102 protein-coding genes (1 of these 102 only partly in view) are annotated in these 115,343 nt (G+C 41.7%); 23 read left to right on the top strand and 79 right to left on the bottom strand.

What is annotated here, in order from left to right:
- The 4 genes in view from ACFWMP_RS11335 to ACFWMP_RS11320 are tightly spaced (at most 23 nt apart) and all read left to right on the top strand, a layout consistent with a single transcriptional unit that may run on beyond the window.
- Window positions 1-407: the final stretch of a spore germination protein gene (locus tag ACFWMP_RS11335; protein ID WP_379423742.1), read on the top strand. The gene continues 1,174 nt to the left of window position 1, outside the view; only the last 407 of its 1,581 coding nucleotides appear in the window; its start codon lies beyond the left edge, outside the window; it ends in the stop codon at window positions 405-407.
- A 5-nt stretch (window positions 408-412) separates the two neighbouring features.
- Window positions 413-1,579: a Ger(x)C family spore germination protein gene (locus tag ACFWMP_RS11330; RefSeq protein ID WP_379423741.1), complete on the top strand. Its 1,167-nt coding sequence runs from the start codon at window positions 413-415 to the stop codon at window positions 1,577-1,579.
- A 5-nt stretch (window positions 1,580-1,584) separates the two neighbouring features.
- Window positions 1,585-1,827 (top strand): hypothetical protein, encoded by a 243-nt coding sequence (locus ACFWMP_RS11325; RefSeq protein ID WP_042189679.1) that lies wholly within the window; start codon window positions 1,585-1,587, stop codon window positions 1,825-1,827.
- A gap of 23 nt (window positions 1,828-1,850) precedes the next feature.
- A complete protein-coding gene (locus ACFWMP_RS11320; protein ID WP_379423740.1) occupies window positions 1,851-2,966 on the top strand; it encodes a GerAB/ArcD/ProY family transporter in 1,116 nt (371 codons plus the stop codon).
- Window positions 2,967-2,991: 25 nt separating this feature from the next.
- Here the strand turns inward: ACFWMP_RS11320 and ACFWMP_RS11315 are convergent, their stop codons facing one another.
- From ACFWMP_RS11315 to ACFWMP_RS11295, 5 genes are all read right to left on the bottom strand, one after another.
- Window positions 2,992-4,386 (bottom strand): MFS transporter, encoded by a 1,395-nt coding sequence (locus tag ACFWMP_RS11315; RefSeq protein WP_042189682.1) that lies wholly within the window; start codon window positions 4,384-4,386, stop codon window positions 2,992-2,994.
- Window positions 4,387-4,535: 149 nt separating this feature from the next.
- Window positions 4,536-4,961, bottom strand: coding sequence for a MarR family winged helix-turn-helix transcriptional regulator (locus tag ACFWMP_RS11310; RefSeq protein WP_042189684.1), 426 nt, complete (start codon window positions 4,959-4,961; stop codon window positions 4,536-4,538).
- A 92-nt stretch (window positions 4,962-5,053) separates the two neighbouring features.
- Window positions 5,054-6,160 (bottom strand): GerAB/ArcD/ProY family transporter, encoded by a 1,107-nt coding sequence (locus tag ACFWMP_RS11305; protein WP_339242306.1) that lies wholly within the window; start codon window positions 6,158-6,160, stop codon window positions 5,054-5,056.
- Window positions 6,161-6,193: 33 nt separating this feature from the next.
- Window positions 6,194-7,375, bottom strand: a complete 1,182-nt coding sequence (locus ACFWMP_RS11300) for a Ger(x)C family spore germination protein (protein ID WP_081951164.1) — start codon at window positions 7,373-7,375, stop codon at window positions 6,194-6,196.
- Window positions 7,365-8,942 carry a spore germination protein gene (locus tag ACFWMP_RS11295; protein ID WP_231573304.1) on the bottom strand — a complete coding sequence of 526 codons (1,578 nt, stop codon included), beginning with the start codon at window positions 8,940-8,942 and terminating at the stop codon, window positions 7,365-7,367. The genes ACFWMP_RS11300 and ACFWMP_RS11295 overlap by 11 nt, the downstream gene beginning before the upstream one ends.
- 82 nt (window positions 8,943-9,024) lie before the next feature.
- On the opposite strand from ACFWMP_RS11295, the gene ACFWMP_RS11290 reads away from it, so the two are divergent.
- Window positions 9,025-9,303: a YczF family membrane protein gene (locus tag ACFWMP_RS11290; RefSeq protein WP_042189690.1), complete on the top strand. Its 279-nt coding sequence runs from the start codon at window positions 9,025-9,027 to the stop codon at window positions 9,301-9,303.
- A 137-nt stretch (window positions 9,304-9,440) separates the two neighbouring features.
- Here the strand turns inward: ACFWMP_RS11290 and ACFWMP_RS11285 are convergent, their stop codons facing one another.
- From ACFWMP_RS11285 to ACFWMP_RS11275, 3 genes are all read right to left on the bottom strand, one after another.
- The gene (locus tag ACFWMP_RS11285; RefSeq protein WP_379423739.1) at window positions 9,441-10,241 is read right to left on the bottom strand and encodes a CAP domain-containing protein; all 801 of its coding nucleotides are present in this window, start codon (window positions 10,239-10,241) and stop codon (window positions 9,441-9,443) included.
- Window positions 10,242-10,312: 71 nt separating this feature from the next.
- On the bottom strand, window positions 10,313-11,713 hold the full coding sequence (locus ACFWMP_RS11280; RefSeq protein WP_379423738.1) for an ADP-ribosylglycohydrolase family protein: 1,401 nt from the start codon (window positions 11,711-11,713) through the stop codon (window positions 10,313-10,315).
- A gap of 118 nt (window positions 11,714-11,831) precedes the next feature.
- Window positions 11,832-12,413 carry a LysE family transporter gene (locus ACFWMP_RS11275; RefSeq protein ID WP_339242314.1) on the bottom strand — a complete coding sequence of 194 codons (582 nt, stop codon included), beginning with the start codon at window positions 12,411-12,413 and terminating at the stop codon, window positions 11,832-11,834.
- Window positions 12,414-12,537: 124 nt separating this feature from the next.
- On the opposite strand from ACFWMP_RS11275, the gene ACFWMP_RS11270 reads away from it, so the two are divergent.
- Window positions 12,538-13,092: a helix-turn-helix domain-containing protein gene (locus ACFWMP_RS11270; protein WP_076299323.1), complete on the top strand. Its 555-nt coding sequence runs from the start codon at window positions 12,538-12,540 to the stop codon at window positions 13,090-13,092.
- 131 nt (window positions 13,093-13,223) lie between these two features.
- Here ACFWMP_RS11270 and ACFWMP_RS11265 read toward each other — a convergent pair whose 3' ends face one another.
- The 12 genes from ACFWMP_RS11265 to ACFWMP_RS11210 all read right to left on the bottom strand — a co-directional run bounded on the left by ACFWMP_RS11265 (window position 13,224) and on the right by ACFWMP_RS11210 (window position 27,728).
- On the bottom strand, window positions 13,224-14,099 hold the full coding sequence (locus ACFWMP_RS11265) for an amidohydrolase family protein (protein WP_042189698.1): 876 nt from the start codon (window positions 14,097-14,099) through the stop codon (window positions 13,224-13,226).
- Complete coding sequence (locus ACFWMP_RS11260) at window positions 14,086-17,262, bottom strand: GNAT family N-acetyltransferase (protein ID WP_379423737.1); 3,177 nt, start codon at window positions 17,260-17,262, stop codon at window positions 14,086-14,088. The genes ACFWMP_RS11265 and ACFWMP_RS11260 overlap by 14 nt, the downstream gene beginning before the upstream one ends.
- A 221-nt stretch (window positions 17,263-17,483) precedes the next feature.
- On the bottom strand, window positions 17,484-18,659 hold the full coding sequence (locus ACFWMP_RS11255) for an MFS transporter (protein ID WP_379423736.1): 1,176 nt from the start codon (window positions 18,657-18,659) through the stop codon (window positions 17,484-17,486).
- A gap of 177 nt (window positions 18,660-18,836) precedes the next feature.
- Window positions 18,837-19,856 (bottom strand): LCP family protein, encoded by a 1,020-nt coding sequence (locus ACFWMP_RS11250; protein ID WP_042189704.1) that lies wholly within the window; start codon window positions 19,854-19,856, stop codon window positions 18,837-18,839.
- 30 nt (window positions 19,857-19,886) lie between these two features.
- Window positions 19,887-21,008: an FtsW/RodA/SpoVE family cell cycle protein gene (locus ACFWMP_RS11245; protein WP_379423735.1), complete on the bottom strand. Its 1,122-nt coding sequence runs from the start codon at window positions 21,006-21,008 to the stop codon at window positions 19,887-19,889.
- 128 nt (window positions 21,009-21,136) lie between these two features.
- Window positions 21,137-21,700, bottom strand: a complete 564-nt coding sequence (locus ACFWMP_RS11240) for a hypothetical protein (RefSeq protein ID WP_379423734.1) — start codon at window positions 21,698-21,700, stop codon at window positions 21,137-21,139.
- A gap of 63 nt (window positions 21,701-21,763) precedes the next feature.
- Window positions 21,764-23,146 (bottom strand): sensor histidine kinase, encoded by a 1,383-nt coding sequence (locus ACFWMP_RS11235; RefSeq protein WP_379423733.1) that lies wholly within the window; start codon window positions 23,144-23,146, stop codon window positions 21,764-21,766.
- A 3-nt stretch (window positions 23,147-23,149) separates the two neighbouring features.
- On the bottom strand, window positions 23,150-23,854 hold the full coding sequence (locus ACFWMP_RS11230) for a response regulator transcription factor (protein ID WP_379423732.1): 705 nt from the start codon (window positions 23,852-23,854) through the stop codon (window positions 23,150-23,152).
- Between the two features lie 140 nt (window positions 23,855-23,994).
- Complete coding sequence (locus ACFWMP_RS11225; RefSeq protein ID WP_283908063.1) at window positions 23,995-25,077, bottom strand: Gfo/Idh/MocA family protein; 1,083 nt, start codon at window positions 25,075-25,077, stop codon at window positions 23,995-23,997.
- A 16-nt stretch (window positions 25,078-25,093) separates the two neighbouring features.
- Window positions 25,094-26,011, bottom strand: a complete 918-nt coding sequence (locus ACFWMP_RS11220; protein WP_379423731.1) for a helix-turn-helix domain-containing protein — start codon at window positions 26,009-26,011, stop codon at window positions 25,094-25,096.
- 30 nt (window positions 26,012-26,041) lie between these two features.
- Window positions 26,042-27,046 carry a Gfo/Idh/MocA family protein gene (locus ACFWMP_RS11215; RefSeq protein ID WP_379423730.1) on the bottom strand — a complete coding sequence of 335 codons (1,005 nt, stop codon included), beginning with the start codon at window positions 27,044-27,046 and terminating at the stop codon, window positions 26,042-26,044.
- 319 nt (window positions 27,047-27,365) lie between these two features.
- Complete coding sequence (locus ACFWMP_RS11210) at window positions 27,366-27,728, bottom strand: hypothetical protein (protein WP_379423729.1); 363 nt, start codon at window positions 27,726-27,728, stop codon at window positions 27,366-27,368.
- A gap of 86 nt (window positions 27,729-27,814) precedes the next feature.
- On the opposite strand from ACFWMP_RS11210, the gene ACFWMP_RS11205 reads away from it, so the two are divergent.
- Together ACFWMP_RS11205 and ACFWMP_RS11200 are read left to right on the top strand one after the other, a co-directional pair.
- Window positions 27,815-28,396: a LysE family translocator gene (locus tag ACFWMP_RS11205; protein ID WP_076299331.1), complete on the top strand. Its 582-nt coding sequence runs from the start codon at window positions 27,815-27,817 to the stop codon at window positions 28,394-28,396.
- 18 nt (window positions 28,397-28,414) lie between these two features.
- Window positions 28,415-29,188 (top strand): AraC family transcriptional regulator, encoded by a 774-nt coding sequence (locus ACFWMP_RS11200; RefSeq protein ID WP_379423728.1) that lies wholly within the window; start codon window positions 28,415-28,417, stop codon window positions 29,186-29,188.
- A 27-nt stretch (window positions 29,189-29,215) separates the two neighbouring features.
- On the opposite strand, the gene nagA is transcribed toward ACFWMP_RS11200, so the two are convergent.
- The 13 genes from nagA to ACFWMP_RS11135 all read right to left on the bottom strand — a co-directional run bounded on the left by nagA (window position 29,216) and on the right by ACFWMP_RS11135 (window position 46,268).
- Window positions 29,216-30,358, bottom strand: a complete 1,143-nt coding sequence (gene nagA / locus ACFWMP_RS11195; protein WP_379423727.1) for an N-acetylglucosamine-6-phosphate deacetylase — start codon at window positions 30,356-30,358, stop codon at window positions 29,216-29,218.
- 23 nt (window positions 30,359-30,381) lie between these two features.
- Complete coding sequence (locus ACFWMP_RS11190; RefSeq protein WP_081382852.1) at window positions 30,382-31,167, bottom strand: DeoR/GlpR family DNA-binding transcription regulator; 786 nt, start codon at window positions 31,165-31,167, stop codon at window positions 30,382-30,384.
- A 164-nt stretch (window positions 31,168-31,331) separates the two neighbouring features.
- A complete protein-coding gene (locus tag ACFWMP_RS11185) occupies window positions 31,332-31,811 on the bottom strand; it encodes a DinB family protein (RefSeq protein WP_379423726.1) in 480 nt (159 codons plus the stop codon).
- Window positions 31,812-31,849: 38 nt separating this feature from the next.
- Window positions 31,850-33,316: a protein adenylyltransferase SelO gene (locus tag ACFWMP_RS11180; RefSeq protein WP_379423725.1), complete on the bottom strand. Its 1,467-nt coding sequence runs from the start codon at window positions 33,314-33,316 to the stop codon at window positions 31,850-31,852.
- A 196-nt stretch (window positions 33,317-33,512) separates the two neighbouring features.
- Entirely contained in the window at window positions 33,513-34,802 is a 1,290-nt protein-coding gene (locus ACFWMP_RS11175; protein ID WP_379423724.1) for an L-cysteine desulfidase family protein, read from the bottom strand.
- 111 nt (window positions 34,803-34,913) lie between these two features.
- Window positions 34,914-35,621: a DNA alkylation repair protein gene (locus ACFWMP_RS11170; RefSeq protein ID WP_042189737.1), complete on the bottom strand. Its 708-nt coding sequence runs from the start codon at window positions 35,619-35,621 to the stop codon at window positions 34,914-34,916.
- 160 nt (window positions 35,622-35,781) lie between these two features.
- The gene (locus tag ACFWMP_RS11165; protein ID WP_076286546.1) at window positions 35,782-36,612 is read right to left on the bottom strand and encodes a carbohydrate ABC transporter permease; all 831 of its coding nucleotides are present in this window, start codon (window positions 36,610-36,612) and stop codon (window positions 35,782-35,784) included.
- Between the two features lie 15 nt (window positions 36,613-36,627).
- The gene (locus ACFWMP_RS11160) at window positions 36,628-37,533 is read right to left on the bottom strand and encodes a carbohydrate ABC transporter permease (protein ID WP_076286547.1); all 906 of its coding nucleotides are present in this window, start codon (window positions 37,531-37,533) and stop codon (window positions 36,628-36,630) included.
- Between the two features lie 174 nt (window positions 37,534-37,707).
- Entirely contained in the window at window positions 37,708-39,120 is a 1,413-nt protein-coding gene (locus ACFWMP_RS11155; RefSeq protein ID WP_379423723.1) for an ABC transporter substrate-binding protein, read from the bottom strand.
- 180 nt (window positions 39,121-39,300) lie between these two features.
- Window positions 39,301-41,328: a DUF5107 domain-containing protein gene (locus tag ACFWMP_RS11150; protein WP_042189743.1), complete on the bottom strand. Its 2,028-nt coding sequence runs from the start codon at window positions 41,326-41,328 to the stop codon at window positions 39,301-39,303.
- Window positions 41,329-41,442: 114 nt separating this feature from the next.
- Complete coding sequence (locus ACFWMP_RS11145; RefSeq protein ID WP_379423722.1) at window positions 41,443-42,822, bottom strand: carbohydrate ABC transporter substrate-binding protein; 1,380 nt, start codon at window positions 42,820-42,822, stop codon at window positions 41,443-41,445.
- Window positions 42,823-42,844: 22 nt separating this feature from the next.
- Window positions 42,845-44,488 (bottom strand): response regulator transcription factor, encoded by a 1,644-nt coding sequence (locus ACFWMP_RS11140; RefSeq protein WP_379423721.1) that lies wholly within the window; start codon window positions 44,486-44,488, stop codon window positions 42,845-42,847.
- The gene (locus ACFWMP_RS11135; RefSeq protein WP_379423720.1) at window positions 44,466-46,268 is read right to left on the bottom strand and encodes a cache domain-containing sensor histidine kinase; all 1,803 of its coding nucleotides are present in this window, start codon (window positions 46,266-46,268) and stop codon (window positions 44,466-44,468) included. The genes ACFWMP_RS11140 and ACFWMP_RS11135 overlap by 23 nt, the downstream gene beginning before the upstream one ends.
- Before the next feature lie 172 nt (window positions 46,269-46,440).
- Between ACFWMP_RS11135 and ACFWMP_RS11130 the strand changes: the two genes are divergently transcribed.
- Window positions 46,441-47,286 carry a lipase family protein gene (locus tag ACFWMP_RS11130; protein WP_379423719.1) on the top strand — a complete coding sequence of 282 codons (846 nt, stop codon included), beginning with the start codon at window positions 46,441-46,443 and terminating at the stop codon, window positions 47,284-47,286.
- On the opposite strand, the gene ACFWMP_RS11125 is transcribed toward ACFWMP_RS11130, so the two are convergent.
- The 6 genes from ACFWMP_RS11125 to ACFWMP_RS11100 form a co-directional block, all read right to left on the bottom strand.
- A complete protein-coding gene (locus tag ACFWMP_RS11125) occupies window positions 47,234-49,768 on the bottom strand; it encodes a GH39 family glycosyl hydrolase (protein WP_052404349.1) in 2,535 nt (844 codons plus the stop codon). The genes ACFWMP_RS11130 and ACFWMP_RS11125 overlap by 53 nt on opposite strands.
- Window positions 49,769-49,891: 123 nt before the next feature.
- Window positions 49,892-51,592: a glycoside hydrolase family 3 protein gene (locus tag ACFWMP_RS11120; protein ID WP_379423718.1), complete on the bottom strand. Its 1,701-nt coding sequence runs from the start codon at window positions 51,590-51,592 to the stop codon at window positions 49,892-49,894.
- Window positions 51,593-51,616: 24 nt separating this feature from the next.
- A complete protein-coding gene (locus tag ACFWMP_RS11115) occupies window positions 51,617-53,881 on the bottom strand; it encodes a beta-glucosidase family protein (RefSeq protein ID WP_379423717.1) in 2,265 nt (754 codons plus the stop codon).
- Window positions 53,882-53,914: 33 nt separating this feature from the next.
- Window positions 53,915-55,270 carry an MFS transporter gene (locus ACFWMP_RS11110; RefSeq protein WP_076286555.1) on the bottom strand — a complete coding sequence of 452 codons (1,356 nt, stop codon included), beginning with the start codon at window positions 55,268-55,270 and terminating at the stop codon, window positions 53,915-53,917.
- 84 nt (window positions 55,271-55,354) lie between these two features.
- Window positions 55,355-56,260 (bottom strand): phosphatase PAP2 family protein, encoded by a 906-nt coding sequence (locus ACFWMP_RS11105; RefSeq protein ID WP_379423716.1) that lies wholly within the window; start codon window positions 56,258-56,260, stop codon window positions 55,355-55,357.
- 228 nt (window positions 56,261-56,488) lie between these two features.
- Window positions 56,489-56,830 carry a DUF4181 domain-containing protein gene (locus ACFWMP_RS11100; protein ID WP_379423715.1) on the bottom strand — a complete coding sequence of 114 codons (342 nt, stop codon included), beginning with the start codon at window positions 56,828-56,830 and terminating at the stop codon, window positions 56,489-56,491.
- Between the two features lie 413 nt (window positions 56,831-57,243).
- Between ACFWMP_RS11100 and ACFWMP_RS11095 the strand changes: the two genes are divergently transcribed.
- Window positions 57,244-57,675 carry a flavodoxin domain-containing protein gene (locus ACFWMP_RS11095; RefSeq protein ID WP_339242364.1) on the top strand — a complete coding sequence of 144 codons (432 nt, stop codon included), beginning with the start codon at window positions 57,244-57,246 and terminating at the stop codon, window positions 57,673-57,675.
- 95 nt (window positions 57,676-57,770) lie between these two features.
- Here the strand turns inward: ACFWMP_RS11095 and ACFWMP_RS11090 are convergent, their stop codons facing one another.
- Together ACFWMP_RS11090 and ACFWMP_RS11085 are read right to left on the bottom strand one after the other, a co-directional pair.
- Window positions 57,771-59,840 (bottom strand): serine hydrolase domain-containing protein, encoded by a 2,070-nt coding sequence (locus ACFWMP_RS11090; RefSeq protein ID WP_379423714.1) that lies wholly within the window; start codon window positions 59,838-59,840, stop codon window positions 57,771-57,773.
- Between the two features lie 83 nt (window positions 59,841-59,923).
- Entirely contained in the window at window positions 59,924-60,646 is a 723-nt protein-coding gene (locus tag ACFWMP_RS11085; RefSeq protein ID WP_379423713.1) for an MOSC domain-containing protein, read from the bottom strand.
- 205 nt (window positions 60,647-60,851) lie between these two features.
- On the opposite strand from ACFWMP_RS11085, the gene ACFWMP_RS11080 reads away from it, so the two are divergent.
- From ACFWMP_RS11080 to ACFWMP_RS11070, 3 genes are all read left to right on the top strand, one after another.
- Window positions 60,852-62,315: an ATP-binding protein gene (locus ACFWMP_RS11080; RefSeq protein WP_231573307.1), complete on the top strand. Its 1,464-nt coding sequence runs from the start codon at window positions 60,852-60,854 to the stop codon at window positions 62,313-62,315.
- Window positions 62,316-62,407: 92 nt separating this feature from the next.
- Entirely contained in the window at window positions 62,408-63,259 is an 852-nt protein-coding gene (locus ACFWMP_RS11075; RefSeq protein ID WP_379423712.1) for an AraC family ligand binding domain-containing protein, read from the top strand.
- Window positions 63,256-64,143: a DMT family transporter gene (locus tag ACFWMP_RS11070; protein ID WP_341124648.1), complete on the top strand. Its 888-nt coding sequence runs from the start codon at window positions 63,256-63,258 to the stop codon at window positions 64,141-64,143. Before ACFWMP_RS11075 ends, ACFWMP_RS11070 begins: the two co-directional genes overlap by 4 nt.
- Before the next feature lie 176 nt (window positions 64,144-64,319).
- On the opposite strand, the gene ACFWMP_RS11065 is transcribed toward ACFWMP_RS11070, so the two are convergent.
- From ACFWMP_RS11065 to ACFWMP_RS11040, 6 genes are all read right to left on the bottom strand, one after another.
- Window positions 64,320-68,801 carry a coiled-coil domain-containing protein gene (locus tag ACFWMP_RS11065; protein ID WP_379423711.1) on the bottom strand — a complete coding sequence of 1,494 codons (4,482 nt, stop codon included), beginning with the start codon at window positions 68,799-68,801 and terminating at the stop codon, window positions 64,320-64,322.
- Complete coding sequence (locus ACFWMP_RS11060; protein WP_042189773.1) at window positions 68,788-69,546, bottom strand: DUF6063 family protein; 759 nt, start codon at window positions 69,544-69,546, stop codon at window positions 68,788-68,790. The genes ACFWMP_RS11065 and ACFWMP_RS11060 overlap by 14 nt, the downstream gene beginning before the upstream one ends.
- Window positions 69,547-69,558: 12 nt before the next feature.
- A complete protein-coding gene (locus ACFWMP_RS11055) occupies window positions 69,559-71,064 on the bottom strand; it encodes a hypothetical protein (protein WP_379423710.1) in 1,506 nt (501 codons plus the stop codon).
- Between the two features lie 181 nt (window positions 71,065-71,245).
- On the bottom strand, window positions 71,246-72,052 hold the full coding sequence (locus tag ACFWMP_RS11050) for a carbohydrate ABC transporter permease (RefSeq protein ID WP_339265913.1): 807 nt from the start codon (window positions 72,050-72,052) through the stop codon (window positions 71,246-71,248).
- On the bottom strand, window positions 72,049-72,924 hold the full coding sequence (locus ACFWMP_RS11045) for a carbohydrate ABC transporter permease (RefSeq protein ID WP_076121149.1): 876 nt from the start codon (window positions 72,922-72,924) through the stop codon (window positions 72,049-72,051). The genes ACFWMP_RS11050 and ACFWMP_RS11045 overlap by 4 nt, the downstream gene beginning before the upstream one ends.
- Window positions 72,925-72,952: 28 nt before the next feature.
- The gene (locus tag ACFWMP_RS11040; RefSeq protein WP_379423709.1) at window positions 72,953-74,245 is read right to left on the bottom strand and encodes an ABC transporter substrate-binding protein; all 1,293 of its coding nucleotides are present in this window, start codon (window positions 74,243-74,245) and stop codon (window positions 72,953-72,955) included.
- Window positions 74,246-74,523: 278 nt separating this feature from the next.
- On the opposite strand from ACFWMP_RS11040, the gene ACFWMP_RS11035 reads away from it, so the two are divergent.
- Window positions 74,524-76,077, top strand: coding sequence for a response regulator transcription factor (locus tag ACFWMP_RS11035; protein WP_042189783.1), 1,554 nt, complete (start codon window positions 74,524-74,526; stop codon window positions 76,075-76,077).
- Window positions 76,078-76,140: 63 nt separating this feature from the next.
- Window positions 76,141-77,847, top strand: coding sequence for a sensor histidine kinase (locus ACFWMP_RS11030; RefSeq protein WP_379423708.1), 1,707 nt, complete (start codon window positions 76,141-76,143; stop codon window positions 77,845-77,847).
- Between the two features lie 61 nt (window positions 77,848-77,908).
- Here ACFWMP_RS11030 and ACFWMP_RS11025 read toward each other — a convergent pair whose 3' ends face one another.
- The gene (locus ACFWMP_RS11025) at window positions 77,909-78,400 is read right to left on the bottom strand and encodes a GNAT family N-acetyltransferase (RefSeq protein ID WP_081951298.1); all 492 of its coding nucleotides are present in this window, start codon (window positions 78,398-78,400) and stop codon (window positions 77,909-77,911) included.
- Between the two features lie 351 nt (window positions 78,401-78,751).
- Here ACFWMP_RS11025 and ACFWMP_RS11020 point away from each other — a divergent pair, with 351 nt between their 5' ends.
- Window positions 78,752-79,564: an undecaprenyl-diphosphate phosphatase gene (locus ACFWMP_RS11020; protein ID WP_339265921.1), complete on the top strand. Its 813-nt coding sequence runs from the start codon at window positions 78,752-78,754 to the stop codon at window positions 79,562-79,564.
- A 69-nt stretch (window positions 79,565-79,633) separates the two neighbouring features.
- Here ACFWMP_RS11020 and ACFWMP_RS11015 read toward each other — a convergent pair whose 3' ends face one another.
- The 6 genes from ACFWMP_RS11015 to ACFWMP_RS10990 all read right to left on the bottom strand — a co-directional run bounded on the left by ACFWMP_RS11015 (window position 79,634) and on the right by ACFWMP_RS10990 (window position 84,258).
- Window positions 79,634-80,227, bottom strand: coding sequence for a hydrolase (locus ACFWMP_RS11015; protein ID WP_339265923.1), 594 nt, complete (start codon window positions 80,225-80,227; stop codon window positions 79,634-79,636).
- Window positions 80,199-81,428: a multidrug efflux MFS transporter gene (locus ACFWMP_RS11010; protein WP_042189792.1), complete on the bottom strand. Its 1,230-nt coding sequence runs from the start codon at window positions 81,426-81,428 to the stop codon at window positions 80,199-80,201. Before ACFWMP_RS11010 ends, ACFWMP_RS11015 begins: the two co-directional genes overlap by 29 nt.
- A 73-nt stretch (window positions 81,429-81,501) precedes the next feature.
- Window positions 81,502-82,332 carry an AraC family transcriptional regulator gene (locus ACFWMP_RS11005; RefSeq protein WP_042189794.1) on the bottom strand — a complete coding sequence of 277 codons (831 nt, stop codon included), beginning with the start codon at window positions 82,330-82,332 and terminating at the stop codon, window positions 81,502-81,504.
- A complete protein-coding gene (locus tag ACFWMP_RS11000) occupies window positions 82,329-83,120 on the bottom strand; it encodes a copper amine oxidase N-terminal domain-containing protein (protein ID WP_379423707.1) in 792 nt (263 codons plus the stop codon). The genes ACFWMP_RS11005 and ACFWMP_RS11000 overlap by 4 nt, the downstream gene beginning before the upstream one ends.
- Complete coding sequence (locus tag ACFWMP_RS10995) at window positions 83,120-83,572, bottom strand: CAP domain-containing protein (RefSeq protein ID WP_379423706.1); 453 nt, start codon at window positions 83,570-83,572, stop codon at window positions 83,120-83,122. The genes ACFWMP_RS11000 and ACFWMP_RS10995 overlap by 1 nt, the downstream gene beginning before the upstream one ends.
- Window positions 83,573-83,742: 170 nt before the next feature.
- Window positions 83,743-84,258, bottom strand: a complete 516-nt coding sequence (locus ACFWMP_RS10990) for a CAP domain-containing protein (RefSeq protein ID WP_379423705.1) — start codon at window positions 84,256-84,258, stop codon at window positions 83,743-83,745.
- Window positions 84,259-84,464: 206 nt separating this feature from the next.
- Between ACFWMP_RS10990 and ACFWMP_RS10985 the strand changes: the two genes are divergently transcribed.
- Window positions 84,465-84,890, top strand: coding sequence for a MarR family winged helix-turn-helix transcriptional regulator (locus tag ACFWMP_RS10985; RefSeq protein ID WP_042189798.1), 426 nt, complete (start codon window positions 84,465-84,467; stop codon window positions 84,888-84,890).
- Between the two features lie 87 nt (window positions 84,891-84,977).
- Entirely contained in the window at window positions 84,978-86,387 is a 1,410-nt protein-coding gene (locus ACFWMP_RS10980; RefSeq protein ID WP_042189800.1) for an MDR family MFS transporter, read from the top strand.
- 48 nt (window positions 86,388-86,435) lie between these two features.
- On the opposite strand, the gene ACFWMP_RS10975 is transcribed toward ACFWMP_RS10980, so the two are convergent.
- The 5 genes from ACFWMP_RS10975 to ACFWMP_RS10955 all read right to left on the bottom strand — a co-directional run bounded on the left by ACFWMP_RS10975 (window position 86,436) and on the right by ACFWMP_RS10955 (window position 91,254).
- Window positions 86,436-86,909: a GNAT family N-acetyltransferase gene (locus ACFWMP_RS10975; protein ID WP_042189801.1), complete on the bottom strand. Its 474-nt coding sequence runs from the start codon at window positions 86,907-86,909 to the stop codon at window positions 86,436-86,438.
- Window positions 86,910-86,950: 41 nt separating this feature from the next.
- A complete protein-coding gene (locus ACFWMP_RS10970) occupies window positions 86,951-87,613 on the bottom strand; it encodes a DUF421 domain-containing protein (RefSeq protein WP_379423704.1) in 663 nt (220 codons plus the stop codon).
- A gap of 125 nt (window positions 87,614-87,738) precedes the next feature.
- Window positions 87,739-88,455, bottom strand: a complete 717-nt coding sequence (locus ACFWMP_RS10965; protein ID WP_379423703.1) for an ATP-binding protein — start codon at window positions 88,453-88,455, stop codon at window positions 87,739-87,741.
- Between the two features lie 1,324 nt (window positions 88,456-89,779).
- Complete coding sequence (locus ACFWMP_RS10960; protein ID WP_339242413.1) at window positions 89,780-90,529, bottom strand: DUF4184 family protein; 750 nt, start codon at window positions 90,527-90,529, stop codon at window positions 89,780-89,782.
- 20 nt (window positions 90,530-90,549) lie between these two features.
- On the bottom strand, window positions 90,550-91,254 hold the full coding sequence (locus tag ACFWMP_RS10955; RefSeq protein WP_379423702.1) for a class I SAM-dependent methyltransferase: 705 nt from the start codon (window positions 91,252-91,254) through the stop codon (window positions 90,550-90,552).
- Window positions 91,255-91,376: 122 nt separating this feature from the next.
- Between ACFWMP_RS10955 and ACFWMP_RS10950 the strand changes: the two genes are divergently transcribed.
- The 4 genes from ACFWMP_RS10950 to ACFWMP_RS10935 all read left to right on the top strand — a co-directional run bounded on the left by ACFWMP_RS10950 (window position 91,377) and on the right by ACFWMP_RS10935 (window position 92,984).
- Entirely contained in the window at window positions 91,377-92,198 is an 822-nt protein-coding gene (locus ACFWMP_RS10950; RefSeq protein ID WP_379423701.1) for a helix-turn-helix domain-containing protein, read from the top strand.
- 115 nt (window positions 92,199-92,313) lie between these two features.
- Window positions 92,314-92,400 carry a hypothetical protein gene (locus tag ACFWMP_RS10945; protein ID WP_379424298.1) on the top strand — a complete coding sequence of 29 codons (87 nt, stop codon included), beginning with the start codon at window positions 92,314-92,316 and terminating at the stop codon, window positions 92,398-92,400.
- 2 nt (window positions 92,401-92,402) lie between these two features.
- On the top strand, window positions 92,403-92,570 hold the full coding sequence (locus ACFWMP_RS10940; RefSeq protein WP_379423700.1) for an SRPBCC family protein: 168 nt from the start codon (window positions 92,403-92,405) through the stop codon (window positions 92,568-92,570).
- A gap of 54 nt (window positions 92,571-92,624) precedes the next feature.
- Window positions 92,625-92,984 (top strand): VOC family protein, encoded by a 360-nt coding sequence (locus ACFWMP_RS10935; RefSeq protein ID WP_042189812.1) that lies wholly within the window; start codon window positions 92,625-92,627, stop codon window positions 92,982-92,984.
- A 172-nt stretch (window positions 92,985-93,156) separates the two neighbouring features.
- On the opposite strand, the gene ACFWMP_RS10930 is transcribed toward ACFWMP_RS10935, so the two are convergent.
- The 14 genes from ACFWMP_RS10930 to ACFWMP_RS10865 form a co-directional block, all read right to left on the bottom strand.
- Window positions 93,157-93,633: a GNAT family N-acetyltransferase gene (locus ACFWMP_RS10930; RefSeq protein ID WP_339265942.1), complete on the bottom strand. Its 477-nt coding sequence runs from the start codon at window positions 93,631-93,633 to the stop codon at window positions 93,157-93,159.
- A gap of 139 nt (window positions 93,634-93,772) precedes the next feature.
- A complete protein-coding gene (locus ACFWMP_RS10925; RefSeq protein WP_379423699.1) occupies window positions 93,773-94,552 on the bottom strand; it encodes an SDR family oxidoreductase in 780 nt (259 codons plus the stop codon).
- A gap of 234 nt (window positions 94,553-94,786) precedes the next feature.
- Window positions 94,787-95,848 carry an NAD(P)/FAD-dependent oxidoreductase gene (locus ACFWMP_RS10920; RefSeq protein WP_379423698.1) on the bottom strand — a complete coding sequence of 354 codons (1,062 nt, stop codon included), beginning with the start codon at window positions 95,846-95,848 and terminating at the stop codon, window positions 94,787-94,789.
- Between the two features lie 39 nt (window positions 95,849-95,887).
- The gene (locus ACFWMP_RS10915) at window positions 95,888-96,889 is read right to left on the bottom strand and encodes a FecCD family ABC transporter permease (RefSeq protein WP_339797167.1); all 1,002 of its coding nucleotides are present in this window, start codon (window positions 96,887-96,889) and stop codon (window positions 95,888-95,890) included.
- A complete protein-coding gene (locus ACFWMP_RS10910; protein ID WP_379423697.1) occupies window positions 96,882-97,910 on the bottom strand; it encodes a FecCD family ABC transporter permease in 1,029 nt (342 codons plus the stop codon). The genes ACFWMP_RS10915 and ACFWMP_RS10910 overlap by 8 nt, the downstream gene beginning before the upstream one ends.
- 84 nt (window positions 97,911-97,994) lie before the next feature.
- Complete coding sequence (locus ACFWMP_RS10905; protein ID WP_379423696.1) at window positions 97,995-99,974, bottom strand: ABC transporter substrate-binding protein; 1,980 nt, start codon at window positions 99,972-99,974, stop codon at window positions 97,995-97,997.
- A gap of 189 nt (window positions 99,975-100,163) precedes the next feature.
- Complete coding sequence (gene cysC, locus ACFWMP_RS10900) at window positions 100,164-100,703, bottom strand: adenylyl-sulfate kinase (RefSeq protein WP_262495725.1); 540 nt, start codon at window positions 100,701-100,703, stop codon at window positions 100,164-100,166.
- A gap of 20 nt (window positions 100,704-100,723) precedes the next feature.
- Complete coding sequence (locus tag ACFWMP_RS10895) at window positions 100,724-101,320, bottom strand: hypothetical protein (protein ID WP_379423695.1); 597 nt, start codon at window positions 101,318-101,320, stop codon at window positions 100,724-100,726.
- A 65-nt stretch (window positions 101,321-101,385) separates the two neighbouring features.
- A complete protein-coding gene (locus ACFWMP_RS10890; protein ID WP_379423694.1) occupies window positions 101,386-102,117 on the bottom strand; it encodes a class I SAM-dependent methyltransferase in 732 nt (243 codons plus the stop codon).
- A 145-nt stretch (window positions 102,118-102,262) separates the two neighbouring features.
- Window positions 102,263-104,233: a serine hydrolase domain-containing protein gene (locus ACFWMP_RS10885; RefSeq protein ID WP_379423693.1), complete on the bottom strand. Its 1,971-nt coding sequence runs from the start codon at window positions 104,231-104,233 to the stop codon at window positions 102,263-102,265.
- A 194-nt stretch (window positions 104,234-104,427) separates the two neighbouring features.
- Entirely contained in the window at window positions 104,428-104,913 is a 486-nt protein-coding gene (locus ACFWMP_RS10880) for a hypothetical protein (protein WP_339242440.1), read from the bottom strand.
- A 144-nt stretch (window positions 104,914-105,057) separates the two neighbouring features.
- Complete coding sequence (locus ACFWMP_RS10875) at window positions 105,058-105,519, bottom strand: hypothetical protein (protein ID WP_379423691.1); 462 nt, start codon at window positions 105,517-105,519, stop codon at window positions 105,058-105,060.
- 68 nt (window positions 105,520-105,587) lie between these two features.
- Entirely contained in the window at window positions 105,588-106,886 is a 1,299-nt protein-coding gene (locus ACFWMP_RS10870) for a DUF4179 domain-containing protein (RefSeq protein ID WP_379423689.1), read from the bottom strand.
- Window positions 106,876-107,427, bottom strand: coding sequence for a sigma-70 family RNA polymerase sigma factor (locus tag ACFWMP_RS10865; protein WP_379423687.1), 552 nt, complete (start codon window positions 107,425-107,427; stop codon window positions 106,876-106,878). The genes ACFWMP_RS10870 and ACFWMP_RS10865 overlap by 11 nt, the downstream gene beginning before the upstream one ends.
- Window positions 107,428-107,692: 265 nt before the next feature.
- Between ACFWMP_RS10865 and ACFWMP_RS10860 the strand changes: the two genes are divergently transcribed.
- Window positions 107,693-109,501 carry an LTA synthase family protein gene (locus tag ACFWMP_RS10860; protein ID WP_379423685.1) on the top strand — a complete coding sequence of 603 codons (1,809 nt, stop codon included), beginning with the start codon at window positions 107,693-107,695 and terminating at the stop codon, window positions 109,499-109,501.
- A gap of 68 nt (window positions 109,502-109,569) precedes the next feature.
- On the opposite strand, the gene rbsB is transcribed toward ACFWMP_RS10860, so the two are convergent.
- The 6 genes from rbsB to ACFWMP_RS10830 are packed head-to-tail and all read right to left on the bottom strand — an operon-like array spanning window position 109,570 to window position 115,258.
- Window positions 109,570-110,487, bottom strand: a complete 918-nt coding sequence (rbsB, locus tag ACFWMP_RS10855; RefSeq protein ID WP_076286607.1) for a ribose ABC transporter substrate-binding protein RbsB — start codon at window positions 110,485-110,487, stop codon at window positions 109,570-109,572.
- Between the two features lie 12 nt (window positions 110,488-110,499).
- On the bottom strand, window positions 110,500-111,468 hold the full coding sequence (locus tag ACFWMP_RS10850; protein WP_042189841.1) for an ABC transporter permease subunit: 969 nt from the start codon (window positions 111,466-111,468) through the stop codon (window positions 110,500-110,502).
- Between the two features lie 2 nt (window positions 111,469-111,470).
- A complete protein-coding gene (locus ACFWMP_RS10845) occupies window positions 111,471-112,952 on the bottom strand; it encodes a sugar ABC transporter ATP-binding protein (RefSeq protein WP_076286606.1) in 1,482 nt (493 codons plus the stop codon).
- A gap of 18 nt (window positions 112,953-112,970) precedes the next feature.
- Window positions 112,971-113,369 carry a D-ribose pyranase gene (gene rbsD, locus ACFWMP_RS10840; RefSeq protein ID WP_379423682.1) on the bottom strand — a complete coding sequence of 133 codons (399 nt, stop codon included), beginning with the start codon at window positions 113,367-113,369 and terminating at the stop codon, window positions 112,971-112,973.
- A gap of 2 nt (window positions 113,370-113,371) precedes the next feature.
- Window positions 113,372-114,250 (bottom strand): ribokinase, encoded by an 879-nt coding sequence (rbsK, locus tag ACFWMP_RS10835; RefSeq protein WP_379423680.1) that lies wholly within the window; start codon window positions 114,248-114,250, stop codon window positions 113,372-113,374.
- A gap of 27 nt (window positions 114,251-114,277) precedes the next feature.
- On the bottom strand, window positions 114,278-115,258 hold the full coding sequence (locus tag ACFWMP_RS10830) for a LacI family DNA-binding transcriptional regulator (RefSeq protein ID WP_379423678.1): 981 nt from the start codon (window positions 115,256-115,258) through the stop codon (window positions 114,278-114,280).
- Between the last annotated feature and the right edge of the window lie 85 nt (window positions 115,259-115,343).

Raw genomic sequence — 115,343 nt, 5'->3', positions numbered from 1 at the left:
TGCCTAGACCGATCGGGTCAGCCGTCAGCATCGTTGGTGCATTGGTCATAGGACAAGCAGCTATACAATCGCAAATTGCCTCTCCGGTTATGGTTATTGTCGTCGCCTTAACGGGGATTGCCTCTTTTGCGCTCCCTCAATACAATATGGCCATTGCACTACGGATCTTGCGGTTTCCATTAATGATTCTTGCGGCAACGTTCGGAGGGCTTGGGATCATGGTTGGTTTTATACTGATTTATCTTCATCTGACTACCTTGCGTTCATTAGGCGAGCCGAATTTAGACTCGTTGGCTCCACTTGACCTTAAAAAAGTACGTTTTTCAATTTTCGTTCTGCCGAGAAAGCTACTGCTTCATTCACCTCGTAGTCGTCATTTATATAAAAAGACTTCAGGAAGGAAGTAGATATAGTGAAACGACTTACTACCATGCTAATCTGCCTTCTTGTTCTCAGCCTAACTAGCGGATGCTGGGATAATAAAGAACTTGACGAGTATGGGTATGTACAAGCAGTAGCCATTGACCAAGGTGAAGATGACCGTTTTATGATAACGACTCATTTCTATAATCCTTCCACCAAAATTGAAATGGGGCAGTCAGGGAATCCAGCTTCCAAGGGGATTAATATTTCAACGAGTGGAGAGACCTTTTTTGAAGCCATACGAGAGATCCCTGCAAAATTCGGCCGCAAAGCCAAATGGGATCATATGCGTGTCATTTTAATCGGTGAACAATTAGCTAGAAACGTGAACATAAGGGAAGTGCTTGATTTTTTCTCTAGGGATCAAGAGCCACGTGGTACCGTTCTTCCCCTCATTGCTGAACAAGCGGCGGCGCCTTTTTTAGATGTAAGTCCGTTTATTGAACAAACCATTGGTCAACAGTATAAGAGAATGGAGACGAGTGGTGCTCTTTATGCCGCAAAAACTTCCAAAATCCCTCTCTATGAGCTGGCTATTCAAATGTGCAGTCCCTCCAACACTTCTGTTCTACCTTACCTGCATAAGACCAGTGTAGATAATAAAGCAATAATATCAGGACTAGCGCTAATACAAGACGGGAAAATGGTAGAACTTCTGAAGGAGAAAGATACTGAGGCGTTCATGATGCTGATGGACAGATATATCTATGGAGCCTTAGAATTCCCTTGCACCAATGAGACCGAAAATGCGCTGCGAAAAAAGGAATCTCTTGAAGTGCTCACCTTCAACAGTAAACTTACTCCAACTGTGAACAATGGTTCTGTTTCCGTCGGTGTAAAAATTGCAATTGAAGGTACAATCGGAGAATTACGCTGTTCACATTTAAAAACATCTAAAGACATGAAACAATTTGAACAGCGAATTGTAGCTCAGATAGAACAGCAGGTGAAACATACTACCGATTTTTTTAAAACAAAAAAAGTAGATGCACTTGGAATTGGTAATCAGATCTATCAAAGAAATCCGCAACAGTGGAAACAATTAGAGCCGGTATGGAAGGAAAAGATTGCTCAGACTGAATTCGATATCAATGTTGAAGTCAAAGTGTTAAGCACTGGTATGAACTCAGGTACAATATTCGGGACAAAGGAGTAGTAGCTATGCTGGGACAAATTATCTGTGTACTGCTATTAGCTTCCGCTATGCTAGCCCATGACCTCCCAAAGTTTAGACAGGCCTCCGTTCGTGATCGAGTGGTCTATGGAGTCCTTCTGCTGCCGGTTCTTTATCTCGGGTTTATCTTCATAGCAGCAAAGCCATGGCCTAATTTGGACTCGCTCTTCAATCTACTTACGGGTCCAGCTGAACACATCGTCCATTGGATCAACCCGGCTATTTCATAAGTGTATAGAAAGAGGAGGAACGTATGAATAAGCAAGAACGTGTTAGCTCTATCCAAATGTCCATGCTGTTTCTCTTCTTTATGACAGGCTCTTCAATCGTCATCGTCCCTGCTTCACTAACTAACTTTGCTGGCAATGGAGCCTGGATTTCTCTCATCATTGCCTCGGCCACAGGAATGCTTCTGCTATCCGGTATTCTATATTTAAATAGACGAGCTCCAGAGCTATCACTTGTGGAACAAAGCCGCGCTGTGCTTGGAAATGGGCTGACTCTCGTTCTATTACTTCCTTTCACATGTGTTTTGTTTTGGAATGTCGCAGGAATTGTCATTGAGATCGGTACCTTTTTCAAAAGTACGATGTTAAAAGAAACGCCTACTTATGCGGTAAATACGATGTTTTTTATAACGATTGCCATGACAGCGCTCGCTGGCATCGAAGTAATTGCCCGTATGGCCGCAGTCTTAATGTCTCTAATGTTCGGATTTATTATCTTGGTCTGGATTCTTGTAGCAGGTTTGTATCATCCCGAATACCTGCTGCCCATCATGCCTGATGGAGTTAGACCTATCCTGAGTGCTGCATATGTAGTCTATGGTTTTCCCTATTCCGAGCTAATCGTTTTTTCAATAATTTTACCGTTTGTGCATAAAGAAGATAAATCAAAGCTAGGAAAACAAATGTATCTGGCACTCCTTATAAATGCTCTGACGTTAATTGCTTCTGTCATTAGCAGTATTATGGTACTGGGACCCCTGTCCGGAAGCTTAAAATATTCATTGTACCAGTTGGCGAGGTTAATTTATTTTCAGGAAACTATAGAACGGGTCGAGTCCGTGATCGGTTTTTCATTAATTATTGGCTTTTATTTCAAGGCTTCAATCCTGCTGCTTATTCTTATTAAAGTCATGAAGGAGCTTCTCAGATTGGAAAATGAAAGACTGATTGTCTTCCCGCTTGCTTTTATTTGCCTTCTGCTGTCAGTAACGACTTACACACAAGAATCTGAGCTCACAGAAATCGTAAACACTACTTGGCCGTTGATCACTAATTTGGCATACATCCTGCCTTTTCTTCTGATTCTGTTGGTCACTTTTATTCGATTCCACATGAAAAAGCATAAGAATCAACAGTTCTGATCCAATTTTAGATTACAGTTATATATTATCTGCCTAAGCTTGCCTTCTTCGCAATTCGGAAAGTAGCTAAAAAGCTTAAAATTACGAAAAAAAGCTGGATCGATAAGGCCAAGAGAATTCCTGTCATTACGCCCCATCCAAAGGATTCACTAACGGTAATTAGGGCACCGCCTAATCCGATGCTAAGTGCAGGACTAAACGCATCAATAAATTGAATATTCGCTGAAATTGAACCTGCATCGCCATCTTCGGCATGCTGTAGTGCAATGGCTCCCGTGGTTGGATGTGCCAGCCCTATTCCAAAACCGGTAAGTATTTGTGAGAACACTGCGAGCACGATTCCATTACCTGAAATGCCTATCACGGTTATGACCAGTGCAACTCCGACAATCATAAATGCAACGCCAATCATCACCCGTTGTCTACGGCCCCTCCCATGGTCTTGTTCATCAAGCTTGGATTGCAGCCACGCTGCTATTGACCAACTTATAGCCCCAGCAGCAACGATTAAGCCCGCAACATCTGCCGATAACCCTTTAACATTTGTTAGAGCTAGAACAACGTAGGTTTCAACAGCATAGTAGCATGCAACAAACAGCCCTCTAGTAACAATGGTTGCCGACAAACCTTTTTTAACTACTAAAGCACCCTCTGGCAGCAGTTTCCGTAAAGGTTGAATCATAATAAAGCCCCCTGCAATTGAAATCACAATCCCCTTCCAAGAAGGTAAAAATCCTAATCCTGCTAATAGCAGCCCTGTTCCTAATGTTAATAAAATTGCGTATATTTCTTTATACGTCCCTCTTTTCGTCGATGAAGCATTATTATTTTCAGCTTGTAACTTACGAAATAATGGGAGCGTTAAGCATACAGATAGAACAATGAACGGCAGAACAAGCCAGAACACAAACTTCCACGAAAGATTTTCGGCTAAAAACCCTGCGATATAAGGACCAATTAATGCTGGAAGAATATAAGCACTAGAGAAAGCTGCAAGTATTTTTGTTCTTAGACTGTCAGGGTAACTTAAAGTAATGCTGGAGTATACACAAGTTAAAAGTGCACCTGCTCCGAAACCTTGAAAAGCTCTTCCGCCGATCAACATGTAAATATTGAAGGAAGTTGCTGCAATGATGATACCCGTAACAAAGATTAGAATAGAAACTACAAATGATTTATATACACCATTCTTATCAATCTGCTGTCCAATGACCATTGTGCCAATGATTTGGGATAAAAGAAATGCACTAAAAATCCAACCATAATAATGGATCGCATTCAAACTTTGCGCCACCTTTGGTGCAATCGTCGTAACCCCCAATCCTTCAAATGCTACTGTTGTGACTGCCAGAATAATACCGATAGTCAACGCTCTGTACTGGGCATCAAAAATCCCGATTTTATTATTGCTTATTCTCATCTTTGAATCCTCCTTATAATTGTCGAAGCATTAGTTGCCATAGCAAGTATTGGATAATAAACAAACGATTCAAAACAAATGGTCTTGACGATAATAGTCATAGCAACTAATTGGGTTGAGACGATCTATTCTTTTACAAACAAAATCTACTATAAATCCTTTACATTATTATGAATGACAGAAAGTAGCCTTCTAAAGGTTTCAACCTCTTCCTCAGTTAACCCTTCAATGGTCTTTCTATACGCTTCAAGAGAGGGAGCAAGAATCTCATCTTTTATTTCACGCCCTTTAGAGGTTAGATAAACACGTAAAGATCTTCTATCCGTCTCATGGGTTACACGATGAACAAAGCCTTTCTTTTCAAGCTTGAAGAGCATACGCGCAATGTTCGTCTGATCTTTATATAGTCTTTCAGCAATATCCTTTTGAGTAATCCCTTCACTCTCCCAAAGAATAACGAGGATCTCCCATTGGTCCACCGTAATATCAAAGGGATTTACCACTTTTTGATAATAGTTATTCAGCTTCAAATCTGCCCGGTGTACAATTACGCCTATGTATTTTTCTAATTCCAATGGTATAGCCTCCAGATAATTGATATGATCATAGTTGCTATGACGAGTATAATTGTAAAGGCTAATAAATGCAACTCTAGAATATAAGCTCCTTATTTCGCAGATTTCAGCTTCTTCTTCTCTTGAAACCAGCCCATCACTAGAAGTATTAGTGGAATGATAAACAGCATCGGAATCTGGACATAGAACCGGACGACACGTAATCCTGTATAGATAAATTCTACATAGTTTCCTGCCATCGCAATGGAACAAATAAACATGACCATAGTCACGGGGATCATTAATTTACGATAGGAGGGAATACCGAACAATGTTGCCGCACCGATTAGTGTCGCATATAAATAAATGCCGATCCGGAAAAAACCACCGACAATAGCTGTGACGAGAAACAATACATCCAATCGTTCTAGTAAAGCTCTTCCCTCAATCAACTCCGAGGTTGTCAGCAATGGGTATTGTGTTCTTGTAAATAGATCCGCACCGAGGACAGACACATTTAGCATCGTAACAAACGCGATAAAAGATCCGCTGATCAATAATCCTGTAATCACTGTTTTCTTCACTTGTTGCGGTTTATTCACATAGGGAAACAACATCAAGAACACTATAATCTCTCCAAAAGGAAATACAACGGTACTTGGAATCGATTGCTTCAGCACGGTTAACCATCCCTCTTCGAGTACAGGTCTTAAATTTTGAAGATTTACATTCCCAGACGTAAGGATCGAGCTTAGACCGGTGACAGTAACAAGAAGTAACACAGAAAAAAAGAGCTCTGCTGTCCTCGACAACACCTCAATACCTTTTCCAATGACATACATAACCGAAAGTAGCATCAAAGCAATAATAACGAGAAAGGGAGTCTGTGTAAAAACAAAGGATACAGCCATTGAGGCGAATTCACGGACTACAAAACTCCCATTAAACAAGAAATAGACAACATATAACAAGGCGACGATACGACCCACAACGGGCCCTAATATTTTTTTCGCATATTCCGTGAGCGGAAGATCCGGATAAAATAAAGACAATCGATGATAGATTAGAAATAAACAAATTCCCCCGAGCATTCCGAGGATTGCGGTGATCCATGCATCTTGCTTGGCTTCCGCACCAAATCCGGAGATAATCGCGCTCACGATTTCAAACATCAATACAAGGATAAGCAATTGACGGGGACTGATCTTTGCTTTTTCCAATGTCACTCCTTCTCTCTATGAACAATTCATTTATCAGCTATTATCGATACTTTCCATTATGGTTCTATTACGCAACCCAGTATTACGCAAATAAGCCTCCACTTTCACTTTTACCTCAATCGTGGGAAAGGTCACATCGTTCCAATCCCGCTTTAACGTTCTCCATTGCTTAGGGTGATCACGATGCACCACTTCTCCAAATCCAAAAATGTCCGACTTTTGCTGTTGCATTAATTTAATCGTGGCTACCGCTTCATCATGAACGGCTTGCATGTACAGGCGCTCAATTTGCAAAAACAATCTCGGGTTAGTTACATCAATTGGGACATCAACCTCACCAATATTTGCATCCGCACCAATCTTCACCTCAATAATTGGTTTACCGGATTTATCAAAGCTTGAATGAAATGATGATTTGGTTCGTATATTCTCGATCCCGATTGTATGTGGCTGACCATTCCAATCCATGGTTAACAATGTCGAATTAACTCTGCCTAACACCCATAAGAATCCACGGCTTTCATTTCCGTCTAACCACCTCATTAATTTTCCATCTTTAAAAGTAGCAATCCCATTAGCCATTAATTTATCTTCTTTATTTGTAGAATCGAGTTGAATGCCAGTAATCGTAGGTTCTTTACCAGATGAGACGATGGCTTGAATGACTTGGTATATTTTCTCATCAATATTTTCACCAAAGGCTTTCTCGGTTTCAGCTACCATTTTCTTAATTTTAATGGCCGGTGAATTATCGAGACTCGTTCGTTGTTTAATGATTTCTTCTCCCGTCGTTCCCCTCGCGATAACCATTGTAGCGGAAGGACGAAACTCACTATCCCGCTCAATGCCGTCAAAAAGCTTCTTTATCCCTTGTGTTGTAGCTAAATCTTCACCTACCAAGAGAACTATCGCATGACCATAATGCAATTGCCTAGAAAGTTTTTGTGAGAGAACGCGAGTAGCATCAAATACATTATTTCCTTCTGCTGAATATGTGGTTGGAGGTAAAGGCATTGGGCTACCTCCTCCTTGTGAACTTGAGACATTTATTGGATTCACGATCTGAACCGTAACCCTAATGTTCTTTTTTTCTCCTTTATCAATCGCCATCGCAACCACAAAACCGATATCCGTTAACTCTCGACTATCCCAGCAACCCGTAAGAAGAGCAATCATAACTATCGACAAACAAAGCCGTGCCATTCTACGTCCCATCTTGATCACCCACTTGCTCTGTTGTAGGCTTCTTCATCAATTTGGGAACCAAATGTCTCATCCAAATCGGTAAAGGTGCATGAATCTGACTATTCTTTACATGCATCATTGGACTATAAGGAGCCATGTAAGGTACACCAAATGAACGTAAACTACACATATGTGCAATGATCATAATCAAGGTAAGAATCATTCCAAAGAAACCGAACGTTGCTGCACTGATCATGAGGAGAAAACGTAACAATCTCGCGGATACAGCAATCGAGAAAACAGGTGTCGCTAGACTAGAGATAGCTGTAAGTGAAACAACAATAACCATTGCTGTTGACACTAAACCTGCTTGTACAGCTGCCTGCCCAATGACAAGTGCTCCAACGATGGATACTGCTGATCCAATTGCTTTTGGCATACGAACACCCGCTTCACGCAGAATTTCAAAAATAACCTCCATTAATAGCGCCTCAACAAACGCGGTAAATGGCGTTGCTTCTAGCTGTGAAACAAGCGAAATCACTAACTGCGTTGGTATCATTTCTTGGTGAAAGGTTGTTGCTGCAATATAGAAAGAAGGTCCAATCATCGAAATGATAAACATTACGATGCGTAACAGCCGCAATGCAACACTGATATCATACCGATGATAAGAATCCTCTGTAATTTGAAAGAATTGATTAAAAACGGCTGGGATGATTAGCATAAAAGGGGTTCCATCCACCATAATTGCAATTTTTCCTTCTAAAAGATTAGCAGCAACGGTATCTGGGCGTTCTGTAGGTAGGACCGTTGGAAACGGAGTAAAACTCTGATCTTCTATCATTTTCTCAATATATCCTGATTCCAGAATGCTATCCAATTTGATCTTGCGGAGACGTCGCTTCGCCTCTTCAACAATGCTATCATCCGCGATCCCATTTATGTACATGATCCCTATCCTGGTATGTGTAACTTGACCTAATGTCATCGATTCCAGCCATAAATTAGGATTTCTTATGCGACGCCGAACCATCGAAATATTTGTCGTTAGGCTTTCAACAAACCCTTCACGAGATCCTCGAATAGAAGTATCTGTACCAGGCTCATCTATGGCGCGGACTTCACCGCCCGATGTAGCAATCGCTAGGGCTTCTTTCGATCCATCAATTAATAAAATGGTCTGCCCCCACAACAAAGCATCATAGAGTTCATCCCATTGAACAAGTGTCTTCAGACCACCGATTGGAACAATTTTATCTGTGATTACTTGAACCAGATCATTTAATGTCCTTTGTTCATTACTCAGCATGACGTTCAGCAAGACTTCCATGACAAATTGATTAATGGTTGTATTGTTAACAATGCCATCCACATAAATAATTGCGGCTTGAAGCTCCTCCTCCGAGCCCCCTATCGTAAATTCACGAATAATTATATCTCCACTATTCCCTGTCTTTTGTCGAATCTGCTCTAAATTGACTCTTAATTCTGTTGAATCAATCGGAATTGAAGGGACGGTCCATTGTGGATTGCTTCCAGCACTTTTGCCACTTGCATTGCCATCCTTTGCCATGCCCTTCACCTTTCTCTCCATTATTTGCTGCTCTTTGCGTGATTATTCTACCCATTAACAGCAAATATTATTGGAAGATTAACAATGAAAGCAGGGAAGTGGTATGAAAATATTCGTCGTAACTATACTCTTATTAATCTTAGTAATAGCACTGACCTTTCTGCTTGACTTCATTTCACTCTTTAGCATACAAGAAACATTTCGTAATCTAATGGCTTCTTTTCGCGTCATGAGTACCTCAGAACTCATTATCTTTAATTTCTTGATTGTAGGCACAATAACTTATTTAATGTGGCCACTGGTACAAAAATGGCTACCACAGCAATCTCCATCATCGCAAGGTCAACCATCCGAGCATGTCGACAAGACCCAGACGAAATAGTAATCATCTACTTCGATTTCGATCTTCCAGCCATCTGTGAAATTAACTACCCTCCTTTATAAAAATAAACCCCATGTCTAATGACATGGGGTTTAAAAATTAGCTTTTAGTATGTGACGTTTAGATTGCTGATCACACTAACCAATAAATTCTTGAACCCACTCGCTGTTATAGTAACCTATTCCAATTTCAGTAAAGGAACTATTCAGGATGTTGGCACGGTGACCAGGGCTATTCATCCATTGATTCATTACTTCTTCCGGGCTCGACTGGCCTTTGGCGATATTTTCCCCTGCTGTATTATAGGAGATCCCAAATGCCTTCATCATGTCGAACGGAGATCCGTAGGTTGGTGACTGATGGTCAAAATAATTGTTGTCGGACATATCCTGCGCTTTAGCCAAAGCCATTTTCGACAGCTCACTATTCAAACTAAGGGGTTTCAAGCCTGCGTTTGTTCTTTCTTTGTTTACCAGTTCCAATACTTTCTGCACAGATGCCGATGCATTGGTGGAGGTTTGCGGATTAGCAGAATATTGTGGATTAGCAGAATACTGTGGCTTAGCGGATGTTTGCGGATAAGTGGTTTGATCCCCTGTTGTACCACCTGTAGGTGGAGTAGTGCGGATAAACCCATCCAGCCATTTCGTTACATCGCCGGGTACTTGTTTAGCCTTAATCGTTGATTTACCAGCATTCTCTGTGGAAATAGAAGACGCTTGAGTTAAGGTTGTTGTTGTAGCTGTTTTGCCAGCATGATGTCCAACCTTCGTTTGTTGAGTAGTCATTTGGTTGTTGGCCGATTGATTACCCGAACAAGCTGTAACGAGCAATAGCGCTACTATTACGATAAATGGTTTAATAACGACCCCTCCTGATTTGGCAAAGTTGTGACTTAATCGAATAAAGTTTTTGTAAAGCACGATTGAATTATTCATCGCTAATTCAAAAAATAAAAAGCAAAAGAATCCACAGCAACATTCGTTGCTGTGGATTCTTTGTAAACTTATTATGTATCGAGATCCGTATTCTTGCTCACGTAGAGCTCACTAGGCTGAACTTGAAATCGTCCGGTTTGCAGCAGCTCTGGTAAACGCCCCATCCGTTCCGCTAAACAAGAAAGACTTTGCTCATGAAAATTAGAAAGCCCCGTATGAATCCGATCTTGAAAAGGTTTAAGCCACCTTGATTCTAAGCCATCAGGACCGAAATAAACCCCAAGCAGAGAGCCAGCCGTTGCTCCAAAGCTATCCGTATCGTTGCCTTGCATCACCTGCTTGCATATTCCATCACCAACATTGTCTGCAAATCGCAGGGTATTAATTAAGGTGCCTATTTCCTGATAAACATCACAATGACAATAATTCGCATACTTATGGTTAATGCTCTGATACGCTTCCAGCCAGTCATCTGCATTCGCTACCATCTCAAGGCAATCTTTAGTAATCTCGTAGAATCGGCTTCTTTTAGGTACGAATTGCAGAGCCGTATTGATTATTTCAATGGGATCGCGCTGCACGTGAGCAACAGCAATCGCAGCAGCAATGAACATCGTGGCGTAAATGCCGGTCCGACGATGAGTAAAGCTTGCATCCCGCCAAGCTAGCTCGGCAGCCAGAGCAGGTTGACCAGGACAGGCATATCCGTAAGCATCTGCACGAATCGCCGCACCGCATAGTTCCGTACCCTGCACCATAAAATCAGGCCAAGCCTCTATTTCAGAATGATTGAATAGCTCCTTATCATGTTCCAAATAGCTAATCCCTGATCGCATCAAAATAGCCCTTTCCGGCCCCCAAGTTGTACTTATCGGAAGGTGATTTAACCATAAATCCCTTAAATTTCTTTTCGTAAAACCATCACCGAATTGTTCTAGCACCATCATTCCCATTAATGTGTAATTGATATCATCATCAGGTGCTACATAACGAATTCGCCCTCGTGTCGTCTCAAACCAAGACCAATGTCGACGATCCAGCGCATGGAGAATTTCTTCAGAAATGTAATCATTCAGTGGCCATTCCCCTACAGAAGTTAAGGCTTGACGTAATTCCGACAAGTTGGGATTTACCTCTATCGGTTTGCCCAGCATTGAGCCACAGACTGAAGCGAGGAAACCTGCTTCTACACGCTTGGAGCTATCCTTCAGATTCAAAATCCCGACCTGACCTAGAGGTCGAGCCGGATCACATTCCCGCCATATCTCATCTAAATCGTTCGGCTCATAGTAAGGCCAGTTGTCCCTCATTGGAATGACAGCCAAGCTATGAGCGAATTCTAGATAGGCATCATAGCTTGCTGGGAGCTTTTCCAACTTAGCTAAATAACCGGAGGTTTGATGCCCCTGCTCGAATTTATTACGCAGAACGCCTTCCAATTGAAGTTTAAGAAATGTGAGTGATGGTAGCATATTGCATCTCCTTTGTCCTCGTATCTATCCACAATACATCAATATCATAAGCTTTAGAAGGAAAAGATAACTAGATAAAAAAGTATTGGTCGAATATTGATTTTCCCTTAATAATCCTTCATCCCAACACTATCGAAACTGCACAATACACTAACAACAGTCCCATCAGTACATTAAATTGACTTCTATATTTAGATATCATTTTTTTGAAAAGAGAACCACACAAACACCAACAAAAAGTGCCCATATAACCGATGAAAGCAAGAATTAAAGAATAACTCAATAATCTAAAAGAGGAAGAAGGAGAGGTAAGGATAAATGTTGATGTAACTGTGATCCCATATAATATCCCTTTCGGATTGATAAATTGTAAAAGCATTCCCGCAATAAAGCTATTGTGTTTATCTCCAGCTGCATCACTTTCTGGTTGTTTACTTGTAATCATTTTAAATGCTAAATACAGCATGTAGACTCCGCCTATTACAGCCATAATAGATTTAATTTGTGGAAGAAGATTATTCAAAAGTAGATTAAAGTAGGAACATAACAATATGATTATAAAAAATCCTGTACCTACTCCTAAACAAAATTTCATTGATTTTTTCAGCCCAACTTGGTTTGCAAAACCCATTGCCATAATATTATTGGGTCCCGGAGTAAAACTTGCAACAAATGCATATAAAAACAAAGAAACAAACACTAAATTATATCTCCCCTTCCAGCTTGTATGCTATAATGTATTCATCAGACGTTATAACGTACATTTGTGCGTTTTATTGTATATCACGATCGTTATAAAGTAAATGGAGACAGGAGTAATTACAGTGGAAGAAATAAATCTAATTATTGCGGAAAATATAAAAAAGATAAGAAAAAGTAAAGAGTTAAGCCTGGAAAAGGTTGCGGAATTAACAGGAGTCAGCAAAACAATGATTGGTCAAATCGAAAGAGGCGAATCGACACCAACCATTACAACCCTTTGGAAAATCGCCAATGGCTTAAAAATTTCATTTTCTGCGCTGATAGATTACCCAAAGCCTGACACAAGAGTAATCTTAAGAAGTGACATTCAGCCACTGCTTGAAGATAACGGAAAATATCGAGTGTATCTATCTTTTCCATTTGAAGAAAGTAAACGGTTTGAAGGTTATACCGTGGAGATAGACAAGGGTGGATACCTTGATGCCAATTCTCATATGGAAGGTACCGAAGAATTAATCACCGTGTTTGACGGAGAATTGTCTTTCCGTGTCAATAACAATGAATACCTCTTGAAATCAGGTGATTCTATCACATTCCTCGCAGACAAACCCCATGTATATCATAATCCAGGACAAACAATAACCCGGTTAAGCATGATTTTATACTACCCCTCTTAGCAAAAAAATCCCAAGGCACTTGAGCCTTGGGACTACGTTCTCTATGATAGGGTTGCTAGATGAGTTAATATCCTTTTACAAAAAACAAGCCATCCTTTAGAAAGAACTAAAGGATGGCTTGTTCGTAATGCTTAGAGCGCCGCAATCCGCTGCTGGATGCGTGGAAATAAGGCGAAGGCATTCTCGTAAAATACTTTTTCGTGGTGCTGCTCAGGTACAAGTCGACGGACAAATTCCGCATACAGGTCAATAGGAGCAAGTGGCCAATCCGTGCCGAACAACATTTTCTCATAGTGGTCGGAATACACCAGCGCCCGGCGAAAATGATCCATGAACAGAGGTTCATTCATGAACCGTTCAAAATGAGGCCGATCACCGACTACAAGACCGGACAAATCGGCATAGACGTTTGGATTTTTGGCCACCACTTCGGCGGCATCCATCACCCACGGATCGCCAAGATGGCAAATCATAAAATTCACATCACGTCGTTGGAATGCTAATTCGTCCACCGTAAGAGGATGTGCATACTTAAGCAATCCATTCATCGAGTACGTATCACCGGTATGAATGACGACAGGCGTGCCGTACTTGGCTGCCAACTCATAGATCGGTGAATAGATTTTGTCATAAACGTAATGATGATAGTACCCGGCGTAGAGCTTAATACCAGCCACCTCGGGCGCTTGCAGCCGTGCCTCAATTCGGTCGAGCTCCTCCTGAGCATCCTTGCCTCCGAGCATATTCGGATTGATCCCCACGCATTCCATTAAGAAAGGCGGCACAGTGTCTTCCAAGTCAAGGCCCATCGGATTAGGGGAAGTAGAGTCAGGGAAAGCTCCCTTCGTCTGCTCCGATACCCCCATTCCAATGCCCAGAATAACGTCGTTCTTATCAAACTCCGCTTTGAGCCCGGCAGCAGTGTAATCAACCTTAGAGAGATCCAGTGCTGTTTGATGAAAGCTGTCGATGTCCGACAGATGAATGTGAATATCAATGATCGGCATTTAAGATCTCCTTTTCGTCAGTAGGTCTAGCAAAGGTCAGCTTCAAAAGACTGCGGACATCCTCTGAATTCAGAGCGAGTTCTCCCATGATCAGGAAGGACGGCTGTGTCCAAACGGTTTCTCCATTGAGAAGCGGAAGATGATGATGCACCCCGTGATTAAATACCTTATTGTTCACATACGCCGAGGCACTCTGATTCGGGTGACTGCTCACCATATGCAGCATATCCTTACGCGAAGATGCCCCAATTCGCAATAGTCCCTTGGCCTCAAGATAGGTTTCAACCGTTCCTAATAAGAACTTGCCCTCCTTGGAGAATTCCATCCATCCTTCGGCATAGACTGGCGAAGGTTTGATATAATTCTCCTCCGACAACGAATAATTCGGCAGGGTCATTCCGCTGTCATTGGTCACCGAATGCAACACACAGAGCACAGGGACGCCTTGGAGCATAAGGTAATGCTGATTAACAACAATCCCTCGGTTCTTTTCCTGCTTCTCGATCGAAGTAGTGATACGTAATCCTTTCCATACATTGCCCTGAACATCCATTTGCTCGGTCCAAGCTGCGCTTCTTGGCTCCTCCAAACGACTAAATCCACCTATGCCTGAAATACCTACACCGAGTCCACCATGCCAAGGATTCCACCAGGAACGTGGTGCTGCTTCCGGGTAGGAGCTATCCAGCCATTCTTCTCCATGGTGCTTCAGGGAATGCACAACACTGCCGAAATCAGGAGCAGCTGCAATAGAAAGTACTCCGTTGCTCACAGTGTAAATAGGACCCGCTGGTCCCTCTTTTATGCCACAGACAACGGCTGCTGTTTCCGTTTGAGGGAACCAGAGGCCTGCTCGCTCTTGAATACGATCCTCTCCACGATAGACGACTCGAACCTTCTGTCCTGATTGGCTGTGTTCTGAAGAAGATTCCGCTTCCTCAGGCGAGAGCTCAAAGCCCGCGGAGTGCAGATTCTGCTCTCTTTGCAGATCCATCTGAGCGACTTTCTGCTCCTCTCCTCTATCCGTTTGTACATATAACTCGAGGCTTCCATTAAGCGGAGTCATCTTTCGTTCGATGAACTCCGCATGAAGCGCCCCCGCCGCAAACGGATTTCCACCGCCGAGCGTTAATTCAAGATGATCATCCAACACCGGTGTGATCGGATCCAGCTGCTTCCGTGCAAAGGTGCGGAAATCCGACCACTTCAGGAAGGTGTTTAAAGCGAACACCAGCGTCTTTGTTCGTACGACATCTCCAGCAGAGATTTGACCAAGATTATGCTCCAGTCCAAGTGGATACTCCGGACGAAGCAGCTTCAGCGAAGGGTCCCAGCAAACGCCGCATGTGACATTTTCTTCCTTGCTAAACAACCAATTTTCCGTAATTTGAGCGCTGTCCCAATAACTCGGATCTCCCGAATAAGCATCGCCCATATCTACGTAATGCCCCTGATAAGGCAGGATGAGCCGTTTGCCAAAAAATCCGAAATTCGTTAGCAGATACATATCCTCTTCCAACGTTTGGTTACTAGTATTGCGTACCTCGCTATAAAACTCAGCGATTCCGTTTGCAAAGAGCTTAGCCACTCTTTTTATCTCCAGACCCGGGAATTCATCCGATTCATAAAGGGTCTCTAGAACTTGGCCCTCTCCTTCGGAATAGATCTTTACTTCTTTAGCCTGTTTCTTCGAGAATTCTTCGGCGAATGGTTTACCTAACTTCGGATGGGTTAACCAGAAATTATGGCTCGATCCGGGATATTCAATCCACATCCCATTGTCGTTATTATTAAGATGTACGGAATAGGCGCCGTTTACAGCCACCCACTGATCCCCGTTTTCCCCACCAAAGCGGCCATGTGTTCCTTTCATTAGCACAGATAATTTGCTGATGAAGGACACTGCCTTCTCTCCAGCCGGAACGGCCGTCACCTCAATATCCCGTGAATAAAGGCCATATGAATTTAGGGTAAAGGGGACTCGGATGGAAGCCTTACTTTTAGCTGGAACCGAGAAGCTTACTGTCCGATCCGCCCACGTCAAAAATTCTTCCTCAGGCAAATCAAAAGAAAATTCCGCTTCCGCTGCAAAATTATTCTCAACATTCAAATATAGCTCAGCGGGAAGACCCGGATACAGCTCACGCTTTGGCAACTCCATCATCATTTTCAGCGGGAATTTAGGAGCAACACCTATGCGGAACTCAGCGCGCTTGCCACCGATGATCCATTTGCTCATAACCACGGGGTGAGTCTTCTTGTCGTTTTGCTCTTCACGAATCGGATCAAGCTCGAACTCACCTTCTACGATAAGTGTTTCTCCTGGCGCGAGTGTTGGTGCAGCAGACAAGACAAAACGAATATTTTTGTCATTTTGGCCTTTGATCTCAATAGCCAGATCAGACGCCGAACGATTCTTGATGTGATAGCGAATCTTGTAGGTGGAACCGAATACAAGATCGTGATCGTCAATCTCCGTGGAGATTTCATAGTCAGGTGTATCAAGAGCCGTCAGGCCGCGACCGGTCTTCTCGAATTCTGCACGTAAGGAGAGTTCTCCCTTTTGCCAAGTGTAATCGAAGAAATCAAAACCACGCTCCCGGCGGCCATCCGGCTGAATAGGCAGTTCACGGGTACTATCTGCATACCAATCCAGCTGTTCAAAATAAGAAGCGAGTGCTTCCGTTTGCAGAACCGTCGGAATAAAGTTCATCAGATGAACGTAATCCTCATTTTTTTCCCAAAAGAATCCACATTTCTTATACATCGGTACGGCCTTCGTATTGCCTGCCCAAGTAAACAGATCAAGACGTGGCCAGCCCGCTTCAATTGTTGTGCGAACAGCGTTCAAAATCAGATTACGACCTACCTTGTATCCGTGATAATCAGGTCGTACATTCAACAGCGGAACATACAAAGCTCCTTCGTCTTGACGGTAATGGGCAAAACTGCAGAAGCCGACCACTTCCTCACCATCAACGGCGAGAAACACATTCAGGTTGGACGAGATTTCCATCTCGCGGCGTACTGTATCCTCTGTTCTCTGATTGGTGCCTCCACCCCAGCTTTCGTTGCTACGGTTCCACATTTCTGCAACCGCCTTAGCGTAAGAAGGATCATATTCTATAATGCGGATTTGTTCCGCTGTAGTCTTAACAGTCATGTTCTCAGCTCCTTCTTCCTCAAATAGAGTATGTATGCAACTTTATTCAAATAACTCCTACGAGTTCTTATTATACTATTAATTGGAAGGCTGTTACGAGGTAAAAAACTCTTTCTCCTTATTTTCTACATAAAGCCACTGCCAGCAGAAATCTGCAGACTAAAAAAGCTGTCGAGACTCCCTCGACAGCTTAGAATCTACTCTATGAGCAGCATTTCTATTTAACAACTCTCCACACGATCCGCTGATCTGTTTTTCAAATTCGCGATACCTACAATACCAATCAACAACACGCAGAAAGAATAAGGAAGTGCCATATTAGCGGTGTATAAAGCTGTGCCTATAACTGGACCTATGAATGATCCGCCACCTTGCAGGGCCGCAATAAAGGAAGCAACACTTCTTTGCTCATGGTCTTGAACCGCCATTGAAGCACCCGCACTGTAGCCAAGCAATGTAAAGCCGATGCCAATTCCCAAGAATGTAAAGTCCACATAAGCAAATCTGATAAACAATAACAAGCCTAGCAGACCCAAAGCCACAAATAATAGCCCTACGAGCAGCACCTTTTTAGGATGCCATTTGAGATATTTGCTGATCACAATTTGCGAGAGCACCACCATTATTCCCGAGATAGCCAGACCTGTTCCAATTAGCTGTGTGGCTTGCTGGGTACTGTATCCAAGGCTGTCTTGCACAAAAAATCCGATAGTAACCTGCACGATATTCAGAGCAAACGATAGCAATAGTCCAATCCATAAATAGAGGCGTATCCGTTTGTCGTTGGGTGAAGGTGAAATCGCCTGCCGTTCGATCTCGATATTCTTTTCTTTAGGAATAAACACTAGAAATATAATAGCCAAGGTGAATAATAATATGGCTGCGGCGTACATTGGTGAGGTGAGTCCCAGCGAAGCCATTCCTCCGCTCATTGCAGGTCCTACTACGAAGCCAAGTCCATTGGCTGCACCGAATAATGCCATTCCCTGAGTACGGGTCTCTTTTGTACTCCAGCCCATAACATAAGCTTGTGCTAATGCTGGAATACCTCCAAAGAAAAAACCGGCGATTGCGCGAAGTATAAAGAAACTCCAAAACAGGCTAGTTTTGCTCGCAGCATGTACTGCATAATCAGCCAGCAGTGCAAAAATGACTAGTGTTGCCATATAGACGAACATGATCGAAGCAAGCAGCCATTTTCGGCTCATGAACGTTTGTTTTTCCCAGAAATATCCTCCGAGCAGCCAGCAAAGTCCCGCTACCGATACCAAACATCCTGATTGAAAATCACTAAGTCCCAAATTTCGAGCAAGCGGGCCAATAATCGGATTAAATGCAGCTATCGATATCATCCCTGTCAGTACAATTAGAAACATAATACCCAATCTGTATTTCATGAAATTCCCTTCTCCTCTCAAGTAAACCAAAACAATGTACGATTCATAATCGCTGTGTTCATGGTACTATGCTTGGAAGTCAGGCCTCTACCCGTTGGCGGATTACTTTACTGGTTATCGGGATTATTAGTTGAACACAAAAAAACTGCTCCTAAGAGCAGTTTAAGTGATAGCCTTTTAATCTACCGTCCCAATATTCTCCAAGTGCAATGAGCTTTCGGAGCTAACACCCGCTTCCGTACTCAGAGTAGTAAGTGCTTGTTTAAGATCCTCTTTATTCACATACACGTATGGACTCTTCCAAAGAGATTCCACATGTAAGGAATTGATATGATCTGGTTTGAGTTTGGGGAAGTTCAACAACCATTGCTGGAGATCCGCTTGTGGAATATCTGTCTTCACATTTTCACCGATGATGTCCAATACATTCCCCCATTGGGACACGCCTTGGAAATTCCCTAGCTTATCCAGAATCTGCTTAATTACTTGCTGCTGTCGATCATTGCGCTGAAAATCGGAGGATTCAGCCGTTCCTTGATTCGATTTGCGGTAACGCACAAAATCAAGCACATGTTTGCCATCCAGCTTCTGCAAGCCCTTCTTTAAGTTGATGTTCGTTCCATCTGCCGAATCGATATATTTCATATCCATATCGACATCAATGGTTAGCCCGCCAAGCAAGTCCACCGTCTCCTTCAGCACATCAAAATTCACCACAACCATGTGATCAATTGGCAGACCTAGTAAATTGCTGAAAAACTCTTTTGTATTAGGGATAGCTTCAGTTTTATCTTTTATGTAATGGTAAGCATAATAATAATTAGCTTTGCGAGAGGGCAACGATTTAGGTTTTAGCAACAAATCCCTCGGTATAGATAAGAAACTCGTCGACTTCGTGTCAGGATTGAAGCTGACAAGCATTAGCACATCGGTATTCATTACCCCACCACCACCGTCCCGACTATCTACCCCGGCAAGCAGAAAAATCATAGGTTCAACCGATACCGTCGCCTTTTTTTCCTCTGGGGCAGCGGTTGGCTGGACGTTGACTGGAGCAGCCATGCGCTCTATCGCGTTATCCGTCTTTTTGTATAAATACCCTGCATATACTCCAATTCCGATAATCGTTGCGCCTAAGACAAGTCCAATGCTCGTCAGAATTTTACGAGTTGTTGTCCACTTGCGTTTGTTAGTCATAATTCCCTCCACTCAGTTCCAGTAGCTTTTTCAATCCGTGCTTTCATCCTTATGGACTTTCACACTTAGCACTATGCCAATCGCAATCATATTAGTAAGTAACGAGCTACCTCCATAACTAATAAACGGCAAGGATATCCCCGTCAGGGGCAGCAATCCAAGATGCATTCCAAGGTTAACAGAAACTTGAAAGATAATCATGGCGATAAACCCGGTGACAACATATGCCCCTGCACGGTCCCTGCTTTCGAGTGCGATAAAGATCATTCGATAGACGAGCAATAAATATAGCATCAGCAAAATGGATGAACCTATAAAACCGTATTTTGCACCGATGACTACATAGATCGAATCGGAATACGCGTATGGAATATATCCTTTTCGCAAAAAAATACCTTCACTACCCGATAATCCACCGGAGCCAATGGCTATCATTGCGTTTTTGACATGCCAAGATTTATCGGGATCACTCTGCGGGTCCAAAAAAGCCTGAATTCGTGACAATTGATGGGGCTCGACAATCTTGGATAACAAGTCGAAGTTGGCATAATAGAGCCATAATATCGTGCCAATCGAAATAATCACCACACCGAGGATCAAGATCATATATAGAGCACGGATGTTACCTATCCAAAGCATACTAAGCAATATGCCCGCAAAAACGAGCGCTGTACCCAAATCGGGTTGATCCATGATCAAAATAAAAGGAATTAAAAAAACGAAACAAACCGGCACTAAATCTTGAAAAAAGCGAAGCTGCTGTCCTTCTCGTTTACCCAATAGATAAGCAATGAGCAGCACCGTACATATTTTAGCCAGCTCGGAGGGCTGGAGCTGAAAGCTTCCAATACTTAACCAACGCACGGCACCATTGAGGTTCTCCCCAACCAGCTTAACTAGCACAAGTAGACCAATACCCACGCTATAAAAGAGATATGCTAACCAACCTAATAGAATCTTATAATCTACCAATGCGATGAATAACATGGGTATGCAAAATAAAGCAAATAAATACAACGAACTGATGTAAAGACCATCTAACCGTGTATCCGTAGTCGCGCCATAAATAGCAACAGTACCAATACCAACTAGGCATGTTACGAGAAACAGTACGGATCTGTCCAGCTTTGCAATTTTGGTGGTGAGAAACATGATACAACCTCTATTTAATTTCTGTATTTTTCTTGTTGTAAAATGAGCATCATAAATAATCCGCCTGAGCACTAATACATCTTGTTTCAAGATGAAGCTGAAGTGCAGCGGATTATAAAGTGGTATGATTATCTCAGATCAAATTTGTCCTGATACGCCTTCTTCGATAACAGCTTTAATTTATCTTCACTCAGCGTATAAATATCCAGCCCGTTCCCTGCCTCGCCCAATGACCAGCCCAGCGCGAGCTCGTTATGGCCATCATCATCGACATCATAGAATTCGGCATAATCCAAGCCATACCCAAACCCCTCAACCTCCGAAATCTTTTGCCACGCTTCATTTTCCTGCCTAAGCAGCATTGCTTTTATAGAAGAACCTTTGTTTTTGCTGTACTCATATACAACTACCGCTTCATCGATTCCGTCTCCATCCATATCCCCAAAGGAGATAGCATTATCCTCTTGTCCATCCAACGGAGTTATCAATTGAGCTTTGTCGGGAAGCCATTTGATAAATTCCTGGCTCGTTTTGTCTCGCTGCAGGCTTGCTTCTGATGATGGAGGCTTAATCAGCTCTCCTGGTGTCGCCGGCACTCCGCATCCTCCGAGCAAAAGTATCGTTGTTAACATAGCACCTATCTTTATGAATTTGCTCGGCATTTGGATCATCGACTCCTCGCTTGTCCGCATATATAGTATTTTATCTGTGAAAGAGATGAAAGTGGTTATGAAATAGTTAAATTTGAGCTCTATTTATATCGGCAAGTCAAATTGGACAATCGTCCCCTTACCTAAAGTACTGCTTATACGCAGCTCGCCATGATGCAACGTAATAATCTGTTCCGAGATGGACAGTCCCAAACCGCTGCCTGACGCCTGTTGATCCCCTTTGTAGAATTTTCGCCGCACATTCTCTAAATCCGCTTCTGCGATGCCTGACCCAGTATCCTCAACCGTAATTACAACTTTCCCTGGAACCGTATGGGCAGTAATAAGAATTCGACCAGAGGAGCTAGTAAATTTGAGCGAATTATCAATGAGATTAATCATGACTTGCTTCACACGATTCTCGTCAGCTTGAATGACAGGCAGATTCTCTTCTATTTTCACTTCGAGCAAGATGCCTTGTCTGGTTGCTCTAGGGGTGAGTTGTCTGCCAATATGCTGCAACAGCTCTGTTAGATCCACAGTTGTGAGGTGAATTGCGATTCTTCCGTTATCCAATTTGGAGAAATCCAATAATTCATCCACCATATGAGTTAACCTGTCACTTTCAGATTCAATGATATCTAGCCCATCATGAAACAGAGCCTGGTTACTCTCCCCACCCGCCTTCAAGGTGATTACCCAGCCTTTGATCGAGGTCAATGGCGTACGCAGTTCATGGGATACGGATGCGATAAAATCATTCTTAAGCTGTTCACTTTTCGAGATTCGACTGGCCATCATATTCAATGTATCTGCCAAGGAACCAAGCTCGTCTTGATAGCGCTTTTGTACTCTTATGCTAAAATCTCCTTCAGACATTTGGTCTGCTGCCTGTTTCAGATCTTTAATGGATCTGGTTATGGTCCAAGATAGTAATAATCCAAGCAAGGTGACGATACCAATCACGAGCAAACCTACCCCGATCAGCAAAACCGCAATTTGATTTACTGTATGTATCGTTTCCGTTAAGGAGGTAATAAACCTCACTTCCCCGACGATGTTACCTTTGGCTTGTAAAGGATACGACACCGTAAAAATAGCTTCCTCCGTTACAGGGTCCTCACCCTTCCAACTGCCGGGCTGCCCTTTTATGGCTGCTTGCACATCCATATTATCTGTCATCGTAAAATCGCCTTGGATTCCATTAGAATCCTGCAGCAGCCGACCTTCAGCATTAATAATCTGTACCTGTGCATCGGAATGGCTGGCAAAGCCCTTTAACAACCTATCCGATTGTTCCTCTAAATCCTCATCGCTAAAATATTGCTGATAAAAAGAAGCCGACAGTTCTGCTTGATTCATCAGGGTTTGCTCTATATTATGAAAATAATAATAACGTACAGATAAATTAAGAATAATCTCAAGAATGAGCACAGTAAGACAGATCACTACAAAATAGCTTCCTACTAATCTTTTCTGAATACCCATTCTTCAACCATCCTTTCTAAAGCGGTATCCGAGCCCCCATACAGTCTCAATCCAATGCGGGTTAGAGGCATCCTCTTCAATCTTCTCTCTTAGCTTACGCACGTGAACATCTACTGTCTTCGGATCACCAATAAAATCCTCACCCCAGACCAGGTTCATTAATTCATTCCTAGATAGTGCTGTATCCGGATGCTCTAAAAAGGTCTTCATCAACTGGAATTCCTTCGGGGTTAATTCAATAATGTCATCGTGCTTAAACATCTTGTTCGAGTTCAAATCCAGGCGAATCGGTCCAGCTTGAAGGATAGTTTTTTGCGGTTTTAAAGCTGTTTCTGTACGACGCAATATCGCTTTGATCCGTGCCACCAGTTCTAATGGATTAAAAGGTTTCACAATGTAATCGTCGGCACCCATTTCAAGGCCATTGATTTTATCCAGATCTTGTCCTCGTGCTGTTAAAAAAATGATGATGACCCCAGCATCCTGCTCTCTTAGCTTCCGGCAGATCTCAAACCCATTTAAATCCGGCAACATGATGTCCAGAACAATAACGTCTGGCCGGTTCGCCTCAAAGCTCTGCAATGCTGCTTCACCACAAGCAGCCTCACTAACCACAAACCCATTATTCGTTAAATTGATAGCTATAAACCGTCTAATATTATCGTCATCTTCCACAATAAGTACTTGATTGCGTTCTACAGTGTTCATGCTCTTCACCCCTATAACCCAGTATTCAAACATGCAAAAAAAACAAAAAAACTCTCCCAGTAAAGAGAGAGTCTTGTCTCAGATCCCTGTAATTAAATCACAAGTGGATATTACTCTATATCGCTATGCTTGTCAAAAATCTAATCCAAATACACAGCCTTACCCGTTTGTGCAGATTCATAAATCGCTTCTAATATTTGCGAAACAACATAAGCCTGTTCAGGTGTTACAACCGGGTCTTTATCCTGTTCAATAGCCTCGATCCACTTTCTTAATTCGATGTCAGGTGCACTTTCTGCTTTTCCTTCATAGTAAGCAACACCGCCTGCCCCAAGCTCAATTTTATTGGTGTACAGCTTGCTGAATTTCTCTCCATTAATTCTAAGTCCGTCCTTCATATCTGCGCCTGCTTCAGTCCCGCTCAAGCTGCATTTCGCTTCATGCACATCCAGAGAATTGAGTGCCCAGCTCGCTTCCAGCATAATTGTGGCGCCATTCTCCATTACGACCATCCCAAAGGCTGAGTCCTCCACGGTGAACTTTTTAGGGTCCCAAGGTCCCCAAGCGTTGGCGGCCTCTTCTTTTTGAGACAGTTCGTGATATTTGGTGCCCAGCACGACTTTTGGTTTATAGTTATCCATCATCCACAGCGTTAGATCCAGCGCATGGGTTCCGATATCAATCAGCGGTCCACCACCTTGCTTTTCTTCATCGAGGAATACTCCCCATGTCGGTACAGCTCTCCGTCTAATGGCATGTGCTTTTGCAAAATAGATATGACCAAGCTCCCCAGACTCACAGGCTTTTTTCAAATACAAACTGTCTTCTCTGTAGCGGTTGTCATATCCAATGGTTAGCTTCTTGCCTGTACGTTTCGCTGCTTCCACCATTCGTTTGGCATCTGCTGCCGTCTTGGCCATTGGTTTTTCGCACATGACGTGTTTTCCTGCTTCAAGGGCTGCAATTGAGATCTCAGCATGAGCGTCATTCGGCGTTAGCACGTGAATAATATCAATGGAATGATCTTTCAATAATTCAGTATAATCCGTATAGACTATAGCTTCAGAACTTCCGTATTTCTCTGCCGCTTCTTCAGCACGTTCTTTAATAATGTCACAGAAAGCAACGATCTCAACCTTACTTTGTCTGCTCAAACTTGGAAGATGCTTCCCGTTCGCAATTCCACCACATCCAATAATTCCTACGCGAAAAACTTTACTCATTTCATTCACCCTCACTCTAATTAGTTTGTTTTGCATTTCGATAAGTTGCTGGAGTCATCCCTAACCGCTTGCGGAAGACAATATGCAAATATGTAGCATTCGTAAATCCTTCCGTTTGAGCGATTTGTTCGATCGGACAATTGCTTTCTTCAAGCTTACGGCAGACCGCTTTCAACCGGATATCCTCAAGCGCCCTACTGAAAGATTGTTCGGCGTTAACTTGTTTAAACACTCGCTGCAGCTGCCTTGAACTAATATTCAGCTTTTCAGCAACATTCTCCAAGGTAACGGCTCCTGAATAATTAGCTTCCATATATTGAATTGCGTATTGGTACCGATAGGTTGACATATCTCTAACAGGCGCTTCTGTTCGAATTCCACCAGCATCATACGCTCTTACTGCCTTTAATAAAATGCTGATTACGAGATGTTTAATGGAAGTATAATATCCCGTTAGTTTACCTTCACAAGCTTCATAGGCTTCAAGAAAACATTTCATAGCGCTGTGATAATCTTGCGCTGGAACTAGTGGTAGCTGCTTTAGCTTCTGAACACAGGTCTCAGCCTCCGCAACCTCCCAAGGATCAACCTCCTCTCTGATCTTCTCTTTGATGTCCACATGTAGACACAGTTCTTCCATAGAATCATCTGGATCCGCCTCTTGGCGGTGCATGACACCCGGTCCGGTTAAATAAAACATTCCCTCAGACAAGGGGTATTTTAAATCGCCAAGAGTCACTTCTCCCTTTCCTCTTGGAATAAAATGAAATTCGAATTCAGAATGATTATGGAAATCTATGACTCTTCCCGGCGGAAAAGAGGTCAAATGAAATCTAAGAACTGTTATCTCGTAATGTCCCCATTGGATTGAAATATCCAATCTTTCGAGCATATCATGCTTCTCAAACATCATCTCATAGGGAAAGTTACTCAATGTTAAATCCTCCTAACAGGTGGAGACCGGTTAAGCGTCTAGATCTGCTAACCGAATCATACGAGCTTCTTTAGCAGAACGATTCGCCGCCTCCATTAATCTCGTAAGCTCCACAGCAATTTGAACATTCTCGGTGGCGAAAGTATCCTTTTGGATATGATTAACCCATTGATGGAATGCGCTTTCACGATTAGCATGTAGCGCTACTTCTTTCCATCCTTCCTCTTTGTCAGCGGATTTGTTACTTCTAAGAAGAAGCTTATCCTCTGGTGTTCCGTAAAGAAGAGTTCCCTCGGTTCCATGTACCTCGATGGTAAACGGCGAATGACTATTCACGAAACCAGCCTCGACCACACCAATTGCTCCTGAATTCGTAAATAATGTTACCACTGCATTATCTTCTACTTCCTTGCCCGTTACATAACCAAAATTAGCACTTACACCGGTCACATCTTGACCTAAGAAAAGCTTCGTCAAATACATAGGATGACAGCCCAGATCAATCAAAGCTCCGCCACCACATTGTTCCAAGCTATAGAAATGATCGGGAAGCCAGTTTTCTGTAGCCCCATTATGAGATAAGCGAACTCTAACGTAAGTAATCTCTCCGAGCAGTTCTTGACTTAGAACCTCTTGAATCGTTAATGCGTATCCATCATTTAGACGTGGCAAGGATACGGTCAGCTTCACCTCGTTCTCTTCCACTGCGCTTATGATCTCTTCAACTTCTTTATGTGTGGGGGCAATTACTTTTTCCGTAAAAATATGTTTGCCCGCTTTAGCCGCAGCAACAATTACATCTCTGTGCACATTGGTCGGCGCATCCACTATGACGGCATCTATATCCTCTTGCGCAAGCAGTTCATCCAGTGATTCGAAAAAAGGAACATTTAAGCTTTCGGCAGCTTTTTTCCCACGCTCTGCATCTTCATCCCAAACTGCAGCCAATACAGTATCCTCATGTTCTTGAGCTTGCTTCGTATAGTCCCAAGCATGTACATGCCAATAGCTAATCTTACCAATTCTTATCGTCATTTGCTTGTGCCTCCCGTATATATGTTATTCTGACATCTACTAATAAAATATCACATAACAAAGCCCTTTATTAGTAGGAAAATGCGACATTATATATATAATATTACGACGCTATCGTTTCATATGATGTACAATTTCCATTTAATCACTTCTTACATTACACAACCAAACCATATGATCGGAATTGGGTCCCCAATAATCTTTTACTACCTTATAAGGCGCCCCAAATTTACGCTTCCACTTGATTTGTGCACGTTTATAGCCACTATCCAAACAAAATTGCTCGATCCCTTGTTCGTTTAGAAATATCATCATTTTCTTAATTAATGCCGAACCAATCCCTTGCCCCTGATAACACGTATAAACTCCCCAATTCCCCCAAATGATCCAACTGATGTTCTGTACAGATTTGAATAGTCTCACCACAGGGACCATAGGAAATCGTACCCACAACCTTCTCATTGATTTTAGCGATAAAGAAATAAATATCCGAGTTTGCCTGTTCCAGTGAAGATAGCGCCTTTTGCTTTTTATGATCGGTTTCACTTTGTATATCCTCAAGTAAGTGACCTAATCCCTCTTTGTAAAAGGCATCCGATATTGATTCTTCAAATACCCGGCATGTAGATACATAATCGCCCTCGGTGAGTGTACTAATAGTTAAATGCTTTGTCTCATTCATTATGTTGATCTCCTCTGCAATAATGTACTATAAACAATCAAGTTATGAGGTTTATATTCATAAGACAACTTTTACTGGAGGTCATCATGAATATAATTTCCTTTCTTCTCTATTGCATTGTAGTTACATGTTCACCCGGTCCTGCCAATATTGTTATTCTTTCTTCCGTGCAACATTCAGGGGCTAAGAAAACCATGCGGTATGTATACGGGGCTACGATGGCTTTTGGTCTATTGCTTATCCTTTCTACCTTGATGAATCGTGTTCTGGTGGAGGTCATCCCAAATATCCTGATCATTATGCAAGTCGTCGGAAGTATATATATGCTCTATCTTGCTTATAAAATCTTTAAAATGGGTGCAATGGAAGACAAGCCTAATCCAAATGCCAATTTTCGGTCGGGTTTACTTATGCAACTTGTGAATCCTAAAGTGCTCTTATTTACTTTAACAGTCATTCCCAGCTATGTAATGCCATTCTATACTTCTTCTCTCACCTTATTTATGTTTGTTATAATTATAACTGTGATCGGATTTTTTGCTTTTACGACATGGGTTGTATTTGGGGCAATCTTCAGAGCATTTCTGCAAAATCACCAAAAAGTTCTAAATACTCTGATGGCACTATTTTTAGTATACTCTGCCATTATGATATCGGGAATCCTATAAGTCGTGGAGGTTAAGAGCGTGGAGAAATTCAACTATAAAAAGTCAGCAGATATCCTAACATTGTCAGCTAGTATGAGTGATTTCACTTATAAAAAACATTGCCATGAGGAATACGCAATCGGTGTCACCTTACGTGGCATTCAGCAATATAACCTTGATGGTAGCTTGCAATCCTCTCATAAAAATGGCGTAATGCTATTTAATCCCGAGCAAACGCATGACGGCAATTCATATGATAAAGCAGGTATTGATTATGTCATGCTATATATCAAGCCAACCTTGATACAAGAGATCCTAGGAAAAAAAGAACTTCGCTTCTCCTCTCCCATCCTATACGATGACAAATTGGCACAGTGCATATTAGCGCTAAGTCATGCCATCCAGAATGGCAAAGAGGAGTCCTTGTGCAGTGAGCTGTTGTTAAACCTGGTTCATGTAGTATCTAATACTGAACTAGTTACAGAGCACAGGATAAATAATAAATTTGTCAAAAAAGCAAAGGAAATGATGTACTGCAGTTTAGAACATGTATTGAAACTAGATGATCTCTGTAAAGAGTTTGGACTTTCCAAATATCAATTTATCCGAGAGTTTAAGACACATACAGGAATATCACCTTATCAATTTTTCTTAAATTGCAAGGTAGAGCATGCCAAGCAGTCCATTGAGAAAACTAAGGATATCTATGCCGCTGTAGTAGATTGTGGATTTGTGGATTTAACTCATTTGAACCGGCATTTTAAAAGTGTATTTGGCATAACCGCACATGAATACAGGTTACAACTGCATTGAGCAGAAGTAACCTGTATTCATCATGATTTATAAAATTTGACCATCCACCATTGTCCAGCACACTTTAAATTCATCATCCAAGAGGACCATATCCGCATCAAAGCCAGATGTTATTGTCCCCTTTTGTTGAAGTCCAAGAATATTGGCCGGCGTAGTTGAAGCCATCTTTACGGCGTCTATCAATGGAATTCCAGTTTCGACAGTATAACGTAAAGCTTCATTCATAGTCACTGTGCTTGAAGCTAGCGTTCCATCCTTCAGTCTCGCTACCCCCTCGGATACCGTAACATGATGGCCTCCGAACATATAATCCCCATCACCTAGTCCCATAGCTTGCAGTGCATCTGTAATCAAGACCATTCCTTCTGGTCCTTTCAAGGTATGCATTAATCGAATAATTGCAGGATGCAGATGGACGTTGTCCACAATCGCTTGAAGACTTACATGCTTCTCTTCAAAAGCAGCCACAATTACCCCTGGATCTCGATGATGGATAGGCCGCATGCCATTAAAACAATGCGTAACATGACTTGCCCCCGACGCAAAGGCTTGTTTAGCTTCTTCATATGTGGCATCCGAATGAGCGATGGCTATAACTACACCCTTTTCTTTCAAAAAGGAAATGAGCTCCATCCCTCCCGGTAACTCCGGAGCAATTGTAACCATCTTAATGAGTGAACCCGCTTCTTCAAAAATCAAGTTCATTTCCTCTAAGTTGGGGTGGCGTAGATACTTTTCGTTCTGCATTCCTTTTCGCTTCGGGTTCAAGTAAGGTCCTTCTAAATGAATACCTGCGATCTTTGCGCCCACTTCATGTCCGATCACACGCTTGACACTACGAATCATTTCTAAAAGATCTTCTAGCGTAGAACTCACAGAGGTAGCCAAAAATGAGGTACAGCCAGATGAAGCACAAGCACTTGAGACCTCTTGAATACTCTTTTCCGTACCGTCCATCATATCGAAGCCATTGGCGCCATGAATATGAACATCTATCATCCCGGGTACTAATAAATGGCCACCACCATCGATCCGTTCATATTGTCCCTCTGGAATCGAAAGATCCTCTGTATCTATCTTTATGATTTTCCCTTCAGAAATCCACACATTAGCCGCTGGGACAATACGATTCTGAAGCGCCACTTGTACATTTTGTAGAATATAAGACATAAATATCCTCCTCTGTTTTGTTATCAGTCTTGCTCTCGAGCCTCTTCAGTTTCTTCTGGACATTCAATCACTGTGATGTTCTTCTGATCTAGAATTTCCCTGATCTCACTGGGGAGTTCCCGATCGGTAATTAGAATGTCAACGAACTCAAAGTCTAGACGGAAAAATGATTTGCCAATAAATTTGGTGTGATCAGCCACTAAGATGACTTGATCTGATCTTCGGGCCATTTCTCTCTTCACCCGCACATCTTCTTCATATGGATAGTAGAGTCCATCAGCACGGATCGCGGATGCTCCAATAAAGGCTTTATCAGCACGGATTTCACTAAGTTTATCGATAATAGAAGGGCCATATAACAGGCGGTTTTTCACATTCAAGTAACCACCAAGAACATAAATTTGCAGATCCTCCCGCTGTGACAAGATCCCTACGTTATCAATCGAGTGCGTAACAACCGTAATATCCTTCGCACTGATCTGTTCTGCTACAAATTGCACGGTGGTAGATACATCTAAAATCACAGTCTCATGATCTTGGATAAGCTGCGCCGCAGCCTTCCCTATCCTCTGCTTACTCTCAGATTCATCGATCAATCGATCTTGATAAGATAACAATTCTTTTTGTAACTCAGGTAACGATACCCCTCCATGCGTTCGGATCACAACACCTTCTTGTACTAATCTAACAATATCCCTACGTGCGGTATCTCTGGATACATCAAATTGCGTACAGATCTCTTGAACACTCATCGATTGGTGTTGTTTCAAATATTCGAGTATTTTTAACAATCTCTCCTCTTGAAACATCATGTATGCACCTCCTAAAGTCATCATAAGTTATTAAGTAAGTATTTGCAAGTATTAAATACGTAATTATAAGTATATGTAAGTATTTTTGGCAACTTAACTTCATTTATATTCGCAAAAAAGACGTTAGCCAGATGAATGTACATCCGTTAACGTCCTTCAATTCACTTCATAGTGCGATTCCAACTCTTTTGGATCTTTCGAATAAAAACGATTTGCCCTACGTGATACGCGTTATGTGTTGTCACATTGCCTATTACTTCCCACCACTGACTGCCTTGGAATTCTTGAACATCGGTATCCAATTGTTCCTTTGTAATCAGTTCCTGCCAACATAAAAGAACTTCTAAGAGTTGTTGTTGAAGCTCTTGGAACGTTACTCCTTCTGCAACGACAAAGGTATTATTGTTATCCACTGAAGGAACCGCATGGACACTCTTTTCTTTATACCTTGTTTGCCAAGTTTCATTCCAGTAGAGCAGGTGCTGCACTACCTCAGCAATACTATTGCTTTCTTCCGTTACTTTCCAAAATGCTTCTTCTTCGCTTAAGTCTTTTACGGCTACCTCAAAGGGCACGTACCAACTTGGATCATTCGCATTAGCTAGCAACTGGTTAGCCAGAACATCATATACATGAAACATTCTTACTTCACCTCATTATTTAGATCATTATCAGCAAATCAAGTGCCGCAGAAGGTTCGATATGGACGTGCTGATTCCTCAGGTAGTGCCGAGTATTCATCCTGTTCAGGGGAATAAGCGTAAGGATTGGAAAGAGCTTTAAGCAATCGCTCCATCACACTGTAATCTTCCTGTTGTACTGCCGCTTGGAGCGCTTCTTCTACCCTGTGGTTCCGCGGAATGATCGCAGGATTACTATTGCGCATTAGCTGCAGCGAAACCTCTTTCGATTGCTGCTGTCTGCTAAGTCTAGCCTGCCATAACTCTTGCCACTTCGTAAATTCTGCTGCACCAAACAGAGCGGTTTCTTCCAGCTTCTCTAAAGTTAGGGCACGGAAGGTATTGGTATAGTCTGCCCGATATTTCTGCATCAAATCTAGCAGATCCTCAATTAGCGCTACATCCTCCACCTCTTCGTTGAAGATTCCGAGCTTCGCCCTCATACCTGAGAGCCAGTGATGGTAAGACCGCTCTTTAAAATCTGCAATTTCCTCTTCAGCGAGCTGAATCGCCTGTTCTTGATCATCAGCCAGCAATGGCAGGAGAGTCTCAGCGAATCTCGCGAGATTCCAAGAGGCAATACCCGGTTGATTGCCATAGGCATAACGACCCTGCTGGTCAATGGAACTGAATACCGTTTCTGGATGATACACATCCATGAAGGCGCAAGGACCATAATCAATCGTTTCTCCGCTAAGCGCCATGTTGTCGGTGTTCATTACTCCGTGAATAAATCCTACCAGCTGCCACTTGGCAATTAATTCAGCCTGACGTCCAATCACTTCTCGAAGCAGGAAAAGATAACGATTCTCTTGAGAAACAGCTTCCGGATAATGTCTTTGTAATGTGTAATCTGCCAGAGTACGGACATCCTCAACAGTACCCCACGCTGCAACATATTGAAAGGTGCCCACCCGTAGATGACTTGCAGCAACTCGGGTCAGAATAGCACCAGGCTGCTCTGTTTCTCGAATAATCGTTTCTCCAGTAGTTACCACTGCCAAGCTGCGAGTGGTAGGAATACCCAAACCATGCATGGCTTCGCTGATGATATATTCACGAAGCATCGGTCCAAGTCCGGCTCGGCCATCGCCACCACGAGAATATGGTGTTCTTCCCGCGCCCTTAAGCTGAATGTCTATGCGTTCACCTTGGGGTGTGATCTGCTCACCAATCAGTGCAGCTCGGCCGTCACCTAACATGGTAAAATGTCCGAATTGATGTCCAGCATACGCTTGAGCAAGGGACACAGTACCTTCAGGGACTTCATTGCCTGCAAGATTCTGAACCCCCTCCTTACTATGTAGTGCTGTGCTATTCAGCCCTAAGGTAGTAGCCAATGGTTCATTTAAAATAACTAACTCCGGCTTACGCACAGGAGTTGGTTTGATCCTTGTAAACATGGATTCCGGCAGATGAGCATAACTGTTCTCAAAGTTCCATCCTATATCTATCTTCTCCGTCATAATATCTCCTTTTTATACCATCAGTCTATGCCTTTATGATCTCAGAATAAGTTATGTTAAAATTTAATGCAAATCTTCGCAATAACAAATACCCTTACTGAATAGATAAAAAGACCGCCCAGTCTCCTGCCATTCATGTAGGGAACCAGACGGTCTTAAATTATGATGTTCTAACCTGTTATTACCTTAAAGGAAGCTAATTCGCTCCGCCTTTGGAGAGCATGATATTTAAGATGGTCTTGTCAGTATCCGCCAGACCTTCCTGAACCAGCCGCTCCATGTTGCGGATAGTGTCTTCCACCTCTTCGAAAATAACTCCATCCTTGGTTGTAGGAGCAATATTGTTCATCGCCAGTGTGGCTGCCTGAATCGCTGTATTAGTGGAGGTGGATATCTTCAGCGCACAGGTTGAATTTGCACCGTCGCAAATCATACCTGATAAAGAGGCTATCGTATTCTGTATCCCATGCTTGATCTGCTCAAGAGTGCCGTCCATGAGATAAATGATCCCGCTATTCGCTCCAACTCCACCTGCAATTCCTGAACCACATAAAGGCGACAACCGCCCAATATAATGCTTGATATGCACAGTGACCAGATTACTTAGTGCAAGCGCCCGAGCCAGCGTCTCTTCATCCTTGCCAAGTAATTCCGCCAAAGATATAACAGGAAGCGTACAGGCGATGCCTTGATTTCCGCTGCCTGCTGTTGTCATCACAGGCATTGCGCTGCCATCCATACGAGCATCTGAAGCCGCAGCAGTGGCCGCTATAATTTTGTTCGCTACATCATTGCCAAACAAATTCACAGCAGATTGCTGATTCATCTTCTTCCCTACTTGCAACCCATAATCGCCTCGGAGTCCCTCTTCGGAAATCGCTTTGTTCATCCGAGCGCCTTCCAAGAGGAAACTAAGGTCTGAAAATGGAGCCTTAGTTATAAACTCGAATATCCGATCTACAGAGCCTTCATAGGCTTCAGTATCAGAAAGTCCAGGCTTGCCACAATCTGCTTTAGACTTCTTAGGTGTCACTTTTTTTCCGTCCAGAGCCAGATATTCTATATTAGTGTGTTCTTTAGCAAGGATGGCAGTCGCTGTATGATTCTCTGTCTTCACCTGTGCTTCAATATATAATTTCTCAGGAGTGTCCATTATCTCCACTTTTAGCAGCTTTCGATCAAGCAGGTCATTTGCCAGCTTTAGCTCATCCTGAGTCAGACCTGATAGGATTTCCAGCTCCTTGTGCGAACGTCCGACCACCGCACCAAGGGCTGCTGCGATAGGCAGACCTGTCTGGCCTGTCCCAGGGATGCCCACTCCCATTGCATTTTTAATAATATTACCACTGAGATGCAGCTGAATCCCCGTTATTTCTTCCTCGAGAAGCTCTGCCGCCAAGGAGACGGCATACGCAACTGCGATCGGCTCTGTGCAGCCTTCTGCCGGTACGACTTCCTTGTGCAAAATTTCCAATAAGTTGCCCATGTATGCTTTTCCCCCTTCTCTCTCCCACTTGGAGTCATTTCTATATAGTAACGCAGAGTGAAGTTTCAGGGAATCCTTTTTCCTTTTTCTTCTCTAGAAGCTTCTGCTAGATCAACATCTTACATGCTTGCGTTTAAAACCAAGCCGAGCTTTGTCGACTGCTTTTTGAATATTTGCGTACGCGTGAATCAATTTACTTTTTGCCTTATTCTTATCAACTTCAATTGGCCCTACAGTTCTTGCGGTTTCACTGGCCTTATCATGAAGTGGCGAATAAGATACGGCCACTGTGTACATGAAATTATTCATTGCGTATTGGGTACGTTCTGGAGAATCATGAATCGTATTTTCCACCATCTCAAGCATACCAGCAAGCTTGCTTTCGGAAAACTCAACATCCGGCCGACTGCCAAGCAGCCAGCAGTAACAGCTCCAGCCCGCTGACATTCTCAGCTCTTCACCACTCGCGATCCATTTATCGGCAACTTGTTGTGCAATATCTGCTTCTGCCAAGGTTACTGCCACTACAAAGTCGGACAGCATATAAAAATAAGCCGCATCCATCCATCGGTCATAATCCGCTTCCGTCATTGCATTGGGATCAGCAATGATGCCAGCAAAATACATGGCATCATAGTTCCCTGTCGCGTAAAGTTCCTCAGCCAATGGCTGATTTATTTTGGTTTTCTTGAAGATTGGCTTCATTGCTCCGGTAGCCACGCCAAATAGCGGTTCCTTTGCTCCATTAGACATATATATTTTCTTGGTTCGTTCCTTGCCAAGCGCTTCCAGCTCCTGCATGACCATCTCTAAATCCACTATTTAACACTTCCTTTTTCAAAGTTCTTTCCCAAGCTATCTTAGGTTTGTACTAGTTAAAGAAAGTGTACTGTATGGGTTTCCTTGTCGCAAGTTAAGTTTCCTAAGAAATCCTTATGGGTGCGCAAATAACCACCTATATTATTAGGTGGTTATTACCTCAACCTTTTACAGAACCGATTGTAATCCCAGCAACGATCTTTCTGGACACAAGAAGATAAAGTATAAACGTGGGCAGAAACACCAGAAGTGATGCAGCAAAAATACCCGAGTAATTACCAGTATTTGTATATCCTACTACGATGGATTGAAGAGCTAATGCTATTGGATGTCGATCCGGATTATTAGCAAAGATCAGAGCATAAAAATATTCATTCCAGATCCCCATCACATTAAAAATCGTTAGCGTCAAAATACCAGCCTGTGCCATAGGTAAGATGATTTTGATAAAAGCTTTAATCGGCCCACATCCATCGATCGCTGCTGATTCCTCCAATTCTTTCGGAATGGATGCAAAGAACCCTGTAAGCAAAAATACAGCAAAAGGGACATTCGTAAAAATGTATACAAAGATTAACGTAAATGTTGAGCCTGTTAAATTCAATGAATAAAATAACGAAAACAACGGGATCGAGATCAGTAGCCCCGGAACTGATAATGCCGAGATAAACATTAAATCAACTAACCTTTTTCCCCTAAACTGAATTCGTCCCAATATATAAGCAGCCGGAGCTGCAACAACGATAATACCTACGCAAGAGGTTACCGTATAAACTAGACTGTTCAAAAAGTACAAGCCGATCTTCGTTTCTTCGAATAATCGGGTATAGTTAGAGAAATGAAATCCGCTCGCCAGTAGTTTGTTCGTAAATATCTCTCTTGTTGTGCTGAGTGAAGCAAGGAATGCGTATCCAAAAATAATAATTGTAAAGATAAGCCAGACTACTAATGGAACATATCGAATGATTCGAGTGATTGAGTGAAGACGCATATTGTCTCCTCCTTCCTAGTATTCTAAACGATCCTTCCTAAACAACAGACCAATCAAGAAGGAAAAGCCAATAATTGCAACAGTAATCAATACACCAATCGCAGCCCCTGCTCCAACATTGAAAGCTTGCGTATCAGAAATTCTCTCCCCACCAAATACCTTCAAGTACATATAATAGCCAGGAGTCATCGTATGTGGATCATTTCTCCCGAAAATGGAAGACCATACAAAGAAGTTAATGGCTGTAACCGTCCATAACACCAGCGTGGTCTTAAACACATCACGGAGTAACGGAAGAGTAATATGGAAGAACTGATATACTGTGTTTGCTCCTTCCAATAATGCTGCTTCGTAGTAATCATTAGGTATCCGATCCATGGCCGCACCAAGAATTAATAAGAAATAACCAATTGATCCAAAACAAAAAGCGATCAGCATGGATAAAAATAAATGCTGGTCATCCGTCCATTGAATATTGGCTAATTGTTCAAGTCCAAGAAGGCGAAATACATGTGTCAACAATCCAAAGGTTGGATTATACACATACTGAAGCCATATTACTGACATGACAACAACAGATACAGTATTAGGCAGGTAAATCAAGGCTCTCCAGAAGCCTTTGAAACGAACGCCGGAGGAAATAAGCACGGAGAAGAAAAAAGCCATAACGAAAACAATGAGTCCACCAATAATCCAAATCTTAAGCACATTTAATGAAGAATTTAAAAAATAGGAATTATGAAATAACCCCCAGTAATTGTCTAAACCAATAAATTTCCATTCACTGATACTACTGTTTATATTAGATATCTCGTAAAAGCTCATAAACACTGCCCGCAAGGTTGGATAAAAAAAGATCGACATATAAACCAGGATAGCAGGCAGAAGGAATAGCATGATAATCGGTTTACTAATTCTCATCTTTGTATCCCCCGCATCATAATGTGCAACTTATTCTTCCTTATACTCTAAAAAATCTATATGCAGCTGCCGCTATTGACCGCCACATATAGATTTACATAAAATCTAGATTGAACAAAAAGACTCGAGAAGAGGGAACGAAGTGACGGAGGGGAATTTTGGAACTGTTATGTTTTATTTACCGGCGTAGAATTTCTTAGCTTCCGCACTTAGCTTCGGCCCGAATTCTTCTGGCTTCAGTTTGCCAGTGATAAGTTCCATGAAGGTAGGCACAATGGTGGCAAGCGTAAAGTCTCCTCCATCACCAATACCTCCACCCCAAGGCATATTTTCTTTTGCATTTAGAAAAGCAGCCTCTGCTTCTGCAAGCATCGCAGGCCATTCAGAATCAATAGTAGCTGGGATCGCAAGTGCATCCTTCGCCATTTTTTCTTGTATCTGCTTACTAACGATATGTTTGATAAGCTCAAAAGCAGCCTCTGCATTCTTGCTCGATTTATTAATGAACATCCCTTGAGATCCAAAGATCAACCCTTGTTTTCCACCTTTACCGTTTCCATTTGGAACATCTGGGAATTGAAACGTGCCCCATTTGAAATCTGGTCCTGAGGTGGCAAGCACTTCATTCGGAAGCCATGTTCCATTTAGATAAGCGGCAGAACCACCAAGCACGAGATCTTGCTGAGCCGCAGGATATTTACTTCCGGCAATTTTATTAGAGAAAAAACCTTTAGCGTTTAAATTAGCCATATCTTTAGCGAATTGAAGAATGATTGGATCATTCCACATCTCACCGGTCTTATCCTGCACAAGCTGGCTTACCCAATCTGCCCCCATCGCATTTGCCAGATAGGATCCAATAAATAAGTCCCGATATGCGTCATCAAAGGTAAGCGGTGCTGAACCTGCTGCTTTGATTTTTTCAGCATCTGCAAGGAATTCGTCCCAAGTGGCAGGCGCTTTTGTTATCCCAGCCTTCTCATACACTTCCTTGTTATAGAAAAAGAGTACTGCATACGGTTGCTGCGGAATCGAATAAATACCTTCTTCTAAACCGTACTTAATGGAAAGCGATTGTATCCAGCTTAACAAGCTTGGAATCATTGAATCCTTTACTGACTTGCCTTCCATTCCGATGGATGGCTCCGCAAGCAAATCATCAAGCTTCATAACGTAATCTCTCATCCCTTGAATACCAGCTGGGCTACCTGGATCGGCTTCCCAAATATCAATTTGCTCTCCTCCATCCAAAGCAGGCTTGATCAATTTTAAGATATCACGACCGGTAAACTTCAGATCCACTTCAACTTCTGGATTAGCAGCCTTGAATTCAGCAACTGCAGACTCAATAACCTTCGCTTGTGGTTCTGTGCTGCTCCACATCGACCAGAATACTACCTTACCTTCTAGTCCAGAAGCTTTAACTTCGGTGGTAGCCTCAGTTGTAGCTGTAGGGGTGTTCTCCTTAGTTGCTTCAGGCGGGGCAGCATTGTTCGTTGTATTGCTTGATCCACAACCAGCCAATAACGTTAGAACCATCGACATAGCAAGCAACAAACCTGTGAGCTTCTTTTGTCTTTTTTTCACGTGTGTAGCATCCCCCTCAAATATGAAAGTGCTTTCACAAGTAAGTATATAACGAAGCAACTCAGGTCTAACATCGACGATATTGAACAAAGCATGCACAATTTTATCTAAATTTCAATCACCTTCAGCATCCTAAAAAAAAGAGAGCTTCGATTAAAATCATCGAAACTCTCTCTTGGTTTAAGCTCCAACTATTCTAAAATCAATGTTATTAGGCGGTGGATTTAAGGTTATAGCTTCCTTCATTAATTCTTCAGATAATACATTGTTTCTGCTCTCTGCTAGCTTCTTAGCTTGATATTTATACCACAGCTCCACAATCGTAACTTCACCTTCACGAATCACAGCAAATTCTTTCTGGAATAAGTTTAATAGGAATTCATTATGATCCAACTCCTGAGCTGCAGCTCCAATAATAATTTGAAGACGATCACTTTGCCTGAACTCTTCAGGAAGTGATTCGTACACACTCCAAGCCTTAGCAAATTGTTTATTTCTAATCAACATGCTAATATACTCATCTGCAAATGCTCTGTCTGGAAAGCCATTGTATAAAGAATACGCCAGTTCATAATAGACCAGAGCCTGATCTGCCTCTCCTCTCTGTTCAGAGGTAATCGCCAGATTACGATAAACCCAAGCAGATGGCTTCAATTCAAGCGATTGATGCCATGCAGTTACACCTTGATCTTCCAATCCATGCTCATAGAGCATAGTGCCGTAATGCAAGTAGGAATCCCACGTTTGATTATCTGCATGCTCTAGACTGGTACGAAGCAATTCCATCCATTCTTCTTGGACCATCCAAGAGGCCGGAATATCTTGCACATCTCCCTCTGGCAAACCACCTTCTTGTAACAGGGCTAACCATGGAAGTTGCGGTGCTGCAATACTGGATTCCAAGAATAAAAATCCATCCGGAATCGACCTTTCAGCATGAGCTTTTCTGCGAATATCCTCGAGTGCTCCCCAGCCTGAGCCTGAGTGCAATAGTTCTGATGGTGTTAAATTAGCATAAGTTTGCAACTTCTCATGAAGAATATACACTTCATCTTCTTGCAATTGTTCATTGACTTGCGTTTCAATAAAATCCCGAGCCTCAGACCAATCCCTTTGATTTGCCTTATGTGCATCCACCTGAGTAACACCGAATATTTGCGTGAAATCCCATATTGAATTCGCAGGCATATCTAGTCCATGCATCTGTGTTGGAGCAAGCCCTGCTTGTATCTCAACATAATTACCTTCGCCTGGCTTCGCTAAGAAATCGCACCATCTTCTACCACCTGCATGGTTGCCCCAGCAAAATAACTTACGATATCTTAAGAGGCTAGTCGAACGTTCGTAGAATAAACTACCATCCTCATAGGCAATCGCTTCCCACGGGGATTTATAATCTGCTTCTGTCTGAAAAAAATACTCGTTAGAGAAAGGAATTCTCATTGGATATGACGAGTCTTCATTTGGAACTGAAGGAAGCACTGGCAAATCTCCCAATCCAAACCCCTTTACTTGGTGATCAATATAGATAACCTTACTAGTGGATGAGAATACTCTTGATTGCAAGGTTTCCGGTGCTGCAATATTTGTCCAATAATACATAGGAACCGACGCTTTGCTATCATTAATGATTCTTACATAGACAGAGAGTTCCTTAGCCCCTTGAGGAAGATGAAAATCAATATGCCAAAAAATGTTCTTACAACGCTCATATTCATAAATTCTTAGAAATTCATTGCCATTATCATCCATCAATTTGGCAGCATGTACGGGAGATGCGGTCGTAAAGGTGTGACCTACCTGTCCCACATTCCATTCAATCCCTCCAGAGAACCAAGCGTTAAGAATCGCTAAATTAGCCGGTTGAAAGACAGGATTTGTATACAGTATATCTTTATTCGTACGTTTATCTTTAAGCGAATAGAGTCTACCTCCATACTCAGGTAAAAAGACTGCTTTTAAGATGTCATTTTCCAATACAATCGACTTCATAACCATCGGTTTTCTTTCACGTGTATATCGATCCTGCATGCGATAAGGTAAATATCTCCCACCTGTATGTTCACCCAGCTGCTGTCTCAATTCTGGCGTAAGTGTACCATTATCCCCCACTTTTGTATGATGGTCTCTGTTTCTGAACATTGGAAGAGGATTCTCTCCTTCTAATAATGCGCCTTCAAGAGTTAATGTTGAAATGACTACACTCATTCACGTCACATCCAATCCCATATAGTTAATCCAATTTTACACTGCTAAATGCTAAAGCTACCATTAACAGAATTGAACAAAACCTGTACGATTTAGGACACTCAATAAACAGGTTTATTCTTTAGAAGAACTTAATTCCCGCACACTCTTGGTTATTTTCTCAACCTCATCTTGCCACTGTTTAACAGTCAGCGTATTGCTCATTAGGCCAGTTATGGGGTTCCATATTGCCTCTACGTCTTTGATGACTAGCTGCGATGCTTGTTTCCATTGAAAAACAATCGGTGCTACATCTTTTTGAGATATTTGAACGGAATCATAGAATATTGGAGAAGTGTATGGCTTTACGATTTCCAGACCATTTTTAACCGTGACTATACCTTTGGATTTCTCCGCGTTTAATTGAACGATATCATCATTGTATTGATAACGCAGGAACTCCTTGGCAAGTTCAATATTCTTCGCCTTGGCGGGAATAAACAGGCTATCCAAATAGGACATGACATACCTCTGATCCCCCTTATTAAACACAGGTGGTGCGAGAAAACCAAATTCGAATCCTTCTTCGCGTGGAGTGCCTTTCATTTCATTCTCTATCCATATTCCGCAGGGAATGAACAATGCCTTACCTTGTAGAAAAGCAGCCTGTGCTTGTGTATGGCTTAACTTAACGGTTCCTGGCATGACATAACCTTTTTGTGCTATAGCACTCAACACCTCAGCTATTTGTCTGACGGAATCGGACCTAAATGCATCCTTCTCATAATTTTCCGCCTTCCAGACGTCTTCCATCCCCCCTACAGATGCCACTGACGGCCAGAAAATAGACTCTAAATAACCCGGAAACAAACCTTGGTAGGTAAATAGTGATCTTCCATCCTTCTTAGCGAGCTCACCTAACTTCAAGAATTCATCCCATGTCTCTGGGAGCTTCCAGCCTTTTTTCTCAAAAAGAGTCTTGTTATAGATTAGCCCCATTGGTGAGGTATAGAACGGTGCAGCATAAATTTTTCCATCCCCTAAGGGATTAGCATAATCTAAAATACCATCCAGCATTTTATTGTTAAGAGGTTCTTGATTATCGAGAGCATTCCCTTCAAATACATCCGTCAAATCGAGTAATAATTTATCTCTTAACATTTCTTCAATCATACCTGTCGTCTCACTCTGTGAGATATAAATGATATCGGGTGGATTACCAACTGCGATTTGCGGTTTAAGTATTTCCATGATCTTGGGGCTTGAAGTCAAATTAATAGTTACCCCTGGATAATCTGATTCAAATCGTTGTTTCACCGCGAGCCAATAATCCTTTCCTTGCCCTCCCTCAAATACTGCTAAGTTCAGAATTTTGTTCGCAAACTCATGTTTCACTTGAGAGGATTGCATTTTGCTCAGGCTCGAATCTGAAGGAGTACATCCTGCGCTAGCCCATAATAATAGGATCACACCTGCGAAAATTAAACTCTTTTTAATAGATTCCACATATTTCATAACAGGTGCCTCCTCCTTGGACTTATTTAGTTGCGAGTAATTTCTTTCGGAAATCTGAAGGACTAAGCCCCACGATCTTCTTAAATACTCGATTAAAATAAAACGGATCATCTATCCCCACTTGTGAAGCCACCTCTTTAATCCTCGTACCCGGAAGCTTTAACAATTCAATCGCTTTATTGATTTTTAGTTCATTCATATATTGAACAATGCTTCTACCCGTATCTTGCTTAAATACACGGCATAAGTAATTAACATTCATATTTACTTCTTGAGCGAGACGGTCAAGCGTTATTTTATTCTCAACATTCTCCTGCAAAATCTCCGTGATTCGAAGTACTTCTTTGCGATAAATATTACTTTTAACTTGATACAATAGATTGATGGCTTCCTGCATCGCTTGTTCAATAGATAGACTAAGCCCTTCCATAGACTCAGCTTGTGAAATATCACTCTCAAAACTCTCTAAGAGCGTTGTTGCCCCTACCCTATTTTGTTCAGTGGACGATAGTACTTGTGTGTTCCATTTTAAGATCAAGTTGTCTAGGTCAGATAATAATCCCAAAAGGTGAAATTTTAAGGCTGAAGGGTCCCATTTGATTTGTTTTGCCTCATTAAATAATATGCTTATATTCTCCAATACTAGCTTTGTGTTCCCTACTTCAACTGCTGCTTTGACTTGATCCAACCATTCCACATAATTAATGGAGTGTAGTGACTGGGTTAACTTTGAATGCCCAGCAACCAAGACAGATGCAGGCCCCGTATAAAAGTTGTTTGTAGATGCTCGCAGACACAAAGTGTATTGTTCTCTCAACTGCTTCAAACCTACGAATGCATCACTTAATGTAATGCTGACACTTAAATTCAAATACAGCTTAAGCATCTGCACTAAGTTATTCATCAACAGTAACCAACTGGGTTCGTCAGAATAACCGCTCTGTTCATAAACTATAACAATATACTGATTACTCTCCATCTCTATGAAATCAAATGCAAAGCGATCAGACACGGTTTCTTTCACAATATTCGCTATAGAAAAGCTAAGTAGCCTCTTGTTATTAATTTTGCCGTTACTTAGCGCCTCCACATAATCATCGATTCTTAACATAATAAGATTACCAGCAAGTCTATCGAAGGGTATCCCGTACTTCTGTGTTTCTTGTAACAAATAAACCATGTCCTGCTCCTGATCTAAAAGAAGCTCTCTCCATATGCTGTTCCGTTGCTGAAGCTGCGTTTCATTAAGCTTAATTTTCATATGAATGTCCTGTTCTTTAAGCTCTCGTTCCGTTAATAATTGCTCCGAGATCTTCGTCAGCAAGACAATCAGCTCATCTGGCTTAAGCGTCAGCTTCAACATATAATCTTCTGCTCCAAGTTTCATGGCTTCCCGCACGTAAGCATAATCATCATAATTACTAAGCACCACAAACTTCCCAGTGAATTTGCGTTCGTTGAGCGTTCGGATTAATTCAAGTCCATCCATGTTAGGCATCACTAGATCCATAATCACGATATCGATCGATTCTGTCTCTATGACCTCAAGAGCTTTGTATCCATCTGCAACAGCACCCATTAATTTAAAACCATATTCATCCCATTTAATTAGTGTACTAAGTGCAATCCTCACTATTTTCTCATCATCCACAATTAGTATCCGCATCAGCTGAGTCCTCCTGAAGTGTAGAAATATAAGGTATCGTGATGATAACATCCGTGCCTTGATCAGGCTTACTCCAAATCTCTAATCCATAGGGGTCTCCATAATGTAATTTGATTCTCTCCCGTACATTTCCAATACCGATATTTGCTAATCGATTCTCTGAATGATTATCTTTAAGTTGCAATATCTCCTGTAACTTCTCAGCACTCATCCCTTTCCCATTGTCGCTTAACTTAATCTTTAACACCTCTCCGTTCAATTCAGCAGTCATTGTAATTCTAGGTTCCATATTCTCGCCGCTTAGTCCATGAATAATCGAATTCTCTACAATGGGCTGAAGCAAAAATTTCAACACTTGAGTATCTAATAACTGTTCAGGAATTTGCACATCAACCTGTAATGACATCCCGTATCTAATTTGTTGAATAACTACATAGTTCTTGATGTTCCGAAGCTCTTCCCCAAGCGTTATCCGTTCATTCTTCTGAACAATTGTACTTCGAAGTAATTCAGCCAGTGCACCTAAACCATTGCTTACACTATCCGCCTGACTTAGCATCGCCGTCCATTTTAACGAACTCAATGTATTAAATAGAAAATGCGGATTAATTTGTGCCTGCAACATTTGTAGCTCAATACCCCTCTTCTGTGCCTGTTCTTGCTCCACACGGTCAATCAATAGTTTGATTTCCTCGATCATGGCTTCAAATTTCCCTGTAAGGTATCCGATTTCATCTGGATGATTGTCGTTTATTTCTACCTTTAAATTACCTCGCATGACCTGGTTCATTCCACTCACTAACTTCTTAAGGGGGGTGGAGATACTAACAGAGATGAAGGTTGCAAATAAGGATGAAACAACTACACATATGACGGCAATGAAGAACATTTCATTTCTAATTTCTACAGATCCCATATTCAAGTAGGCTTGCGGAATTAAACTAATTACATTCCAATGAAGTACCTCATTATGTGTATTTAAGAAAAAGTAGGGTTCTGCCCGCAGCGTTACTGTCCCCGTCTCCATACGGGAATTAATCAAATGATTTAAAGTACGATTAGCTTCCAAATCTTGATCAGACTGAAACAAGTGGTTGTTGCTCGTCAATATTTCTCCTGCATCATTCATAATGATTTGTTCACTACCCTGTCCCATATTAATGCTTCCAAACAAAATCTGTGAGAATAATTCCTCATCAATCCCCATAATGACGAACCCTACAGTTTCACCCGATCCATATGAAAGTGGAATCCTCCTAGACAATGAAAGGATATTATCACCAGCTGTCGTATGGGCTGTGGTCCAGATATCTGCACTTTTATTCTGTTTGGCCTGAGCAAATATTCGCTGTTTATCCTCTGTAGTAAATTCTTCGTATCCATAATCGTACAGAACTTGTCCATTATTAGTTAGAATCTGTAGTGTTTTGATTGTAGCAAACAGCCAAAATTTATCGCTTAACACAGTGTCTTCAAACTTCTTATGTATGTTACTAATATCAAGATCACTCAATCTATTGTAGCGGAGCAGTGCTTGCTGAATATCTCCATTCAACATAATTTGATCGGCAAAAGTCTCATATTTGGCCACTTCTGTTCCGATCTTGCTTCCTAAGAGGCGTAATATATCATTTACAAAGGTAGTTGTCTTAGAGGTGATTGCTTCATTCGATTTATGGTAAGCTAGAAAGCCGAAGGTACACAGTGGGATAATAGCAAGCAGCAGAAATGAAATCATTAAGCGTCGCTGAACTTTTGACTTTCGTAGTAATTTAATCATTTACGTACACTAAAGTTAGATTCATAACGTTAAACCTCCTAATAACAGATCATCTGAAGTAAGTATTCAAGCGGTGTAGAATTTAGCCCTTTCATTAGTACAGGGTCTTGCATGATATAGGAATCTCTCCCTCGTCCCCCTAATATAGTTTAGGAAGAAGGGCGGGATGCACATGGGTACCAAAAAAGATCAAGAGCAAAGAGCTATCTTTCTAGCTGCTATCTGCGGACAGACCTATGCGCAGTTCTCAAATAAAGATGGTTCGTTCGTCGTTCCATTAGATTATCAGATCGTGGATAAGATTGAAGCAAGATCCATCAGCGAGGTGTGGGAACGCTTTGGATTTATTTTGGAATCTCCACAAGAGATTATCGTTGCCTTCCGAGGAACCAGCTCCACAACCGATTGGATGTCAAACGTTATGGCCTCACAAGAGAGATTCAATTACATTAAAGAAGATACCCTTACCCACCGCGGTTTCACGAATATCTACTCATCAGCGCGCGATGGGATTATCTCTACACTCGCTAAGTTATCTCCCGATAAGACCTTATACATTACTGGTCACAGCCTTGGCGGAGCACTCGCCACTTTATGTGCTATTGATCTTGCGGCCAACACCTCGCACATCTCACCGAATCTGTTCACCTATGGCTCACCACGTGTAGGCGATCCGAACTTCGTTAATGCTTTTAAACAATATGTCCGCAAGAGCTACCGTTATGCCAATCTCTTTGATGTTGTTACCTACGCGCCTCCACATGTATACAGGCTACCTAAACGGGAAACGAAGTACTATTACAGTCATGTCCACACTTTTTTATCACTGTCATTTCAGAATGGATCGGCGAGTGGTAATCATATGATCAGCTACTATTTCACAGAGCTATCCAAGCTTCAACCGCAATACTCCGAGGAACTTTGTCTAACGAACCCAGGATTCTGTCCAGTTGTAAATAACCCCATCATAAGCGCATCAATTCCACCAACTGCACCTCATGCGGAGACAACTTACTAATTAACGAATAGGTGCTCGTTATTTCGACTTGTTCAAAGGTCAGTTGCGGGCAGCTCGCTTGCTTCAAATAATTAAGGGTGTCAGCATCTATAGGATGAGGCGCCCCCATTCGTACCCACAGGTCGAAAACGCTTCCATTTTGTCTGTTAATTGTATGTCTTTTGATCGTATACGAGCCTGGCTGAATATCTGTAAGCTCCAACGTCAACTCTATGTCTCCACCTTCTTCGAACACATCGTATCTATTCATGCGATTAATGAGCGAGGCATCACCTTTTTGGTACAATGAATCGATATGCGCGTAAGCATACATCATCACCTGCAGCCCCATATCACTACTAGTAATGTAATATCCTTCCCCTTGATGAATGAATTGGCGGCCTAACTTTGCAAGCAGTTTAAACGCGTAGAAGGATGGCTTTGGTATCCCGTTATATGTCATCAGCCCCAAACCTCCATGAAACGTTTCTGACGACATTTTGAACTCCTCTAGCAAATCCGTAGCCGTCCAATAACCAAAACTATGGAGACCATCCATATTTTCCAGTACATTTTTCACGATATAGGCTGCCTTAAAGCATGTATCATTCACTAAATCACGGTGTGAGCCTGTGGCATTCCATTCTGTCATATGCAGTTCAGGAACATCACTTCCCATAGCTTCCGATACGGTTTTCTTCAATTTATTAATGACTCGCGATAAATATTCTGTATCCGCTGAAAGCTCTATTTTCTGAAACAACACATCCGGATTCTCTTCATAATCCACCTGAATCACTTGAGTTGATCTTAACGATTCATCATACGGATAACTGTGAAAGGATATAAAATCAGGCTTTACGCCTCGTCTGCACACATCATTCATAAACCTTGTCAGCCAAACTGACTGCATTAACGTAAGAGATAAAACACCTGGCCCCCCCACACGTAGCTCAGAATCTATGGATTTGATGGTTTGAAATGTTGAAATGAACAGTTCACAGTAAGCTTCATAAGTATCTGGCCAAAAAATATGGATTTCCGGTTCGTTCCACACCTCGAAATACCACTGCCTCACTTCATGAATGCCATATCTATGAATGTAATGTGTAATAAACTGATGAATCATCTGATTCCACTTACGGAGGTCCTTAGGACTACCCACCAAGCTCTTTTTATAAAAAACAGAAGTAGCTCCCTCTCCCGCAAGCTGGCGTGGTAAAAAAGAAAGCTCTAAAAACGGTTTCAATCCGGAGCACAGTAAAAAATCAAATAATGAATCGCTATAAGCAAAGTTTAAGCTCACTTCTCCCCGCTCATTCTCGCCATAAATCATCATCTCATCATCAAAAATACCGTGAAACCGTATATACTGAAACCCAATCTCCTGTTGCATTTGCTTGATATGTCTTTGTACCTCTGCAAACAATACCTCTTTGGCCTTTCCCACCGTCATGAGCTTCTTCCAAGTATGCGCAAGCTCCTTGCTTTGGTTAGACTTTACCGAAATCTCATGGGTCTGCTTATGTATATGAAGGGCAACTGGTAGATTGGAAGTAGCTGATAAATTCTTGTTAGGCAGATATTTGAAAAGCGACTCAAACGCCTGTGTGGGATTCATGTCAAAGTAGTTAAACTGGGCCACACTGCTTTTCTGAAATGAACTGCGTCCGTCAAAGACCGTCTTCCGGTATTCTCCAGGCGTCTGTCGATAGAACTCTTTAAACACCGCATTAAAGGATTTCAGGTTGGGAAACCCATGATCATGAGCGATCTGTGTAATAGATAGATTGGTAAGCGTCAAATCTTTTACAGCTTTATCCAAACGCACCGCATTCACATATTTGGTAAAGGAAGTACCCATATACTCTTTGAAAAAACGCGACAAATACGGAACGGTCAAATACTCCTGAAGAGCCAACTGCTGGATGTTAATTGCCCGATTGTAGTTCTCTTTGACATAAGAGGTAATTCGCAATAGCCGTTCACGATGCTTATCATCATGTTTCTCAGGACTTTGGTCTTGTTCACGAAACCCTTGCATGAGTAAATAAGTTAAATTAAGAAGACAGGACTGTATGCGTAGATGATACCCTTGTGGGCGCTTATTGTGGAGCAGCATCATCTCAGCCAGCAATGTACGAAGTTCATCAAACTTAGATTGTTCTTCATAGCTAGCAGCCGCAGAATTACAATCGAATAACATTCTTTCGATTTGAGGTTCAATCAGAAGTAAATAAGAAACTGGAATTTGCAGCGCTAGCACCAAATTATTCTCTTCAGCTTTAATCGCATGAATTTCATTAGCATTAATCAAGAACAAATCTTCTTCATTTAACTCTCTAAATCTGTCCTTTGTGAAAAGTTCAAGTTTCCCCTTGAGTACGAATAATATTTCAATGCTATCATGCCAATGATTCGGGACCTGATGGGTACTGTGCAAAAACATGTGGACCGGAAGATGATCGTCCATCTCAATATTTTCGTAGGTGTAGCTTTGCAACTAGCACCCTCCTCTCACTCTCTCAATATATGTCTTATGCCCTATTATATTATAAAAAAAGCGATTGAATAGAACTATCCTATTCAATCGCTTGATACTATTACAGATGACTATAAATTCTGATTATAGTTGTGTATCCCAATAGCCACAAAACGGATCCACAGGATTAATTCCTTTAAAGAAGGAACGTCCCACAAGCTTCTCAATCAGTGCATCTACCACATAATTACTTGGTGAATAGGCATTAATGAACGTTGGTATACGCGGGACGTCGATCAAATGATAAGGATTCGCTACAGAAATGAACATCGTTGGCATTTCTTGAATAAACCATGGCATGTCTGCCCCAAATGGAGGTGCCCAATTAATCCGTACAACGGTTTGATTACTATGGGTCTCCAGATTTGAGATATAGACCGCAGCATCATAGTGATCCGTTAACGCATTTACACCTCCGAACATGGCACTGAAATCAACTTCACTCTTATTAAAGAGCGTTACCTCGAATCCTTCCTCTTTTAGCTTGGAAATGAAGTACGGTGCAATATCTGCCCCTCCGAATAATCCTTCCTCGCCTCCTAGTGTGAATACCAGTAGACGTTTGTGACTCTCAGGACTAATGGGGAGCATCTCCTGTGTATCCTTCACTAATGTAACTGACTCATCTGCACATTCCTGAGCCCAACGCACATGCTCTTCGCAAGCAAGGACGGAAAGGGCTTCTTTTTCTGGAACGAGCATGCCTTGTTGTTTCTTCTTATGAAGTCCCAGCGCAGCTTTCACTGCAAGAATACGAGTCACTGCTTCGTTCACGCGTTCCTCCGTCAGAATGCCGGTCTCAATTCCTTTCATCATATAGGCAAAGTCTTCTTCTAAACTCTTGTTAAAGAGAAACATATCACAACCTGCAGCTATGGATGTCGGAACCGCTAGCTCCCGCTTCATTGCCATCGTGAATCCCGCCATTGGCGTAGCATCTGTAGTAATTAATCCATTAAAGCCGAGCTTGTTACGCAATAAATCATTTAAAAGCTCAGGAGCTAACGTTGCAGGCATAATCTCCAAATCTGTAATCCCCGGACGTAATTCTCTAGAATAGGCGGGATGAGCGATATGCCCTACCATAACCGTATGCGCGCCAGCTTCTATACAATCCGCATATACCTTTCCAAAGGTAGCATCCCACTCTTCCACTGAAAGTGAGTTAATAGAGGTCAACAAATGCTGGTCCCTTTCGTCAACGCCATCTCCAGGGAAGTGTTTAATAGATACCGCCATGCCATGATCTTGAATCGCTTCGGTATAAGCCTTGCTCATGCGAGCCACTCTCTGCGGATCAGAACCAAATGTTCTAACGTTGGTTATCGGGTTACGGAAATTATAGTCGATATCGAGAATGGGTGCGAAAGCCCAGTTACAGCCTACAGCACCACCCTCCCGCGCGGCAATGATACCAAGTTTACGAGCCATTTCGGTGTTATCCGTCGCCGCCACTTGCAGCTGCTTGCCGAAGAAAGTACCCTCTGCCGCAGAACCATTACCTCCTGCTTCAAGATTAGCTGCAATTAGAAGCGGAATATCCGATGTATCCTGCAAGTAGCGATGTGTTTCTTGCACCATCTCTCCTGGACCGGGACGGAACATAATCCCGCCAATCTTAATCCCTTGTGTCAAAAGTGCCAGCTGCGTCTTGTCATCGGTGAACCCGATCGGGCAAAATAACTGCCCGACCTTGCCCGCCAAATCCAGAGAGGCTAAGGTTTGTTCTACCCATTTAATCCCCTCATCATCTAGATGAAACGGTTTAGCTTTCAAATCTATCATGTCTTTTATCTCACTCTCCCAGATTTATTTATTGGAATTCAATAGATTAATCAGCTCATCTAACCCTTGTTCCGTCATAGCACCTTGACTGAACATAACCATTGCACGAATCGGCATGTTGCGCATCATCTCGATCATCATATCCGAGCCATCCTGAAGCATGGGCATCATCTCACCAGCTTGTGACAGCATGGCTTGAATAATAGCAGCAGCCTGTGGATCTCCCATAAGATCACCTATAGTTGAATTACGGGTATAGGATTTAGCAAGGGATACAGTTGATTCAACAACCACAGACTCAACAAGCAGGATCTCTTGGGAAGAAGCTCCCACCAAAATTTCAAATTCACCGGTTTCCACATGCCAATCTTTCAGCTTCACGTTATAATAAGCAAACGCTCTGCTATCAAGCGTAAAGCTTACCTGCTTCGTTTCCCCAGGCTGCAGATCTACCTTCGCGAAGCCCTTTAACTCCTTCTCTGGCCGCACCATATTACTGAGTACGTCTTTTACATATAGCTGTACTACTTCTTTGCCTTGCATAGCGCCAGTATTGGTAACTTTCACGCTTACTTGCAGCGTGTCAGTATCTTTCAAAGAGTGCGAACTTACCGAAAGATCAGAGTATGCAAATGTTGTATAGCTGAGACCATAACCAAACGGGAATAAAGGTGCAATTCGCTTAGCATCGTAGTAGCGGTATCCTACGAACAATCCTTCCTTGTATTCAACGGTATCTCCTTCGCCAGGGAAATTTAAGTAGGAAGGATTATGTTCCAGCTGCAAAGGGAAGGTCTCTGCCAGCTTACCTGATGGGCTTACGTTTCCGAATAACAGATCGGAGATGGCACCACCAAGCGCTTGCCCACCTAGATAACCCTCAAGCACAGCTTTGACGTTGCTGATCCAAGGCATTTCAATGGCCGATCCGTTACTCAACACAACGACAGTGTTAGGCTGAACATCAGCGACTGCTTCGATCAAGCGGATCTGACTCTCTGGAATACGAAGATGAGTCCGGTCGAAGCCTTCAGACTCATAGCGCTCTGGCAATCCGACGAACACAATCGCCGTATCTGCTTGTGAAGCGGCTTCTATGGCTTGCCCAATAAGTTCCAGACTCGGCTCATCGCTATCAGAAACGTAACCTTGAGAATAACTCAATTTTGCATATGAACCCGCTTCTTCTAGAAGGCTGTAATATATATCATCCAACCTAGTTGGCTTGATATGTGAGCTTCCACCACCTTGGTAACGTGGATTACGGGCAAAATCACCAATCACAGCATAGGAGCCTTCACGTTTCAGAGGAAGAAGACTACCCTCATTTTTAAGGAGTACCATGCTTTCTCTGGCAGCAACTCTAGCTAATTGGTGATGTGCCTCAGGATCATAGGAAGCATTTTCTTTGTCATTCTCAACAGCTTTGAAAATAATAGAAAGCAAGCGACCCACCGCACGATCCAGTGCTGCTTCAGATAATGTTCCGCTCTGAACCGCATCGATAATCTTCTGATCACCGGCACCATTACTTGACGGCATTTCTAGCTCCAAACCTGCCGCTAAGCCTTTAGCTCGCTCATTCACCGCACCCCAGTCAGAAACTACGAACCCTTCATGTCCCCATTCTTCTTTTAATATATCCGTGAGTAAATACGGATTCTCTGAAGCATACTCACCGTTCACCTGATTGTAGGAGCACATAACGGTCCATGGCTGCGCTTTTTTCACCACGCTTTCGAAGCTCGCCAAATAGATTTCCCTTAGTGTACGGTCATCTACAATTGCATCTACAGACATACGCCGATGCTCTTGATTATTTGCAGCAAAGTGTTTTAACGAAGTTCCAACGCCTTGGCTCTGAACACCTTCAATATGGCCTATTGCCATCTCGGAGGATAAATACGGATCTTCAGAGAAATATTCAAAATTGCGGCCGCATAAGGGTGAACGTTTAATATTAACTCCAGGCCCCAGTAAAATAGAGACATCTTCTGCCTGACACTCTTCCCCAATGGCTGCGCCTACCTGCTTGATTAGCTCCCGGTCCCAAGAACAAGCCATTCCAGCTCCTGCCGGAAAACAAGTAGAAGGGACACTATCGAATATACCCAAATGATCATTCCCAGCTTTTTGCTTACGCAGACCATGTGGACCATCTGTCATCATGATGGATGGAATACCTAGTCGTTCGACGGCTTTTGTCTGCCAGAAATCTAGTCCTGAGCAAAGACCTGCTTTTTCCTCTAAAGTCATTTGTGCAATAATTTCTTGAATGTTAGGTACCATGTTCATTTCACTCCTTATGAATGACTAGTTTCTTTACATAGCGATAGAAGAATTGCGACGTTCCTCGAGCTCACGCATCATAACGGGTTGATCCTTGTCAAGACGATAGAACAACAGCAAAGTAATCATAATAATTTGGCCAATAATCGGTGCCCACAAATAGTTAAATGAAATCGCAGCTAATGCGGATTCTGACTGCGCCGTGGAGTTAGCTACATAACCACCCATCGACAATATCACCCCACCAAGTGCTCCACCGAGTCCCATCCCCACCTTAACCCCAAAACTAGCAGCTGAATAAAGTAGGCCTTGTGCCCGAACACCTGATTTCCACTCCCCATAATCAACCGTGTCGGCCATCATTGCAAAAATCAGACCTGCTCCTACTCCCATGCCAAGCCCGCTTATAAGAAGCCCTGCCAACAGCACCGGAACAGAAAGGGCATTCCCCCCAGTAATTGCAATAAGGTAGCCAATGATAGAAACCACTGATCCCATAATAATTGTGTTCCTTTTCCCAATTTTCTTCACTACAAAAGGAGCGATCACCATCGAAAATATCATCAACAATTGCATCGAATTCACGATAGGAATGAGTTCAGGCTTTTTCATATAATAGGTCATATAATAAATGCTGGTCTGTCCTTGTATCGATGTTGTGATCCACAGGAACAAACTCATCAGAAGCATGATCAACCAAGGTACATTGCCTTTGAGCGCTTTAACACCTTCTCGCATCGGAAGCGGTTTTTCATCAATGGCTTTTACGCGTTCTTTAGTGTTCGCAAACATGTTTAGAAACAGCAGCAGTGCAATGCTTGAGAACAAGATCATGGTGACCAGAAAACCCTTTGCTTGATCGCCACCACCAAAAGCTTTCACAAGCGGCATCGTTCCAGCACTAACTGTAACAACCCCAATCACGGCGAATATCATACGAACCGTATTGATCACTGTACGTTCATTAGAATTACTAGTCAGACTTGGCAGGATTGCAGACAGTGGTAGATTAATACCGGAATACATAATACCGAGCACGGTGTACGAAATGTATGCGTATACAAGTTTGCCCGTATCACCAAAATCCGGCGTCAAAAACATAAGTACTGCAGTCAAGCTGAAAGGAACAGCAAGCCAAAGAAAATAGGGTCTGCATTTCCCCCACTTTGTTTGCGTGCGGTCAATCATGACACCAATGAACGGCTCGACGATCGCGTCGATTACCCGTGCAACAAGAAATACCACAGCTACCGCACCAGGGTTCAGACCAAACACATCCGTATAGAAGTACATGAGGTAAAGTGTTGTCATCTGGAATATCAGATTTGACGCGGTATCCCCTAGCCCATAACTGATTCGCTCTCTCCATGGCATTTGATTTTCATTCATACTACCATCTCCCCTGCGCCGCATTTTGTTAGCGCTTTCTTAATTGCATTGTACTGAAGCTGATTCTTTTAAACTGTCCGTATTTTAACGAAAATAGGGGGCATTTTTATCTTTTAACAGGGCGGTAGCGGTATGTTGACTATTAGGATACAGATCAACCTTAAAGAGCTTACAGAACAGCAGCATACAAGTAATTGTAATAAATGCTCCAAATAATACATCCGTTGCAAAATGATCTCCCATAATGACGCGGCTAGTCGAGGTGCTGATTCCCCACACTACCGCACAGACAAGCATGATATTGCGCCATTTATTAGCGAAAGGCATAAACATCATCCACAGCATCATGGTCCAGCCATTGGCAGAGTGACCCGAAGGAAAGGATTTGTATGCTTCCGTTGTGACGCCGTTCTCTTGAATGCCTTGGGGGAGAAACCAGCTTGTAAATAGAGAATAATCGCCCTCCATATTACGAAAACGCATCCTGCCCCAAAAGATTTTGAGGACATTTACAAGCAGAATCTCCGCGAATACGATCACGATAGCTGCCCAAGCAGCACGATTATACTGTCTGAGCGTTTGAACAGCTATACGGTTCAATAGCCATTGACACAACGTTGCAAATAGTACGGTTATAATTAAACTGTTGATCATAACATGATCCCCATCCAGCCCATACCCACGAGTTAAAGTAATCGTTATAATACCAAATCCACTAAGTAGGATGAATAATCCGGACACCAGACGGACCATAATCTTCTTTATCAACCGTTCATTTCTAACCGTACTAAATAGAATACTCCCAGCTGCGAATAACACTAGAAAAGCTGGATGTTCTCCATATACCTCAAAAAACCAACCAAACCGCGATTCATGTTCGTTATACAGAGCTTTGGATAGATTCAGATCATTAAACGTAAAGATCGTCATTAACATGACCCATACTATAAGAAATCCCCATTTAAAACGTTTTGTCCCTTTTGTCGTCATCTCCTCATCCCCTTTATACTCATTTAGGAAACGCTTACATTTGAGATTATAAAGCTCCATTCATGAATTCGGATAGGCGAATAATAACTTAAACTAGGGTAGATTTTAACCCTCCTCTTATGTGAAAAAGTGATCAATAAATCAAAAGGATCGTTTATCCTACAATAAGCAAAAAAGCCTAATCCCTTGTGCACGATGACAGGAGATTAGGCTTTATGGTACAAACGATTAGAAAAGGAAATAAACTAACACCACACCTTCAACTAACAAAATCAGTGAAACGATATGTTGTTTCGTATGCTTTAAAAATTTCCAATCAATAAATGACTGAAATCCTAGGGAAATAATTATGAATACAATCCAAAACCACTTCATTCCCACCCCCTGTACGCCATCAGCTATCATTATGACAATTACCGAAATTAATCCAATAAGTCCGAGTATTAATTTACCTTTTATATTTAGCTCATTACCGTCGTCAGAAAGTTTTTCTTTATCCGGGCCAACAATCCATATCCTTAGAAAAAAACCAGAAAAAGCAATAATTAATAATAAAAATGGAATGATCAATCCTGATGCCCTCCTTCTAAGAAGTTATTCATATTTATTTCTTATCATTAGTTCTTTGATTTCTCTTAACTCATTTAATATTTCTTTTGATATTTGCGTACTTCTAGAATTATCGATGCCTAATTTAATCACGAATACTCCAAGCAAAAAATAGATGACTAGCATTACGATAATACTCAACTTATCTCCACTCCCCTCTTTATCGTTTGATTCTTAAAAGATGTAGTTAGTGATAGCGTAATTATTCCTGTGATACCATAATAAGGGTGTGTGATTAACGCATGAGAACTTGTTGCTAACTTGACAAAAGATCTGCATTTTCGATAGTATAGATAATATCTCGATTATCAAGATATTCGATTTGCGAGGGTATTTTGAAACCTGAACAATTTAAACTGAAAAGAGGGACCACAATGGCAGTACTTATTCTATACGCTACAAAATCAGGGGCAACAGAGCAATGCGCAAAGGTATTATCAGAAGAGCTTCCTCAGAGTAAGATCTGTAATATTGAAATAGAGAAGCCAAGTCTTGAGGCATTTGATAGCATTATTTTAGGTGCTGGAGTAAGAGACGAGAAAATATATAAAGCGATTCGTGATTTTATCAAAAAAAATAAAGATGAGTTACTAAATAAGAAGATGGGCTACTATATTTGTAACGAAAAACCAAAGACTACGGAGGAATTAATTGAGAAGAATTTCCCAGATGATCTAAAACAAGCTGCGGTTTGCATCGAATCCTTTGGTGGTTATAAAGCCTATAAGGCTCCCAAAGAAGGTACTGATCAGCTCAAGGGGATTTTTGTAGATAAAATAAAAGAGTTTTCTAAGAATTTTAAATAGGGAATATAGAGTTTTCTAATAAAAATCCTGTTATCCAGATATATTATCTGGATAACAGGATCTTTTTTAATAAAATATACTTAAATGGTTTATTACTACTTGATTGTCAATTCAAACTTCGCACCCACATCGCTTACAAATACAATCTTCCCGTTACTCGGAAGTTTAACTTGCGTAAGACCACTGACAGTAGAGAAATTCACACACACACCATTCGCATCATAAACAGCAAAGGAACCTTTAGGTGGTAGCCCTACTGTCATCAACTTGCCTGATGCTGTCTCAGGTACTTCATACCATCTCGCATATCCATCTGCTTGAATAGTCACCAATGATTGCGGGCCGGCATAGATAGGTTTAATGGCATCCTGCGTTATAAATAATTGGTTTCCAACCTTGAGATACTCCACGCCCTCTTTATTTTCAAAAACAATATCCGCAAGATCGCGCCCACCTAAAGTTGGAATTTGCACGGTCATTTCAGCTTTATTCGGCCCAGTTATTTTATTTGAGCCCATATAGCCCGGTGCATCAGGGAACATAGCAATTCCAGCTACTGGCATACTCATGTAAAATTGTGAGCTATACTTCTCACTGACATCAAAATACAATTTCCCTTGACGCTGCTGCCAAGCTGACAAGACCTCATTGGATAAAGCGTTTGCCTCTAGCTTTTCAGCCGAATATTGAGAAAGAGCAGTCTCACCAAGCCCTGGAATGACCCCGTACCCTTGAATCCAAAGGTAGACACGACCATTGCTTTCCTTCACAAAGCTGACTTTATTAGTACCCGTTGCATCTAAGAATTCACCGTTTGTATTATACGAAAATTTCTGAGCTGGAAATGTAGGTGCCATAATCGAAGATATACTCAATTCCCCAGCTTTACTAATCTCTATCTTCATCAGTTGTGTAGAATCAGCATAGACACCAGCATACTCCAGCAATCCCTGCGGCATAACCTCTTTGTTCGAAGCTTTAAATGTAGGTGTAGGTTTTAGTTCCTTGACAACTCCCTTTTCTTGTAGCGCACTGAGCAATATTTCGTTAGCAAGCATCTGATCGGTTGTGCTATCCCCACCAGAAGATACCACAGCTGCTGCCATCTGCTGATCAGGCAATACAACAAGTGAAGTATGATACAGAGTTGTATCCCCACCCTTTGTCAGAGCTTTGATCTCGTACTGATTGAATGGATATAAATTTACACTGTCCCAGCCCAATCCATACGCAAACGAATTATCTTTTCCTTTTGGCCACATTCCACGCTTGTACTCCTCTTGCTCCATCGCTTTTACTGATTTTTCTGACAGAAGTTCTTTCGATCCTCCAGTGAAAATAGTTGCAAATCGCACCAAATCTTCAGCCGTAGAATAGATGCCCCCTGTTCCAATCACGTTAATCGTCTCTTGGGGTAAAGCGGCAGGATAGGTAGCATTGTATACACTTGCCAGCTGTCTAGAATCCACAGAATCTACTGGCGTTTTCGTATGCCCAAGCCCTAAAGGACCTGTAAAATTCTGATGGATGAATGTAGTGAAGTCCATTCCACTAACTTTCTCAACAATCAACTCCGCTAGCGTAAATCCATCATTACAATATACAGAGTAGGCTCCTGGATCTGCCTTTAGGCGTTGAGTTGTCAAAGTCGCCAGCAAATTATCTTTGGCGATAGAATCAGAATCATTGAATAAGAAAGAGTTTGATAAGTTCGAACCCCCAAGACCTGATGAATGATTCAGCAGCATTCGTACGGTGATTTGCTTATAACGTGAATCTTCCATCGTAAAATTATTCAGATACGATACGACAGGTGCATCCAATTCTACCTTTCCTTGATCAACGAGCTTCATAATAGAAGCGGTCGTATACATTTTACTCGTCGAGCCAATTCCATACATCGTTGTAGTGCTTGGTGCTGTCTTGCTCTCCACATGGCTGTATCCAGCTGTGCCGCTCATAACGATATTATCGCCATCGATAAGAGCATATTGGAGACTTGTCGTTCCTATCTTTTCCGTTAAGAATGCTGCCTTCTCTGCCGCGAGCTTCTGAGTGTTCACATATGTTTGCGTTTTGCTGCTATCCGCTGCTAATGCATTCGTAGGAAGATAAACTACTAAAAGTAAAGATACCATCAACAGGGATATTATTTTCTTCTTCATACATTCCCTCCCGCTATGAATTTTCCATTCCTTTAAAGGGTAAATTATCCATATGAGAATGTAAAGGACGTTTATATCATTATCTAATCCATTAATTCTACTTTGTCTCCGATTCTGATGTCCCCTGTCTTAACTACAGAAGCGTACACTCCGAAGTGTAGTTCAAATTCTTGGTTTAGTTTTTTCAATAACTTAGGGTCTCTTTCCTGACTATCCGGGTCCATCGTGATAACCATACATCTTTCACAAAAACTATCTACCTGTAGCTGAACATCTCCTATGGAGAGCTGCCGCCCGATCCAATCCCCTTCGAAAAGAGATTCATCGCTTAGAGCTATAACAAAGTTCCCACGAAACCGGCGCTGATCTAAGGAATGACCCCACGCAGCCTCTAGCTTCTTCAAACTAGCATCCGTAATGAGTAAAATACTGGCGCCATCCACCGATAACAGTTGCGGGTGCTCAGGCTGTGGATGTGAAGCTTTTATACTAGACATGGTAATTCGCGTTTTAGTTTGGCTTTGGATTTCTTCCAATAAATGCTCATCCCACCCAAAGGTTCGTCCATCCGAAGCCCTTACATGAATTTCTCCATTGATAAATTGCGCTTGGTAGGTAAGCATTTTAGGATTATTTCTAGCCGTAAAATACCGCCACCAGCCCTCTTTTGACTCATCATAAAAGGCACAGAAGCGATCCCCTAACATTCCATACGGTTCTATTACACAGGTTTCCAATCGTTCACCTGCAAATGACTTGACTGGATAGCGATTAATTTCTCTGATTTCACCAACGATTGATTGCACGGCACAACGCCTCCACTTTCTAAAAATACAACATATCCTTTAATTCTAACTGAAATCGTTTGACTCTTGCACCCTTATTTTCACAACAACACATAGCTATTTCGAACGATTCTCGATCATATAAAAATTTATATATTTTATTTGATTATATGTTTTATACTATGACTATTACATATAGTGGAAAGAATATGAGAGGTGAATAGCAGTGCGGTCCAATGAATTCCAAAGTTTTGATTTTGCTTTTACACATGCTGTAATTGGAATGGCTCTAGTTTCGTTAGATGGAACGTTCCTAAAATGGAATTCAGCCCTAAGTACCCTATTGGGATATGATCATAACGAGTTAATAACACCTTCACCATCCGTCCGAACCCTTCTAAGTCAGATCCATGAAATTGCTGAGCTTGGAAGGTCTCTTTCCTCTATGAACATCCATCCGCATCGATTCCAACAGGACTACTACCTACCAACCGGACAGCTGTTATCAATAGAGATCTCCATATCTATCGTTTCGGATGCTAATGGTGCATCCCTATATTATTTTACTCAATTTGAGAACAAGACCTTGATCAGGCATATAGAAAATCAGCTGCAAGAAGCGGAAAGCAGTCTACTAGAAAAAGATAAATCATTCCTGCAACTCCTAGAGGGATTACCTCTGACCGTTGTTATTACAGTAAAAGGGATTATTCAGTATGTGAATTCAGCGGGCTTACAGTTAATCCATGCGGAGAGCCTGAATCAATTGGTGGGTACATCCACTACTAATATTGTAGACCTTTCCAATCATGCTATCCTCCAAGAACGAAGGGAAAGATATTACAGTGGTGACACGATTGGCTCTGTTTGCTACTTAATTAATTGCTTAAATGGTCAGCAGAAATTTGTGGATGGATTCACATTACCGATTATCTTCAATGGAAACAAGGCATTTATCGGAATATTTAAAGATGTCTCTCAGCAAATGCTGGAAGAAGAACGGCTAATCCAATCCGAGAAATTATCTACCGCAGGGCAATTAGCAGCTGGAATCGCTCATGAAATCAGAAATCCGCTTACCGCCATTAACGGCTTTATGAAGCTGCTTCGCTCTTCCGAGCGCATGAATGATAAATATTTTTTCATTATTGAGTCAGAATTGAAACGCATCGAATTTATCGTCAACGAGCTGCTGGTCTTATCCAAGCCACAAACGACGCATGTCAGTAAACCAGTGGATTTATTATCTTTACTAGAACAAGTCACCACACTAATGAATGGACAAGCTGCACTGAAAAACCTTCAGATCCTCCCTGTCTGTACAGATCACTCCATATGGGTCCATGGTGAGGCTTATCAGCTGAAACAGGTATTTATTAATTTACTTAAAAATGCGATGGAAGCAATGAATAGTGGAGGAAACATATATATTCATGTGCTTACAAATGAAAGCGAAGCCCGTATCAGCGTGCAAGATGAAGGTTGCGGGATGACAGAGGAACAGATTAAAGCACTTGGTAAACCATTTTATACGACAAAAGAAACAGGAACAGGCCTTGGATTTATGATCACGCAGAATATTGTACATAATCATGGCGGAGCGATCACTGTAGAAAGTGTTCCTGAGCAAGGCACTACATTTACGGTAACCATTCCAAAAATTTTAGAGCCAGAGGAAGCTGTCATATAACATAAGAAGTCCCGGAATCGCAACATCGTGCAAGAATGCACCTGATTTTCACATTATAATGCTTATACATAACTGGAAAAGAAGGTGCAGCAGTGACTCGTGAAGTTCGGACCATCGTCTTCGATAGCGGCTTGAATTTTGAGGCGTATCGCTTTGAAGGGATCATGCAGAAATTCCCTAACCATTTTCATGACTATTACGTTATAGGTTTTATTGAACAAGGCAAAAGACTTATGATTTGTAACAATGAAGAACATATCCTTAACAGCGGAGATGTTATCATCTTTAATCCGCAAGATACCCACACCTGTGAACCGATGGACGGAAACTCTTTTGATTACCGCGCCTTCAATATTCAGCCTGAGATAATGCGTAAGTATGTGCTTGAAATTACCGGCATGGACTACTTGCCTCGGTTCACACATAATGCGCTATACCAAAGTGAACTGGCAACCTCATTACACGATCTACATCAAATGATATTAGAGGATCAAACTGATTTTCAAAAAGAAGAATTGTTTCTGTTTCTCCTGGAGCAGCTTCTGAGGGAATATTCCGATGCAGAGCCCTTCTATTCTTCACAAGACCTTACCTCTGAAATCAAAACCATTTGCGAATACATAGAGACTCATTATGCGCAGAATATTACCCTCAATCAATTAAGTGAATTGACAAGCTTAAGCAAATATCATTTACTGCGTTTATTTACCAGACAAAAAGGGATATCTCCTTATCGATACTTGGAAACCATTCGGATTAATCAGGCCAAGCGACTTTTAGAACAAGGAGTACTCCCCATAGAAGTGGCCTCACTAACCGGATTCAGCGATCAGAGCCATTTCACAAATTTTTTCAAAAAATTGATTGGCTTAACCCCTAAGCAATATATGCGTATATTTATTCAGCTGCCGGGACAAACGCGATCAACGGAACGCATGATATGATGGATCAACGCAAGACCCATACGGGACATCTGCTGGCACTAATTACGATTATCATCTGGGGAACGACCTTTATCTCTTCAAAAATACTATTAACGGATTTTACGCCTGTTGAAATTCTGTTCTTCCGCTTTCTTTTGGGTTACTTTGTATTGTTACTGATCTATTCACGTCCAGTGCGAACGAAATCCTTTAAGGAAGAATTACTATTTATTTCAGCAGGATTATGTGGAATTACTTTATATTTTCTTCTAGAGAACATTGCCCTAGTCTACACCCTTGCTTCCAATGTAGGCGTGATTGTCTCAATTGCTCCATTCTTCACAGCTGTGATTGCTCACTTCTTTTTGGAGGAAGAGAAATTTCACCGTCAGTTTATAATAGGATTTGTAATTGCGCTGTCAGGAATTATTTTAATCGGGCTAAATGGAAGTTTTCTTCTAAAACTGAACCCGATTGGAGACCTCTTGGCTTTCATAGCCCCTATGGTTTGGGCCATTTACTCTGTATTAATGCGAAAAATAAGCGATTTACAGGTTCATACGATTGGGGCTACCCGTAAAGTGTTTTTTTATGGAATCCTATTTATGCTGCCTGCTTTATTTATCTTTGATTTTCATTTGGATCTAAGTAGATTCAAAGACACCCAAAATATTACTAACATCCTCTTTTTAGGACTGGGAGCCTCAGCGTTATGTTTTGTCACCTGGAATCGGGCTGTAGGAATCTTAGGAGCCGTAAAAACAAGTGTGTACATATATATTGTGCCTGTAGTTACGGTGGCAGCCTCTGCCCTTATCCTGAATGAAAAGATCACCTGGGCAACTTTGCTGGGAACCTTCTTGACGCTAACCGGCTCATATATTTCTGAACGCAAACCGAAATAATCATTCATCTCCTAGGATTAAAATACGAAGCTATTCCAATATATGGTGTGGATCTAAAAACCAATTAGGGACAATTTCCCTAATTCATCCTAAACGCGAAAAAAGGGGCGTACCGGAGTAGCTTAATGCTACTTCGGTACGCCCCTTTCATTATGGACGCTGGTAAACGCTGCTGATCAAAACAGCGAAACAGGAATGAACTTTCTTCCACCCTTGACTAGGGTGGATTCTAACATATCCCCTTTGACACCTCCGAAATAGAGCTGCCAGTACACACCAAAGCGAACGCTAACGTCATTCTTCACTAGCTCCGGTGGTGTTACAATCAGCCACTGAAATTTTAGAGCCTTAGAAATTTCAAATACGGGATCAAGCACGTTATTAGAAACCATTTCTCCAAAAGGATTGTCATATAAAAAGACCGTCCACCCTTTGTTCTCACGATTTACACGTTTATGCGTCATGATCATCATGGCTACCAGCAGCTGTACAGATTGGCGTTGTCCACCACTGCCGACAGCCTCATCCAGTGCACCCCGATTGATGATCTCCCAGTCGGAATAATGATAATCTTCCGGAGCGGCGTAGAGGAAGTAATTTTCCGTTACTGGTTTATATACCTGAAGAATCGGGAAGCGATTCTGAAGCGCCGCATAGACGATTCGTCCGTCATTTATAACCTCTTTGATTACCAGCGCTGGTACTTGTTCAATCTTTGGATATTTTGAGAGTAGTTCATTGATACACCGATTGAAATAGTCGCTCACCATCGGCTCTACCTCATCACTTGATCTCGGTATACTGATATTCTTATAATTCAGGCGTACCAGCGGGAAAGCATAATTATTCTCGTTATGAATAATCATCCGACGTTCCATTCGCTTCATAATATCAATGATTTGTACTACACGATAAGAAGCCCGGGCGACCCACATCTTGCGGGACAGGTCCATATCCTCCTTATCACTTTGAATGCTCTCAATCTGATCGCGTGAGCTACGTAACATCGAATCTAGGACTTGCTGAGCAATAGCGAAGTTATCCCAATGAACCGTATTTAAACGATCTAGAATCTTGGTCTCCAGTTCAGAATTCCGTTCGTTTTTGGCAAGTTTTCCGGTTAATGAATTTTTCTCTTCCTTCACCTTTCTGGAGACCTCGTCCCGTCTAACTCGGCTATCCTTAATACGAAGAAGCCAGTCAGCAACCAGTGACTCACAGCCTTCTCTTACGCTCAGCATTAATTCTTCTGGCACAGTCCGTAGATTGACCCGATCCTCAATATGTGCATTCATGATCTTGATTTGATTGGATAACGTCTGAATAAGCGTATCCATTCGTTCCAAAGATCGTTTACACTGGTTAAGCATGAGCTCATTCTCTTGGAAACGCTCTTGAATGTCCGCCTCTTTTTGCTCGAGTAGCTCATTCCAAATTTCCACGGCACGCTCATGTTTCTCTTTGATTCCTTTTTCTACCTTACGCAATTCCTTCTGCAAATTCTCCAATTCGGTTTGGCAGCGGATGAAAGAGTCGTGAACCATCTGATAGTCTTCTTCCAGTGAAGCAGTTTCCGACTTTTGACGGTTTCTTGCAGCCATAATGGATTCAGTAGATTCAGCAGGCTCTGTTACCTTCCGCCAATTCTCATCCACTTGATTCAGGCTGGCTTCAAGCTCCGTTAGATTCTCGCTCGCCGCTTTAATCTGGGCGGCTCTTGTTCGAATTTCAAGCTCATTCTCCGTCAGAGATTGCTGCAGACTTTCAACCGTACTGAGCTGCTGCAACAGAAGGTTCTGCTCTACAGGATCTATTGGTGTGGGGTCCATATCATCCGAAAGCTGATGATATGTCGGAAATACAATTTCAGGGAACCAATGTTGCAGTCTAGGAAACAGAGCATACTTGGCATCTCCCATCCATTTCTCACGCTCTCCGCCAAGGCTTACCATTTGCGCTTCAAGATGCTCAAGTTGCTGGTCCTTACTCGCAAGCTCTTTGCTCACTAGACTCTTACGATCTGTATACTTTTTCTTCTCCTTTTGATCCTGCTCATGTTTCTTCGAACGTTCAATCCAACCTTGCAACGCTGCTGCTCTCTGCTCATGCTCTGCACTAAGCGCTTTATTCTCGATAAGTTCCCGACCGATCCGAGCAAGCGTGCTCTCGTTCTCATTAATCTCGTTGCTCAGACTGATAATGCTCTGCTGAAGTTCACTTTGCAGTTTCATAAGAGTATTGCGTTTGGCTGTAATCGTCACAGTGTTCTCTGTTTGATATAACCGCTCATATTCCTGACGCACAGATTTCAACTTCGATAAATAAGCCTCCGCGTCCTGAAGCACTTGTTCTTGCTCCTTAAGCTTCGCCTGAATACCGCTCTTAAAGTTTAAGAACCGATCTGGCTCCAGTACCATTTGTGGGCCTTGGTTAGCTAGAAGCTTAAAAGATACTGGATCTGAAGCTACCATCTCTTCACGGATAAAGATTGGCACCGCTGATTTCAGCAGCGTGTCCTTCAGCAAATCCGGTTTGATTTTATCAGCTTCGCGCCGGGTAACAATCAGACTATAAGGAAGGAGTGGATAGCGCTCTAGTTCTTCCTCACGTTCAAGGTATGGACGATCATTTAAATAGGAACTGCCCGGTGTGGATTGAATCTTGAGCGAATCGAGTGTATCCTTGACCGCGAGAATATCTGAATTCGGCAGCCAGTAGGATTGGTTCTGAAGTTCCACGTCCATAAGCTGATTGTAGTACTCTCGTCTGGAACGTTTTGTCTGTTGCTCCACTTCATCCATTTTTCGGATAAATCGTAGTTGAATCGTATCCTGCTCTTCAAAAAGGCCAGTAGCTCCCAAACGATTATGTTCATCAAACATTTCCAGTAGAACAACAATCTGTGACCATAATTGTGATTCTTTATAGGTCTGCGAATCAAGCAGTGCCCCAAGCTCGTCTGCCTCTCGTTCATAAGAGCGATGCTTCTCGCTGAGTTCTGCGTGATTCTTATGCAGTGCCAGCTTTCGGTTCTCTGCCTCTTTATGCTGTTCCTCTAGCACTTCCATATCCAGAATTATCGTTTTGGCAGCTGAAATCGCACGTTGAAGCGCTGCCACCGGAGCATGTGCAGCGTCCTGACCATGCTGAGCTGCGAATGTTCCGAGTTCTTCTGTATATTGACGGATAGATAGCGTCAATTCATTAATTTGGATATCCAGGCCTGCTAACTCCAACAGAAAGCTCTCCCGCTCCTTGCGCAGACCCTTTTCTTCAGTCGCCAGTGCCCGCTCAGCGTTTCCAAATCCTCTGATCGTTTGTTGCCAGAGGCTTGACACCACATCCCATTGTTTACGAAGCTTTTCTTTAGCCGTCTGAATGACCTCTTGACGTTCTTTCATCTCCAGAGATCCTTCGATTGCTTGAATTTCTTTCTGCCATTGCTCAATTTGTCGTGTGTGGAGCATACGTTTAGCTAAGAAATGAGCCACTTCAAGCTTTTTCTCCTGAGCCTTGGAATCGTCCAGCCGTCCACGTGCACGTCTCTGATCATCACTAAGCTTTTTGAACTCATCTTGTTTCAGTTCCATTTCTTCCTTGCTGCGCAAATACTTTAGATTGTCCGTCTCAAATCGCAATTGCTTCGCATCCTGATAACGCCCCGCCAGTTCATTACCAACCTTACTTCGCTCTTCTTCCGCATTTCTCTGTTCTTCATGAATAACCGTAAAGATCTGACGCCCACGAAGTTCCGTTTCTTGAACAAAACTCTCTGCCTCTACTCCTAGCTTCACCAGCTCGTATAAAGGTGCAGCCATGCCAAGAAACTCTGTATAGACCTGTTCCCGCTGTTCAAGCATCGGTAGACGCTGAGCTACTGTCGCCGTGTCAATAAACATCCGCTGCAGCGTATTGTCTTCTTCTTTGGGTCCCTCATTTAGACTGGAACCTATCTCAGGGATAATTAGCTTTTCGAATAAGTTATGGTTGGTAAAGGCATCATTCTTTTTAAAATAACCTTTAATACCGCCCTCTTCCCCATTGATCCGCCGCATATTGCGCCACTCGGCGATATGGATATCCCGGGTAGCCAGGAAATCATAATATCTTTTTAAATCCGAGCTATGGCTACCAAAAGGTACAATTTCCCCTCGCCGATCTCGTATAAATTGCTGGATCGTTTCAAAACTCGTAGGTTCAGCAGTTTCTTCATCGAAGAGTGGCAACGTCGAAAGGGTGAGTTCAGATGCATCGCCATAATCAGTAAGTGCGTATAGAAGGTAATCCACTTTAATATCCTGCTGATCCAGTGAGTTATGTGCCGTCATAGCAATACCAGTCGTCATATATTCATTACGCTCATTGTTGTCCAGATGCCATTCGATAGCTACATGAAAGGTGTAAGGTTTAAGTTGTTTTTTATGATTATGAAAAAATGCTTCCACCTGGTTCTCACTATCTTTTCCCCATGGCGTTTTGGGCATTAATAACTGAAATATGGATTGCAGCAGTACGCCCTTCCCGCCACCATTCATAAGCGTAATAAGCGTATTGCTTGGCCCCTCTTCGTTACAGAGATCCAGAATCATATCATCATATTTCTTGAGCATTTTCTCGTATTTAAGTCCTGTAATCCGTATGCGTTCAATCCGCGGCATTAATAGCACCGTCTTTCTCAGCTAAAGTTCGTCCGATGAGTTTCTTCAATTCCTGATACCGGTCAACATCATGATATAAATACCGCATTCTCTCATAAAGCTCTTCCCGTGGGAATATCCGCTTCTCTGACTCCGAGATGAACACGAGCTTCTCCTCTTCGAGGAGCTTCATGCCTTCATGAATCAGCCCAATTCGTGAGCCTGCGCCTCTTGTCAGAAGATCGCTCTCTTCCTGACTCTTAGTTTGCATATAGAGGTTAGTCCACACCTTCGACATCGCTTGGATATCCAAGCGCCACTGCTGACTAAACCGACCTTCATCATCCATCTGCATCCATGCTTGGAAAAGTGAAGACACCTGATCTGATATCTGTATATAGGACATACTGTCCTGCCCGGACTTAAAGTGAGTCTCGTCCTGATCCATCTCGGCCAGAAACACAAGGATGATGATATTAATGATATGTAAATGAGTTTTACGCTCAATTCGTGAGTATTTATTCTTCAACTGGGTAAAGTTGGTGGCGAACACTGACCCGAGTGGGTTGACCAACAAATGGAGACGGTGTCCCGAATTCATCACTCGGCAGCCTGCCTCCTTGGCAACATATTGAAGCGCATCATATGTTCCTGCATCCTGCAGGCATTCCGCTGCCGCAGGATCATCGAGAGGGATTACTTTTTTACGAAGTAATTCAAAAAATAGCCGTGAAGCTTGCTGTACCTGTTCTAATGTATAACTCATGCTAGTAACCTCTCACCTCTCCACGATCGTAATAGTATATGGGCTCATGTCTAGACCAGACCAGCGTACCCTTAGGGCTGATTCTTGCGCAATGCTCGTCCGCAATAGCTTGCCGCGCAGGCTCTCCAATTGAGGATCATCCGCAAGTACATAACGGATTAGCAACTGGCATTCATCGGATCCGTTGCTGTTCTCAGGAGCCTGCTCTTGCACAGTAATCTCTGAATGAAAAAACTGCACCCACAGATCGACAGCATCTGGTGTGCGTGCCCATCTTGTTAATTCCTCCTCGGTAAAAGCTTCTGCAGTAAACGTAAAGCTTCCCCGCTCGGCTAGCGCACTGAACACAGGCTTCCACAGTTCAACGACTTCCGCCCATGGAATACCTTTAGGAATATATTGAGCATTCTCAGCATAGAGCTCATCTTCAAGTTCATCTATTACTATATCCGGGATAAAACCAACCTCTTGCTCCTCCCAAGCCCAAGGAAGTGGATAGACAAAATCCTGATTCGGAGCAAACAATCCGCCGAGCAGCAGTTCAAAGCTGTCACCGCTTGGCAGCCCCTCTTCTTTAACCCATTCCTCCCATACATGCGTACGGAAATTAAAGCCTGCGGCTCCCCAGAATAGTTCAGGAAAGTTCAATCTTAAGTTGGTCTCCACCTCGAAAATATTCAAGACTATCTCAGCCAGCTCATCGTGTACACGCCTTGAGAGCTCGACTCGTTCAGAAAGAATGCGGATCTCATTAAAGTCGATCACATCTTTCTCGTCATTGGCTAGCCGAGCCAGAGAACGATGAATATTATCAAAATGCTTGCGTTCCTCATCGAATTGCTGATGAATTTCTTCAAGTCGCTGATGCCGGGCCACTCCGAATTCACTAAAAATATGCTTCGGGTTACGGCGCAATGCATTCCGGTATTCCTGCTGCTCATGAGTCATCTTTCGAACCCGGGAGATAAGCTCATTCACATCCTGAAGCGCCCGAGTTACACGTCCATGCTTAATATGCATCTGAATCTCGAGCAGCTTGATGCTTATCTGGAACTCTTCGATAATCTCATGACTCATAAAAATAAGCTCCATGGCATATTCGGAGAGACGATAGATTGTTCTGCCGCTCTCTTCCCAGCTACTGCGGGTCGCATCCTCATCCACCATGAAATACTTATATTTCTGCACAGACATTTGCCGAGCCGCATCATCATAATAATAGGATTCAAAGTCCCCACCATTTCCGCTCCAGAGCAGGCCGTCTACTAAACGTTCTACGGATTCGGTAGTCCCGAGATTCGCAATATTGAACCGTTCCAATGCAGTCCAAGCCAACGCTATTATATCTTCCTTGGATCTTCTCTCATTGGATTCTAGCTCCAAATAATAGACTTGCAACAAGATGCTTAAAGACACCATTTCTTTGTATGGTTGGATTTCGCCAAGGTTCATCCCAGCCCCCAGATTCCATAGGGGATTCAATCGTTTATTTCGTTCGCCAAAATCCGACCAATTCATCTTTCTGCCATCCTCACCAAATAAAAATAAAACCCGTATACATCCGTATAGGGTTCTGAAGTACGCGAATATATGTTTCTATTATATCAATTCATCGAAGGTTGTGCTATTTATTGTTAAACAAAATCTTATAAGGACGGAGACAATCAAATGCCCCCGTCCCTACTATATCATTTTGTTACTACTTCACAGATCCGAGCATCCCTTGCACAAATTGTTTCTGCAGCAAGAAGAAGATTAATACTGTCGGCAATGTAGTGATAACTATGGAAACCATAATCATGCCATAATCTGGGTTATAAGACGAAGCTAACGATGACACGATCAAAGGCAGTGTTTTCTTATCCTGACTTTGGAGCGCAATCAACGGCCACAGGAAGTTATTCCAATTACTCATGAATGTAATAATCGCTGCTGCCGCATAGGTTGGTTTCATGGTTGGCATATACACTTTTGTGAATAATCTCAATTCACCCAGCCCATCCACACGACCTGCTTGCAGCAATTCTCGCGGGAAGGATTTGGTATTCTGCATAAAAAAGAAAATCATAAACGCGGTTGTAATGGTAGGCAGAATAACTGCTACAGGCGTGTTTAAAATTCCAAATTTACTGAACATCCGGAACAGTGGAATCATGATCGCTGCAAACGGCATCATCATGGAGAGCATTAGAATACCAAACAGGCGATCTTTACCTTTCGTCCGATAAATCTCAAATCCATACCCTGCGATCGAGCTAAGCAGCAATGTTAGGAGGGTACCCACGACCGCGATCAGAGCAGAATTCCAGAACGCCTGGCCAAGGTTGGTCGAGCCAAATAAATGACTTACATTATCGGAAAAGCTTGAGCCAAACGAGAATTTTCCTTTTACTATATCCGAAGAAGTATTCGTCATCCCAATAAGCATCCACACAAAAGGAAATAGAGAAATGACAGACGCTATGATTAAAAAGAAATGAATGATTGATTTATTTAACTTGCTCAATCTTTTTCGCCTCCCACCTTAAGTTGAAGAAATGCCAACACAGCTACCATGATTACAATGGCATAGGAGACTGTAGCCGCATAACCAAAGTTAGGAGTATATACGAACGATAGATTATAGATATAATTCGATATCGTCATTGTCGAGTTACCCGGTCCACCATTGGTAATATTAACGACCTCATCAAATAATTGCAACGTACCATTCGTTGAGATAATTGCTGTAAACAAAATAATTGGTTTCAACATTGGTGTAGTGATACTGAAGAACTGCCGAGTCTTTGAAGCTCCGTCAATAGAAGCCGCCTCATACACACTAGGATCAATATTTTGCATAGCAGATAAATAGAAAATCATGTTGTAACCCGTCCAACGCCATGTGATTGCTAGAATAATAACAATACGGGCCCAAAGTGGGTCAGTGAGCCATCCAACAGGCTCACTCACTAAATGAATGGACATAAGCATACGGTTGAGAATACCGTCTACAGAGAATATGCTTTTGAACAAGACTGCATAAGACACCAATGAGGTTACACACGGGAGAAAAATCGCCGTACGATAAAACCCCTTAAAGCGCAAACCAGGCATATTAAGAAAATAGGCAATGATTAAGCCCAAGAACAACATAATTGGCACCTGAATAACCAGGTATAATAAAGTATTCGAGACCGCTTGTCTAAACATAGGGTCGGAGAATAGACGCACATAGTTTTTGAGCCCTACAAAACTGTACACAGTCCCTTTCCCTGATTGAAATGATAACAGTAATGATTGAATCATGGGATAGAAGCTAAACAGCATTATGATCAGTGAAGGCCATAATACGAACTGCCATCCCGCGATAGTAGATTTATTCCACTTTTTCTCCATATCCTATCCCCACCTGCTAACTTTATATTTATTGCACCTGTTGTTCGAACAATTTTTGGATGTTAGCTAAGCTTTGCGTCAAATCCGCGCCATTCAGAATGTTTGGCAATTCATTTTTAAGTGCATCTTTTGCTTCCTGTGTATACATTCCCAGAGAAATCCCCGGAACTTCTGTAGACCATTTCGTGAAATCGCTGTAGATAGCTTGACCACCAAAGAAATCTGAGGTTTGACCATAAGCCTCACTGGAGAATGCCGGAATAAAGGAACCCACACCGCCATTTTCGGTCAAGAATCGCTCGTAGAATTCACTGCTAGAGCCCATTGTTTTGGACAGGAAATCCATCGCAAGATCTTTATTAGCTGAGCCATCAAGCACGAACCAACTGGAACCGCCTTCATTCGATGCATTAACACCACCATCAATTCCCAATCTTGGCGTTGGCGCTACTTTCCATTTACCACTTTGATCTTTAGCATCCATGATAGATGATACCTGCCACACTCCCGATACTACTGTAGCTACATCACCAGCATTAAAGCTGCCTACAAATTCACTCCAGCCTGTAACAGGCTTAGCAATCCCGGAATCAGAAATCGCTTTGTATACACGAAGGGTCTCTGTCATTACAGGGTTATTAACAAAGTTTCCTTTATTGTCAGGTGTGATGTACCACGATCCACCCGATTGCAGAAGAATGGAGGTTAAGGCTTCATCATTTGGATTAATGGTCGCCATGTATTTGCCCGTCTTTTCTTTTACAATTTTACCGATTTCAATATAACGATCCCAAGTGATATTCTGTAAGTCTGCATCCGTAAAACCCGCTTCCTCCAGATAATCCGAGCGGTAGAACATACCTGTTGAACCAATATCAAAAGGAACACCATACATTTTACCGTCTACCTTAAGTGCATCGACCTTGTATGGAGAGAATTGAGTGTAATCAATCTTGTCACCAAAATCTGCGAAGGTATTTGGATATGCGTTTACATATTTTTGAATATTAGGATCATTTACCAGAATAATATCTGGAAGACCGTCTTTAACATCTGCTGCCAGATTAGTATTCAGCTTTTGTTCCAAGTCCGTTTTGGCCATTTCAACAACCTCTAGCTCAAAATCAGGATTTTCTTTTTTGTAAAGATCTTCAGCGATCTTTAAAGCTGCACCATTAAAGGAAGGGTCCCAGGCCCAAGCGATCACTTTTTTCTTAGTAGTACCGCTTTCATTTTTCTCCGCTGAATTTGATGACCCGCAAGCAGCGAGTACCGTTACTGTCATTGATACTAAGAGCAATACTGATAACCATTTTTTCAATTTCTACAACCCCTTTTGACTTTGTATGTAAGCGGTTCATTCTTTAACGCTTGAACCTAATTTTAGAGAATTCAAAATGATAAGTATAATAATCATTCGTTCTTTCTTAGTAGTAATTATTGTTCATTTAATAAATGTTATTTTTTTCCTAGTAAAAATTATGGTCGATAGCACTTTTTATTTGTATATAGCTTTTCAAACCAGATCCCATACCGTAATATGAAAGATTGTTATATGATGAGAAAAATACAACAAGAGAAATAACGGGGTGTCCTACTATGAACAATAACGTTTCAACCTATCGGGTGATGATCGTAGACGATGAAGCCATCCTTCGAACGGGGATTATGCATTTATGTAACTGGAGCAAATATGGAATTGAAATCGTTTCCCAGGTCTCAAATGGCCAAGATGCGCTCGACCATATCGAATCCACACGTCCACATGTCGTCATCACCGATATTGTGATGCCAGTTATGGATGGAATAGAATTCTCAAAAATCATGAAAGTGAAATATCCGGAAATTAAAATTATCGTATTAAGCAGCTACAGTGAATACGATTATGTTCGGGAAGTCTTTAAATACGGCGTTACTGATTATTTACTCAAACCGAAAGTCTCTTCTGCTGAGCTTATAACTTTAATCCAGACATTGTGTGGTTCAGTGAACTTACAAACATCCGGTTATATTCGTCCTAATCTGGACATTTCGTTGATCCTTGCCCAATGGCTTGAACATGATTCGTTACCAAATGAAGAATCTATAGACTTGCTCACAAAATATTTTCGAGGAAATTGCTTTATGCTGGCAAAAGCCAGCAACAGCTTACTTCTGTCCAGAACAGAGTGGAGTCAAAACCAAATGGAGGAGCTCCTTCTTTCATTGGCAAAGCAACATTTATCTAATAACTTAACCTATTCTTTTATATTCCTTAAGACAGAATTTCTAATTCTCCTAAACTATGAGGAGACTGCAGCTCAAAATATAACGACATCAATTCAATCATTAGCTGAGGCCGTGAAAGAAAAGCTTCTGTATATCTCATTTATTCTTTCCAATCCATTTTCCGGTTTAGAACAGATTAAGGAAGCGCATTTGCGATTAACACCGTACCTTGGCAAACTGATCTATTTCCCAACACAAGTAGTAGTTCCGGAAAATGCAATTCTCATTCCTAGCGAAAAGGTATCTTTCGACCTGAATCAGTTTACTTCATTGTTACGGATTTTGGCTATAGATGACGCCAGAGAACAATTGAAAGCGTTTTTTCTGAAAATCTTATCTACACAGGACTATGACGAATATAGCTTGAAACGTTTATGTCAAAATCTCATCTATACGGCAATGAGTACACTTGAGCATATTAAGCAGCCCATTTCTGAGCTTGGTTCGTCCAGACTAAAGTTATTTAAAACCATTGATTTAGCTTATAGCATCAATGAATTAGAGAGTATTTTGATACAATTCCTAGATGCACTGAAATCCAGTATGAAACAAACAGATCAACAATCGATGATTCTGCACCAGATTTATGAATACGTCAACAAACATTATGCTAATGAAATCTCATTATCAGAAATGGCAAATACCTTGCATCTTAACTATAGTTACCTCTCCTCTTATTTCAAACAGCGAACGCAAGAGAATTTAACTACATATATCAGCAGGGTGCGAATAGATAAAGCGAAAGAACTGCTGCTGGACCCTAATTTAACCGTATCAGAAATCAGCCGTTTAACCGGATTCTCAGAACATAATTATTTCTCGAAGGTATTCAAAAAAATGACTGGAAAGACTCCTGTGGAGTTCCGTACTCAAATCTCCCAGTAAAGACAGGTGAACGGCTTGCTTCGTAAGAATAGTATCTTTATCAAAATTCTAATCCTTATGTTAATGGGGATTCTTGTAATCTCCTTCATCCTTACCATGGCCTCCTCGAAAATTTCAGAGCGGATTCTACTAAATCAAGTCGTCCAGAATTCATCCGCCAATATGAATTTGGTAAAGAATGATTTACTGCGATACAATGACCAGGTTGTGAATACGATGCTGCAGATAAACAGTAGTGTTGAATTTAAAAATTATATTACCAAGCCGGCTCTGACCTCGCTTGAGCATACCAATCTGGTTATGAGTCTTGGAAGATATATTGATATCTACAAAGATTACCTCAGTCCCGACAACTCCCATATCATTGTTTCGGCAATGCCGGGAAAAGGAGGACGCCATTATTCAAGCAATAACTTGAAATGGGATAAAATACCGGATGAAATCGTATCGGATTATATGACGATTAATGGAGTTATCCCCAATCGAATTCAATATCATAGCAGTTCAGATCTTTTCAAAGAAACTGTACCCTATAAAAACTATATTTTTGCTACGAAACCTTTGGTGGATAGTGCTTCCGGTTCAATGTACGGATATACAGCCGTTGTTATGGACGAGCTTAACATCTATCTTAAATACAGCCCCTACATTTCGGAAGGCATTCATATCTCGCTTATCTCAGCAGAGGGTACGATTCTCTCCAGCAGCAATAAGGCTTCCATTAGCACGTATAATTCCGTTCTTCTATTGAATGCCATGAACGCTGTGGAGCAAGGAGGTATCGTCACAAATTCAGAAAATAAACAAACCTATATTTCGTATTTCCTTCCGGAGTTTAATGCCTACATTATGGAGGAGGTTGATCAATTAACTGCATTTGCGCCGCTATATACAATCTCAAACGAAATCATCAAGGTAGTTAGCATTGTACTGGTGATTAGCATGTTGTTTGTCTATTGGCTTAGTAAACGAATCATTCAGCCCCTGAATCAGTTAGTCAATACGATGAAAACGTCCAAAGGGGACAGTCTGAAATTGCATCCCTTGCAGGAAGATGGCAGCTACGAGACTAATGTATTAACCAAAGCCTACAATCATCTGATTAGAGAAATTGACCGGTATACCGAAAGAGTTGTCTACGAACAGCAGGAACGCCGGAAGGCAGATCTCAATGCTCTGCAAATGCAAATCAACCCTCACTTCCTGTATAATACGCTGAGTTCGATCAAATATTTAGCCAACATGCATCGGACCCAACAGGTGGATCAAACGATCGATAGCCTCATCTCCATGCTTCAGAATACCTTAGGATCTACAGAGGACATGATTACTGTAAAACAGGAGATAGAGACTTTAAAGCATTATGTATTTATCAATCAGATCAGATACGGTGATCAAATCGGTGTCCACTTTGAGATTTCTGAAGACAGTACGGAGCTGTTGGTCCCCAAGCTGATCATTCAGCCTTTTGTGGAAAACGCGTTTTTCCATGCTTTCCCTGGATACGTCAGCGGCAATATTCAAATCTTCATCTCCCAGCGGGATGAGCATTTAATCATCGAAATTATGGACGATGGTATAGGGATGCCGAACGCTCCTGAGCAGGTGAATGTAAGCAAAAAACATCATTTATCAGGGATTGGCATCCAGAATGTTCATGATCGAATTCAGCTGCTCTTTGGATCACCTTATGGTATCCACATTGAAAGCGAGCCAGGTTATGGCACAGCCATAACAATAATCATCCCTGCTGCGAAATATAGTTCATGATCAAAAAATGGGCTGCCCCAAAAGCCATGAAATGGCTGAATGGGACGCCCCGTTTTAATAACTACTCAGTAACGCTTGGAGAATACGCCATGCAATACTGCTCTAATGTACTGTTGGGTAAGGGGATAACCTTAACTGTGCGGAACTGATAATGCTCATAGATGGGAAGATTACTTAGCGTCTGTGTCTCTAACGTGCATAATGCATTCTTCTCACAGCATTCGGCAAGCAGCGGCTTCAAGATCTTCGATACATAGCCTTGTCCACGGTAACGTTCTTGCACTACAAGCATATCCAAATGCATATACTTCTGATCTCCAAACATCGATAACCATAAGGAGCTCATACTGCGCAAAGTGGCTAACCCTCGAATAAATCCTCGCACACCAATGATACGGCAAATCGGTAAACACTTGAGAATCGCTAGCCCAATTTGTTTCATATAGTTGACGTTCGAAATCAATGTCCCGCTCTGACGCTCCGAATGGAACACCAAGGCGACAGCTTCATAATTTGTTGACGTCGTTAGTAAATCCGAATAAGGATACAACATCTCAATATAACGATGAAAAAAAATGTTTAATACGCGGAGTCTGGTTGTTTCATCAGGCAAAATATGCTGATACAGTGGATCATCCTTTGCGAAGGCTTCTGCCAGAACGCTGGCGGCTTTCGGAATGTCCTGCCGATGAATTTTAATTAATGAACTACAAATAGTTCCACCTCATTTAGTTTACTTTCGCGATAGGCTCGGTTAGTGAACAAGCCATTCAAGAATATTATAACTGGTTCAGTCAAGCCCTCATTTAAGGCGATGAACTTCGATATGGCACGATGGTTCTATTGTCATTTCTTCATTGAATGAGATATGATTAAAAAGATTACAAAAATACTGGGAGGAAAAATGGAAGATATTATACTGTGGCTTAAATACTTGTTTCTAGGGTTTGTTCAAGGGGCAACTGAGCCAATCCCCGTTTCCTCGAGCGGCCATTTAATCATCGCGCAGAAATTGCTAGGCTTAAAACAGAATGGGCTATCCTTTGAAATCCTGACAAATACGGCTTCTCTAATTGCGATTTGCTTTATTTTCCGCAAAGATATCGGAAGATTGATCACTGGATTCGTTCAATTTATTCTGACCCGCAAAGAGGAATATAAGTCAGATTTTATGTTCTCTTTGTACATTATCATTGGCACCATGCCTGCGGTTATCGTAGCCTTGTTCTTTAAGGACCAAATTGAGGAGATCTTCTCGTCAGTACACACCGTGTCCATCGCCTTGCTGGTAACCGGGGTTGCTTTATGGTTAATTCGTAATCTTCGCGGTCGTAAACAAGATGGGGATTTAAAAGCGAAGGATGCAGTCATAGTCGGACTTGCCCAAGCTGTAGCTCTTATTCCCGGGATAAGTCGCTCAGGCGCAACGGTCATCTCTTCCATTGCTGTGGGAATGAAGCAAGAAACTGCTTTACGCTTTTCTTTTATGCTGTATATTCCAATCAGTCTGGGCGGACTTGTTATGGGGGCATCTGATATTGCCAGTGACCCGAACCGAGCGCAACTAGCAATTCCATACTTAATTGCATTTATTACTACACTAGTCGTTACGTATTTTTCTATGCGCTGGTTTATGGGGATTATGGCTAAAGGTAATTTGAAGTACTTCTCTTATTACTGCTTCTTGGCTGGGATACTACTCCTTATCTTCATGTAAGTACATGATTTAAAACAAAAGCCCTTATGACAATCTCTGGGATTACAGAGAGCATGAGGGCTTTTCATCCTATTTTAACAGGGATATTACTTCACCACTCGACCTAATCTTGCCGATCCTAGGAAAAATCGTTTTACACACATAGTCATGCTCTTCTTTCGTAGAAGCAGTCATTGCATCTTCCACAAAAACTTGGTTGTAACCAAGCTGATAAGCTTCTCTAGCTGTCGTATCCACACCTATGGATGTAGAAATACCACACAAGACAATTGTATCTATACCACGACGCCGTAGCTGTAAATCAAGATCCGTTCCGAAGAATGCCCCCCACTGACGTTTAGATATCACATGTGCGTTTTTGAAGTCAGATAATTCAGGTACCAAGGTATCCCAACCTTCTGGAATGGATCCTGCATTCATCTTCAGATCTGTTTGCGGTCTTAACATATCCTGTCCATCTAACGAGGATACTCTTACAAGTACTACAAACGCCCCCTTTTCCGTGAAGGCTTGAACTAAACTGCTGCCCTTCTGAACCACCTGCTCACCTGTATGTGGAGCCTTATTAGGCATGTTAACAATTCCATTTTGCAAATCGATTACAACCAGCGCCGTTTTCTTTGCATCAATACATTCAGTTTCTGATCTCTTTAAGTCTTCCATTGTCTTCTCTCCCATTTAAGCTTAGTTTTTTATACACTTTAAAATAAACCCAGCCTGCATTTATCAATAGCAAAACACTCGTAATAAAGAATACATCTCGGATCCCAAACCAGGCTGCCACTTGCCCACCTAGAACCGAACCCGCAAATGTGCCAAGATAACCTGCCGACATGTTAAATCCAAACACTCTTCCTGTAAGCGCATCTGGTGTTATTTTCTTAACGAGGATATTCACAGAAGGTATTAACCCACCTGCCGCTAATCCTAGTAGAAAACGCAGACCCATTAACTGCCAAGGATTCTGAACAAACGCTTGTGGGATAAACAGAAGTCCTGCCGCTATAAGCGCAACTAGTATAACTTTTTGAGCACCTATTCGGTCAGACAACTTGCCAAGCCTTGGAGCAGCAATGATGTTAGCCAGCCCTGAAGCTGAGAAGGTCATCCCTGCAAGCAGAGCCACATGACTAGCACTCTTGGAGAGCTGAGTAACATATACCGTAATAATTGGTTCTACAGAGTATAAAGCAACAGTTAGAATAAAGAAGGTTACAAACAAGGTTAGCGTTAGGCTCTTCTCTGGAACACTGCTCCAGACCTCCTTGATACTTAGCGTCTTTTTATCTTCACGATGAAAAGATTCCTTCACGAACAAAGCGGTAGTAATGAAGGCAACCAGCATCAGTCCACCCGTAACAAAAAATGAACTTTGTAAACCCATGCTCTCTGCAATGAAACCACCAATCGTTGGGCCAAGTAAAGCTCCAGCAATACTGGCTGTTGAAAGAGTTCCTAAAGCATATCCTGCATGTTCCTTATCCGTCTGAGTCGCGATTAATGTAGTACAAGCTGTACTATAACCCGTTATTGTACCCTGTAATAATCTTAGTGCAATTAATACATACACATTAGGCGCAAACCCCATACAGCTGATCACAATCGCCATCCCAAGACTTGCCCGCAAAAGCATTGGTTTCCGTCCGAACCTGTCTGCCGCCAGCCCCCAAATGGGTGAAAATATGGCTGAAACGATAAAGGTAATCCCAAAAGCAATGCCAGAAAACTGAGCAACGGAATCGGCATTGTCCACGCCAAGATGCTTAATGTAAAGTGGCAATACTGGCGCAATCTGGCTCATACCTACACCCGTTACAAACATACCAAACCAGCAAACGATCAAATTCCTTTTCCACATGGACATAAAAAAGCCTTCTTTCTGCTAACAATAACAACCTCATATTAACAGTCAGATTGGCTCTATACCATGCATTATTCTAAACTCCATGGACATTTTTGCTCTGAAATTCCGAAGGGCTGATGCCTGTCATTCTTTTAAAAATTCTGCTGAAATAAAATTCATCCGTAAATCCAAGGGTTTGCGCAACCGCTTTGATTTTTATGTCCCCTTCAAGAATCAGCTCTTTCGCTTTATCAATTTTCATTTTATTAAAAAACTCAATGATCGAATAACCTGTAATCTCTTTGAATGCTCTCGATAAATAAGCAGGTGAAAGCTGTACCAAATCTGACAATTCGCTCAAGCTAACTTTCTCATTGATCTTTTGATGCATATAATTAATAATTTTTTCCACCTTTAATGAAGTGGAGTAATTTTGACTTTGTTTTTGTGTATTTTGAGCAATTGCAATGATAAGCTGCTGTAACAAAGTCTTCGCTACAAATTCATACCCTGGCAGCTTAGTATTCCAGCTCTGAATCATTTGTCCGAAGATATCTTCCACTTGATAATAATCCTTCAATTCGGATACAGCTTGCAAATGGAGTGAATCCACATCACCACTAATTCCCCAGTTCTCCTCGTTCATGCTCACCTTCGCATAGTTGAAATGAACGGACAGAAAGCATAAGGGATCTTCAGCATCTATCTCTATTGAATGCTTAACATCTGGAGAAATATAGAATAACATACCAGCTTTAAACGAATGTCGTTTTCGCTCCATCATAAAGCTGCCCTTCCCTCCAGTCACTAAGAGAAGTTCATGATGCTGAAGGGTTCTAACGAGCTTGCTCCAATTTCTCTTGGGGTCGTTGAAGTATCTGTAATTACAATATAGTATGTGGAAAAATAGATTATTTATATTCATAAAAGCCCTGTCCAAATGTCCACCGAACGTTCGATCGGATCGTATTCAACGTCATATCCGAACGTTTCGGATATGAATCGGAGGGGAACATAGGTCGAGTAACCGTATAGATGAGGTGGGCTATTCATCTGCACAGCTTGTCCATTAATGTAGGCTGTATGATCGTCGATGGTCATCTTCAGAGAAAGTCCATTTTTTTCAGCGGTAATCGTGCGAGTTGCCTTGTTCCATTCTACCCTGGCTCCAAATAACTCAAAGAGATAACGCATGGGCACTTCTGAAATACCATTCACAATGTTTAGCGGCGGTGCTGATAGAAGTGGCATATCATCAATATTCAACTGATACAGGAATGGGCTTGTCTTAAAGGTCCATTTTTTCACTAGCGTTTCGCCACCAGATTGAAATGAAACCTCCGCGGTATACTCCCGATCCCCCCTCAACTGACGCTGCGCTGTTAATACATACCCGTAACCAGAATTGAGTTTCTTCACACTAAGCGGGATACTAATGTGGCGGTTGCCTGCCTGTGTGCTTAGTTTAGCCTTTATGTCCGCTACATCCCGTAGACTACTAAAGACCGTAAGTGTTGTAGCTTCTCCTTGAATTAACTGCTGTGCATTCATTTTGTAAATGTTGCCTGACCACACTCGCGTCATTCCATCATAAGGAAATAAGCTCGCAGTCGCTGGTGTAGTCATTACGCCTTCTGACTTCACAGCACCAACAATCACGGTAGACTTACCCACTCGTGCAATGCCAATAGAAGCAACTGCCGGGGTCAGCATCACTTCCCTGCATCATGCATAACTGCTAGCTCGTTAATCTCTGAAGCCATATCAAATTCATCATAGGCCCGCTCTTTCATATATACGGTTTCCATAATCTCCGTTACTTCTCCGCTTAAACCCGACGTTAACACTCTCTCTTTAGGCGTTTGTTGGGTAAAGAACTCACGACCTTTCACTTCTATAGATAAATCGCCTTCAGACTTTATTGTAAAATTAGCATTAGCATAGCGAGCATGATTAATCGCCGCCTTAACGAGGGCAGGATCAAGTTTCACTTCATCCAACCCCATTTGTTGCCGAATTTTATTAATTGAAGCTAGTGCTTTTAGTTGCTCCGCACTACTAGTTCCGTCAAACAATACTTTTGCGGCTTGTACCTTTGTGACATCAATCAATGGAGTGATTGCCATAAGCAGCAAGACGCCTATAAGTATCCATCTTTTACGCATAGTTCCCCTCCTCAAAATTCCATATCTTGTTAGACGACATTCTTCCAGAAAGGTTTCTGTAAAGCAGTTCAAAAACACAAAACAAACCACCCCGTAAATGAACTTCACCTCAATGGTTAGACACACAATCAGAGGCGTATTTCATTATAGAGTGGCTTCTCTGTGATCTCTTATGGTTTCTGAATAAACAGTTGTGTCCAATAATGTTGATATTGACTAGTCGCAGTTCCCCCTACATAACCAACCCCAATATCCGTAAAGCGAGGATCCAAAATATTAGCCCTATGACCAGTACTATTCATCCACGTTCTCATTACTGCTTCAGGTGTTGCTTGGCCCGCCGCGATATTTTCTGCATAAGCACGCCACTCCACTCCAAATCGATCTAGCATTTGAGAGGGGGTACCATAAGTTGGAGAGGTATGACTAAAATAGTTATTATCCCTCATATCTCTTGATTTCAAAACCGCAAGATCAGTTAGCCGCGTATTTAGAGTTAAGGCAGCGATTCCTCTACTCGTACGTTCTTCGTTGACTAATCTAAAAACTTGCAATTCAAATGCGTTAGCTTGTCTAATATGAGTCCTTGACTTCCCTACTCTTTTCGTTCCGGAACTACGTTTCGTTTTTATTCCTTTACTCAAAGAACTTTTGACTCTTCTTATTGAAGATATTCTTTGCTTCATGATTTTCCCTCCTACACTGTATTTACAACAATATATTGTGGAAGAGGTCTTCACGCTTGTACCAAAGTCTATAATTCTACTATAAATTTTGTTAATCCTATGTACTTGATTTCTCTTTGACTTGACATGTATGTGTTACTTTATGTTAATATAAACAAATCATAAACGTTGATATATCATCTATTTTTCTAATTAGGAGAGATCATATGGATTCCAAAGACCCGCTAGGGTTAGTTATTCGAGATTTACACTTAGAAATAGCCAATTATTTAACAAAATTGCTTGCACCCGTTCGGCTTGCGCCTGAACAACATTTACTTATGGCTTTGTTGCTTGAGAAAGAAGGTCTATCTCAGAACGAGATTGCTAATAAACTTGGGAAGGATAAAGCCAGTGTTGCCCGAATGATCGCTAGCTTAGAGAACAAGGGGTACATTCATAAAGTACCAAGTACGCAAGACCGTCGTTCGGTAAATGTTTTTGTCACAGACGAAGGCAGGAAATTAGAGACTATAATCAATGAGGTGACGATCAAATTAAACGAAATTATAGCGACAGGATTCTCTCCTGCGGAGTACTCAGCGCTAACAACTTTGTTAACTCGTGTGCAGAATAATGTAAGAGAGGCATAAATGTATATCCTCTGCCCTATAGTTGACATATCATCTATTCTTCAAAAATAATACGAATCCATTTCTGAAAAGAGGTTTATCCCTATCATGGAATCAACAGCAGCTGTTCAAGTTAAACGTCCCGCCCTAATGGCCTTCTCCCTTATGCTAGGAGCATTCGTCGGACTATTTAGTGAAACTGCCTTAAATATGGCTTTTACCAACTTAATGGATGAATTTTCAATCAACGCCTCAACGGTTCAATGGCTAACCACAGGATATTTACTTGTATTAGGTATCCTCGTTCCGATATCCGCCCTATTAATGCAATGGTTTACCACTAGACAATTATTCACAGCATCCTTGTTATTATCTATCATTGGTACTTTAATTGCTGCCCTCTCCCCCAATTTCACCTCCTTATTAATTGCGCGTTTAGTGCAAGCCTTGGGAACTGGTTTATTGCTGCCCCTAATGACGAACATTATTCTAATAATTTTCCCTGCACATAAACGTGGAACTGTCATGGGGATGATGGGACTTGTTATTATGTGCGCACCGGCCATCGGGCCAACTTTGTCTGGTTTGATCGTGGATCATTTGGGCTGGGAGTTTATCTTTTGGACAAGTTTACCTTTATTATTATTTACATTTGGATTCGGATTAACATTTATCAAAAATGTAGCCAAAATCTCTAAACCTAAAATAGATATTTTATCCATTCTACTTTCTACTTTCGGATTTGGTGGCATCGTATTTGGATTTAGCAACATCGCTGATCATGCTTTAAGTGAAATCATTGTCTATCTGCCTCTTATCGTTGGTGTCATCAGCTTAATTCTGTTTGTATTAAGACAGTTTAAGTTGGAAACGCCGATGCTAAATTTACGAGTGTTTAAATATCCTATGTTTACAATAGGTCTGATAATGGTCTTTTTAGGAATGATGATCATTTTATCCTCTGCCATTTTATTACCGTTATATTTAAAAGGAGGTTTATTGTTATCAGCTACAGCTGCAGGAATTCTACTCCTTCCAGGGAGTGTGATTAACGGAGCTATGGCTCCAGTTACGGGTAGAATATTTGATAAATTCGGTCCAAAATTATTGCTGCCGCTTGGATTCTCCATCGCAACCATTGCAGGTTTTCTATTTACAAGCAATTCTACTGAAACCAGTAACCTGACCTTTATTTTAATACACTGCGCTATGTTTATCGGATTAGCTATGGTCATTATGCCCGCTCAAACCAATGGCTTAAATCAGTTACCCGTGAAATACTATCCGGATGGGGCTGCTGTTATGAACACACTTCAACAAATCGCAGGTGCTCTTGGTACAACGTTCGCCGTTACACTAATGTCTAGCGGACAAACACGATTCGCGAATACACATCCAACTGCTGCACAGCCTGAAATTTTAACCGCAGGAATTACACATGCATACTTATTTATCGCAGCAATTGCAGTTATCGGATTAATTTTATCGTTATTTGTGAAGCGTATTAGAGTTTATTAATTTTAATCAAAAAAAGACAGTGGACACGAGCTGTCCGCTGTCTATATTTTAATCAATAGTTTTTTCATAAAATACTAAAGTTAACTTATCATTAATTTGCTTTGTTTCTTCTGTTCGTTTATATCCTACCTTTTCATATAAATAGCAGTTCCTCTGCTCTTGCTCAATACTATCCAGCTCCCATTTTTTCGCGTCATTATATCTCTGTTCAATGATTGCAAAAACCTGCTGGGCGATCCCCATCCCCTGGTATTCTGGCATAATAAATATAGGGCTGACACGGTAAGTATTGTTTTCCTTTTTAACGATTCGGACACCGCCCACAACAATATCAGAATTCTTAATCATAAAATAATCTGTAAAAGACTGATTAATTCGATCTATCATTTTTTCTACGGACTCATTGGCAGGGCTGGTTTCATAATCCTTATATTTCTCCAGTAATGGCATAAAGGCTTTGACTTGCATTTGATGAATAAATTCCGCATCACTTACGTCTGCTTTACATAAAGAAATCCCCATAAAGATGTACCTCCATTAAAATATATTACTATTAACAAGGTTTATGGTTTGTTTTTAGGTATGATATAGAGTGATCCGTCTTCCTTGTATTCAGCATAAGCAATGTCCTCAACGCATTGATAGCCATGCTCCCTGATCCATTCCTGGATCTGTATCTTATTCATCGGTCTGCCACGCATCGAATCTTCCAGCAGCCTACCTTTATCAATAACTGTAATGGAAAAAGAGGAAGACTGCTCCGATTGCTCCTCTTCAGACTTGCGCATAATCGACAGTGAGCCATTCGTTTCGAGCAGAGCATACTTCACTTCACTTAGAGAAAAAATATTTTGCTGCCGCAGCATAAACAGCAGTTGGGTAAACTCAATATCGTATTTCTCCATCAAATCCTGATTCACTTTGCCATCGTCAATAAGCAACACCGTCCGGCCTTCCGCCATGTTCCCGAACTTCACAAAATGGGTCGTTGCCTTTTCAAACAAATAAGACAAAGTGGTCCAGATGAAAAGCGCAAACAGCAGATGCCAGATCTTCACCTCATTATCATATATCGTATTCCCTACAATCTCACTTAAAATCAATGATGACAGGAAATCAAGTGGCGTCAATTGACTAAGCGTCTTGCGGCCAGTAATAAAGGTAATGATCCACAAACCAAAGAAACTAATGATCAGTTTGACACCTATAGTTACAAATATCTCCATTGCTGCACCTCCAGATGGGACTTCGCACAGGGTCGTTGCCCTTATGACACGAAATCCATTCATGAAAGGTATTACACACTCCTAGTGGGGGATAAACAGCAAACGAGACGCTCTGCAACTTGCCCTTATGTTGGAATGGTGATAATGAACGTTGTGCCTTTGCCTTTTTCACTATCAACTTCAACAATGCCCTTCACTTTATCAATGGTACTGTAGACCATAAGCATCCCCAGTCCCGTGCCTTCAGCTTTGGTCGAATAATACGGTTTACCGAGACGCGATATTTCTTCCTTTGTCATTCCAATGCCAGTATCGCGAATACTGATAATAATATTTTGTTTTTTTTCCGAAATATCGATGAACAGCGTACCACCGTCCTTTTCCTTCATGGCTTCGATTCCGTTTTTATATAGATTAATAAGACATTGCTGTATTTGGTTCCGATCATAATTTTTGAATAGCGAATTTTTAAAATTAAATTTGACCTCTACTTTGTGCATAGTGGCATAAGGCATGATGATATTCTTAGTATATTCTGCCTCCTCCTGCATGTTGGAATAAACCATATTATCGGATTGCGGCTTAGCAAATGAAAGATAGTCACTCACGATTTTTTCAGCCCTCTGTAATTCTAATAGAGATAACTCTACGTACTGTTTCTCCTCCTTTGTGATCGTCTTCGATTTATTCAGCAGTTGCAAAAAACCGCTGGTCACTGTAAGCGGGTTTCTGATTTCATGTGATACACTTGCCGCTAGCTCGCTCACGACATTTAATCTTTCAGATTGCATAATTCGGTCGCGATTCTTAATATTAGTAATAATCTTTTCTATTAAGATCATATTGATACACATCACCCCGACATGCGTCGTAAAGGCATTTAAGGTGAGAAACCAATATTCCCGATTTAAACTCCCCTGTGTAAAACCTAATATAATTAGGTAAAATCCCATTGTCAGAAAAGAAATTATTGTTGCCGCGATGATGCGACTTTTCGAATCTAGTTTTAAGAACCTTTTACTATATAGAGGAACCAGGATTAGGATTGAAGTGGCGAAAAGAAAGGATTGTAACGTACCCTCTCCCCCCACATAGAATCGATAGATATTTAAAAGGATATATAGCGGTAGAACGTTCTTGTATCCACCAAAAAGAGCCACAATGATAAACGGGATATATCTCAAATCAAAAATAAAGCCCATATCGAGTTTAAAAGGTTTCGCTATGCAGAGACACATGGTCACTGCCGACAGTAGAACTAGAATCTTACTATTATAAGCAAAAGCACGATTCTCAAAGAAAAGTAGAAAAATTAAGATTGGAAACAATAAAAACAAGAAATTTAAAAGCAAAGTCTCAAACAAGGGATAACTTCCTTTCAGCCTAGTGTTGCTTAAAATACAGCGTACTGGAAAAATACGCTAAAATAATATTATAAGTAAAGTTCCCCTTATTAACTATGTATTTCTCAACCATTTTTAAAATAATAAAAAAAAGCACCTGACGGCGTCCTTGGAGGTAAAGTTACAAGCTGAGTACATCCGTAATTCCATACTCGTATCCGTGTGAGGTTTCGCTTACCAACCGTATAGCCTTTATTTCGATGAAATAAGCACATATATTAGGGACGGGCCATATTGCACTTATTCCCTAATAACAAGCCCATTCCGGGTGAATCAGGGCGAATAACGGCGCTGGCTCGTTTATGTTACCGGCGGCACATTGTATTCGGTTTTTCGCATACATTTAGCTCGTTACGTTACCGGCGGCACATTGTATTCGGTTTTTCGCTTACATTTGGCTCGTTTACGTTACCGGCGGCACATTGTATTCGATTTTTCGCATACATTTAGCTCGTTACGTTACCGGCGGCACATTGTATTCGGTTTTTCGCTTACATTTGCCCGTAAGCTCGACTAAAACATGCATTTCGGAGGATATAAGATCCACTCGGTCCGTTCTACATCCCAAAGAGGCGTGTGCTTAATAAAAAACAGGGCTCCCCATGGCCAACAGTTGAATATAGGACCATCCATTGAATTTGTTTCACATTTCTCCGCAGTCTCAAAATTTTACAAATTCTATTATTTCAAAAAACATCCAATGGATGCTTTAATGATGCGATGATATTCTTACTCGTAATTTATTTAACGAATCGAATTATGATTATTTTGTCTTTTGTAAACCTCTTATTACGATCGATACAAGCAATATTCCTAAACATCCCCCTGTAATAGGCGAAACCACAAGAATACCAATTATATTCCTGCTCGAACTAAAAAGTAACTTCATACTAGTTACTGCTATCGCTACAACAACTACTGATGTCCAGAAAATATTTTTTTGTATTGTTGTAACTGTTGGTATCATTGTTACCGTTTCTCGATGTCGATACAACGACCTAACTATGATCCAAGTTACCATGAGTAATCCGAATATAGAAAACGAATGCTGCAATATTTTATAAAGAGTGAAATTATAAATCACTATATCCCTTAATGGGGGAAATTGTTCTACAAAGTAACCATTGAAATGTGTAAAACCATCGATGAACACGTGAGTAAAGAAACCAATAATCACAGATATGATGAACACTACCCAGCCCTTAGAGGTCAATCTCCACTTGCTCAAGGTATTGTACGCTCGTTGATCTATATTATAGTTCGAAGGAAGATGCAATATTAATATCTCCTTAACTATAAAATGGAAAATTAGTGCAATAATCACACATAGGGGAATTTCCTGTAAAAATAATCCTGTTATAGAATGCCCTATACTGTGATGGGGCTCAAGCATAATAAAATATTCAAAATCAGGTGACATACTTCCTAGAATCAAGCCGGTAGCACTAAAGTATTTTGGGTTCACATATTTAAAAGGAAGTGCAAAAATAGGATGAGCAAAAGTGAAAGGCATAACAACTCTCCTAGTGTTTATTATATTTTTTTAGCAACAAAGGTTATACAATCTGTTGACAGTTTTACGGGGTGGCCTTTTCTATCAATTTCATATTCTATTTGTTTTACAAATCGTTGTTTAACTTCCCATCCAGTGTACTGCTGAACTAATAAATCAATCATTCTTTCTGTAGGTATATTCACTTCAAACATCGGGTCTAGTTCTTGTCCATTTTCAAGGTTTACCTCTTGTATGTTCGATCCGATAATAATGCAATTAATTCCATTTCTTTTAGTTCCAATAATCATTTCGTTAAGTTTACTTTCCAGAGCTTTTTCCGAACTTATATGTTCCAAGGCAGATACAGCTAAGATAATGTCATATTCCTCTTGATCGATAATGAAATATTCAATGTCAGATAGTCTTGTTACAATAAATGGTTCGACTCCAAATTTTCGACTATAACCTTCCAATTTTTCTATGGCCGACTCCAATAAATCAACACAAACTACCTTCCCATTTCTATTTTTCATGGATTCCGCTATGGGGATACTATTTCTACCAATCCCAGCTCCTAAATCTAATACACTTAAGTATTCTTGATCTCTGTATTCTTCTAATAGATCGATTACCGTTTTTACGGGTCTATGTAACCAGGAACCTGGCTCGAACAAATTATAACTATCGTAACACAAGTCATGATATCTCTTCTCTTCAGTTCTTATATTCGCTACTCTGTCCATTTCACACCTCGAGCTTTCCTTATTACATATTTCAACTAAGCATTGTACTGCGTTCAAATAAAACCTAAAATACTACATATATAGGTTTTATTAATATTACACACTATGAACCCCCTATGATAATGAAGGAGATGGTTAACGTAGAGCCTACTCATCTACCACATCATAGCTATATCCACGCGACGGAGCTAGCTATTCAATACATGAAGGAGCATCTTGATGAAGAAGTAACTTCAGAGCAACTCGCTCATCTAGTCGGTTATAGCGCCTATCACTTCACTAGAATATTTAAGAAGGTAACGGGAATTTCACCACGCCAATACTTGTCCGCCTTGCGGATTGAATCTGGTAAACAAGCGCTGCTGAAACAACCTTCGTTGCTAACGAAGATTATGCTCTCGATAGGCTTCCGAAGTGCCGGCTCCTTCCATCATCGGTTCAAGCAATTCGTCGGCCTATCACCTAAGAAGTTTGCAGCCACTTCGTCTGAGTTATTCTCCCATATGAATCAATATGAACACACACCCTTAACATCTGATACATTGCCATCCTCACCACAAATGTGCATTCACTGTCAACTAGAGACACCACCGGATTTTCGCGGTCTATTATTTGTAGGTTTATTTCCACGCCCCATTCCCGATCAGAAACCCATCGTCGGTACTGCGCTCAATATGCGCAATCACGAATGCATATTTACTGATATCTCACCTGGTACGTATTACATACTTGCAGCAGGTATTCCATGGAGTCGTAATCCTGTTGACTATTTTAAGTTAGATACATGTTTGCGAGGGAAATTTGATGAACCTGTTGAAGTGAATATTACAACGAAGTTGCACGTACACATCCTCTTAAGAGATCCTCTCCCGCATGATCCACCAATCGTCGTTAATTTGCCGCTGTTATTGTTTGAGAAATTTAACCGAAAGCGAGCAAACTAGAAGACTTTACAAGCTGATTAATCACATATACTTAATCAAATTGACAGTAATCTTCCTGATAAGAGGTGACCAGATGAGTCTAGTATCACAAATCGTCGTTAACAGTAATCTATAATTGGTATGGAAGGCATGGACTGAAGCGGATCGTCTATCGGAATGGTTTGCACCAGAAGTATTAGTCGAATTGAAGGAAGGGAGGTGAAATTGAAAGCTCTTTCCGATGGTACACTTGTTACGATATGTCATTCGGGATGGACAGAATCTGAACCCTCACAAACCGCTAGAAGCTGGCATGAGCAGGCTTGGGCACAGATGCTTTCAAGTCTTAAGAGCAAGTTAGAGGCAGGTCAAGGAATATTGTGCTGTCAATAAATGATCCTATCCCTTGTTTGTGCACGTATTCTAACCTATTGGAGGAATAATTGTATGCCTAATATCAGTGTTATTTCTATTAACATAGCAGATATGACTGTTGCCATTGATTTCTATTGTAATAAATTAGGATTCGAAATCTCCACCCAATATGATGATTGCCTTATTAGCTTGAAGCACGAACCTATCCCGATTGTACTCTGTCAAGTGGAGCTCAATACTCAAGTTCAGTATCCAAGAGAATCACAAGTTGTAATTGGACTCCAAGTCGAGGACCTAGTCGCTTCTATTCAGCAATATAAGCTGCTTGGTATCAAAGTGCTATACGATGAACCTCGCGAGTGTCCTCCAGGCATCTATAGCGCCATTGTAGATCCGTTTGGCAATGTAATTGAACTGTTGGAATATAGATAATTAGTATAAACCGTTACTAGCATTTTCGAGTAGCAGTTTCTCTCATTGCTATGAGACATCGATCAATACATGGGAGCCAGTTCCATCTCCGATACGTGAATTGTGATTTGATACTGCTTCAAAGTAACGATGATTTCACAAAACGGTTCGAAATCTCCAAGTAAAAAGCAAATCAAAGTCGTAATACGGTTGTTAGCTCTTCTTCAATAATTTCGCCGCTGTCACGGAAACCGAAGCTTTCATAGAGCCTTTTAGCGGACAAGTTATCAGCCTTATAAGAAATCCAGCAATATTGTGCGGGGCCTGCCGGTAAAGTGCGGATAAATTCTAAAATTCTTGTCATGGCTTCTCGGCCGTAGCCCTGATTCTGGTATCGTTTATCAATCATTAGTCGCAAGATACAATAGCTATCATTTACAAAGGATGGCACTTCATATCCAGTAATACCATAAGTCATCATCACAAAACCAACCGGCTCTTCATCCTCGTAAATCGCAAACGGAAATGGATGACCACCATTAGTTACAAGGACATAACACGAAGCCATGCTTGATAAATTGGACGCTACGAAGCGACGTTGATCGTCTGAAACCTCCAAATTGAAAATGGCACGTCGGTTTTCTAGTGTAATCTTTCTGAGAGTAATCATGCTGGGCTTCTCCCTTCATATCTGAATTATTGAGTTTGGATATTATATCATAAATTTCCATGTTTTGTAGCGATAGTCTGCCCACTAGCTAAAAAAGGCTACCGTTCAATCGGTAGCCAAGATGAAGTACTTATGTCTTTTATTTTCCTAGAAATCCACCTTCAGACTTTATCACTTGCCCTGTAATCCACTGCGAATCATCACTCGCTAAGAAACTAATGCCTCTAGCTGCATCTTCTGGCAAACCGATTCTTCCCATTGGAAACATAGGTAAAAAATGAGTTTTCATCTCATCCGTTATCCACCCGGAATCCGTAGGACCCGGATCAAAACCATTGACTGTGATATGAAGCGGAGCTAAACCAACAGAAAGAGGTTCAATTAATCCAATTAATGCACCCTTTGTCAATATATAAGCCAGGTTATCAGGGTCAGGCCCTTTAGAAACCATAAAAATAATTCTACCTGGAGTCCCCTTTGAATGATTCTTTTCGAATCTTCTGGCAAATTCAGTACTGAGTAAAACCGTGCCACGATTGTTCACTACATAGTGTTGATCTAACGAAGTGATGCTCAGGGTCTGATAATTCGTGGGCACGCAATAAGCTGCATTGTTAATCAAAATGGAAGCATTTCCTAAAGTTTGTTCTACGTGATCCATAATCTTTATTGAGATTTCAGGATTGGAAAAATCCGCTTCCATATGACTCGCCCTGACTCCCAAGCTTTTCAGTTCTGCACAAAGTTGCTCCGGCCATTCCTTTTCTCCACCATTCCCTTCTGATTCATCAAAAGGATGCCAATGCGTAAAGAAAATATCTGCGCCCTGGCTTGCAAGTGAACGGCATATGGCTGTTCCGATTCCTGTGGATCTGCTTGCTCCAGTAACGATTGCTATTTTATTTTTCAATGAGTTCATCTATACCATCTCCGATCATAAATTAGAAGGATAGATAGGTAGAGATCCATAGACATAAGCAGATTCAGCATCACTAAACTATAAGGGAGATAGTGTACCGTCTTATTAATTATGTGCATTAGTGTAGGAACAGTTACTGTTCTATCCTTTAACAATAGTAGCTGAAATTCTGCTTCAAACATAGATAAACTTCCAAAACTATTAATGAATTTACATCGCTTGTAAGTCATCCCTTCAGCTTCGTTCCTCTACAAGCTCTAACGCCCTGTTCTTCTCATCAAACTTACTGTTATTTGAGGAGACCTGCGCTCTTGTTGACGCATCCGGCTCGATATACAACTTGGCGCTGTTCACGGCTAACGCTGCATCCGTAAAAGCTCCGGCAATAAGATAAAGCTTGCTGCCGTAATTTGCCGTATCTCCAGCCACGAACACTCCTGGAAGATTGGTTGCCAGCTTCTCGTCCGCATTAAAATTCCAATCCTCTCTCACTAACCCCCAATCTACAATAGGACCTAAATCCCCGCGTAGCCCATGATTAATTAGGACGGCATCCACCGCAAGACGCTCCTGTTCTGTTTCATCCGTCCATTCCCCCTCCGCATTTAATGGAGCGATTGAAACAGCATCAAGACGATTGCCATTCCCATATAAATCCTTAATGGCATATGGCGTAAGAACTTGAACGTTCGATGCCTTCATCCGCCTCACATTCCGTTCCATACCACTGAATCGTTCCCGCCTGTGCACGAGCGTAACCGATGAAGCGATTCCTACTAGTTCATTAGCCCAATCGACAGCTGAATCACCGCCTCCAGAGATTAGCACTCTTTTACCGCGAAAGCTTGCCACATCCGTAACGTTATAATGGAGATTATTTTTTTCGTAATTTTCCGCTCCAGGCAGATTAAGCTTAGCAAGTTTTAGCGCACCATGGCCTATGGCCAAAATCAGCGTCCGGCTCCAATGCTGCTCTCCGGTTGCAGATGTTATACGCATCGTGCCATCAACCAATCTCTCCAACCCGGTAATTTGTTGACCCAGTACAATGGTCGGATCAAAAGTTTGAGCTTGCTGGATCATGAGCTTTGTCAGCTGCGCTGCTCGAACGGGGGCCATGCCGCCGACATCCCAGACGATCTTCTCCGGATACATTAATGTCCTTCCTCCGAGCTCCTCTCTCGCCTCAATCAGTTTCGTCTTCATGTCGCGCATTCCGCTGTAAAAGGCAGCATACAACCCCGCCGGTCCTCCACCGATTATTGTTACGTCAAAAAGCTCCAATTTCTGACCCATTCTTTGCCTCCCTCTGTTCTCATCCTTTTGAAAGAAGATCTAAATCTTCTTGCGCTTAAACAGCAGATACATGAAAAAAGGAGCTCCAATGCCTGCTGTGAACACGCCTGCCGGAACATCTAGCGGTTGAAAAAGCATTCTTCCTGCCAAATCCGCCAACAGTAGAATGATTGCACCTATTAATGCGGATACCGGGATGATCAGCTTGTAAGAATTTCCAACCAGCATTCTGGCGATATGCGGTGCCATCAATCCGATGAACGATATCGTCCCGGCTACGCCAACTGCAGCACCGGCAAGTGCAACGCTATAAAATAAGAGAATCATTCGGCTTAACTGAAGCCTGCTTCCAAGCCCGCGAGCGACATCCTCACCTAAGGATTGCACATTTAATTCCTTCGCGAGCAGTAGCGATAAAGGAATGAATACCGCTACCCATGGCCACAGCACTTCAATATAACTCCAATTGGTGCCGTAGATGCTTCCCGTCATCCAATTCAGCACTTGTGCGGCCAAATAAGCCGGCCCGCTAATTAGCAGAAACGTTGTGAGCGCGCCCATTGCCGTAGAAATGCCAATGCCGATCAGCACCAGCCGAAACGGCGACACGCCTTTTTTCCAAGCAAATACATAATTAATTGTTGTCGCAACCAACGCGCCGCCGATGGCAATGAACGGTACCCAGTGGATACTGTAGCCGGTCACGAAAGTCATGAAGGCAACCACAGCTACCGATGCCCCTCCGGTTACACCCAGCAGATCGGGCGAAGCGAGAGGATTGCGAATGACGCCCTGTAATAGCGCACCCGCTACAGCCAATGCTGCGCCAATGAGTATAGCGGCTGCTATTCGAGGCAAACGGAACTGCATAATGATCAGGTTGCTGGCTTCTGCGTTTCGCCCCGTAAGAGAAGCAAGTACCTCTTTTAATGGTACGCTAACTCCCCCAACGGATAAACTAAGGAGTGACAAGGCAGCAACGAGACAAGTTAAACCTAAAAACAACAAGAATGAATGCTTCGCTATACGCGCTTTAAGCATGCTGTTTCCTCCTAGCCACATGGATCAGAAAGGGAACGCCGATAATCGCCGTTGCGACACCAACCGGAACTTCTCTGGATTCCAGAATAAAGCGCGATGCTAAATCCGCAGTCACCAAAAGAATCGCCCCAACTAATGCGGTATAAGGAAGCAGCCATCTAAAATCATGCCCAACGATGTATCTGCATAAGTGAGGGACAATAAGTCCTATGAAAGCAATCGGACCAGCTGCTGCTACCGAGCTTCCCGCCAATAGTACAATTGCCGTAGCAGACAGCACGCGGACCAGCGTTAGACGCTGTCCCAAGCTCTTCGCGCTATCGTCTCCAATCGCCATAATATTTAACGAGCCCGAGAGTAATAGTGAGATCGTCATTCCTATTGCCATATAAGGCAGAACCATCAATAAATGCTCCAGATTTCTTCCTTCTACAGAGCCGATCATCCAGAATAAGGCAGATTCCAACGATTGCTTATTAATTAGAATAATGCCGGATGTAATTGAGGAAGCGAAAGCTGCCATACAAGCGCCGGCCAAGGTCAGCTTTACCGGCTCGAAACCGCCTCCTTGCAAGCCAAGCGTATAGACGACCACCGATGTTGCAACCGCACCTGCGAAAGCAAGCCAGACCATGCCGCTCATCGTTAACGAGGAACCGAATACGAGTAGCCCGATGACTATAAATAGCACAGCGCCCGCATTTACACCGAAGACGGAGGGCGAAGCCAGCGGATTTCTTGTCAGAACCTGCATTATCGCCCCGGCTACTGCTAAACTTGCCCCCACCAGTGCCGCAATCAGGGTTCGGGGAACACGAACCTTCGTCAGAATAAGATGTTCGTTGGAACCGTTGAATTGACTGTAAGCCAGCCATAGATCTTTCAAGCTGAATTGATGAAGACCATACAATACACTGCATAACATACTAATTAGAAGCAAAATTGCACCGACAACTAGGCCGGCGAGCTTTCGCTTGCTTAGGAAAGAACCATTCACGTCTGCACCGAGCCTCCTATTCATTGGCAGTCTTAACAACTAAACTGCCGGAATCGTCAACAAGCTGACGCGAATACAGCGCCAGCTTGTTGATTCGATACGCCTTTATTATTTCACATCAAAGTATTTAACGAGTTCGTCCAGCAACAGATTGGCTGCTTCATATCCTCCTGCCGAGTTCCAGATCGCTTCATCGACTTGAATCACCTTGTTGTTCTTTGAAACGCTCAAATTTTGGAACAACGGATCTTTTTTCCATTCCTCCACGACCTTCGATGCATCGTCCTTGCCCGGAGTCTCCGACACGAAATAGAAGAGCACATCGCCGTCCATGCTAGGAATCGTCTCTTTGGTCATCACTTCGATAAAGGAGTCTTTATCCTGCGACTCAGGCCGTGCAATTCCTAATTGGCTCAAGAGCACGCCGGAGAACGTTTGCTTTTGATAAATACGCACTTGTTTCGCGGAGAAGCGCACCACCGACACTTTCGTGTCTGCTTTGCTACCGAGCTTCGCCTTGACTTCCGCAACTCGTTTATCGAAGTCTGCCATCGCCTGCGCTCCTTCTTCCTGCTTGTTTAAAGCTTCGGAGTAGAGCTTGAAATTAATCTTCCAATCTCCTGCCAGGTCATCGGAGAATATCGTCGGAGCTATCTGCTTTAATTGGTCGTAGATTTTCTCTTGTCTGACCTTATTACCGATAATCAGATCCGGCTTGAGGCTCGCGATCAATTCAATATTCGGCTGAAGCTCGTCTCCCACAACCGTAACGCCTTCCATGTCTTTCTTGATATGGTCGTACCAAGGGTCACCAATCCAAGACTGAACGGCTCCGACCGGTTTGATGCCCAGTGCCAAAAGTGCCTCTGTTCCTTCATTGGTCAATATGACAACACGTTCAGGGGCGCCGGTAAGCGTTTCTTCCCCCATCGCATGCTTAATCACTCTTGTGTCATTGCTTACATCCGTCGACGGACTCGCAGCTGGACTTGCGGAAGTTGCAACATTATTAGTAGAAGTGCTGTTGCTTGTCGGTGTGACATTCGTTCCCCCTGTCGAGCATGCACTCAAAAAGAGAACGAAACAAAATAATAAGGTTGCTGCCATTGTTGTTCTTGACTTACGATACATCGGTATTTCCCCTTCTCTTTTATATTGATAATGATTCTCAAACTCATTACCAATATAACGTTGCTGCCTTCTAGCAACAATGGGAGATCTGAACACGAAGGATGGATTATTTCGACGCTGCTCCTGTTGCAACGCTGCTTCTTTAAAGCTGGTGGGAGAAACACCCTCGTATTTCTTGAAGATACGGCTGAAATAATAGCTGTCAGTATAGCCTACACTCTCGGCAATTTCCTTCAGCGTGAAATCTGTGGATAGAAGCAACTGCTTCGCTTTGCTCATCCGCAATTGAATCAAATAATCGATCGGGCTCGTTCTCACTTGCTTCTTAAAGGCGTGCAGTAGCTGTCTGGAGCTGCAACTAAGGTGTTCAAGCAGCGTCTCAAGCGTTATCGGCTCCCGATAGCGTTCATGAATATAACGAACCGCTTGGGCCACCAAGTCTGGCTTAACGGCTATGATATTCTGGCGTTCCATCTGCTCTAGAATTTCATAAACCATTTGATAAAATATCGCTTTAACTTGAAGCTTATTGAGTAGATCTGAACGATGCCACTCCTTGCTCATGGAGGTGACATGATGGAAAACGGAAATCGGATAATGGGGCTTAAATACATATTGCATTTGAAACGGATTGTGCTTATCCATCAGCTTGATCGTTTCTTGACGGGATGGTAGTGCTAGTACTGCTTTATACAAAATAATATAGTATTCCAGCAGCTCATCTGCCGTAATATCAAGGTAGAGACCCTTGCCCCCATGGAGCAAGGAAAACCGGCTGACGCGGTGTGCTATGCCGTCCAGTTGGAGATGTGCGCTACCTCTAGTCACATATAAGAAGACGCTTGAGGGCATTCTGTACGCATGCAGCTCCTCGCCTTGTTCCATTCTTGTATGTCGTATATCTATGATCTTGATGAATGCCTGATTCCATAGCAAAGCTTGATCATTCAATGTCACTGTCTTGCGCTCCCCCTTCTCTATCACTCCATGTTGAGAGATTTATACCCCCATCATATATGATAATGATTATCATTTACAATGATATTCGCAGAACTATTTTCCAGCAGTGTTACTGACAATGGAACGTAAAAAGACGAGCAACCGTTGATGGTTTGCTCGTCTTTTCTATCAAATTTAATAAATGTTTTATTTCCTCCCCATAGCTGATGTGTGTTGAAGGATTTTCGACACACATTCATCTAAGGAAAACTTGTCTGTCTCTACGATCACATCCGGGCTAACGGGCTCCTCATATGGAGAATCAATACCCGTAAAATGCTTGATTTGTCCGGCTCTTGCTTGTTTATATAGACCTTTCGGATCTCTCTCTTCACATACTTCCAAAGGACATTGAACATAAACTTCCTTGTAGGAATCCCCTATGAGAGAACGGACCTTATCGCGTGTAGAGCGGTAGGGAGAGATCGAGGCAACGATCACATTCAGGTTCGCATCAAGCAGAATCTTACCAATCTCACCAATTCTTCTACCAACTTCCAGTCGATCTTCTTCGCTAAATTGAAGATCCTGATTAATACCTCTCCTCAATGTGTCACCGTCCAGAATGTAGCAATTCTCAATGTGATTTTTCAGTTCCTCTGCAAGCGTAGATTTACCTGAACCCGATAGTCCAGTTAGCCAGATCATTTGATTCATAGATACGTACCTCTTCCTGCTAGATTCTATTGTTAAAATACTTTGTATAGTTATTCTAGCTTAAACACAATTTCAGTACCTGTCCCGTCCTTCTTTAAGGGTACACTAAATTCCTTAAACACTAATGTAATACCGGAGTTATCATCTGGGAGAGGCGGAGATACTACGTAGTTATAGGCTGCATGTCCTGATGAACTTCCACCATTCGTCATTCGACAATCATACGATTTATCTATATATAACTCAAAGTGTTTAGGTTTATTAGCATATAATTCAGAGGTAATATCCCAATCCATACTAAGCGTGATAACACTTGCATTACTGTATTGTCGTATAGAGGTCAGTGTATAGAAGAACTCATCTGCCTCAATAGATTGTAGAACAGCAATATGTTTTTTAAAATCCGTTGGCTCGACCATCGGCTTAAAATGTTCTTCATTAAATAATGTCCCAAATACCGATTTCAAAAAATCCTCGTAAAGTTCAAACCTCGCCGCCCAATCTGAAATATACTCAAAAGATGGGAATCCTGGATTATTATCCGAGCGTTCCTTACGTTGTTTTATCAAAGCACAAATCTGCTCATCGATATCAGTAATTCTATGATCGTAATGCTCGGTTGGGCGTATAAACTGCATCCGTTTCATCTTAGTCCTCCTTATTGCAATTCTTTTCATTCATATGCTCATTAGACTAGCGTTACTTCAACAAACTATTTTATACATTTAAACACGAGAAAAAGTGGGATTCTCATCCTTCTCTTATACTCTCCTTCACTATTAAAAAATTGAGGATTTGGTTTACATTCTCTGATATCCTCTATTTTAAATCCGACTTGTTTCAGTGACTGAAAATACTCTTCAAAAGTTCTGTGGTACTTAACTACACTTTCTCCAATCCAAGGCTCCATTCTCTTACCCATTTCAAAATAGTTATCGACGATCCAGTCCGACTTTCTTTCTGAAGTTGTTGCACTTTTCATGGATGATGTTAGAACCGGATGCTGTACACTAAAAATAAACTGACCATTAGGGATAAGCGCACTACGGATACTATCAAAGATTGGTTCTAGGTCTTGTAAATAATGAATAGCTAACCGAGAGATTACCAAATCATAGTTCTCTTTTGGGTAATTCCAACTCTCCATAGTAGCATGGTGAATCTCACTTTTAGATGTATTTAACAGTTCTTTTGCCGCTTTGACCATATTACTTGAACCTTCCACACCTTCGTAAAAGTTACATCCCTGCTCAAGCAACTCATATCCGAACTTAGCATCCCCGCATCCTAAATCGAGCACCTTTTTCCCAAGTACATCGCCCATAAGATCATATATAACCGGCTTTTCAATAATGTTATTTGGGCTATCCGCTCTGTTTCTTCTCAATAAATAGTTATAGAAAAAATCTTCATTGTCATACACCGATGACCCTTTGTAATCCAAAAAAATACCTCCTTGCTGTTTAGAGTATACTTTTGGGTAATTTTAGCATTTAAAACAACCTTATACTACCGATAATTTCATTTAGCTCTTAAACTCCTATCATTAAAAAAAACACCCCAAAGAGTCTCTCTGAGGTGTCCAATTCTTAGTGTTTGATTGGCAACGTATAGTATCCAAAAGCAAGATCAAGTAATGCACTCGCTTCTTGGCGAAGCAAAGGCTTTTTAGAACGAAAATCGACAGACCCGTCATCATTCACTTTTGTATCAGGATCTACAATGCCTTGTGACACTAATGCTATGATCGAATCAGTGGCCCATGAGTCTGTGTCACCTTTAAGCGTAATTTTTGAAGCTTGCTTAGCTTGTTTTAGATTTTGAATCATAACGGCTGCTACTTGTCTTGTGATGACAGCATTACGATCAAAACCAGGGATTCCTTTTTTCGTTAATTCTTTATTCCCCTCAATTAAATGAGGAAAGCCGTACCATCCATGGGCAAGAATTAGAGCATCCATAAACTCACCTTGCGTAATCGTTCCCTGTGGTTTGAAATTGTTGCCAGATTTAGCACTTATCACATCAAGCGAATACAGGTTGTCGATGTAAGATTTATAAGCGCTCTCCTCGGATACATCAGCGAATGCTGGCTTCGTGTGAACCTTACGAGCATCTGAAACAAAGTCTGGGCTATTAGGATTCGTATAATAAAAGTATTCGATCTGATCTTTATGATCTTTTTTAAAGGCCAATTTGTTACCTAATTCATCTTCGAACAATAGCGGATTAATCATTCGTAACGTATGTGTACCGCTTGTTCCAGTCTCCATAATCAGATTGCCATCTGCATAGGTGAAGTTCGATTTCAAGAAATAGAATCTGGTGTTCAAATAAGTTCCAGTATATTTAGTAGCTTCTGATGCAGGCAATGGGAGATACGTTGGCGCCTCTGGTGCTTTCTTTTCAGGAAAATAGTGATCCATCAAGGCTTCATAAATATCTAAGCTCATCATTGTGTCATTGTTATAGGACATGTAGAAAGCGGTATTCTCCTCTGGCAATAATACGATCAGTGATTGATGACCAGGCATATTTCCACCTTTGAGAACCACATGATAGCCATTCATCAGATCATTACGATACCCTTCAAATCCTCCAATCGTCGTCATCGGAAGCAATTCATTCGCAAATACAGAGTAGGTTTGCATCATCTTTGTGGTTTCTTTACTAATGATTTGCTTTCCATTCACGCTACCCTGTTGTTGAAAAAGAGTTAAATATTTAGCCATATCTTCTCCTGTGGAAAGGATGCTGCCCTGTGGCCCATCGGTAGGAGCATGCCCAAAGGTTGGGTGAGGTTTACCATCTGGACCATAATGCGTGGCCATTCTATCTAACAGCACTGGGGTAAATCGAGCACTAGTAGAGTTCATTCCTAACGGTTTGAACACATGGTTCTCCATATACTTATAAAACGGGGTACCACTTACGTTCTCAATCGCATAACCCGCAAGTAAAAATGCAAAATTATCATAGGTGTAAGCTTCACCAGGTGTCCGAACGACCGTCGGCATATGCTCCGTCATAAACTTTTTCATTGGGATGTCTTGATCTACATATTCCGGTGCAACAAAGTTAGCTTTATCCGGGTAATCAAAGCCCGTTGTGTATGACAACATATTTCTTAAGGTTAACGGAGTTTCCGTTTCATTAGGTACTTTCATTCCTCCAAGATACGCATTGATATCGTGATCAAGATCCATCTTTCCTTGTTCCACTAGCTGCAAAGCTGCTAAAGCGGTAAATGTCTTCGACACGGATGCGATCTGAAAGACGGTATTCTTATCGACAAGTGTTTTCTTTTCTTTGTCCGCATATCCGTACCCTTTATTCACGAGCACCTTTCCGTCTTTAACCACTACAAAATTGGATCCGTTCACATTGTAATCCTTCATTTTCTGCGCAAATATAGGGTCCGCGAAAGCCTCGATTTCTTTTCCATTAAAAGATCCTTTCGAACTGGTTGCGTTAGTGGAGACTGGTGCTGAACATGCTGTAAATACAGCTGTTGATAATAATAGTGCGATGACGCTAAGCTTGCGTGTCTTTTTCTTCATAATCCATTCTCCTCTATAGGGTTAGTTGTAAATAGTAAACCTGTTCTGAGTATCACAAACGGATTGTCATTCTAGCTAGAAACGTTCTGTCACCAATTAGCTTCGTTACATGTCATATGACATAACGATTTAATCAAAAAAAGACACCAACAAGGAGTCAGTGTCTTTCATTTCACATATTAGTTTAGAGGAGCTTAGAGCCATCTCGAAAAACTTTTATGAGATACATTGATCTGATTTCGTTCGGCCCAAGCTTTTAACTGTTTCATTATTTCATCTTCATCTTTTTGTGACAGAAAATTAAAGCATAATTTATAAGGAACAAATTTATTCACTTTAGGTCTAATCCCAATTACAGGACTAAAATATCCTTTTATATATATGTCATTAATCCGCTCTGCTTCTATTCCTAGATCTTCTATTAATATAGATTCCGGTTGAATCTGAATTTCAACAACTCTTCTGATCGTAAATATCCTGTAGACTAAAACAATTGCAACAATGAAACACAAAATAGCCTGACCATAAAGTAAACAAGATAGCACTAAGTTGTCACTACTTGTATAGCGATAGTTTAAATTATAAATTTGAAATAATTGAATCCCCATTAGCAGACTGATATACACCAGAAGTGGTATTAACGACGGACGCCTCACTCTATAAACCTCTGTATTATCCATGTGCCCCTCCTTTTCTCACGTCCATATAGATTACCATATGTTATAAAAAATGGATATTGCATCTTAGTGCTTGGAGAAAAAAGACGGGGCGCCCCATTAGCCTTTTCAAGGCTCTTGGAACACCCCTTATATTGCCAAAGCCCCTTAGAGCCATCTCATAAATCTTTTGTGAGACAGTTTAACTTGATTACGTTCAGCCCATTTGGTTAGTTCTTTCATTCCCCTGTATTCTTGTTCAAGAAAACTAAAACATAATCTATAGGGAGCAAATTTATGATCTACAGGTTTAATCCCTATTACTGGCTTGAAATAGCCCTTTACATAAATATTCTCAATTCGGTTTGCTTCAATTTCTTTATTTCCAACTATTATTGAGTCCGGAAGAATCTTGATTTCAATGAACCTTCTAATCGTAATGATCCTATAGAGCAATACGATTACAACTATCAGACAAAAGATTACCCAAAAATATCCGATATACGAAAGTACTTTACCGTTCGTATTTTTTATGACGCTTGTCAATAGTAAGCCACTTGAAATAATCATTGATAGTAGAAGTGACATTAATGAAGGACGACTCACCTCATAAACCCCTATATGATCCATGTGCCCCTCCTTTTCTCACGTCCATATAGATTACCATATGTTATAAAAAATGGATATTACACTTTTCTTCACTTTACTGGAATCTCAATCACCTTATTGTATGCCTTCAAATAGTGTATTCCTTCTATTAGTAGTGACCCAGGCTCTGCTTGTGTATCAAATAATAAAGTTCGTTCTTTCATTAGTTTGCCGTCCACTTGCTTTGTCTCTTTTTGATTGATCGTTGTTTTTAAAGATGTACTCTCGTTGTTTGTTTCTATAGACACACCATCCAGCATTACATCATCGTCAGAAGCGATTGTTATTTCGATGCCTTGGGAGGTTTTGGAGACATCTTTTAACCATAATTCTTTATCATCCAACATCAATGGCTTATCACTAAGGGAAGTCAGGGAATACTTTTCGTCCAGCTTTTGATATCCAGGAAACTCTTTAACGACTAGCTGCATGGAATGTAGCTCCTTAGGCAATGTGTCGAAGCGAATATCAAATGTTCTTCCACCTAATGAGGTTTGATTACCACTACCCAGAATCTCTACAGGTGTTCCATCGACAATTAATTGTATCCCATGTAATCCAAGCTTCACTCGATCAAAATTATCGACATCCAGCTTCCCTTTTACTACAGTCATCGTTGGTGTAGCTGTGATTGATTTGAAGGTAATCGTCCCTTTGTCGACTTTAACCTTCTTGTTGATCGATTGTTTAATCTGAGTTTCCATGGCCTCATTAGGGTTATAAGGGAACGTAACTGTTCCTTCGCTCATCTGGCCGTTCTCTACTAGCTGCTGCCAAAAGTGTAACGTTAGTTTTTTTGAAAATGGATTTACGCTGTCAAACGACATCTGTCCTTTAATCTCCGTATGCTCTTCATTGATTAATGATGTACCACTTACTGCGTTAGAATCGGTTAAAAAACCACTTATTTTTGAGGGTCTAAAAGCGTCTACAGACATATCCTCTAGTCCATTTGGGTTAGTTAAGGTGTAATACATAATGAATTGATTGGCGTCCGCCATAATTCCGTTAATGGTAAGAGTTGTTCCGTCTAGTAACGTAGTTTTCTTGTTGATGTTTTGTCCCAACCCTTTTTCATTTAGCTGTTGTAAAGTTGTGCCATTAAGCAATTCATCAAAGCCAAAAAGCTGTTTGCCAAAATAAGCAAAAGCATTGTAGTTTTGTCCAGAGATCACTGTCACCAATAAAACAACCGCCGCAACCTTCCAAATCGGTGCTATTCTTTTCGTTCTTTTTGCGGGAGCCGAATTCAAAGCCTTTCTTAATCTCATTTCTAATTCTTCAGGTGCGGTAATGGATGCTATGCGCGTCTTCTCATCAGCTAATTGTTGCTCGACATTATTGTTCATCAACATCACCTCTGTACTGATTTTTGAGCGTTTGTAATCCATGGTAAATTCTTGATTTAACCGTTCCTATCGAAACCTTTGTAATGTCAGCTATCGTTTGATAATCGAGATCATGAAAATACTTTAATTGAATCGCTTCTCTCTGATGTTCATTTACTTGTAACAACAAGGTCTCCATATCCATTTGCTGCTCACTTCTGCGATAAGGATCATTACTACTCACTACTTGGCCTATTTCCCTATCGTCAACCTTACTCCAATCCTCTAACAGCACCAGCTTGCCGCGCTTATGAAGGAGTCGTTTACAGCCATTCACCAAAATCGTCTTACTCCAGCTATAAAATGCTTCCTCTTTCTTTAGTTGACCGATCTTTTCATAAAGTGTGACGATCATATCGTCCATGGCATCCATGGCATCATGCGCATTCCCCATATAGCTGAACGCTAGCCTATAATAAACGTCTTTTTCAGACATGATTAAGTGGAGCAATGCTTCTTTATTCCCCTTTTTGGCTTTTTTCACCCAACGAGCAACATCCATGCCTTCACCTCTCTCCCCTATAAGAGTTAGGAGTAACTTAAAAAGTTCATTTCCCATAAAATAATTTTTATATACTATGTATGGTTTCATTCACCTAAATGTAATATTAAGGAAAATAAGTCTCTTCTATACCCCAATCTAGTTGATTTTAAACACTTCAAGTAATAGAATGAACTAATCTAAAAGAAAAGGATGGGCATAAGAGATGCCGTTTAAAGAACCTCGTACACTCAGTAAAAGATCCCTATTTTTTTTCTCTCTCATTATGCTAGTTAAAAGTTATTTTGCTTGGTATTTTCTCTTTGAAGACGGGCCTACGTGGACCACATGGCTTAAAGAAATCCCTTTTGTGCTTCTAGTCTTTTGCTTGATTGAATGGTTCGCAACGAAACGAAAAATTGCCATCTACATGCTGGTCAATGTGTTGATCACTACGCTATTTTTCTCACTCATTGTATATCATAATCATTTTGGCATCATTGCTACTTCGCAAGTATTAGATCAGGTCAAACAAGTAGGAGCCGTTAAGAAAAGTATTTTCTCGGTCCTTCGTCCGCAATATATGCTTATTTTCGTGGATATCATTGTCATTGGTTTGATCATGTTTAGAAAGCAAAAGGCACTTAACTGGAAAAAAGCTATGTCGCGTAAAAGTAACAGGAAAGCGGTTGCGATCTTGTTCTGTATTTCCATCGTCATTTGTGCAATGAATATTTTTCCTAACCGAGCCAGTATGAACGAAACTGTTAAAGCCGAGCAAATGGGCATTCTCAATTATGAAGCTTACTCTCTATTAGCCAATCAAGAAGAGGAACAAATCGACGTCGCTAAGATTACACAAGCAGCGATTAACGAGACCAAAGGAATTCAAGCAACCTCAAATCCGGTTCAATTTGGAGCCGCCAAAGGAAAGAACCTGGTCATTCTTCAGATGGAGTCTTTCCAGAACTTCTTAATCAACCTTAAGATTGATGGAGTAGAAATTACGCCGAATATGAATAAGCTTGCGGCTAGCAGTTATTACTTTCCGCGTTTCTACCAGCAGGTTGGACAAGGAAATACTTCTGACGCCGAATTCATTGTAAATACTTCTTTCTATGTTCCACCTGATGGTCCAGCCACTCAAATGTATGCGCCAAAAGAGCTTCCAAGCTTACCTAAGCTGCTTCAAGCGCAAGGTTATGATACGGCAACATTCCATACCAATGAAGTCGACTTTTGGAACCGTGGAGAGCTTTATACTGCCTTAGGATTTAATCGATATTACGATAAGGAATATTATGGTGAAGAGGACACGGTATTTTACGGAGCTTCTGATGAGGTGTTGTATGAGAAAACAGCTGCAGAGCTAGCAAGGATGGATCAGAAGGATCAGCCTTTCTACTCCCATGTTATTTCGATGTCAGCACATAATCCGTTCTCGATCCCTGAGGAAAAATACAAAATGGCCCTTCCAGAACGATTCGAAGGAACATTAGTCGGAGATTATATTCGTGCTCAAAATTATGCTGACTATGCACTGGGACTTTTTATTGATGAGCTCAAACAAAATGGGGTATGGGATAACAGCTTGATTGCATTGTACGGAGATCACCGCGGACTTCCTATCTTCTCTCTAAAAGAGGACGATCACGTCTTATTACAGGAAATCCTTGGTCATGAATATACGGAACGCGAATTAATTAATATTCCGTTGATCCTCTCAGCGACGGGGATTACAACGCCAAGTGTAAAAGAACAGTTGGGCGGTCAAGTGGATATTTTGCCTACTGTATCTAATTTATTGGGTGTTTCTCTTGCGGATCATATTCATTTCGGACAAGATTTATTGAATCAATCGACTTATAACCTACTTCCTCAGCGCTATTATTTGCCAACAGGATCGTTCGTAAATAATGAAGAGCTCTTCCTATCTGGCAGTGGCTTCGAGGATGGTCAGCATTATACCTTATCTGGAGATGGTAACCACACGCAACAAACGACCGAGGATGAGTTCGATCGTGCTTTAGAGCTTCTCCATCTATCAGATAGTTATGTAACACAGTTACCGGATAGAGTAATTGAGGAAAAATAAGCTTATATATACCAAAAACACTGCACTCACCAAATCGGCGAATGCAGTGTTTTTCTATAGTCATTTACTTATTCTTTTACGACCAGTTTTAGAGGTGCGGCAATCAGTTTCTCAACCGTCTTGCCATCTAATACGTCTTTCGCTGCTTGAATCGCTAACTGCCCAATTAATGCAGGCTGCTGAGCAACGGTTCCTGTGAGTTTACCCGCCTCAATGGATTTAAGTGCATCTTCATTTCCATCAAAACCGATGACAGGAATATTCTTACCTGAACTCTGAATCGCTTCTATAGCACCAAGAGCCATTTCATCATTATGAGCGAAAACCGCTTGTACATCTGGATTTCCTTGGAGAAGGTTCTCCATAACGGTCAACCCTTTCGTACGGTCAAAATCAGCAGTTTGCTTCGCAATCACCTCAAGCTGCGTGTCGGCAATTTCATGGAATCCTTTCCCGCGTTCACGGGTAGCTGATGCTCCCGGTGATCCTTCTAGTTCTATAACCTTTGCACCTTTTCCAAGTTGCTCTACAATATATTCAGCTGCCATTGATCCACCTTTTACATTATCAGAGGCAACAAGGGCTTTAATATCTCCCTTATCTGCAGAACGGTCCAAAGTAACGACTGGAATATCTAGACTGTTAGCTGTCTGAACAACCGTCGAGATCGCTGAAGAGTCTACTGGATTGATCAACAGCGCATTTACACCTTTTTGCATTAAATCTTCAACGTCATTACTTTGCTTGGCTGAATCATTCTGCGCATCGATAACGAGAACCTCCATACCAAGCTTCTTAGCTTCTGCCAAAACTCCATCTTTAACAGATACAAAGAACGGATTGTTCAAGGTAGAAATGGATAATCCAATCTTCATATTCCCTGGGCCTCCGCCGCTGTTCGGCTTTGCCCACTCTGGAGGCTCTAAGGAACAGCCCGTCATAAGAATCAAGAGTAAGGAAGTAAAAATTAATGTGAGCTTTTTCATGTGGAATCCCCCTTATACGGCTTTCTTACGGTCTATGAGTACAGCAATCGCAATAACGATCCCTTTAACTACCATTTGGTAAAATGATGATACGCCGAGCAAGTTCAAGCCATTGTTCAGAATCCCGATAATAAGAGCACCAATTAATGTGCCTACGATACGTCCACGGCCACCTGTTAAGCTCGTCCCCCCTAATACTACTGCCGCGATCGCATCCAACTCATAGGATGTACCTGCTGTTGGTTGCGCTGAGTTCAACCTAGAGGTCAAGATGGCACCAGCCAATGCTGATAACATACCGGTTAAGGAATAGATCATTATTTTGATGCGGTCTACTTTGATCCCTGAAATAATGGAAGCTTTCTCATTACCCCCAATAGCATACGTTTTACGGCCAAATGGCGTTTTATGCAGTACAATCCACAACACAGCGAATACGATAATCATCGTGATAGCAGGAACAGGTATTCCTAGTAAATATCCACGACCAAACAATTGGAACGTCATGCTGTCACCAAGACCTGTGATCGGATTACCGTCCGTGTATACAAGCGTTAATCCGCGGAAAATAGTCATGGTCGCCAGTGTAGCAATAAAAGGCGCCATTCTGCCTTTCGTAATCATCAGTCCGTTGACCATCCCCATCAGTCCACCCGCTAAACAACCCACAACAATAGCTAAGATTGGATCCCAGCCTGACAACATCAAGTTGGCTGTGAAGGCACTGGATAAAGCTAGAATAGACCCTACTGATAAATCGATACCACCCGTTAGAATAACAAAGGTCATTCCAAAAGCGATAAGCGCATTAATTGCGACTTGTCTAAGCAAGTTCAGTATATTAAGGGGTTCCATAAAGCTTGGGTTCAGCACGGTTACGATAATAATTAGAATGATTAACCCTAGTAATGGCCCTAATTTCTGCGTGATTTGCCCAATTTGGAAACCTTTCTTTACACTCTCATCTTTGATAGTAGTCATTACTATTGCCCCCCTGTAGCTAACGTCATGATTTTTTCTTGCGTAGCTTCTTGTTGTGAAAGTTCTCCACTGATTTCCCCTTCATGAACAACTACGATGCGGTCACTCATCCCTAAGACTTCAGGAAGTTCTGAGGATACCATAATAATGGCGACACCTCGTTCAGTTAATTCGTTCATAAGCTGATAAATTTCCCGTTTTGCCCCAACATCGACGCCGCGTGTAGGCTCATCAAGGATAAGAACACTGAGGCCAATACCAATCCATTTGGCGATAACTACTTTTTGTTGATTACCCCCAGATAAATTCCGGACCAAAGTGGATGATGATTGTGTCTTAATGTGTAGCCGTTTAATAAGCATGTCCACGAATTCTTGTTCCTTCTTAGCATTAATTACACCCTTAGGGGCAAAGTCGTATAAATTCGTCAGTACCATATTATCTCGAATAGAGAAATCTAGGATTAACCCCTCATCTTTACGGTCTTCTGTAACAAAGCCGATTCCAGCTTGCATAGCGTCATTGGGATTCCGAATGGTAATCTTCTGTCCCTTCACCCAAATCTCACCTTGGTCTAATGATTCTAATCCAAATAAGGTTCTCATCATCTCTGTACGTCCAGATCCCATTAATCCAGAGAATCCTATGATTTCGCCAGCTCGCACAGAGAAATTAGCATTTTTAAATTGCCCTTTCTTTGAAGCATTCTTAACTTCAAGAACTACTTCTCCGGGTTTAGAAGTCCGCTCAGGGAACCGGTCCGTTAATTCACGACCTACCATCTTCCGAACTACATCGTCAAAATTAGTTTCAGGAATGGGCTTCGTGTCTACGGTTTTCCCGTCTCGCATCACGGTGATTCGATCACATATCGTAAAAATTTCTTCCATCCGATGCGAAATATAGACGATAGAGACGCCTTCTTTCTTTAGCGAGGCAATGACTTCAAATAGTTTCTGTATTTCTCTCTCGGTTAATGCAGCGGTAGGTTCGTCCATAACAATAACTTTCGCATGAGTCATAAGCGCTTTAGCGATCTCAATCATCTGTTTTTCACCTACTGAACATTCCCCCGCCTCTTGGTTCAAAGGAATGGTCACAGAGAGCTTAGCAAACTGTTCATTTGCTAACGCTTTCATCTCTTTCCTATTTAACAGGCCGAATTTGGATGTTCGTTCCTTGCCAATGAACAGATTATCCAGAACCGTCATATCTGGCCATACATTCAGCTCCTGATGGATAAATGCGATTCCATATTGTTCTGCCTCTTTGGGATTCGTAAAGTATTTCTCCTGATCATCTATACGAATGGTCCCTTGGTCACGTTGGTGCAGACCGATCAGAATATTCATCAGCGTAGACTTACCTGCACCATTCTCGCCCATCAGGGCATGAACTTCACCATCCTTAAGTTCAAAATCCACACCGGTCAATACACGGTTAGCGCCAAAAGACTTATGAATATCTTTCATCGTAATGTGCATACACTTAGAACCCCCTTTTTATCCAAAATAGACCCCAGCTTGTAAAATACAATTTGCATATGGCTTTGCTTCACCCGTGCGAATAATAACCTTAGCCTGCTGGGTCAGCTGCTTAAATTGCTCATGTGAATACGCCTCTATCGGTATTCCCTTAAATTTATTATTCAAGTATTGAGAGGTGACTTTATTATCAGTCTCTAATTCCTCTGCAACGATCAGCTTTTCGATGACCATATCCTCTGAAATCATATCAACGATATCTTGGAAGCTAGGGACCCCTAGTTTAACCGCCAAATCAATCTTCGGAATACCCGGTGGAACAGGAAGCCCAACATCTGCGATGACAATCGTATCGGTGTGACCTAAGTCCGCAAGCACTTTAGAAATATGACTATTTAATACTCCGTGTTTTTTCATAATTACAGATTCGCCTCCACCTCTGCTCTTGTTGGCATACCACCTTGAGCACCAAATTTAGTAACGGATAAAGATGCTGCTCGATTGGCAAACTTTACACTATCCAGAATGGAGCTGCCTTCAGCTAAAGCAACTGCAAATGCCGCATTAAAAGTATCTCCAGCTCCGGTCGTATCTATAGCGTTCACTTTGTAAGTAGGAACCAGAATTTCTTGTTCTCCATCGTAAAATCGTACGCCATTGCTTCCTTCTGTTATAAACAGCTTGTTGGGATACTTCCGTAAAGCATCTGTAGTACTCATCCCAGGGAATAAAATCGTACATTCATGTTCGTTCGGTGTCAGATAGGCGGCATTTTCTATAATCGTGTCACTGATGGGACGAGCAGGAGCTGGATTAAGCAGCATAGGTACATTGAATTTATGGCAAAGCTCACTTACATAAGACACCGTTTCTTCGGGTATCTCTTGTTGGATTAGCACCATATCAGACCCTTTTATAGCATCAAGTGCTCGCTCAACCAACTCAGGAGTGACTAAATCATTAGCTCCTTTTACAACGATAATGCTGTTATCACCTTCTGCTAAAATGATGTGAGCTGTCCCGCTCTCGACATGTGTAACCGGTTCCACATTGGTTGTAAGAACCCGATTTCTCTTAAGATTCTCCATGATTTCCGTACCATAGAAATCTTCACCTACACAACCAACCATCGTAACTTCTGCGCCCAAACGTGAAGCAGCTACAGCCTGATTCGCTCCCTTGCCTCCTGGAACGGTAGCGAAGCTCTCTCCAAGAACAGTTTCCCCTGCGTGAGGTCGCTTGGATGAGGTCACCACCAAATCCATTGAACAACTTCCGATTACACAAATTTTAGCCATGTCCATCAACCTTTCTTATGTTGTCATCTATTCTTTTCTTCTTGTTGTTTCCCGCTCCACAAAGCTAACGGGTAATTGAATGATTTTATCTTCTACTTTATCTTGCTCAATTAACTTAATAAGTAAACCAGCTGCTTCACGGCCCATGTCATGTGCAGGCTGACGGATAGTGGATAACGAAGGCGACAACAGGCTGCTGAGTGGGATATCATCGAATCCAATGATTTGGAGATCCTGTGGCACTCTTTTACCTAAGCGATGTGCTTCATGAATAACAGCTGTCGCCACGATATCATTACTGGCAATTACACCATCTGTATTTATATATTTATCAAACAACTCTACAGCCCATTGTTCCGCTTCCGTGTGGGAGAAGGATGAAGTCTGGATCACTTGATAAGTGATTCCCATTTCATCAAGTACTTCAATCGCACCTTGAAATCGATCTTGCGCCGGTTTAATATGCGCCGGTCCTTGCATAACTGTAATTTTGGTGCTTCCCCGTGCAATGATTTCTTGAGCAGCAAGGCGTCCGCCTTTTCTGCCATCTGCATATACGGAGGGACTGTCATTAGAAGTACGGTCAAGAAATACAACCGGAATTTTCAAATTAGAATAAATATCTTTCTCGGGAAAATTGGTTGATGAGATCATGCCAATGACATTATTTTGGATAAAGGTTTGAATATAATCCAATTCCTTTTCCTCATTCTCATCACTATTACCAAAGATTATTCGATAACCATGCTCCTGCATCCGATCTTCTATCCCACGTGCTAATTGCGGGAAAAATGGGTTCGTAATGTCAGGCAATAGAAGTCCTATTAATTTGGATTTCCGTTTATACAATGACCTTGCAACCTCATTAGGGGTATAATTCATTTCTTTGATAGCTGCCTCAACTTTTTTTCGAGTATCGATATTCACATAACCAGATTCATTTAACACCCTAGAAACGGTTGCTACCGACACTCCAGCTATTTTTGCAACATCTTTAATCGTCATCATGATTCATTTCATCCCCCAATGTGTAACCGGTTACATGTATTACATTAATTAGATTATCATAAAACCGTTTTCATTACAATTCTTT

The organism is Paenibacillus sp. NPDC058367 (assembly GCF_042723305.1).
GTDB lineage: Bacteria > Bacillota > Bacilli > Paenibacillales > Paenibacillaceae > Paenibacillus_AQ.
This window is presented reverse-complemented; position numbering and strand designations above follow the sequence as displayed.

Excerpts from the sequence above, each read along its gene's own strand:
- ACFWMP_RS11325 (WP_042189679.1), top strand. The coding sequence starts at position 1,585 with ATGCTGGGACAAATTATCTGTGTACTGCTATTAGCTTCCGCTATGCTA.
- ACFWMP_RS10885 (WP_379423693.1), bottom strand. The coding sequence starts at position 104,233 with ATGAAGAAAAAGACACGCAAGCTTAGCGTCATCGCACTATTATTATCA.
- ACFWMP_RS10965 (WP_379423703.1), bottom strand. The coding sequence starts at position 88,455 with ATGATCTTAATAGAAAAGATTATTACTAATATTAAGAATCGCGACCGA.
- ACFWMP_RS11010 (WP_042189792.1), bottom strand. The coding sequence starts at position 81,428 with ATGTCCATGTGGAAAAGGAATTTGATCGTTTGCTGGTTTGGTATGTTT.
- ACFWMP_RS10950 (WP_379423701.1), top strand. The coding sequence starts at position 91,377 with ATGAAGGAGATGGTTAACGTAGAGCCTACTCATCTACCACATCATAGC.
- ACFWMP_RS11105 (WP_379423716.1), bottom strand. The coding sequence starts at position 56,260 with ATGACGACAAAAGGGACAAAACGTTTTAAATGGGGATTTCTTATAGTA.
- ACFWMP_RS11185 (WP_379423726.1), bottom strand. The coding sequence starts at position 31,811 with ATGTTTCATGTATATGATGTTCTGGCTAACCAGTTGCTAGCTAATGCG.
- ACFWMP_RS11285 (WP_379423739.1), bottom strand. The coding sequence starts at position 10,241 with ATGAATAATTCAATCGTGCTTTACAAAAACTTTATTCGATTAAGTCAC.
- ACFWMP_RS11115 (WP_379423717.1), bottom strand. The coding sequence starts at position 53,881 with ATGGTACCTAACATTCAAGAAATTATTGCACAAATGACTTTAGAGGAA.
- ACFWMP_RS11065 (WP_379423711.1), bottom strand. The coding sequence starts at position 68,801 with ATGCCGCGGATTGAACGCATACGGATTACAGGACTTAAATACGAGAAA.
- rbsK (WP_379423680.1), bottom strand. The coding sequence starts at position 114,250 with ATGGCTAAAATTTGTGTAATCGGAAGTTGTTCAATGGATTTGGTGGTG.
- ACFWMP_RS10875 (WP_379423691.1), bottom strand. The coding sequence starts at position 105,519 with ATGGATCATATAGGGGTTTATGAGGTGAGTCGTCCTTCATTAATGTCA.
- ACFWMP_RS11110 (WP_076286555.1), bottom strand. The coding sequence starts at position 55,270 with ATGAATGAAAATCAAATGCCATGGAGAGAGCGAATCAGTTATGGGCTA.
- ACFWMP_RS10845 (WP_076286606.1), bottom strand. The coding sequence starts at position 112,952 with ATGCACATTACGATGAAAGATATTCATAAGTCTTTTGGCGCTAACCGT.
- ACFWMP_RS11070 (WP_341124648.1), top strand. The coding sequence starts at position 63,256 with ATGATGGATCAACGCAAGACCCATACGGGACATCTGCTGGCACTAATT.
- ACFWMP_RS11175 (WP_379423724.1), bottom strand. The coding sequence starts at position 34,802 with ATGGGCAACTTATTGGAAATTTTGCACAAGGAAGTCGTACCGGCAGAA.
- ACFWMP_RS11180 (WP_379423725.1), bottom strand. The coding sequence starts at position 33,316 with ATGACGGAGAAGATAGATATAGGATGGAACTTTGAGAACAGTTATGCT.
- rbsD (WP_379423682.1), bottom strand. The coding sequence starts at position 113,369 with ATGAAAAAACACGGAGTATTAAATAGTCATATTTCTAAAGTGCTTGCG.
- ACFWMP_RS10880 (WP_339242440.1), bottom strand. The coding sequence starts at position 104,913 with ATGGATAATACAGAGGTTTATAGAGTGAGGCGTCCGTCGTTAATACCA.
- ACFWMP_RS11120 (WP_379423718.1), bottom strand. The coding sequence starts at position 51,592 with ATGATAGATTTGAAAGCTAAACCGTTTCATCTAGATGATGAGGGGATT.
- ACFWMP_RS11265 (WP_042189698.1), bottom strand. The coding sequence starts at position 14,099 with ATGCCGATCATTGATATTCACATTCATCTGTCGGACATCGACAGCTTT.
- ACFWMP_RS11205 (WP_076299331.1), top strand. The coding sequence starts at position 27,815 with ATGAATATAATTTCCTTTCTTCTCTATTGCATTGTAGTTACATGTTCA.
- ACFWMP_RS10960 (WP_339242413.1), bottom strand. The coding sequence starts at position 90,529 with ATGCCTTTCACTTTTGCTCATCCTATTTTTGCACTTCCTTTTAAATAT.
- ACFWMP_RS10985 (WP_042189798.1), top strand. The coding sequence starts at position 84,465 with ATGGATTCCAAAGACCCGCTAGGGTTAGTTATTCGAGATTTACACTTA.
- ACFWMP_RS10915 (WP_339797167.1), bottom strand. The coding sequence starts at position 96,889 with ATGCTTAAAGCGCGTATAGCGAAGCATTCATTCTTGTTGTTTTTAGGT.
- ACFWMP_RS11140 (WP_379423721.1), bottom strand. The coding sequence starts at position 44,488 with ATGCGGATACTAATTGTGGATGATGAGAAAATAGTGAGGATTGCACTT.
- ACFWMP_RS11235 (WP_379423733.1), bottom strand. The coding sequence starts at position 23,146 with ATGGGTATTCAGAAAAGATTAGTAGGAAGCTATTTTGTAGTGATCTGT.
- ACFWMP_RS10930 (WP_339265942.1), bottom strand. The coding sequence starts at position 93,633 with ATGATTACTCTCAGAAAGATTACACTAGAAAACCGACGTGCCATTTTC.
- ACFWMP_RS10850 (WP_042189841.1), bottom strand. The coding sequence starts at position 111,468 with ATGACTACTATCAAAGATGAGAGTGTAAAGAAAGGTTTCCAAATTGGG.
- ACFWMP_RS11300 (WP_081951164.1), bottom strand. The coding sequence starts at position 7,375 with ATGGGACGTAGAATGGCACGGCTTTGTTTGTCGATAGTTATGATTGCT.
- ACFWMP_RS10895 (WP_379423695.1), bottom strand. The coding sequence starts at position 101,320 with ATGAAACGGATGCAGTTTATACGCCCAACCGAGCATTACGATCATAGA.
- ACFWMP_RS10865 (WP_379423687.1), bottom strand. The coding sequence starts at position 107,427 with ATGGATGTTGCTCGTTGGGTGAAAAAAGCCAAAAAGGGGAATAAAGAA.
- ACFWMP_RS11090 (WP_379423714.1), bottom strand. The coding sequence starts at position 59,840 with ATGAAGAAGAAAATAATATCCCTGTTGATGGTATCTTTACTTTTAGTA.
- ACFWMP_RS11225 (WP_283908063.1), bottom strand. The coding sequence starts at position 25,077 with ATGAGTAAAGTTTTTCGCGTAGGAATTATTGGATGTGGTGGAATTGCG.
- nagA (WP_379423727.1), bottom strand. The coding sequence starts at position 30,358 with ATGTCTTATATTCTACAAAATGTACAAGTGGCGCTTCAGAATCGTATT.
- ACFWMP_RS10995 (WP_379423706.1), bottom strand. The coding sequence starts at position 83,572 with ATGCGTAAAAGATGGATACTTATAGGCGTCTTGCTGCTTATGGCAATC.
- ACFWMP_RS11280 (WP_379423738.1), bottom strand. The coding sequence starts at position 11,713 with ATGCTACCATCACTCACATTTCTTAAACTTCAATTGGAAGGCGTTCTG.
- ACFWMP_RS11020 (WP_339265921.1), top strand. The coding sequence starts at position 78,752 with ATGGAAGATATTATACTGTGGCTTAAATACTTGTTTCTAGGGTTTGTT.
- ACFWMP_RS10830 (WP_379423678.1), bottom strand. The coding sequence starts at position 115,258 with ATGATGACGATTAAAGATGTTGCAAAAATAGCTGGAGTGTCGGTAGCA.
- rbsB (WP_076286607.1), bottom strand. The coding sequence starts at position 110,487 with ATGAAAAAGCTCACATTAATTTTTACTTCCTTACTCTTGATTCTTATG.
- ACFWMP_RS11030 (WP_379423708.1), top strand. The coding sequence starts at position 76,141 with ATGGGGATTCTTGTAATCTCCTTCATCCTTACCATGGCCTCCTCGAAA.
- ACFWMP_RS11045 (WP_076121149.1), bottom strand. The coding sequence starts at position 72,924 with ATGGAGAAAAAGTGGAATAAATCTACTATCGCGGGATGGCAGTTCGTA.
- ACFWMP_RS11295 (WP_231573304.1), bottom strand. The coding sequence starts at position 8,942 with ATGGAGAGAAAGGTGAAGGGCATGGCAAAGGATGGCAATGCAAGTGGC.
- ACFWMP_RS10920 (WP_379423698.1), bottom strand. The coding sequence starts at position 95,848 with ATGGGTCAGAAATTGGAGCTTTTTGACGTAACAATAATCGGTGGAGGA.
- ACFWMP_RS10980 (WP_042189800.1), top strand. The coding sequence starts at position 84,978 with ATGGAATCAACAGCAGCTGTTCAAGTTAAACGTCCCGCCCTAATGGCC.
- ACFWMP_RS11290 (WP_042189690.1), top strand. The coding sequence starts at position 9,025 with ATGAAAATATTCGTCGTAACTATACTCTTATTAATCTTAGTAATAGCA.
- ACFWMP_RS11215 (WP_379423730.1), bottom strand. The coding sequence starts at position 27,046 with ATGACGATAAGAATTGGTAAGATTAGCTATTGGCATGTACATGCTTGG.
- ACFWMP_RS11130 (WP_379423719.1), top strand. The coding sequence starts at position 46,441 with ATGGGTACCAAAAAAGATCAAGAGCAAAGAGCTATCTTTCTAGCTGCT.
- ACFWMP_RS11240 (WP_379423734.1), bottom strand. The coding sequence starts at position 21,700 with ATGCGGACAAGCGAGGAGTCGATGATCCAAATGCCGAGCAAATTCATA.
- ACFWMP_RS10975 (WP_042189801.1), bottom strand. The coding sequence starts at position 86,909 with ATGGGGATTTCTTTATGTAAAGCAGACGTAAGTGATGCGGAATTTATT.
- ACFWMP_RS11190 (WP_081382852.1), bottom strand. The coding sequence starts at position 31,167 with ATGTTTCAAGAGGAGAGATTGTTAAAAATACTCGAATATTTGAAACAA.
- ACFWMP_RS11260 (WP_379423737.1), bottom strand. The coding sequence starts at position 17,262 with ATGACTGTTAAGACTACAGCGGAACAAATCCGCATTATAGAATATGAT.
- ACFWMP_RS11210 (WP_379423729.1), bottom strand. The coding sequence starts at position 27,728 with ATGAATGAGACAAAGCATTTAACTATTAGTACACTCACCGAGGGCGAT.
- ACFWMP_RS10970 (WP_379423704.1), bottom strand. The coding sequence starts at position 87,613 with ATGGAGATATTTGTAACTATAGGTGTCAAACTGATCATTAGTTTCTTT.
- ACFWMP_RS10860 (WP_379423685.1), top strand. The coding sequence starts at position 107,693 with ATGCTAGTTAAAAGTTATTTTGCTTGGTATTTTCTCTTTGAAGACGGG.
- ACFWMP_RS11250 (WP_042189704.1), bottom strand. The coding sequence starts at position 19,856 with ATGACTAACAAACGCAAGTGGACAACAACTCGTAAAATTCTGACGAGC.
- ACFWMP_RS11060 (WP_042189773.1), bottom strand. The coding sequence starts at position 69,546 with ATGAGTTATACATTAGAACAGGTACAGCAAGCTTCACGGCTATTTTTT.
- ACFWMP_RS11245 (WP_379423735.1), bottom strand. The coding sequence starts at position 21,008 with ATGTTTCTCACCACCAAAATTGCAAAGCTGGACAGATCCGTACTGTTT.
- ACFWMP_RS11025 (WP_081951298.1), bottom strand. The coding sequence starts at position 78,400 with ATGTTGTATCCTTATTCGGATTTACTAACGACGTCAACAAATTATGAA.
- ACFWMP_RS11000 (WP_379423707.1), bottom strand. The coding sequence starts at position 83,120 with ATGCTGACCCCGGCAGTTGCTTCTATTGGCATTGCACGAGTGGGTAAG.
- ACFWMP_RS11145 (WP_379423722.1), bottom strand. The coding sequence starts at position 42,822 with ATGAAATATGTGGAATCTATTAAAAAGAGTTTAATTTTCGCAGGTGTG.
- ACFWMP_RS10910 (WP_379423697.1), bottom strand. The coding sequence starts at position 97,910 with ATGAATAGGAGGCTCGGTGCAGACGTGAATGGTTCTTTCCTAAGCAAG.
- ACFWMP_RS10990 (WP_379423705.1), bottom strand. The coding sequence starts at position 84,258 with ATGAAGCAAAGAATATCTTCAATAAGAAGAGTCAAAAGTTCTTTGAGT.
- ACFWMP_RS11005 (WP_042189794.1), bottom strand. The coding sequence starts at position 82,332 with ATGAATATAAATAATCTATTTTTCCACATACTATATTGTAATTACAGA.
- ACFWMP_RS11015 (WP_339265923.1), bottom strand. The coding sequence starts at position 80,227 with ATGGAAGACTTAAAGAGATCAGAAACTGAATGTATTGATGCAAAGAAA.
- ACFWMP_RS11230 (WP_379423732.1), bottom strand. The coding sequence starts at position 23,854 with ATGAACACTGTAGAACGCAATCAAGTACTTATTGTGGAAGATGACGAT.
- ACFWMP_RS11160 (WP_076286547.1), bottom strand. The coding sequence starts at position 37,533 with ATGAGAATTAGTAAACCGATTATCATGCTATTCCTTCTGCCTGCTATC.
- ACFWMP_RS10870 (WP_379423689.1), bottom strand. The coding sequence starts at position 106,886 with ATGAACAATAATGTCGAGCAACAATTAGCTGATGAGAAGACGCGCATA.
- ACFWMP_RS11165 (WP_076286546.1), bottom strand. The coding sequence starts at position 36,612 with ATGCGTCTTCACTCAATCACTCGAATCATTCGATATGTTCCATTAGTA.
- ACFWMP_RS11055 (WP_379423710.1), bottom strand. The coding sequence starts at position 71,064 with ATGAATTGGTCGGATTTTGGCGAACGAAATAAACGATTGAATCCCCTA.
- ACFWMP_RS11320 (WP_379423740.1), top strand. The coding sequence starts at position 1,851 with ATGAATAAGCAAGAACGTGTTAGCTCTATCCAAATGTCCATGCTGTTT.
- ACFWMP_RS11095 (WP_339242364.1), top strand. The coding sequence starts at position 57,244 with ATGGCAGTACTTATTCTATACGCTACAAAATCAGGGGCAACAGAGCAA.
- ACFWMP_RS11255 (WP_379423736.1), bottom strand. The coding sequence starts at position 18,659 with ATGAAATACAGATTGGGTATTATGTTTCTAATTGTACTGACAGGGATG.
- ACFWMP_RS10955 (WP_379423702.1), bottom strand. The coding sequence starts at position 91,254 with ATGGACAGAGTAGCGAATATAAGAACTGAAGAGAAGAGATATCATGAC.
- ACFWMP_RS11150 (WP_042189743.1), bottom strand. The coding sequence starts at position 41,328 with ATGAGTGTAGTCATTTCAACATTAACTCTTGAAGGCGCATTATTAGAA.
- ACFWMP_RS10935 (WP_042189812.1), top strand. The coding sequence starts at position 92,625 with ATGCCTAATATCAGTGTTATTTCTATTAACATAGCAGATATGACTGTT.
- ACFWMP_RS10925 (WP_379423699.1), bottom strand. The coding sequence starts at position 94,552 with ATGAACTCATTGAAAAATAAAATAGCAATCGTTACTGGAGCAAGCAGA.
- ACFWMP_RS11315 (WP_042189682.1), bottom strand. The coding sequence starts at position 4,386 with ATGAGAATAAGCAATAATAAAATCGGGATTTTTGATGCCCAGTACAGA.
- ACFWMP_RS11035 (WP_042189783.1), top strand. The coding sequence starts at position 74,524 with ATGAACAATAACGTTTCAACCTATCGGGTGATGATCGTAGACGATGAA.
- ACFWMP_RS11135 (WP_379423720.1), bottom strand. The coding sequence starts at position 46,268 with ATGATTAAATTACTACGAAAGTCAAAAGTTCAGCGACGCTTAATGATT.